This window comes from Frateuria sp., from assembly GCF_035943815.1.
Lineage (GTDB): Bacteria > Pseudomonadota > Gammaproteobacteria > Xanthomonadales > Rhodanobacteraceae > Frateuria_A.
The window spans coordinates 1-113,515 of record NZ_DASZBU010000001.1; the positions used below are offsets into that span (position 1 = coordinate 1).

Sequence of the window (113,515 nt, forward strand, 5' to 3'; positions counted from 1 at the left end):
GTGGAAGGCGTTCCGTGCGCCGGACTTTGCGCGTATCCGCACCACGCTCAAGGAGCCGGCGGTGTTCGACGGGCGCAACCTGTACGACCCGGCGCAGGTGGAGGAGGCGGGGTTGGCGTACTACGGGATCGGGCGCGGGCGCTCGCTGGCTTCGGTTGCGCTGCCGTCGGCAGCCGCGCTGCGGCCCGCGGCCACGGCCTGAACAGGGTCGCCCGCCGTCGCCCGGCCACCGGGCGGCGGCGGGGCCGCTCCCTTGCGAAGCGGCATCCGCGGATGCCGCTTCGTGCCGACCAGGACCCGCGTACGCCACTTCGCCTATACGCCAGGACGCACCCCGTGAAACGCTTCTACCTTTCCGGACAGCGCACGTTTCGCAACCGAGGTTGCGAGGCGATCGTGCGCAGTACGGTCGCCCTGCTCAGGGACCAGTTCGGTGACGTCGAAGTGCTGGTGCCGTCGATCAACATCGCGCGCGACAGTGCACAATGGCCAGGCGCCGCCGAGCACGGTGTGCGCTTCGTGCGGGCCTACCTGCCGCCGCCGGCGCGCTACTGGGTGCGACTGCAAAGCCTGCCGCTGCCGCTGATCAAGCGCGCCGGCTGGCCGTTTCCCATGCCGCGCTGGCTGCGCCGCCAGCTGGAGAGCGTAGACGCCGTGCTCGCCGTGGGCGGCGACAATTATTCGCTCGACTACCGCATCCCCACGCCGATCATGAGCGTCGACGGCTGGGCGATGGACATGGGCAAGCCGGTGATGCTGTGGGGCGCCTCGGTCGGACCGTTCGAGCGGGAGCCGGAGTTCATCGAACCGGTGACGCGCCACCTCGCGCGCATGCACTTCGTGGCCACCGGCGAATCGATGAGCCACGACTACCTGATCCACAAGCTGGGCCTGCGCAACGTGATCCGCATGGCCGAGCCCTCGTTCATGCTCGCCAAGGAGCCGGTGGACCTCACGCCCTTCTGGCCCAGCGGCGAGGGCCACGTGCTGGGGCTCAACGTCAGCCGCCTGCTCGAGCGGCACAAGCGGCACGACAGGAACGTGCACGCGGAACTGGGAGCCTTCATCCGCCACGCCGTGAAGGAGCACAAGCTGGGCGTGCTGCTGATCCCGCATGCCGACCCACTGCGCGACGACGCGCAAGGTGGCGACGCCCGATACATGGCGCCGCTGCTGGAGAGCTTGGCTGACCTGGGGGATGCGGTGCGGATGATGCCCAACACCTTCAATGCGGCCCAGACCAAGTACGTCATCAGTTACCTGCGCTTCTTCGTCGGCGCGCGCGCGCATGCCGTGATCGCGGCGCTGTCCAGCGGCGTGCCGACGGTGTCCATCGCCTACAGCGTCAAGGCCTGCGGCATCCATCGCGACCTCTTCGGCAGCCAGGAAACGGTGCTGCAGGCGCGCAACCTGTCCGCGCGGACGCTGCGGGAATCGCTGGAGCGTCTGATGCAGCGCGAGGACGCCCTGCGCGACCTGCTCGGGCAGCGCCTGGTCGAATCGCAGCAGGCCGCGCGCGCGGCCACCGCGCGCATTTCCGAGTGCCTGTGTTGACTACCGGAGCAACCATGCAAGCGAACAACGAAACGGACAACCTGCACATCGGCCAGAGCACGATCGGACTGGCCCCTGCCGGCGCGGCTGCCGCGCCGCGGCAGGTCGCGCCGGTGAGCGTGGTGGTGCCCTGCTATCGCTGCGCCGACACGATCGGGCCGGCGGTCGCTTCGGTGGCTGCGCAAACGCTGATCCCGGCCGAGGTGCTGCTGGTCGACGACTGCAGCTGCGACGGCACGCTCGAGCGCCTGCATGAAGTGGCACGCAGCTATCCGGTCGGGTGGGTCAAGGTGCTGACGCTGCCGCGCAACGGCGGTCCCTCCGCCGCGCGCAACCTCGGCTGGGCACATGCGCGCCAGACCTACGTGGCGTTCCTGGATGCCGACGACACCTGGCATCCGGAGAAGCTCTCGATCCAGATGAAGGCATTAGCGGAGGATCCGCAGATCGCGCTGATCGCACATTCGATGAACGTGCAGTCGCGCACGCAGCCGCCGCCGGTGGTGCGCCATCCCGTCACGGTGCGGGTGCTGCCATCGAAGCTTCCGTTGCTGGGCAGTCCGTTCCCGACCGCGTCTATCGTGCTGCGGCGCGACCTGCCTTTCCGCTTCGACGAGAACCGCCGCCGTGCCGAGGACTTCATGCTGTGGGCGCAGGTGCTCCTCTCGGGCCACCGCTGCGCACGCATCGATCCGGTGCTGGCTTCGTGGCACAAGGCGCCCTTTGGCGTCGGGGGCCTAAGCGGCGACATGCCGGCGATGTACGCCGCCGCCCGCGACGTCCGCCGCAGCCTGCACGCGCTGGGCCTTTTGAGCTGGCCGCGGATGCGCACGGCCGACGCGCTCAGCCTGCTCCGCTACGGCCGGCGCATCGTGCTGACCCGCGCACGGCGGTTCTCCGCCCGTCCACAAGCCGCCCCTATAGACCAGACGAGTTGAACACCATGGAACAGACCCTTGCACTGAACGACACCCCGTCCAGCACCAACGCCCGCGTGGTGCTCGGGTTGATGATGGTCGCGGCGCTGGTCGTGTTCATCGACATGGCCGTGGGTACCCGCGGCATGGACATCGGCACCGACACGCCGGTGTATGCCGGCCTGTACCAGGCGATGACTCACCATGGCCTGGTACAGAGCCGCTTCGAGCCGGTGTTCTATTACCTAAGCGCAGCCATCGCTGGCCTGGGCGTCAGCCTGACCACCTACCAGAGCGTGCTGTTCCTGGTGATGATCGGCACCGTGTTGGTGGCCACCCGCCGCTACCACGACTACCTGCAAAGCGAGACGAGCTACATGACCTTCCTGGTCGCCTCGCTGTTGTTTCTGTTCGTCTCGCCGGTGATGTCCAATGCCTCGATCAACGTGGTGCGCCAGGGGCTGGCCTCGCTGTTGGTGTTCACCGCGTTGCTGGCCTTTCACCAGCGGCAGTGGCGCGCTTTCGTCCTGTGGGGCTTGCTGGCCGCCGGCTTCCACTACTCGGCGTTCCTGTACCTGATGTTCGCGCCGGTGCTGCTGCTCAAGCCGAAGCTGCAGCGCGCGCTGGGCATCGCCGCCTTCCTCGCCTATTGCAGCGGCCTGACCATGGTGCTGGTGAGGGCGCTGGTGCCCGCCATGTACACGCTGCTGATGGCCTACGAGGGCGGCACCAACTACAAGACCGGCGTGCGACTGGATTTCGCGGTGTTCTCGCTGTTCTGGTATCTGCTGCCCTTCATCGTCGCTCCGCTGGTGCACGAGCCGGTGCGCGATCGGATCAACCGCAGTACGGCCATCTACCTCGTGCTCATGCTGCCGTTCTTCGCTGTCGGCTGGGGCACGTTCTCCAACCGCTATCTCTTGCCGGCGTGGCTGTCTGCTTCGCTGATCGTGGCGGCGATCTGCTGCGACAATCGTTTTTCGCCGTTGCGCAATCCGGTCGTGTTGCGCCTGGGCCTGCTGGCCGCCACCGGGCTCTTCTACTACTACGTGACCCGCGGCATCGTCGTCTGACCCGCAGTCCGCCGCTTGGGGCGGGCTGCGTCCACACGGCCGGGCGAGTTGCGTGCGCCGGTCGCAAACCCGCCAACGGCCTGTTGTAGCCGCCCGGCGTCCAATGAAGGTGGGCTCATGACAGTCACCATCGAAGTTCCTGCCGCGGCGACGGGGCGCCGCATCCAGATCGGCCTGTCCCCGCATGAGGGAATGCCCAATTTCGCGCCGCTGGCCGACCATCCGGGTGGTGCCGCGGCGCTGGACCTGGTCTCGGTGGCCGACCTGCTGCGCAATTCGTTCGTCTATCCGCCGCACACGATCTACAAGGACGTCAAGGTCGCCACCACCGGCTTCGATCCGTCCCAGGACCTGCACGACAGCCCGCGCTTCCATTTCGCCCGACAGTCGATCGCCGCGAAGTCGCGGCCGGCGGTGTCCGCGGTAGACATGCGCGAACTGGTGGACACCTACCATCGTCTGCTGTGCGATGCGGTGACCGACAGCTGCTCGGCGATGCGCTCGCCCTGGCTGCTGCAGAGCGGCGGCAAGGACTCCACCTCGATGGCCATCGCGGTGGCGCAAGCCCGGCCGCAGACCACCTGCGTGACCTACCTGGGCGGTTCGGAAGAGAACGAGGTGGCCTCCGCGCGCCTCGTGGCGCGGAGGCTGGGGCTGCGTCACGAATCGCTAGTGTGCGATCCGGCCCGCGCCTACGAGCGCTATCTGGCGATGGTGCCGCGGATGCCCTTGCTCACCGCCGATTTCGCCGTGCTTTCCTATGCGGACCTAGCCACCGAGATCCTCGCCAGCGGTGGCGACGGCATCGTCGATGCGCTCGGCTCGGACCCGTACTTCGGCGTGCCGGCACCCTGGCAGCAGCGGATGCTGGGTCTGCTCGCCCGCGGCTTGCGGCTGCCGCCGGGGGTGTTCCGTTCCAGCCTGGTGGGGCGCAACTTCAAGCTCTGCTATGCGCTGGGCACGCTGCAGATGAATGCCTTCGAGCGTTTCTACGCCGGCTCGCGCTTCACCGACGCCGAGGTCGACATGCTGTTCGGCCGGCGCGTCGCTGATCAGTCGCGCCAGCGGCTGGAGCTGTTCCGCGCGGACATCGCCGCGGCCCGGACGCAGGAGGCGCGCCGCCGCGTGTCGGCCACGATCGTGGAGGCGGCGATCTTCGGCAAGGGTATGTATGCCGCCAGTGCGCTGGGCCTGCGGCTGGCCTATCCGTACTGCGAGGCGCCGCTCTGCGACTGGGTGTTCAACCAAGTGCCTGACGATTACCTGATGGCGCCGGACGGCACCAACAAGGTGCTGGTGCGCCAGCACATCGCGCGGCACTTCCAGCACCTGCCCTACGTGCAGCACAAGGGCTCGTTCCGCTTCGACCTTTGCGGCCTGGCACGCCAGCGCTTCGACCAGGTGCATGACTTCGCTATGCAGGCGCAGCAGCTGTTGCCTGGTGCGCCGCGCTGGCTGGAGACCCACCACCACCGGCTATGCAACAAGTATTTCGCGTCGAAGTTCTACTTGCTGGCGATAGTGTTGCCCTGGCTGCTCGACCGCATGAAGACGGCGCAAGGTCCAACAGGCAAGCCGGTCGAACCACCGCCAATGTGAACCGGCGCAAACGCCGCAGGACGCCATGCGCGAAAGCCCGGCGATTTCACCCGCCGATGGCAACTGCACTGATATCTGGATTGCATTGACTAAATGAAGGGCTGGACGCAGACCATCGCGCGACAAATGGCCCACACCCGATTCTTTGCGACGAAGCCGACGCTATGCCCACCCCCGCAGTCACACTGCAGCAGCCCGATCCCCACATCAAGCTGAGTACCTCGCCCTACCAGGGGGAGGTGGACTTCACGCCGTTGTCCGGGCGAGGCGGTCCGCTGGATCCGGTGTCCATTGCCGACATTCTGCGCAATGCCTTCGTCTACCCACCGCATTCGATCTACCGCGACGTGAAGGTCGCCAGCCTCGGCTTCGATCCGGAGCGCGACTTGCACGGATCGCCGCAGTACACCTTCGCCTATCGTTCTTCGCCGGCGCCGGCGCGACCGGCGGAACAGGCGGTGGACGTGGGAAAGCTGGTGGAGACATATCACCGCCTGCTGTGCGAGGCGGTCACCCGGTCCACCGCCGGCATGCATTCGCCCTGGCTGTTGCAGAGCGGCGGAAAAGATTCCACCTCCCTGGCGATCGCCGCGGCGGAGACGCGGCCGGACACGCATTGCCTGACCTACCTGGGCGGGCGCGAGGAAGACGAGGTGACCTCCGCGCGTGCAGTCGCGCGCCAGCTCGGCCTGCGCCACGAAGCACTGGTGTGCAAGCCGACGCGGGCGTATGACCGCTACCTGGCGATGGTGCCGCGCATGCCGTTGCTGTCGGCCGATTTCGCCCTGCTTTCCTACGCCGACCTGACAACCGAGATCGCGCAGGCTGGTGGGGACGGCGTCATCGACGGCCTGGGTTCGGACATCTATTTCGGCACGCCGGTGGACCTCAAGCGCAAGCTGCTCACCCGCCTGGCGCGCAGCGCGCGTCTTCCCGCGCGGCTGTTCGATGCTCGGCCAATCAACCGCAGCTTCGTGGCCTGCTTCGTGCTGGCGACGCTGGGGATGGATCCGTTCGAGCGCTATTTTCCCGGCTCGCGCTTCAGCGATGCGGAGGTCGACCGCCTGCTCGGCCGGCCTGTGTCAGCGAAGTCGCGCCAGCGACTGCAGGTGTTCCGCGAGGAGCTGGCAGCCACGCGCACGGCCGAGGCGCGCAAGCGCGTCTCGGCCGCCATCGCCGAAGCGGCGGCCGCGTTCCCCAAGGGCCAGTACACGACGACCGCGCTCGGCCTGCGCCAGGCTTATCCGTTCTGCGACGCGCGGCTGCGCGAGTGGGTCTATCGCGAAGTGCCCGATTCCCAGTTGATCGACCGCGACGGCCACAACAAGCCGCTGGTGCGCAAGCACATCGCGCGTCGCTTCGCCGAATTGCCGTATGTGAAGACCAAGGGCAGCTTCCGCTTCGACCTGTGCGGCCTCGCCGCCGAGCGTTTCGAGCAGGTGCACGCCTTCGCGGTCGAGGCGCGCGACCTGCTTCCCGGCGCGATGCGCTGGCTGGAGGTCAATCGCGGCCGAATGGACAACAAGTTCTTCGCCTCGAAGTTCTACCTGCTGGCGATCACGCTGCCCTGGCTGCTCAGCCGGGCAGATGCCGGCATGCCTGCATGGGAGGACCGCGCATGAGCCGCCATGGGGACAAGCCACGCCGGAATTTCCTGCGCCACACCCTGGCGCTGGCCGCGGCCACGCTGTTGGTGCCGGTGTCGCGGCCGGCTGCCGCAAAGGGCAACGTAATAGACGTGCGCAGCAAGGGTGCGCGCGGCGACGGCAGCGGCGACGACACCGCGGCGATCCAGGCGGCCATCGACGCGCTGCCGGCCAGCGGCGGCACGGTGCGCATACCGGCGGGCAACTACATGGTCGACGCCTCGCGCGCGATCAACCTGCGCTCCAACATGCGCCTGGAGATGGCGCCGGACGCCCAGCTCACCGCATTGCCCAACGCACTCAAGCGCTATCACATCATCAAGATATGGGACGCGGACAACGTGCAAATCGTCGGCGGCCGCATCGTCGGCGAGCGCGACCAGCACCAGGCTGGCGAAGGCGAGTGGGGCTACGGCATCAACATCACCGCCTCGACCAACGTCACCGTCACCGGCACTCACGTTTCCGGCTGCTGGGGCGACGGTTTCCTGATCAGCGCCAAGGGCAGGGGGCCGGGCATGGAGATGGCTTCGGACATCACCCTGCAGAGCGTGGTCGCCACCAACAACCGCCGCCAGGGTCTCTCGCTGGGACCTTGTCAGCGGGTGCGCATCCTCGACAGCACCTTCAGCGACACCCAGGGCACCAAGCCGCAGTCGGGCATCGACTTCGAGCCGATGGGGCAGGGCCAGGTCAGCGACGTGCTGGTGCAGGGCTGCACGCTGACCGGCAACAAAGGCTGCGGCCTGGAGATCCACCGCAACGTGACGGGCCTGGTGATTCGCCAGTGCACGATCCGGGACAACTCCGGCTACGGCATCCTGGCGGTCGACATGGACAACCTGTGGGTCGACGCCAACACCATCGCCAGCAACGGCATGAATGGGATCACGCTGGGCGGCCACACCAGTGACGTGAAGATCACCGGCAACACCCTATCGTCGAACAGCACGCGCTACCTGCACCGTGCGCTCAAGACTCTCGTTTCCGGTCGGGGCGGCGGCGACTCGCACAAGAACGACCTGCGCATCGACGACTCCACTTCCAACGTACACGTGTCGGGCAACACCTTTTCTTCCTAGCGCGTCGACGCGCGGGCTGGAGCAGCAAAGCTTAAGGGACCCTCAAGCGATGAAATTCGTCTTCTACGCCAACACCGACTGGTACCTGTACAACTTCCGTCTGTCCACCGCGCAGCGGCTAAAGGCCGACGGCCACGAGGTGGTGATGCTCTCCCCGCCCGGCCCCTTCGGAGGCCGTTTCGCCGCGCGCGGGTTCCGCTGGATCACGCTGCCGATGGACCGCGCCAGTCTCAACCCGTTGCGGGAGGCGATGACGCTCAAGCACCTTGTGCGCGTGCTGCGTCGCGAGCAGCCGGACCTGCTGCACAACTTCACCGTCAAGTGCGCGGTGTATGGCGGCACGGCAGCGCGGCTGGCCGGGGTGCCGGCGACCGTCAACGCGGTCGCCGGCATGGGCTACGTGTTCACCAGCAACAGCGTCAAGGCGCGCTGCCTGCGTCCGCTGGTGCAGGCGATGATGCGTGGCTCGCTCGACCACCGCCGCTCGCTGCTGGTCCTGCAGAACCCGGACGACGCGGAAATCTTCCGCCGCTCGCGGCTGGTGGCGGAGGACCGCATTCATGTCATCCGCAGCTCGGGCGTGGACACCTCGCGCTTCCGTCCCAGTTCGATGTCCGGTCGTGACGGCCGGCTGCGCGTGCTGCTCGCGGCCCGGCTGCTATGGGAAAAGGGCATAGGCGAGTACGTCGAAGCCGCGCGCAGGCTCAAGGCGCAGGGGCGGGACATCGAGTTCGTTCTTGCCGGCGCGCCGGATCACGGCAACCCGCGCTCGGTCAAGTCGGAGCAGGTGCAGCGCTGGGCCGAGGAGGGCGTGATCACCTGGCTCGGCCACGTCGAGGACATGCCTGCACTGCTTTCCACCATCGACGTGATGGCGCTTCCCAGCTATTACCGCGAAGGCGTGCCCAAGAGCCTGATCGAGGGTGCCGCCGCCGGGCTCGCGCTTATCACCACCGACCAGCCCGGCTGCCGCGAGGTGGTCACCCGGCACGGCACGGATGGGCTGGTGGTGCCCCCGCGCAACGCCGACGCCCTGGCCGAGCTGGTCGCGCGGCTGGATGATGACCGCGAACTGCTGGCTCGCCTCGGCGCGAAGGCGCGCGAAAAGGCGCTAGGCGAGTTCGACGAGCGGATGGTCATCCAGCGCACCCTCGACGTCTACGAGCGGCTGCTGGGCGCCGACACGCCGGGCGTGTCCTTCGCCCGGCCGGTTTCCTAGCCGCCGCATCTTCTGGGCCCAGAAAAAACGCCGGGGCAGTTTCCTGCCCCGGCGTGATGCTGCCCGGATTGGCCCTCTCGGCCTTTCCGGCGGACGCGGTCGCCTTACTTGCGCGGCGTCAGCGTGTTGCCACCCACGGAGTTGGAGTAGGTCTTGGCGCCTACCTGGATGTCGCGGTTGGAATCGCCGCCGGCACGGGTCGGCGAGATGTAGCGCGTGCTGTTGAACTGCAGCTTGTTGCCGCGCACCGACGAGCTGTGGGTGATGCCGCTCAGGCCCACGCCGGCCAGGCCGTTGCGGGTCGCGTAATTGCCGGTGATGTTCAGGTACGGCGCGCTGATCGACAGGGCGCCGAAGCCGCGGTTGCCGCTGAGCGTGTTGTTGATGATGGTGATGTCGGAAATGTTGTCGTGCAGCTCGATGCCGTTGCCGTTGTTGCCGGAGAACGTGTTCTTCTCCAGGCGCACGGTGCGCACCGGACCTTCCTTCTGCGGCTCGATGTCGATGCCGGCCTCGGGCAGCGTGCCCTTGGTGTTCTTGAAGGTACTGTTGACGATGTAGACGTGGTTGGCCGGACCCATCGAAAGGCCCTGGCGGCGGTTGTTGCTGGAGGTCACGCCGTTGAGGGTCACGTAGTCGGAGAGCACCTGGCTGCGGCTGGTGGTGATCGCGCCCACGAACAGGCCGTCACCCCAGAAGTTGGACAGCTGCACCTGGCGGACGAGCACGTGCTTGGAGCCGGAAACGTTGATGCCGTAACCCCACTCGCCGCTGCGGCCCCGGTGGCTGTAGCGGTCGCCGGTCATCTTGCCGCCGACGATCTCGACGTTGTTGACGTTCCACACCTTGACAACCCAGTAGCGGATGGCGCTGTTGGGGATCACCACCAGTTCCGCCGAGGGGTCGAGCTTGAGGCGGGTGTGGGAGCGCATCTGGATCGGCTTGAGCGCGTTGACCATGTAGCGCCCCGCCGGGATATAGACCGTGCCGCCGCTGGAAGGCAGGGCGTTGACGGCGGCCTGGATGGCGGCGGTGTCGTCGTGCGAACCGTTGCCGCGTGCACCCTTGTTCTTGACGTTGATGGTGGTGGAGCCGATCGAAAGCGACGGCGTGGCGTTCCACCAGTTGGCAGCTGCAGCAGGAAGTGCCACGGCAGACAGGCCCAGCGAAGCGATAGCGATCATCAAGGACTTCTTCGGGGAGAACGTGCGCTTGGCGGTGGCCGACTTAGCCGAGAACTGGGTGTCGTGTAGTTTCATCATCAGGGGTTGACCTTCTCGTCACGTGAAAGTGACGTGGACCATGCAGGACCTTCACCGGGTCTAACAAGCTCGACCATTGGGTTTGGTTCATGTAGATCCCGACAGGCCGCGCGGTTGCGTCCGCGCGCGCCTCAACACGCCCCTGCTGTGACGTGTGCGCGGAGAGGGCCGTTCGCGTGGATCGGTCGGATCTGAGCAGGCGCCTGTGTGTGTGCCCAGCGCCAACTAATGTGACGGACGTCGTTTCGCCTTCTTCACATGAAGTTGGCGTTCCCTGCATGTTTTGCCAACGTTGTCATGGAATCGCCGATCGGGTGCTGTTGTCGAGCTTGCTTAGCCGCGTGACGATCGCGCATTTTTTGCGTGAGCTTCGCGTGAACGAAGCCCCTACCCGACAAACACTCGAGACCCTCGGTTGCCATGAATACCTTCATCCAGAATCGCAAGTCCGCCATCGTCCGCTCCCTCAAGAAGCCGCTCGCGCTGGCGCTGACCGCCGCCGCCCTTTCCCTCGCCGCCGCGCCCTCCTTCGCGGCCGACTGGTGGACGACCATGCCCGCCACGGTCACCGGCAATACCACCATCAACGTCAGGACCCTGGGCGCGCTGGGCGATGGCGTGCATGACGACACCGCCGCCTTCCAGGCGGCCGTCAACGCGCTGCCCGCCGATGGCGGCACGGTCTACGTCGGCGCCGGCCACTACATGATCAACGCGCTCAAGCCGATCCAGATGCGCTCGCACACCCGCCTGCTGATGGCAGGCTCGGCCACGCTGGAAGTCATTCCCAACAACCAGGGCCGCTACTGGCTGATCAAGGTGTGGAACGTCAACAACGTGCGCATTGTCGGCGGCAACCTGGTCGGCGATCGCGTCAAGCACGTCGGCACCACCGGAGAGTGGGGTTACGGCATCAACATCTCCGGCTCGCAGAACGTGGTGGTCAAGCAGGTCAAGGTCTCCAACTTCTGGGGTGACGGCATCCTGATCGGCGCGATCACCACCAGCCGCAGTCAGGTGCTCTCCGATTACGTGACCGTGACCGGCGTGACCTCCAGCAACAACCGCCGCCAGGGCATCACGATCGCCCCCTCCAAGCACGTCTACATCGTGGGCAACACCTTCAAGAACAGCAAGGGCACGCTGCCCGAGTCCGGCATGGACATCGAGCCGCAGACCGAAGGCCCGGTCAGCGCCGTGCGCGTGGAGAACAACGTGTTCTCCGGCAACAACGGCAACGGCATCGAGCTGCATTCCAATATCTCGGACATCACCTTCGCCAACAACACGCTGACCGGCAACCGCGGCTTCGGCGCGCTGGCGATCAACTCGAACTACCTGACCTTCGTCGGCAACAACGCCAACAACAACGGCCTGGCCGGAATCGGCGTGAGCGGCACCACCAACAACGTGTCGATCACCGGCAACACGCTCAAGGCCAACAGCACCCGCTACGTCTCGCCGACCAACACCAAGAGCGCGCTGAACCGCGACCTGCAGCTGGGCGCCCAGACCTACAGCATCTCGGTTTCCGGCAACTTCTATTCCAACCCCAACCTGGACACCTACGCCCAGTAAGTCCTGCCGTAGTCGGTTTTTCCCCGGGGCAGCCGCTGGCTGCCCTTTTTTTTGCTCGATCCTTTGACGGTGCCTTGATCCCTTGCGAACAATCCTAGGTCGATTACTTCGCGAAGGCTGGCCCATGAACACAGTGACCCAGGCTGCTCTGGACCCGCGTGCTCCCGGTGCGGAGCGTGTGCCGGTAACGAGGGCACCGGTAAGTGTGGTGATCCCCTGCTATCGCTGCGAGAAAACCATCGAGGAGGCCGTCGCCTCGATCGCTGCGCAGACTTTGCCGCCGGCAGAAGTCCTGCTGGTGGAGGACGCCAGCGGGGCCGAGACGTTGGCCGCCCTGCACCGCGTCGCGGCCGCCTACGGCACCGACTGGATCAAGGTGATCGCGCTGCCAGCCAATGGCGGCCCCTCGCTGGCGCGCAACGTCGGCTGGGAGCAGGCGCAGCAGCCATACATCGCCCTGCTCGACGCCGACGACACCTGGGCACCCCGCAAGCTCGAGCTTCAGATGGCGGCATTGCAGGCGGATCCTTCCATAGCGCTGATCGCGCACCAGGTGCCGGTGCGTACCCGCGGCACGCCCGCCCCCGAACCCCACCTGCCCGCGGAAGCGCAGATCGTGGGTCGGCGCACCCTGTTGGTGCGCAATCCCTTTCCGACGTCGTCGGTGGTGTTGCGGCGCGACCTGCCATACCGATTCGACGTCGGTTACCGGCGCTCGGAGGACTACCTGCTGTGGTCGCAGATCGTCTTCTCCGGCTACCGCTGCGCCAAGATTGAGCAGGCCCTGGCCATCGCCAACCGGCGAGAGGACGGCGAGGTCGGGCTCAGCGACGATTTTGCGGCAGTCCACCGCGGCCGCAGCCTGCTGCGCCGCAAGCTCGTGCGGGAAGGGCTGCTCACCCGCCGAGAGTACGTCTACGCCAGCGCCGCCGGCATGGCGAACAAGATGCGCCTGCAGTTCTTGCGCCGCATGCGCCATCTGCGCCGGCTGGCTACCTCCCATGGCCAGGCGTAGCGGCCACTCATGTCCGGAACTCCAAGCCACCATGCATGGAAGCCAGGTCCTCTCGTGAACCTCAGCGTCGTAATCCCCTCGTACCGTTGCGAGCACTGGGTGGAACGCACGATCCGCTCGGTGCTGGCCGAGGGCGTGCCGGAACGCAACATCGTCGTGGTCGAGGACGGCGTGTTCGATGCCACCTCGCAGGTGGTGCGGAAGACCGGTGCGCGGCTGGTCTCGCTGCAACAGAACGGCGGCGCACCGCACGCGCGCAACCTGGGCCTGGCGCAGGTGGATACACCTTACGTCATGTTCCTGGACGCCGACGACTACGTCGAGAACGGGTTGCTCGGCGGCCTGGTCGAGGCGCTCGAGCGCGACGCCGCGGACGTGGCGATCGGCCCCTGGGTCTACCACGGCGAGGGGCGCGAGCGCGGCGTGCTGCGCCAGCCGCTGCGGATGGACAACGGCGAGCGGATCTTCCACTGGATCATCCAGGCCTTCTTCCCGCCCTGCTGCATCGCCTGGCGCACCGAAGCCGTGCGGACGATCGGCGGCTGGGACGAGCGGCTGCGCAAGGACCAGGACGGCGAGCTGATGATCCGCGCTCTGATCGGCGACCTGAAGGTCGCGGTGTCCACCCAGGGCAACGGCGTGTACTGGCAGCACGACTCGCCGCACCGCGTCACGCGGGCGCAGATCCGCGACGTGATGTACGCGGCCGACATCGTTTTCGAGCAGCTCGAGCGCTGGGTGCGCAAGCAGGCCGATCATGATGGCAACAATGCCTACGCGCTGCCGCTGGGCCGGGTGTGCTGCAAGAACGCATGGGTCGCCTTCGCCAACGGCGAGAACGCGCTGGGAGCGCGCTGGAGCGACAGGGCGCGGTCGTTCGGACTGGACAGCAAGGGCTACAACGCGCGCAGCGCGCTGCTGGCGAGATTCCTGGGCATCCGCATCTCCTCGCGCATCAAGGCACGCACCGGCGCCATGTACCGGCGCGTCGCGCAACGTTGAGCGGGGAGTCGGGGCAACGCGCCCATAGCGGGACCGCGATGCGCTATACGGCCGTTTCACGGCGTCCCGGCGAATGTCTGCGGCCTCGACAATACGCCTCGGCCCGCTTGTGCTCCGTCCTCAACCCGTCATGACCGATACGCGCTCGCGCGGCGTCCATCGCATGTTCGACATGCAGCACGTCCATCGCGACCTGCGTCGCCACAGCGTGCGCGGAGCGTTCGCCACCCTGCTCAGCCAGGCCGGGCTGTTCTGCGTGCAGTTGGCCGGCATGGCGGTGCTCGCGCGCATGCTGACGCCGGCCGAATTCGGCGTATTCGGCAAGACCGTCGCCATGATCGGGTTCATCACGGTGCTGCGTTCCGGAGGGCTCTCGCTGGCCACCGTGCAGAGCGCGGAGATCAACCATGCGCAGGTGAGCACGCTGTTCTGGCTGAACCTGGCGCTTGGCCTGGCTGCCGCTGCGCTGCTGGCCGCGCTCGGGCCGCTGATGGCGTGGTTCTACCGTGACGCGCGCGTGCTGTGGCTGGTGGTGGCGATGGCCGGCTCCATCGTGACCGACAGCCTGGCCATCCAGCACACGGCGCTGATGCAACGGCAGATGCGGTTCGCCACCATCGGCACCGTGACCGTGGCGGCGCGCATTGCCGGCTTCCTGGTCGCGTTCGCCAGCGCCTGGCTCGGTGCCGGGTACTGGGCGCTGGTGATCCAGTACTACGGCACCAGCGTGACCATGCTCGTGCTGATGGTATGGAACTGCCGCTGGCTGCCGGGATTGCCTCGCCGTGGCGTGGGCGTGCGGCCGATGGTGGCGCTGGGGGCGAACCAGAGCGGCTTCAATATCCTCAATTTCGCCAACCGCAACATGGACAACATCCTGATCGGCCGCTTCGTCTCCGACGTGGCGCTGGGCTTCTACACCCAGGCCTACCGGCTGCTGCTGCTTCCGGTGGGGCAGATCAATGCGCCGATCTCCGCGGTGGTGCTGCCGGGCCTGTGCCGTCTGCAGGACCAGCCCGAGCGCTTCGCTCGTTTCTACTACCGCGCGCTGGGCGCGATCACCTTCCTGGGCATGCCGGTGGTGTGCTTCCTGCTCGCCGACGCGCAGGACGTCATCGAGATTGCTCTGGGCCACCGCTGGCTGCCGGTGGTGCCGATGTTCCAGGCGCTGGGCGTGGCGGCGTTCTTCGGTACCTTCAATGTCGCCGGCGGATGGGTCTACAGCGCGCTGGGGCAGACCTCGCGACAGCTGCGCCAGCAGCTGGTGGTCACTCCGCTGACGGTGCTGGGGTTCCTCGTGGGGCTGCCCTGGGGCGCATTGGGCGTGGCCTTTTCCTTCAGCGTCACCCGTGCGCTGCTGAGTTGGCCGACCCTGGCCTGGTGCTACCGCGGTACGCCGATCCGCATGCGCCAAACCGCGATCACCCTGGCGCGGCCGGCCGCGGCATCGATCGCCGCCGGGGTGGTGCTGTTGGCCCTGCACGCCACCCGCGCGCATTGGCCTACCTACTGGGTCGTGCTGGATGCGTTGCTCTACGGCGTGGCGTACCTGGCGGCGTGGTTTCTCATGCCCGGCGGTCGCGCCAACCTGCGCGAGCAGGCGCAGATCGTGCAGGAGCTTCGCGCAGGCAAGCGATGAGTGCCGGAAGCGCCGCGCAGCCGCGGTTGCCAAGCGGCCTGGACATCGTCTTGACCTCGCCGCTGTCACGATCTTGCGGTGGTGACCGGCAGGAAGGGACTTTCATGCACGTTTTCCTCAGGGACTTACCGCACCCCTTCCGGCAGGTGCGACGGATCGGACGCTCGTGCATCCGCTTCTGCCAGCACCGGGTGGCGCACGTGTATCCGCAGCCGGTGATCATCGGCGGCAGCCCCAAGTCGGGCACCACGGCCATCGCGGCGCTGCTGGCCAAGGCCGTCGGCACCCGATTCAGCAACGACCCGTTCTGGCACGTCCTGTACCACGACTCGAAGGATTTCCTGCTGCCGGACATCCTGGAAGGGCGGCTCACGGTCGACGCCTTCGTGCAGCGCTTCAGCGCGTATTTCCAGGCCGGTATCGTCAAGGACCCGGACTTCGCCTTCCTCTATCCGCAATTGAAGGCGCGTTTTCCGCATTCGCCGCAGGTGTTCGTGGTGCGCGACCCGCGCGACAACATCCGCAGCATCCTCAACCGGCTGAAGCTTCCCGGCAACCTGCGCGAACTGGAGCCGGAGGACAACTTCATCCCGCCGAGCGACAAGGGTTGGCGGGCCATCATCGACGGGCGGGGCCTGGCGATCAGCAGCGGCAATTACGTATCGCGCCTGTCCCAGCGATGGAGCCTCGGGGTCCACGGGTACCTGGATGCGCAGTCGTCCATCCACTTGGTGCGCTATGAGGATTTCATGGCCGACAAGGTGGCGGTCATCGAGCAGCTGGCGGAGGATCTGGGGCTGAGGGTCGTCAACGATATCAGCGGCGAGGATCGGCAGTACCAGCCGCGCGGCGGCTGCGGCGTGGCGCCGGAGAAATTCTTCGGCCGGGACAACCTGCGCATCATCGAAACCACGTGCGCCAAGGCGATGTCTGCCCTGGGCTATGCGGGGGCGGCCTGATGGAGCCGACCATCTACACCGGTCGCCAGCAGGGGATATCCGAGCCGCTGACCTCTCGCGAATACATCCCCGGGCACGCTCTTGCCAGTCCCCACCCCGGCGCTGCAGGCACGAAGGCGGCCAGCCACGCGCCGCCGGTCTTCCTGCTCGGTTCGCACAAGAGCGGCAGCAGCCTCCTGCGCAGCCTGCTGGACGGCCATCCGGAATTGGCGGTGCTGCCCAAGGAAACCCACCTGTTCCAGTTCACCAATCATTGGGTGGACTACCGGCGGCGGCGCAACGTCCCACGAGCGCTCGGCCGTCAGGACTTCTTCGATCAGTTGCTGCGGCAAATCCGGCAGGACACCGGCCCGGACAACCCTTACGCCGACGCGCCGGGCTTCCGGTACCGCATGGATGTGCTCGAGGCGCGCCTGCGCAGGCTCGATCCGGACGACATGCCTTCGTTTTTCCTCGGCTACATGCGTGCCGCCCATGAGGCGGCACTGGGCGCGCCGCCCCCGGCAGGGCGCGCGCTGGTGGAGAAGTCGGTGGAGCACGCCGAATTCGCCTACGTGCTGGCCTGCTATTTCCCCGGCGCCCGTTTCATCCACATCGTGCGCAACCCTTACGCCACGCTCGTCGCGGTACGCCGGATGCTGCAGAAGCGCAGCTCCCGCTTTCCGTACCTGTGGCCCATGGCCTCGTCGCTGCACAACTCCTACCACGACCTGTTCACCAACCGGTTGGCGGTGCCCAATTACCTGTGCCTGCGCTTCGAGGATCTCGTCTGCGACACCGAGGCGGTCATGCGCAAGGTGGCGGCCTTCCTCGGCATCGGCTACCAGCCGACGCTGCTCCAGCCGACCTCCATGGGCCGCCTTTGGAGCGGCAACAGCACGAGCAACCAGCCCTTCGAAGGTATCTCCCGACGTCCGCTGGACGAGTGGAAGGAGCAGATAAGCGATTACGAGATCGCCCTGGCCAACCATGTCGCCGGGCCGGTATTCGAGACGTTCGGCTACCGCTGGAAGGAGGCACGCCATCCCTATCGGCGGGTCAAACGGGAGCGGCCCAAGACCTATGCGGCCAACCGCATGGCCTTGTGGCTCGGCGTGTAAGCCGTGGTGCGGCCGATATGCCATGGCGGCATGAGGTAAGGCCATCGATTTCTTTTACGGCGCCGTACCCAGGATGCAACGATACGCGCTGTCCACGATGCATGACGGAAAGGACGATCCCATGAACCTGGCTGCGACGCCCGACGACTCTGCGCAACCGCGCCATCGGTCTTCTCCCGAGGCCGATCTCAAAGCCTTGGCGGCCTCCTCGCATCTCAAGCGGCTGGAGGCCGAAAGCATCTACATCATGCGCGAGGTAGCGGCGGAGTTTTCCAACCCGGTGCTGCTCTATTCGGTAGGCAAGGATTCGTCGGTGCTGCTGCACCTGATGCAGAAGGCGTTCCATCCTGCGCCGCCGCCGATACCCATGCTGCACGTGGACACCACTTGGAAGTTCCGCGAGATGATCGCGTTCCGCGATCGCCGCGCGAAGGAAACCGGCTGCCGGCTGCTGGTGCATACCAACCGCGAGGGCCTGGAACAGGGCGTGGGTCCGTTCACCCATGGTGCGGCGGTGCATACCGACATCATGAAGACGCAGGCGCTGAAGCAGGCTTTGGCGCAATACAAGTTCGACGCGGCCATCGGCGGCGCCCGCCGCGACGAAGAGAAGTCGCGCGCGAAGGAGCGCGTGTTCTCCTTCCGCAATGCGCAGCAGCGCTGGGATCCGAAGAGCCAACGGCCCGAATTGTGGAGCCTCTACAACGCCCGCATCCACAAGGGCGAAAGCGTGCGCGCGTTCCCGCTGTCCAACTGGACGGAGCTGGACATCTGGCTCTACATCTACCGCGAAAACATCGAGGTGCCGTCGCTGTACCTGGCCAGGGAGCGTCCGGTGGTCGAGCGCGACGGCCGGCTGATCATGGTCGACGACGAGCGCATGCCGCTCGCGCCGGGCGAAGTGCCGCAGATGCGCAAGGTGCGCTTCCGCACGCTGGGCTGCTACCCGCTCACCGCGGCGATCGAGTCGCAGGCCGACACGCTGCCGGCGGTGATCCAGGAAATGCTGGTGGCGCGCACGTCCGAACGACAGGGCCGCGTCATCGACCATGACGTGGGCGCGTCGATGGAAAAGAAGAAGCAGGAAGGATATTTCTGATGACCGTGGAGCACACGAATCCGCAGGGCGCGGTCACCGCGATCGACGGCTACCTGGAGCGGCACGAGACCAAGAGCCTGCTGCGCGTGATCACCTGCGGCAGCGTGGACGACGGCAAGAGTACCCTGCTCGGACGCCTGCTGTACGACACCAAGCTGCTGTTCGACGACCAGCTGGCGGCGCTGGAGGATGACAGCCTGCGCCACGGCACGCAGAACGGCGAGCTGGATTTCGCGCTGCTGGTCGACGGCCTCGCGGCCGAGCAGGAGCAGGGCATCACCATCGACGTGGCTTACCGGTTCTTCAGCACCGACCGGCGCAAGTTCATCGTGGCCGATTGCCCGGGCCACGAGCAGTACACCCGCAACATGGCCACCGGCGCATCCACGGCGGAACTGGCGATCGTCCTGGTCGATGCCCGCAAGGGCCTGCTCACGCAGACCCGCCGGCACACCTACATCTGCGGCCTGCTTGGCATCCGCCATGTCGTACTGGCCGTCAACAAGATGGACCTGGTGGGCTATGCGCAGAACATCTTCAGGCGCATCGAGAGCGACTATCGCGTGGTCGCCGCTCAGATGGGTATCGAACAGGTCACGGCCGTGCCGCTTTCAGCGCTGCACGGCGAGAACGTTTCCAGGCGCTCCACGAAGATGGCCTGGTACAACGGCCCGAGCCTGCTCGGGCAGCTCGAGACGGTGCAGGTCGACCGCTCCGTCAGCAAGCTCGGCTTCCGCATGCCGGTGCAATGGGTGTGCCGGCCCAACCAGAATTTCCGCGGCTACGCGGGGCAGGTCGTCGCCGGCTCGGTCGCGCCGGGCGACGAAGTGGTGGTCTTGCCCAGCGGGGTACGCTCGCGCGTGGCGCGCATCGTCACTGCCGATGGCGACCTGCCGCAGGCCGCCGCCGGCGACGCGGTGGCGATCCAGCTGGAGGACGAGCGCGACATCAGCCGCGGGGACGTGATCGCCAGCACCTCGCAGCCGCCGCAGGTGGCCGACCAGTTTGCCGCGCACCTGCTGTGGATGGATGCGGCCGCACTGCTGCCGGGGCGTCCCTACTGGATGAAGATCGGCGCCCGGCTGGTCACCGCGCAGGTCACCGAAATCAAGCACCGCGTAGATGTGAACACGCAGGAGAGGCGCCCGGCCAAGCGCCTGGAGCTCAACGAGGTCGGCTACTGCAACCTGGGGCTCGATCACGCGATCGCCTTCGAGTCCTATGCCGATTGCCGCGAGCTGGGCGGGTTCATCCTGATCGACCGCCAGACCAACGCGACCGTGGCCGCCGGTACGCTGAGCTTCGCGCTGCGCCGCGCGGACAACATCCACTGGCAGCACACCGACGTCGACCGCGCCGCGCGCGCGCTCATCAAGGGCCAGACCCCGGCCTGCCTGTGGTTCACCGGCCTGTCCGGGTCTGGCAAGTCCGCCATCGCCAACGCGGTGGAAAAGCGGCTGCACGCGATGGGCTACCACACCTACATGCTGGACGGCGACAACGTGCGCCACGGCCTCAACCGCGACCTGGGCTTCACCGCCGAAGACCGTGTGGAGAACATCCGCCGTGTGGCCGAAGTGGCCAGGCTGATGGTGGATGCTGGCCTGATCGTAATGGTCTCCTTCATCAGCCCGTTCCGCAGCGAGCGCGGCATGGCCCGCGCCTTGTTCGACGAGGGCGAGTTCCACGAAGTGTTCGTGGACACGCCGCTGGAAGTCTGCGCGCAGCGCGACCCCAAGGGCCTGTATGCCAAGGCCCGCGCCGGCCAGATCCACAACTTCACAGGCATCGATTCGCCCTATGAGCGGCCCGAGCAGCCAGAGCTTCACCTTGAGACGCAGGGCGTGGCGGTGGAGGAGCTCGCGCAGCGCGTCATCGATACGCTGCCCGGCGTCTGATCGCGAGCATCCCTTCCTTGCGGGAGGGATGGCTCAGATGCACTGCCGTTCGCTGCGCGGGAATATCTTCACTTTGCTCGACGCGCCGGCGTGGCAGATGGTGCCGAAGGCGTGCTGCTCATAGAGCTCCTCCAGCTGCTGGTTGCAGCTGGCGATATCCATCGTCGCGATCACGTGCTCGCGTCCGCGACGGCCGAACTGGTCGGCCAGCTCGTCGTTCTCCAGCAAAGCGACCAGCCCGGCGCGCAGTGCAGCGACGTCCTTCTCGGCGTGGGCGAAGCCGGTCTTGCCGTGCACGATGCCCTCCTGCGCGCCGCCGCGCGCTGAGGTGACCACCGGGACGCCGGCCGCCTGGGCTTCCAGGATCACTATGCCCAGCCCTTCGGCGTCGCCGTTGTCGGCGGTGATGCTGGGCAGGCAGAACACGCGCGTCTGGTCCAGGCACTGGCGCACTCGCTCGGACGGCAGCGCGCCTAGGAAGGTCGCGCGCACGCCCCGCTCGCGGGCGTAGGCCTTCAGTTCTTCGCCCAGCGGTCCGTTGCCGACGATCACCAGGCGGTATTCGGGGAAGTCGTCCTGGATCTGCTCGAAGGCCTGCAGCAGGTAGCGACAGCCCTTCTTTTCCACCAGGCGCCCCACGTACAGGATGTCCCGCCGATCGGCGAGCGGCTTGGGGCCCGGCGCGAATTTGCCGGTGTCCACGCCGATATGCCGCACGGTGATCTTTTCCTCCGGCAAGCCGAATTCGATCGCCGCCTGCCGGATTGCCTTGGACACGGCGATGAAATGGATCCGCCGGTCCTGCGCCAGCGTCAGCAAGCCCTCGGGAAAGCCGCGCATGAAGCGCCCGCCGTTGCCGGCCTCCCACCAGCTGCGGTAAGTGTTGATGTCGTAGCCATGCAGGGTGATCAGGGTCGGCAGGTCCAACTGGCGCGCCAATGGCCAGATCCGGTAGGCGTCGGTGCCGAAGTGGATGTGCAGCAGGTTCGCATGCTCGGCTTTGAGCGCGCGGAGCTTGGGCCGCGACCAGATCAGGTAAGGCGAGCTGCGGTTGGCCACGCGCTGCACGAGGCGGTGGCGGTGGCCGAGCAGGCGCACGTCCAATCCATCGAGCGCAAGGCCGGTGCTTACCCTGCCGTCGCCTGCCAGGATCGCACGCCAGCCGCGGAGCATGCGCACCTGATCGCGGATGAAGGTCTCGGAATAGGGCAGCAGACGCGACTTGTAGACGATCACCTTCGGCCGCTTGTCACCCTGGGGGTTATTGTCGTTGTTCATGGGCGTGCGTCTGTTCCGGCTGGCTGCGGTTTCGTGGGCGCGCCCGGGCGCCGTCTCGCGTCGATCGTCATCAGCTTCGTACAGGATGGTCTCAGTTGGGGGCGAGGCCGCTTCTTGGAGCGTTCTTGTGTCACGGCTTCGGTTCGCAGTTGGGTTCGCAGTAATGATTCGCGCCCATCGCGTTCATTCCAGTGTGGCTACGCGCACCGTCGCCGCCGTGGTACCACTGCCGCTGGTCGGAAGGTCCTCGCGCAGCGCGGGTTCTGGCCAGCCGAATTTCGTGCCGAGTAATCCGTCCCATTCCTTGGGGTCGAAAATGTAGCGTCCGGCACCGGGGGTGAGCGTGAGCTCGCCGACATAGATGCGTCCCTGGTGCAGGTAAAGGTCCACCCGCATGTAACCCAGCGGCTCGGCCAGCCTGCGCGCTATCTGCAGCATCTCGTCCAGCTGGTCGGGCCGTGGTGCCGGACGGCCGCTGGTCTTCTGGTGCAGCAGCTGGAAGGGTGCCGGGCGCCAGTCCTCCAGGTACAGGTCCTGCGTCAGGTGCTCGAAGCGGCCCTGCATGTGCTGGATGAAGATGTAGGGTTTCTGGCCGGGGCCGGGATTGAAGACGTTGAACTTGAAGTCGTCGGGCGGCCTGCGTTCGGTCAGCAGCGCATGCTCGAAGATGATGCGCGGGCGGATGTAGCGGTAGTGCTTCTCGCGCATGCGCATCGGGAATTCCGACGTCATCCACAGGTTGGCCAGGCACGCCAGCTCGGCCGGATCTTCGTCGTACTTGTCGTGCACGATGCGCAGCTGGCCGAAGCTGTGGTTGGCCTTCATCACGAAGCTTTTGGGCAGCTCGTCGAAGGTTTCCGGCACGACCCGCTCGGTTATCAGGTGCGCCGGCACCAGGTATTGCGGACCGACCGTATTGGCGATGTAGCTGCGCACCTCGATCTTGTCGGCCAGCCGGGAAAACAGCGGCGACGGGTAGCGCATGCGATGGAAGATCTTTTCCGAGAAGCGCTGAGGCTGGTGGAAGCGGCACATCCGCCGGTGAGTCAGCAGGTACTTGTACTGGTAGAAGGCGCAATCGGGCAGCGCCATTACCAGCGAGGACATCTGTTCGCGGAACGTCTTGAGCTTTTGCGTCATTGCGTTGCCTGTTGCCTGACCGGCGCCTGGCGCGGGTGCCGCGGCCCTTTGGTGCGGTCGGGTCCGGGCCGTGGCGTTCCACGAAAGCGGTGGCGCGATTGTCCGCCGTGCCTGGTGGACGGTTCGTGCAATAGGGCTGGGCGAACGCTCCGGTTCGGAGCACGCCTTGCTATGGAATCCGCTGCGGGCCCGCCATGGCCTGTACGTGGTGATGCGCTGGTGGAGAGGGGCGGCAGCTCATCAGAGCGCAGCCCCTCCGGCCCCTACTTGGCGGCTGAGCCGCGTTTGGATCCCTGGGCCTTCTTGTTGGCATACGGAGACAGCAGAGTCACCGAGGACTGCAGTCGCACCACGTTGCTGGGCAGGCGGCCGGTCGCTTCGAGCGTCTGGCGCGGAGAGGCCAGCTTTGGGATCGCCGGGGTAGCCTGCAACTTCTGCCAGACGCGGCCCATCAGCGTCACGTAGATCACCGCGAGTGCGCCGAAGGCGAGCAGGTTGCTGCCGGGCGCCAGCGAGTGGGTGAGCATGCCGGTCAGCGCCAGCAGGATGGCCAGCGTCACCAGCGCCACCAGCGTGGTGCGTGGACCGAGGCCGGCGCGCATCATCATGTGGTGTACGTGGCCGCGGTCGGGCTTGAACGGGCTCTTGCCCTCGCGGATCCGCCGTACCATCACCGCCAGCGTGTCGAGCACCGGCAGCGCCACGCACCAGAGCACGTCCATGGTGGACAGCTCGTGGGTCGGGCCGGTCTGACTCAGGTGGATCAGCGACCAGGCGAGCATGTAGCCGATCACCATGCTGCCAGCGTCGCCCAGGAAGATCTTCTTGCCGACCAGTCCCAGGTTGACCGCCAGGTAGGGCACCAGCGCACCGGCCAACAGGACCAGCACGATCACGCCCGGCCACTGCGGCTGGCCCTGGTACATGATGATGGCGCCGATGCTCACCAGCGCCAGCGTGCCGGCCAGACCGTCGATGCCGTCCATCATGTTGAAGGCGTTGAGCAGGCCGATCACCGCCACGACGGTCAGCGGTATGCCGAACACGCCAAGTTCGAATTCCTGGCCGAACAGGTGTCCCAGCGTGTGGATCTGCACGCCAGTCACCGCGACCATGGTGAGCACGGCGGCGGTCTGCACGAGCAGCCGCGTGCGCACGGACAGATCGAAGCGGTCGTCCAGCGCGCCCACCAGGGCGAGGACGGCCGCGGTAGCCAGCAGGGCGATAGTGTAGAGATGCGGCTGTCCGTCCACGACGGTGCCGGCAAGCACGCCGATGAACGCGGCGAGTCCTCCGATCAGGGGTACGTGGCCGACATGGAGCTTGCGCTCATTCGGTCGGTCGACCAGGCCCCAGGGCTCGGCAAAGCGGTAAAGCACGGCGATCGCCAGCCCCGAAACACAGGCGGCGGTAAGGCAAGCGATAAGTATCCGGGAGTACTGCATAGTGGCTGTGTCCCATCGTCCTGAATGGGCCATGTCGGCAGACGGACCATCTCCGCCACCGAACACGGCACCACCTGCATGCGCAGGCATAACCGGATATCCCCGTTCCCTGGCCCGACTGATCGGGCTTCGGGCAAGAGTAGGCAGCCGCCAGTGCAATTCTCGTCAATGAGAGGCAGGGGCCTGAAGCCTGCAAAGGAGGCGCCCAGGCGCCTGTCCGGCCCGCTCGCGGTTCAGCGGAACATCAGGTTGATGGCGACCAGGGAGGCCACCAGCACCAGTAAGGTAAGCGGCACGCCCACGCGCAGAAAATCCTTGCCGCGGTAGCCGCCGGGGCCGGCCACCATCATCAGCGCCGGATGTCCGGAACTGAGCAGGAAGGTGTTGGACGAGGATACCGCCACGATCAGCGCATAGGCTGAAGGATTGCCGCCGGTGGCCACCGCCACACTGATGGCGATGGGCACCATCATCACGGTCGCGCCCACGTTCGACATGACCTGCGAAAAAAGCAGCGTGAGCACCGCCAGGCACGTCTGCAGGATCCACGGCGAAGCGCCCCCCAGGTGATTGAGCACTTCCTGTGCCAGCCACGCGGCCGTGCCGGTGGCGTCCATCGACCATCCGAGCGGGATGAGGCAGGCGGTCACGAAGATCGTCTTCCAGTTGACCGCCTTGTAGGCCTCGTCCATGTTCAGCACACCGGTCAGCAGCATGCCGATGGCGCCGGTCATCATCGCTACCGACAAGTCCAGGTGGGTGAACAGCGCCAGGCACTTGGCCAGCAGGAAGAAGCCCACCGCCTGCCAGATCTTGCCTGGACGCTGCTCCTCCTTGGGGATGTCGGTGACGACCACCAGGTCCTTGTCTTCCGACGCCAGCGCCAGGTCGCGCCAGCTCGAGTGCAGCACCAGCGTGTCGCCGGCGCGCAGGCTCACGCCGCGGACATCGTCGCGGAACACCTGGTCGCCGCGGTTGATCGCCAGCACCGAGATGCCGTAGCGCTTGCGCAGCCGCAGGTCGCCCACGCTCTGCTTGAGGAAGCGCGAAGACGGCGGCAGCACCGCCTCGGAGATGCCGGCACGGGTCGGGTTGAACAGCTCGCCCAGCTGCCGCATGCGCGGCGACACCTTGCACAGCTGGTTGTTGGCGAACTGCGCCACCTGGTCGCGCGGCGCCAGCACGCCCAGCACCGAGCCAACCCAGATCACGTAGTCGACCGGCGGCGCCATGCGCGCGTCATTGCCGCTCTTGATCGCCAAGATCAGCGGCGCGCCGTGCAGCTGTTCCACTTCACCGATGCTCATGCCGACCAGCGGACTCTCGGCGGTGACAGTCAGTTCGGCCGTCTCGCCGCCGATCCCGTAGGTCTCGGCGAAGTAGCTTTCGGTACGGCCCGGGGTGACCTTCAGCCGCTCGTCTTCGCGCTCGGGCAGCAGCCGGCGGGTGAACAGCCAGAAGTAGGCGATGCCCAGCAGGGCAAGCAGCAGGCCTACGGGCGTGACGCTGAACAGGCCGAATTTCGGAATGGTGTGCGCGCCGGGCGGCAGGTTGGCGTTGGCGCTGGCGATCAGGTCGTTGAGGACGATCAGCGGCGAGTTGGCGATCAGCGTGGTGTTGGTCGCGGTGAGGATGCAGAAGCCCATCGGCAACAGCAGCCGCGAGATCGGCACGCCGGTGCGCGCGGACAGGCGGCTGGTCACCGGGATCATGAGCGCCGCCAGTGCCTGGCTCGGGATCACCGCACTGAAGAGGCTCGTGACCGAGTTGATCACGACGCCCAGACGCGACTCCCTGCCGCGCGCCATGCGCATCACGAAACTGGCGGTCAGCGAGAGCACGCCGGCGCGGTCCAGCCCCGCGCCCATGATCATGATCGCGATGATCGCGATAACCGCGTTGCCGGCGAAGCCGTTGAACACGCGATCGGAGGGAATCAGCCCGGTCAGGCCGATCACCACCACCACCAGCAGCGCCACCATGTCGGCGCGGATCCACTCCAGCACCAGCATCAGCATGGTGAAGCCCACCAGCCCGAGCACCAGGATCATTTCGGGGGTGAGCGCGAGGGCCACTAGCGATCGTCCAGGTGGGGCTGGTGGTGGAAGCGGATGGGATTGTGCAGTGGTTGCCTCACGCGGCCGGGCCCGTCCCTGTTTGCCGGCCAGTATAAGCGGGGCATCCCAGCGGCTGGTGAACCTAGGGCTCGCGCATAGCTCGAACCCTCATCCCTTCCGGGGAGAGGGAGCAACCCATCACGCCTTGCGATAGAGCAGGTCCCAAACGCCATGCCCGAGCCTCAGGCCACGCCGCTCGAAGTGTGTCTCGATGCGCCAGGCCGGCTTCTGCGCGTACCGGCCCGGCGCGACGGCGTTGCGCCAGGCGGGCGCCGCTTCCATCACTTCGAGCATGTGTTCGGCGTAGGGCTGCCAGTCGGTTGCCAGGTGCAGCAGGCCGTCGGGCGCCATGCGCGAGGCGAGCAGGGCGACGAATTCCGGCTGCACGATGCGCCGCTTGTTGTGCCGCTTCTTGTGCCAGGGGTCGGGAAACCAGAGCCGTGCCTCGGCCAGCGTGCCCGGCGCGATCTCGTGCTCCAGCACCTCGACCGCGTCGTGCTTGTAGATGCGCACGTTGTGCGCGTCGTGCGCCGCCAATGCGTTCATCAGGCGTCCCACGCCGGGGCCGTGCACCTCGATGCCCACGTAGTCGCGGGCGGGATCATGCTCGCTGGCCCAGGCCAGCGCCTCGCCGTTGCCGAAACCGATCTCCAGCACCCGTGGCGCGTACCGGCCGAAGCGCACGCCCAGGTCCTGTACGGTGCCGGTGTAGTCGATGCCGAAGCGAGCCCAGTGCGCGTCGAAGGCGCGCTGCTGGGCCGGGGTCATGCGGCCCTCGCGCAGCACGAAGCTGCGGATGCGGCGCAGGTGCGGGGGCTGGTCGGGAAGGTCGGTCACGGCGTGCGCCTGGGTTTGCGATGGACGTGGCGCTTGTGTGTCACGCCGAGGGGGCGCGCATTGTAGCGGCGGCGCCGCGAGGGCGCCGCCTGGAGGCCTCAGTGTTGGTCGTCGAGCCGGCGCGGTGCCTCGTGTCGTGGATGCTCTGCCGGCGGGCGCGGCTGGGGCGCCTGGGTGGGCGGCGGGGCGGCGCGCTGTACCGGTGGGGACTGCGATATCGGCCGCATCGAGCGGAAGTCGGGTGCACGCTCGAAACGCTGCGGTTGCGGCGGTGTGCGGTCGCGCAGCTGCGCTTCGAAATCCGGTGCGCGCATGCGGGCCGGCAGGGCGGGTTCGCCGCGCGGCGGCATGGCCTGCTCGCGACGTACTTCCTCGATGCGTGCCGCCCGCGCCTGTGCGTCGGCATTCGGCGGCGCCTGCTGGAAACGGGGTATGTCGCCTTCCGTGCGGCGTGCTGGTGCGGGCTGCACTGCGGCCCGTTCGAAGCGCGGTACCTGCGGCAGCGGGGAGGCCCCGCGCGCGGCAGGTTCGCGATCGGACGCGCCGCTGGAAATGAAGCTCACGCTGCCCGGGCGCTGCGCCGGTTCGTGGGGCAGGTATCCGCCCGGGCGGGCGAAGCGCGCCGAGCGCAGTTCACCCGGGCGCAGCGGCTCCTCGCGAACAGGTCTGGCGGAGGCCGCGTCGCTACTGCGGATGTCGCGACCGCCGGCGAAACGCGCCGTGTCATCCGCGGGCGCTCGCGGCGGGCGGGCACGATCGGCCGGTACGATGCGCGCGACCGACGGCAGGGTCGCCGCGTGGGTCTGCAGGACACGGACATTCCCCGGCGCCTGCGGACGCGGACGAAGCATGCGACCGTCGGACGCCATGTCCATGCGCGGCGCGTGCAACGCCACGACCTCGCGCCGGAAGCCCTGCGCGGGCAGCGGGCGCGCCTGCGGCGGGCGCTGCGGGGCGAAGCTGCGGGGCGTGGGGCGCGGCGTGCCGGCGCGGGTCAGCACCGATGCGCCGGCTAGCTGGCCCGGGTCCAGCCTCAGCTGGTGCCGCTGCACGCGGTCGGCCTCGGCGAAGTTGCGCGCAGGCATCGCGGTGAAGCCGCGCGGCCCGTGGGCGTCATGGCCCATGGCACGCACCGGCGGGGCGATACCGCGGTTCCAGTCGCGGTAGCGGCTGTCGATGCGGTTGGTGATCACCGTGCGGTTGACGTTGCGCACGTAGATGTTGGTCACGTTGATCTGGGTGTAGTAGCGGCGGCTGCTGCGGTACCACGGGTCGTACACGTCGCCCGGGCCGAGCGGGAACCAGCCCACCGGCGCGCTGCCGATCGATACGCCCCAGTGCCCGCCGCCGACGAAGGCGACCAGCGCCGGCGCGTACACCGGACGCCAGCCGATCGGCCCGGGCACCCAGCACCAGCCGTCGCGCCAGGCCCAGCGTCCATAGTGATAGGGAGCAAAACCCCAGGGCGCGTCATCCACCCAGGTCCAGCCCCAAGGGGCGACCCAGGCCCAGTGGCCGTCGCGGTAGGGCGCCCAATCGGCGCCGACGTCGGCCGGGTACCACACCGTGCCGTAATCCGGGTCGCTGCGCCATTGGCCGTAGCTGTCCAGATCCTGGTAGCCGATCACGTCTTCGGAAACGTAGCGGCGCGAGCCGGAGGAGGCGTAGTGGCGGTCGCGCTCGTTGGACCATGCGTCGAAGCCGTCGCCGCCTGCTATGTCTTCCAAGGCGACGTCGTTCAGCGAGGAATCGGCAAAGCGGTAGCTGCGCCCGGCGACGACCAGCCGCTGCGCATCGTTCTCGCCGTAGACCGTGGCGCTGCCGTCGAAGGCGGTGACGCGGGTGCCTTGGCCGTCGCGATCGACATCGACGCGGAAGCTGCCGGGATGGTCGACCACCAGCGCGACAGTCGGCGTGTCGATCTCGTAGCTCTGGCCATCGTCCAGCCGGCGCACGGTCAGGGCGAGCGTGCCCTGGGTCAGTTCGAGCTGGGCCATGCGGTCGTCCAGCTGCAGGACGCCCACGTCCGTCTGGCCGTCCAGGCGCAGCGCGGCGCCGCCGAGCTCCAGCTCGGCGCGGGCGCCGGCGGCGCTGGAAAGCCGGTCGCCGCTGGTCAACGGACGGTTGATGCCCGCTTCGCCCCAGTCCTGCCCGCCGGAAGGCAGCAGGCCGACGTCGCCCTCCAGGTAGGAAAGCCGCGCGACGCGATCGGGCGGGTCGCCCGCGGTGTCGGCCGCCTGCGCGTGCAGCACACCGCCGGCGCACAACAGCACGGTTGCGGCGCAAGAGCGCCAGATCAGCTGCAGCTTCGACGGTGCACGCATGATGTCCTCTCCGCCATGTTTGGGCACGGGAACGGTTCTCGTCACGACGCGATGGCCGATTATGGGCCGGCCGTTCATCCGGCAACGGGCCGATGCGCATGACGGTTCAGCCGGCCGCCATGTGCGGTTCACACCGCATTGAGCCTGGCTGGCTACCGGTTTTTCGCGAGGGGCATTTCCTGCCCGTCGTTTCCCGGGTTACCATCCCGGCGAACGCGGGTGTAGCTCAATGGTAGAGCTGTAGCTTCCCAAGCTACTGACGAGGGTTCGATTCCCTTCACCCGCTCCAGCTTCGCTCCAACACGAAAGCCCGATCCCCGTCGGGCCCCTCATCGGACTGCGGCGTGTGCGGATGAATGCAGGCGTGATCACCCTCGGTTGGCGGGAGCGGCTGGCGTTGCCGCAGTTCGGCATTGGCCAGCTCAAGGCCAAGCTCGATACCGGCGCCCGCTCAAGTTCGCTGCACGTCGATGCGCTGGACACCTTTCAGCGGGAGGGGGCGACCTGGCTGCGCTTTTCGCTCACGCTTGGGCCACGCCACCGGCACACCGTGCAGTGCGAGGCGCCCGCCCTGGAGCGGCGCGTGGTCACCGACACCGGCGGGCACAGCACCGAGCGCTGGTTCGTGCGCAGCGAGGTGCTGCTGGCCGGCGAGCGCTTTCCCATCGACATCAGCCTCACCGACCGCCGGCATATGCTGTTTCCCATGCTGCTCGGCCGCAGCGCCCTGCTGGGTCGTTTCGCGGTGGACCCGGCGCTTTCCTACACCCAGCCACGCCCCCGAGCCGCATCCGCGGCGCCGGGCCTGTCCTGAGTCGCCCAAACCTCACCGGTCATTCCCATGAAGATCGCGATCCTGTCGCGCAACACGCGGCTGTACTCGACCCGCCGGCTGGTCGAGGCCGCGCGCGAACGCAACCACGTGGTGCGCGTGCTAGACCCGTTGCGCTGCTATGTGCGCATCGCTCCGAACGACGTTTCCGTGCGCTACAAGGGCAAGGCCCTGCGCGAGATCGACGCGGTGATCCCGCGCATCGGCACTACCGCAACCTTCTACGGCACGGCCGTGCTGCGCCAGCTGGAGATGATGGGCGTGTACACACCCAACTCCTCCGACGCGGTGCTGCGCGCGCGCGACAAGCTGCGCGCCTTGCAGATCCTCGCCTCGCACGGGCTCGACATGCCGGTGACCGTGTTTGGCGACAACCCCGACGACACCAACGATGTGCTGGCCATGCTCGGCGAGCCGCCGCACGTCATCAAGTTGAACGAAGGCAGCCAGGGTACCGGCGTGGTGCTGGCGGAGAAACGCAGCGCCTCGCAGAGCGTGATCGAAGCCTTTCGCGGCCTGTACGCGAATTTCCTGGTGCAGGAGTTCATCGCGGAGGCCAAGGGCAGCGACCTGCGCTGCTTCGTGGTCGGCAAGAAGGTGATCGCGGCCATGCAGCGCGACGCCAGCCCCGGCGATTTCCGCGCCAACCTGCATCGTGGCGGCAGCGCGGTGAAGGTGATACCGAGCGCCGACGAAAAGCGCATCGCCGTGCGCGCGGCCGCTGCGCTGGGCCTGGGGATCGCCGGCGTCGACCTGCTGCGCTCCCGGCGCGGGCCGCTGCTGCTGGAAGTGAATGCCTCGCCTGGCCTGGAGGGCATCGAAGCGGCTACCGGGGTGGACGTCGCGGGGCAAATCATCGCCTTCGTGGAACGGCATCCATAAGCGTTTGCGCGGGCATTCCTTGCGCGGCCATAAGCCTGAGGCGCCCGCAGATCGCCGCCGACACCGTGAGCAACATGTCGACGGCGCCGCAGCCGGCGGCGGCATCGCTTAACCCGCCCGTCAGGTCGCATTAACCCCGTCGTAACCGTGCTGAACCTATAACATCCCCTACTGCAATGTGCCTGGCACCCACTGCAAGTTGGTGACGGCAGATTTCGGTATCGGGGCAGTAAGCTTTAGGCCCAGGTGCGCCGGCGACGAGTCGGGCATCTGGGCCTTTTTATTGGCACGGCCTGCACCGGCCGCCCCCGTGACGGCAAGCTTGTTAAGCTTGCTTACCTCGACAGCCAGTGGCCTATGGAGTGGCGCATGCGTGTCCTTGTGATTGAAGACAACAGCGATATCGCGACCAACATCGGCGATTACCTGGAAGACCGCGGCCACGTGGTCGACTTCGCCGGCGACGGCGTCACCGGCCTGCACCTGGCCGTAGTGCACGACTTCGACGTGATCGTGCTGGACCTCACCCTGCCGGGCATGGATGGCCTGGACGTGGCGCGCAAGCTGCGCCACGAGGCGCACAAGCAGACGCCTGTGCTGATGCTCACCGCGCGCGACGCGCTGGAGCAAAAGCTCACCGGCTTCGAGTCCGGCGCCGACGACTACATGACCAAGCCCTTCGCCCTGCAGGAACTTGCCGCGCGGCTGGAAGTGCTGGCGCGCCGCGGCAAGGGTCCGCAGAGCCGCGTGCTCAAGGTCGCCGACCTGACCTACAACCTGGACACGCTGACGGTCACCCGCGACGGCAAGTCGATCCAGTTGAACCCGATCGGCCTGAAGCTGCTGCAGGCGCTGATGGAAGCCAGCCCCTCGGTGGTCACCCGGCAAGACCTGGAACAGCGCGTATGGGGCGAGGAACTGCCCGATTCCGATTCGCTGCGCGTGCATATCCATGGCCTGCGCGCGGCGATCGACAAACCCTTCGACAAGCCGCTGATCCATACGCGGCACGGCATCGGATACCGCATGGTCGAGCCGGATGCTGTCCAGGCGTAAGCTGCGGTTCCGGTTGATCGTCTCCTTCGCGCTGTTCGGCTTCGGCCTCAGCGCGTTGTTTGCGTTTGCAGCTCTGAACATCCGCACGCGGGTGGAGGACCAGCTTGTCACGGCGTCACTGCAGCAGGACGTCGATCAGGCAGTCGAGCACGTCCATCAGGACCCGAGCAAGCCCGCCGGCTCGGAGCTGGTGGAAGCGTGGATGCGTAGCGAACGCACGCTCTACAACATGCCACTGGCCTGGCAGAACCTCGAAAGCGGCGTGCACGACATCTACGAGAAAGGCAGCGACGGCAAGCCGCACCATTACAAGCTGGCGGTGCGTCGCAAGTATGGCCTGATCGGGTTCGTCCGCTACGACGTCACGCGCGAGGAGCTGGGCAAGCGGCAGTTGCTGGTCAGCGTGATCGGGGCGGTGCTCCTGTTCGGCCTGCTCTCGCTGGTGCTGGGCCTATGGCTGTCGCGCAAGGTGCTCAAGCCGGTCAGCGAGCTGGCCACACGCCTGCGCGGCTTCCGCAAGGCCGGCAAGGCCGAGCCGCTGGCGCCGCATTTTGCCGACGACGAGGTCGGCGAGCTGGCGCTGGCGCTGGACGAATACGCGGCGCGGCTGACCGCGATGGTCGAGCGCGACCGCGAGTTCAACTCCGACGTCAGCCACGAACTGCGCACGCCGCTGGCGGTGATCGCCAGCACCACCGAGCTGCTGCAGGGTTCGCCCGATCTCACCGACAAGCTGCGCGAGCGGCTCAAGCGCATCGAGCGCTCCTCGCGCCAGGCCACCGAGCTGATCGAGGCGCTGCTGCTGCTCTCGCGCGCGGAACGGCGCGGACCCACGCGCGGCGAGACCACCGACGTGGCCAAGGTGGCAGCCGACGTGATCGAGAGTCAGCGCCCGCAGATGCGCGACAAGCCGCTGGGCATCGAGTTGGCCGTGGGTGCGCCGGTGAGCGTTAACGCGCCCGCTTCGGTGTTGTCGGTCGCGCTGACCAATCTGATCGGCAATGCGATCAAGTACACGCTCGAAGGGCTGGTGCGGGTGGAGATCGGCCGCGGCCGGGTCGAGGTGATCGACACCGGCCCCGGCATCAAGCCGGAGGACGCCGAGCGGCTGTTCCAGCGCGGCGTGCGCGGCGAAGGCGCAGGCGGCAGCGGCGCGGGGCTGGGCTTGGCGATCGTGCGCCGGCTGTGCGACCTGTACGGCTGGCAGGTATCGATGCGGCCGCGCAGCGACGCCAACGGCGCGATCGCAAGCCTGGTGTTCGAGCCGGGCTGATCTTTTACCTCTCCCCGCAGGGAGACAGCTGGGATCGGGGGCTCGCGGGGACCTTCGTCATTGCCAAAGAAGAAAAGGCCGCATCGCTGCGGCCTTTTGGGGAGGCGAAAGGCCTCCCCCTCTAGCCAACCCTCTCCCCCGGCTGCGCCGGGGGAGAGAGTGCAGAGCGGTTACACCGGTTCGAGCCAACCCCACTGGTCGTTCGTGCGCCCGTCGAACAGGCCGAAGTACAGCTCCTGCAGCCGGCGCGTCACGCGTCCGGCCGTGCCGTTGCCGATCTGCTTGCCGTCGATCGAGCGGATCGGCGTCACTTCGGCGGCGGTGCCGCACATCAGCACTTCATCGGCAAGATACAGATACTCGCGCGGCAGGTCGCGCTCGACGACTTCGATGCCGTCTTCGTGCGCCAGCGTCTTCAACGTATCGCGCGTGATACCCGTAAGAATCGAGGCGCTGGCCGGCGTAGTGTGCAGCACGCCGTCGAACACCAGGAACAGGTTCTCGCCCGCGCCCTCGCTGAGCAGGCCGGTGTTGGCCAGCGCGATGCCCTCGCCGAAGCCCAGCCGGCGCGCCTCGCGCGCGATCAGCTGGCCGGAGAGGTAATTGCCGCCGGCCTTGGCGCCCGCGGGGATGGTGTTGGGCGCGAAGCGCTGCCAGCTCGACACGCAGGCGGTGATGCCCTGCTCGAGCGCCTCGGGCCCGAGATACGGGCCCATCGGCCAGGCCGCCACGGCGACATCGATCGGCGTCTCGGCGGAGAGGCCGAAACCACCCAGGCCCCGGTAGGCCACCGGACGCAGGTAGGCGGCGGCCAGGCCGTTCTTCTTGATGACGTCGCGGCAGGCGGCGGCCAGCTCGTCCTGAGAGTAGGGCAGCACCATGTCGTAGATCTTCGCCGACTGGTAAAGCCGCTTGAGGTGGTCGGTCAGGCGAAAGATCGCCGCGCCGTCGGGCGTGGCGTAGCTGCGGATGCCTTCGAACACCGAAGAGCCGTAATGCAGCGCATGCGACATCACGTGGGTGGTGGCCTCGCGCCACGGCTTGATCTCACCGTTCTGCCAGATCCACTCGGGGTATTGCTGCGCCATGACGGTTCTCCTGCAGGGGACCGCCCATGATACCCGTTGGACCCGACCCGCCGCGCGTGCCTATTCCTGGCGCAGCCACAGGCAGCCGGAGTGCGGCTCGATGGCGAAGCGGGTTTCCTCGCTGCCGGCGCTGCCGTCCGCGGCGACGGTACGCACGACGAGCGCGGGCCTGCCGGCCGCTGGATCGGCTCCAGTATCCGCCAGCTCGATGCCCAACAAGGGCCGCCGCATCAGCGCGGCCAGGGTGCGTATGTCGGCCACCGCGGCACGCTTGCCGTAGCCGGCCCAGAGCATCAGGCCGGCGAGACGGTTGGCATCGCCGTCGGCGAAGGCGTCGATGACGGCCTGGCGCAGCGCCTCGGCGTCGACGGCGCAGGTGACCGCAGGCGGGCGCAGCGAGGGCGGCGGGATCGCGGCCGAGGTCGCCGGCGCAGGCGTGGCCTGCAGGCTGGCGCAGGGCTGGTCGGTGAACACCGGCAGGCCATCCGCGCCGATGCAGCGATGGATCGGCGTCTGCGCCCGCGCGCAGAACGCGGCGAGGCTCAACAGCAGCAGGCAGGACATGCGCAGTGCAGGCATCGGCCGAGCATAGCCGCTCGGCGGCCGGGCTTCAGGCCAGTTGCGCCAGCACCGCCTGGGTCGCACGGGCGCGGTTGAGCGTATAGAAGTGCAGCCCCGGCGCGCCGCCCGCAAGCAGTCGCCGGCACATCTGCGCGACCACTTCCGCGCCCAGCGCGCGGATCGCCTCGGCATCGTCGCCGTGCGCCTGCATGCGCTTGGCGATCCAGCGCGGGATCTCCGCGCCGCAGGCGTCGGAGAAGCGCTTCAACTGGCTGAAGTTGGTGATCGGCATGATGCCCGGCACGATCGGCACCGCGACGCCCAGCCGGCGCACGTCGTCGACGAAGCGGAAGTAGGCGTCCGGGTTGAAGAAGTACTGCGTGATCGCGCCGTTCGCGCCGGCATCGACCTTGGCCTTGAAGTGGCTGAGGTCGCGCAGCGCGTCTTCGGCCTGCGGGTGGATTTCCGGGTAGGCCGCCACCTCGATGTGGAAGTGGTCGCCCGAGTACTCGCGGATGAACGCCACCAGCTCCGCCGCGTAGCGGAAGTCGCCGGGCGAGGCCATGCCCGAGGGCAGGTCGCCACGCAGCGCCACGAGCCGCCGGTAGCCGGCGCTGCGGTAGCCGTCGAGCAGCGCGGCGATCTCCGCGCGGGTGCCGCCCATGCACGACAGGTGCGGCGCCACCTGCAGACCATGCTCGCCGTGCAGCCGCGCCACCGCGTCGCCGGTGTAGCTCAGCGTCGAACCGCCCGCGCCGAAGGTCACCGAGACGTAGTCGGGCGCATGCGCCTTGAGCACCTGTGCGGCATGGTCCAGTTGCGCGCGCTGCTCGTCGGTCTTGGGCGGGAAGAATTCGAAGCTGATGGCCGGCATCGGTGGGATCCTGCGGTGCGTGGGCGGCATTCTATACGTTCATCGCGATGAAGCGATAGATGAATCTGACTCCGCGGACGGCGAGCGCCGGAGCCGCGCAAAGAAAAAGGGCCGCATCGCTGCGGCCCTTCGTCATGAAGCGGATCACTCAGTAGCGGTAGTGTTCGGCCTTGTACGGGCCTTCCACCGGCACGCCGAGGTAGGCTGCCTGCTCGGTCGTCAGCGTGGTCAGCTTCACGCCGATCTTCTCCAGGTGCAGGCGCGCCACTTCCTCGTCCAGCTTCTTGGGGAGGATGTAGACCTTCGACTCGTACAGGTCCTTGTTCGCCCACAGGTCGATCTGCGCCAGCGTCTGGTTGGAGAACGAGTTGGACATCACGAAGCTCGGGTGGCCGGTGGCGCAGCCGAGGTTCACCAGGCGGCCTTCGGCCAGCAGGAAGATCGAGCGACCGTCCTTGAAGGTGTACTTGTCCACCTGCGGCTTGATGTTGAGCCGCTCGGCGCCCGAGGCGTTCAGCGCATCGACCTGGATCTCGTTGTCGAAGTGGCCGATGTTGCAGACGATCGCCTGGTCCTTCATCGCCTGCATGTGCTCCAGGCGGATCACGTCCTTGTTGCCGGTGGTGGTGACGTAGATGTCGCCGCGGCCCAGCGTGCTCTCGACGGTGTTGATCTCGAAGCCTTCCATCGCCGCCTGCAGCGCGTTGATCGGGTCGATCTCGGTGACCACCACGCGAGCGCCGTAGGCACGGAGCGAATGCGCGCAGCCCTTACCGACGTCGCCGTAGCCGCACACCACCGCGACCTTGCCCGCCAGCATCACGTCCATCGCGCGCTTCAGGCCATCGGCCAGCGACTCGCGGCAGCCGTAAAGGTTGTCGAACTTGCTCTTGGTGACCGAGTCGTTGACGTTGATCGCCGGGATCAGCAGCTTGCCTTCCTGCGCCAGCTGGTAGAGGCGGTGCACGCCGGTGGTGGTCTCCTCCGATACGCCCTTCCAGTCCTTGACCACGGTGTGCCAGTAGCCCGGGCGCTCCTTGTGCACGCGCTTGAGCAGGTTCTTGATGACCTGCTCCTCGTGGCTGCCCGACGGGGAGTTCACCCAGTCGCTGCCGTTCTCGAGCTCATAGCCCTTGTGGATCAGCAGCGTGACGTCGCCGCCGTCGTCCACCACCAGCTGGGGACCTAGGAAGCCGCCCTTGCCGTCGGGGAAGGACAGCGCGTCGAGCGTGCAGTCCCAGTATTCCTCCAGCGTCTCGCCCTTCCAGGCGAACACCGGCGTGCCGGTGGCGGCGATCGCCGCGGCGGCGTGGTCCTGCGTGGAGAAGATGTTGCACGAGGCCCAGCGCACGTCGGCGCCGATGTCCTTGAGCGTCTCGATCAGCACGGCAGTCTGGATCGTCATGTGCAAGGAGCCGGTCACGCGCACGCCCTTGAGCGGGGCCTGCGGGGCGTACTTGCGGCGGATCGACATCAGACCGGGCATCTCGTGCTCGGCGATGTCCAGCTCCTTGCGGCCGAAGTCGGCCAGGGAAATGTCGCGGATCTTGTAGTCGTGGTTGGGGTGGGCCTGGATGGCGGCGTTCATGCTTGTCTCCGGTTCTTTGGGGGAACCTTGGCCTGGCGGGCGAAGGTCCGCATGGGTGAGCGCCGTTGCTGCACATGCCCGCCGAGCCTGGCCGTCGCACGACGGTCGCAGCGCCCCTCGGTGGGCACGGAAGGGGCGCATTATAACGTGCCGCCGCCTCTGTGCAGGCGCGTCGGCGCACCCACGCGCGTGCACGAAACCCTCTCGCGCCGTTGATCGTGCTGCGCCGCATCATCCTTGCGGTAGTCTTCATCGACACCTGTCGGAGGATCCCCATGGAAGCCAGCCGCGACGCCGACTATCTGCCGCACGACGGCCCTCTGCGGGAGGATGTCGGCAAGCTCGGTCGGCTGGTCGGGCGGATGCTGGCCGAGCAGGGCGGCGAGGCGTTTTTCGAGCGGGTCGAAGCGGTGCGCCAGGCGGCCATCCGGCGTCGTCGCGAGGGCGAACCGCTGGCCACGCTGGCCAGCACGCTGGACGGCTTGAACACGGGCGACGCCGAGGCGCTGGCGCGCGCCTTTGCCACCTACTTCCAGGCGGTGAACACGGCCGAACGGGTACACCGCATCCGCCGCCGCCGCGATTACCAGCGCGAAGGCAACGCGCCGCAACCCGAATCCTTGCTGGACGCACTGGGTCGGCTCAAGGCCGAGGGCGTCGGCGCCGAGGAGCTGCTGGGGTTGCTCGCGCGGCTGTGGATCGAGCCGGTGTTCACCGCCCATCCCACCGAGGCGGTGCGCCGCTCGCTGCTGGAGAAGGAGCAGGCAATCGTGCGCGCGCTGGTGGACGGCTTCGACGCGGGCCGCACGCCGCAGGAGCGTGCCGAGGACGAGGATCGCATCTACATGGCGCTCTCCACCGGCTGGCAGACCGCGGAGGCCTCGCCGGTGCGCCCGACCGTGCAGGACGAGCACCACCACGTCGGCTTCTACCTGGCCAACCCGATCTACCGCATCGCGCCGGCGCTGTACGAGTCGCTGGCCGACGCGCTGCAGGCGGTCTATGGCGTAGCCGCGCCATTGCCGCGCCTGCTCGGCTTCGCCAGCTGGGTCGGTGGCGACATGGACGGCAACCCCAACGTCGGCGCCGACACCATCGCCGCCAGCCTCGCCACCCAGCGCGCGCACGTGCTGGAGCACTACGTGGCCGACGTCGCCGGGCTGGCGCGCCTGCTCAGCCAGACCGAGGGGCGGGTGGCGGTCGATGCGGAACTGGTCGCACGCCTGGCCGACTACCGCGAACGTTTCCCGCAGGCCGCCGCGCGCATCCGCCCGCGCCATGCCGATATGCCTTACCGCTGCCTGCTCACCCTGATCGGCGCCCGGCTGGAGGCGACCGGCGAAAACGAGCACGCCGAAGGCTACGCCTCGCCCGCGGAGCTGCTCGACGATCTGCAGCTGATCGACCGCAGCCTGCTCGCCCACCGCGGCCTGCATGCCGGCGCCTATGCCGTGCGGCGTCTGATCTGGCGCGTGCGCACCTTCGGCTTCCACCTCGCGCGGCTGGACGTGCGGCAGGACTCGCGCGTGCACGACGACGCGCTGGCCGCCCTGCTGGCCGACGACGCGTGGCCCGGACGCCCGGCGGACGAGCGAGCGCTGCATCTGTCCGGTTACGCCGCCGGCCACGCGCGCTTCGCGATCAGCCACGCCGAGGTGGTGACGGGCCTGTACGACGTGTTCGTCACCCTGGGCGACGCGCGCCGGCGCTACGACAGCGACGCGATCGGGCTCTATGTCATCAGCATGGCCCGCTCGGCGGCTGATGTGCTCGCCGTGCTGGCACTGGCGCGCTATGGCGGATTGGTAGCGCCCATCCCTTCATCCCGTGCGGTGCCGGGCGATGAAACGGGCAGCACGGTACCGCTCGACATCGCGCCGTTGTTCGAGACCATCGACGATCTCGTCCACGCACCGGCCACGTTGCGCGCGCTGCTTGCCGACCCCGTCTACCGGACCCATCTGCAATCGCGCGGCGATCGCCAGTGGGTGATGCTCGGCTACTCCGACAGCGGCAAGGACGGCGGCACGCTGGCCTCGCGCTGGGCCCTGCAGCGCGCCCAGGTGGAACTGCTGGAGGTAGCTGGGGAAGCCGGCATCCGCCTGGCCTTCTTCCACGGCCGCGGCGGCTCGGCAAGCCGTGGCGGCGGGCGCATGGCGCCGGCGCTGCTGTCCTCGCCGCCCGGCTCGATCGCCGGCGTGCTGCGCGTGACCGAGCAAGGCGAGGTGATCCACCGCAAGTACGGTATCCGCGCGCTGGCCCTGCGCAACCTGGAGCAGACGGTGAGCGCCGTGCTGCGCGCCTCGCTGCGCCCGCGCGCGCACGAAGCGCGCGAAGCGGCCTGGCGCGAATGCATGGAGGCGCTCGCCGCGCACAGCCGGCGGCACTACCGCGCACTGGTCGAGCGCGAAGGCTTCGTCGAGTACTTCCGTAGCGCTACGCCCATTGACGTGGTCGAGCGCATGACCCTGGGTTCGCGCCCCGCCAGCCGGCGCAGCATGCGGGGGGTACAGGACCTGCGCGCGATCCCGTGGGTGTTCGCCTGGACCCAGTGCCGCTCGATCATCACCGGCTGGTATGGCCTGGGCTCCGCGCTGGAGCAGGGCGCCGTCGCGTTCGGTGAACAGGCGCTCGTCGAGATGGCGCGCGGCTGGCCCTTCCTCGCCAACGCGCTGGACGACGTGGCGATGGTGCTGGCCAAGTGCGACCTGGACATCGCCGAGGCGTTCTCGCGCCTGGCGGGCGACCTGCACGAACCGTTCTTCAAGCTGATACGCGAGGAGTTCGAACGCACCCGGCGCTGGCTGCTCAGGCTCAAGGGCGGTGATGCGTTGCTGGCCGACAACCCGCGCCTGGCCGTGTCGATCCGCCTGCGCAACCCCTACGTCGACCCCATGAGCCTGCTGACCGTGGACCTGCTCGCCCGCTGGCGCGCCGGCGGCAGCGAGGACGAGGCACTGCTGCGGGCACTGGTCGCCTGCGTCAACGGCGTGTCGCAGGGGCTGCAGAACACCGGTTGAGCGATCAGGCCATCGACAGCTTGAGCACGACCTTGGTCCAGTGCGGTGCGCTGGCGGCGCCAGGGCGAGCGCGCGCTGGTCGAGATCGAGGACGACGGCCCCCGGCCGCCGCCCAGCGACAACCTGTTCGTGCCCTTCTTCACCACCAAGCCCGGCGGTTCGGGCATCGGCCTGGCGCTGGCGCGGCAGATCGCCGAGGCGCACGACGGTGGCGTGGCGCTCACGCCGCGGCAGGGCGGCAAGCCGGGCGCGCTGGCGTGCCTGTGGCTGCCTGCACGACCGGGAGCGCCTTGAGATGCCACGCCTCACTCCTCGGAAGGGGCAGGCGCCTCAGCCTTCCAGTTCGCTCCAGCGCGCGTAGGCGGCGTCGAGCTCGGCCTGCAGCCTCGCCAGCGCTTCGTTGGCCTGCACGATGGCGGCGCTGTCCTGCTGGAAGAACGCCGGCTCGTTCATGGCGGAGGAACGCTGGGCGACTTCGTTCTCGAGTTGCTCGATGCGGGCGGGCAACAGCTCCAGCTCGCGCTGGTCCTTGAAGCTCAGCTTGCGGCGAGCCAGGGCTGGGGCAGGCGCCGGCGCAGACGCGGGGTTCATGGCAGGCGCTGGCGCGTTCTTCGCCGGCGCCGTCGCCGGCGCGGCAGGCCGCTGGCGCAGCCAGTCGCTGTAGCCGCCCACGTACTCGCCCACGCGCCCTTCGCCCTCGAGCACCAGCGTGCTGGTCACCACGTTGTCCAGGAAGGCGCGGTCGTGCGAGACCAGCAGCAGCGTGCCGGTGTAGTCGGCCAGCAGCTCTTCCAGGAGCTCCAGCGTTTCGACGTCCAGGTCGTTGGTCGGTTCGTCCATCACCAGCAGATTGGAGGGCTGGGAGAACAGCTTGGCCAGCAGCAGGCGGTTGCGTTCGCCGCCGGAAAGCCGCGTGATCGGCGCGCGGGCGCGTTCGGGCGAGAACAGGAAGTCCTGCAGGTAGCCGATCACGTGCTTGCGTTGGCCGCCGAGCTCGATGTACTCGCGGCCCTGCGCCACGTTGTCGAGCGCGTTGAGCGATTCGTCCAGCTGCACCCTGTGCTGATCGAAATAGGCGATCTGGATGCTGGTGCCGAGCTCCACCGTGCCGCGCTCGGGTTCGAGCTCGCCGAGCATGATCCTGAGCAGTGTGCTCTTGCCCGCACCGTTGGGCCCGATGATGCCGATGCGGTCGCCGCGCATCACGGTGGTGGACAGGTCCTCGATCAGCACGCGTCCACCGAAAGACTGGTGCACGTGGTCGAGTTCGACCACCTTCCTGCCCGAGGCCTGCGCATTGGCCAGCGTCATCTTCGCGTTGCCGGTCAGTTCGCGCCGCTCGGCGCGTTCCCGGCGCAGCGCCTTGAGCGCGCGCACGCGGCCTTCGTTGCGGGTGCGCCGGGCCTTGATGCCCTGGCGGATCCACACTTCCTCCTGTGCCAGCTTCTTGTCGAACAGCGCGTTGGCCTGGGCTTCGGCGTGCAGGCGCTCTTCGCGCCGGCGCAGGTAGTTGTCGTAGTCACCGGGCCAGTCGGTGAGCCGGCCGCGGTCGATCTCGACGATCCGCGTGGCCAGCGCGCGCAGGAAGCTGCGGTCGTGGGTGACGAACACGATCGAGCCGTCGAAGGACTTCAGGAACCCCTCGAGCCAGCCGATCGCCTCGATGTCCAGATGGTTGGTCGGCTCGTCCAGCAGCAGCACGTCCGGCCTGGTCACCAATGCCTGCGCCAGCAGTACGCGGCGCTTCATGCCGCCGGAGAGCGCGGCGAAATCGGTGTCGCCCGGCAGCTCGAGCCGCACCAGCACCTCGTCCACGCGCCGGTCCAGGTCCCAACCATGGCGCGCTTCGATCTCCTGCTGCACTTCGCCCAGCGCCGCCAGATCGCCCACTGCCAGCAGATGGTGGTAGCGCGCGAGCAGATGGCCCAGGTCACCCAGGCCTTGCGCCACCACGTCGAACACCGAACCGGCGGTCGACTGCGGCACCTCCTGCGCCATCCGCGCGATGGTGACGCCGCCCTGCACCCTCACTTCACCGTCGTCGGGTTGCAATTGGCCGGCGATCAACTTCATCAGTGTGGATTTCCCCTCGCCATTGCGGCCCACGACGCACACGCGTTCGCCGCGCTCGATCGACAGGTCGACATCGGCAAGCAGGAGGGGACCGCCGATGCTGAAATCGACGCGCTGCAATTGGATCAGGGACATTCGCCAATTCTAATGGATGTGGTCTAACGGATGCGGGACTGGCGGATGCGGCGCGACCAGGGTCCTACAACGCGTGCGCGGGCTGGAGGCCGGCGACGCCGAGGTATTCATGCGTATCGCCCAAATCACTCCACTTTGCGAATCGGTGCCGCCGCGGCTCTATGGCGGCACCGAGCGGATCGTTTCCTGGCTCACCGACACGCTGGTCGATCTCGGCCACGAGGTCACCTTGTTCGCCAGTGCCGACGCGCGTACACGCGCCGAACTGGTGGCCGTGCGCGACCAAGCGATCCGCCTCGACCCCACGCAGCAGAAATCCGAACTGGCCGCGCACTTGTCGATGCTGCAGGAAGTGCGCCGCCGCGCCGACGAGTTCGACGTGCTGCATTTCCACGTCGACATGCTGCATTTCCCGATGTTCGAGGATTGTGCCGGCCGCACCCTCACCACGCTGCACGGACGGCTGGACCTGAAGGACCTGGGCGAGGTGTACCGGCGCTGGCCGCACTATCCGCTGGTATCTATCTCGCACCACCAGCGCCGTCCGCTGCATTTCGCCAACTGGGCCGGCACGGTGCCGCACGGCCTGCCCGACGACCTGCATCGCCCGCACCTGCACCCCCGCGGCGGCTACCTCGCCTTCCTCGGTCGCATCTCGCCGGAGAAGCGCCCCGACCGCGCCGTGGCCATCGCGCGCAGGAGCGGCATGCCGCTGAAGATCGCGGCCAAGGTGGACCTGGCCGACCGCGCCTATTTCCGGGAGGAGATCCAGCCGCTGCTGGGCGACCCGCTGGTGGAATTCGTCGGCGAGATCGGCGACGGCGACAAGGAGCAGTTCCTCGGCAACGCCGCCGCGTTGCTGTTCCCGATCGACTGGCCAGAGCCGTTCGGCCTGGTGATGATCGAGGCGATGGCCTGCGGCACGCCGGTGATCGCCTGGAACCGCGGCGCCGTGCCCGAGGTGATCGAGGACGGCGTCAGCGGCTTCATCGTCGAAAACGAGGCCGAGGCAGTCGAGGCCGTGCGCCGGCTGCCGGAACTGGACCGCCGCCAGGTGCGCGCCGCCTTCGAGCGGCGTTTTTCCGCAGAGATCATGGCCAGTCATTACGTGGACCTGTACGAACGCCGCTGCCGCGTCGCCCCCGCGCTGCCCGCCTGGCCGCTGGCCTACGAGGCAAGGTGATGAGTGAGGCGACCCATGACGACGAAACCCCTTCGGCCGGCACCGCGCGCGGGCAGTATTCGCTGAAGTCGGGCGACACCTTCGTGGTGTGCGATGCCTTCGGCGACATCCGCAGCGCAGCCGATGGGTTGTTCCACAACGACACGCGGATGCTGTCGGCCTTCGCGCTGGACCTGGGCGGCAAGCCGCCGTCGCTGCTGAGCGCCGCGATCAGCCACGACAACGTATTGTTCACCTCCAACCTGTCGAACAAGCCGCTGCCGCCGATGGGCGAGCGCGCCACGCCGCAGGGCGTGATCCACCTCGAGCGCGAGCGCTTTCTGTGGGGGGCGCGCATGTACGAGCGCATCTCCTGCGTCAACTACGACGATTGCGAAGTGCGGGTGACGCTCACCTTGCGCTTCGAGGCGGATTTCCGCGACATCTTCGAGGTGCGCGGTACGCCGCGGGCGCGCCGTGGCGAGTTGTATCCGCCCGAGGTGGACGGCGACACGGTGTCCCTGCGCTACGACGGGCTGGACGGCGTGACGCGCCGCTCGGTGATCAGTTTCTCCACCGCGCCGGACCGTCTCGACGGCCACACGGCCGAGCTCGGCCTCATGCTGCCGCGCCTGAGCACGACCGAGCTCTTCATCGAGGTCGGTCCCGAGGCGGTGCAGCCGGGCCGCGAACGCTACCGCGCCGCCGCGGCCAAGGCCCGCAAGGCGATGCGCAAGCGCCGCGTCCACGGCGCGCGGCCGCGCAGCAACGCCCGCCTGTTCAACAACTGGCTGGACCGGTCGCGTGCGGACATCGCCTTGCTGGTCAGCGAATTTCCCACCGGCCCCTATCCCTGCGCCGGCATTCCCTGGTTCGCCACGCCGTTCGGCCGCGACGGCATCATCACCGCGCTGCAGCTGCTGTGGCTCGATGCGGGCCTGGCGCGCGGCGTGCTCGGCTACCTTGCCGAACACCAGGCGCACGAGACTTCCGCGTTCAGCGACTCGGCGCCCGGCAAGATCATGCACGAGACGCGCAAGAGCGAGATGGCCGAGTTGGGCGAGGTGCCGTTCGGCCGCTACTACGGGGGCGTCGACACCACGCCGCTGTATGTGATGCTCGCCGGCGCCTATGCCGAGCGCACCGGCGACGAGGTGTTCATCGACAAGCTGTGGCCCACGCTCACCGCAGCGATGGGCTGGATCGAGCGCACCTGCGACGGGGATCGGCACGGCTTCCTTACCTATGCGCAGGGCGAGAAGGGCGGCCTGCTCAACCAGGGCTGGAAGGACAGCGAGGACTCGGTGTTCCATGCCGACGGGCGCATCCCGCCGGCGCCGATCGCGCTGGTGGAGGTGCAGGGCTACGTGTACGCCGCACTGCGCGCGATGGCCCGCCTGGCCGAGCGCCGCGGCAACGAAGAGGACGCCGACCGCTGGCGCCACCGCGCGCTGGCCATGCGCAAGGCGGTGGAAGACCTGTTCTGGGACGAGGAGATGGGCAACTACGGCATCGCCCGCGACGGCAACGACACCCTATGCCGCGTGCGCGCCTCGAACGTGGGCCATCTGCTCTACGTGGGCCTGCCCAAGCTGTGGCGCGCGAAGAACGTGATCCGGCAGTTCCGCACCGCCGCCTTCGACAGCGGCTGGGGCGTGCGTACGCTGGCCACGCAGCAGGCGCGCTTCAACCCGATGTCCTACCACGACGGTTCGGTATGGCCGCACGACGTGGCTCTTTGCGCCGCCGGCATGGCGCACTACGGCGAGCGCGACGATGCGGTGCGCCTGCTGGGCGAGACCTTCGAAGCGGCGGTGCACTTCGGCATGCGCCTGCCGGAACTGTTCTGCGGTTTCCCGCGCGCCACCGGCGAGCCGCCGATCGCCTATCCGGTCGCCTGCCTGCCGCAGGCTTGGGCTGCCGGGTCGATGTTCATGATGCTGCAGGCGTGCCTGGGCGTGGAGGTCGACGGCCGCCGCGGCGAGGTGCGCATCGACCGGCCCAGCCTTCCCGACGGCGTCGACCGGCTGACCCTGCACCGGCTGGACGTCGGCGGCGACAGCATCGATCTGGGCTTCGAGCGCATCGGTTCGCGCACGGTGGCTTTCCGCGCCGGCGGTTCGGCCGACGTGAGGATCCTGGCCAAGGTCTGACGCCAGCCACAAACGGCCGTTGAATCTTCCGTCAAAGGGAATGATCGGAATACCCGCATCCTTCCCCCAAAGGTGCCGATAGGCGGATGAAGGCGCTCTGGACGGGCCCACAGGTATAGTCCAGGCCGCTTTCACTGGAAGCCTGGGAGCGCTACCTGCAGCCGGTGATCGCGATGAGGCCGGACGCTCAATACGGACATGCGCAGCGTGCGCGAGGAAGCCGAGGCCGCCGTCGAGCTCGCTTCCGCCCACCCGCGCAGCGGCAACCCATCACGAAAGCATCGACACAACAGTCATTTGCCCGGCAAAGTTCGGGCTTTCCCGTGGAAATATGGCGCCGATCGCATTAAGGTCGCCTCTACGCGACAAAAACGCTGCCATTGCGCAGCGAGGATCTGGCATGACCATCGATGCATCTCTGCCCAGCCGGCTGGGCGCACTCATCCTCATCACCCTGCTGGGGCTCCTTGCCGGCACGGCGCACGCCGGGCAGGCCGCCATCGTGGTCGATGCCACCACCGGGCGCGTGCTGGGCCAGGTCAACGCCGACGAGCGCAACTATCCGGCGTCGCTGACCAAGATGATGACGCTCTACCTGACCTTCCGCGAACTGAAGGCCGGCCGGCTCACGCTCGAGGATCGCCTGCCGGTGTCGGCCTGGGCCGCGAACCGCGCGCCGAGCAAGCTGGGCCTGCGCGCCGGCCAGAACATCACGGTGGAGGACTGCATCCTGGCGATGGTCACCAAGTCGGCCAACGATGCGGCGACGGTGGCGGCCGAAAGCATCGGCGGCAACGAGAAAGGTTTCGCCGACATGATGAACGCACAGGCCGCGCTGCTGGGCATGAGCGGCACGCATTTCGACAATGCCTCCGGCCTGCCCGATCCCAAAAATTGGTCCACCGCGCGAGACCTGCTCACGCTGGGCCGCGCGCTGTACCAGGATTTCCCGCAGTACGCGCACTACTTCTCCGTCAAGGAATTCAACTTCAACGGGCAGTTGGTGCGCGGGCACAACCACTTGATGGACCGCTATCCCGGCATGGACGGCCTGAAGACCGGTTTCACCGACGCATCGGGCTTCAACCTCGCCTCCACGGCGATGCGCGACGGCCACCGGCTGTTCGCGGTGGTACTGGGCGGCAGGACGGCGGCCCGGCGTGACCAGCTGATGGCGAACCTGCTCGATGCCGGATTCGAGCAGAGCGAGGCGGACGCGCTGGCGGCCGCGGGCGAACCCGCGCCGGGCATGGCGCACCGCGTGCTGGCGGCGCTCTCGCCGATCGCCAACGCCGAAGCCGATCCGACTCCCGTGGCTGCGTCGCGCCACGCACGCCGCGGCAAGGCCGCCACGCACGGCTGTCGCGCGCACCATGGCATCTGCCGCGCCAAGGGCCACGCCTCGCATGCGCACAACGGCACGATCAAGCTGGCCAATCGCGCGGGCGCCAAGGGCGGTCAGGACTGAGCTTTCGCCGCCAGGCACACAAGCACCAGGCAAATAAACAAAAAACCCCGCGGCAGGCCGCGGGGTTTTTGTTTGTGCTCGACTAGCGCGGGGCTTACTTGCGCTTGCCGTTCAGGCCGGCGTCGGCGCGCAGCGCCTCGGCCTTGTCGGTCTTCTCCCAGGAGAACGCGGTGAAGGTGGAGCCGTCGGCTGCCTTCATCTCGTAGGGCTGGCGGCCGAAGTGGCCGTAGCTGGCGGTCTGCTGGTACATCGGATGGATCAGGTCAAGCATCTTGATGATGCCGTACGGACGCAGGTCGAAGTGCTTGCGGATCAGCTTCTCGATCTTTTCGTCCGGGATCTTGCCCGTGCCGAACGTCGTCACCGAGATCGAGGTCGGCTCGGCCACGCCGATGGCGTAGGACACCTGCACCTCGCAGCGGTCGGCCAGGCCGGCGGCCACGATGTTCTTGGCCACGTAGCGCGCGGCATAGGCGGCCGAACGGTCGACCTTGGACGGATCCTTGCCCGAGAACGCGCCGCCGCCGTGGCGGGCCCAGCCGCCGTAGGTGTCGACGATGATCTTGCGGCCGGTCAGGCCGCAGTCGCCCACCGGGCCGCCGATTACGAACTTGCCTGTCGGGTTGATGTGGAACTTGGTGCCCTTGTGCAGCAGCTTGGCCGGCAGCACGGGCTTGAGGATCTCCTCGCGCACCGCCTCGACCAGGTCCTTCTGCTTGACGCCCGGATCGTGCTGGGTCGAGAGCACGACCGCGTCGATCGCGACGGCCACATCGTTCTCGTAGCGCAGGGTCACCTGGCTCTTGGCGTCCGGGCGCAGCCACGGCAGCGGCGAATTCTTCTTCTTGCGGATCTTGGCCTGCTGCTCGACCAGGCGGTGCGAGTAGTAGATCGCCGCCGGCATGAAGTCCTTCGTCTCGTTGGTGGCGTAGCCGAACATCAGGCCCTGGTCGCCGGCGCCCTGTTCCTCGGGCTTCTTGCGGTCCACGCCCTGGTTGATGTCGGGCGACTGCTTGCCGATCAGGTTGAGCACGCCGCAGGTCGCACCGTCGAAGCCGACGTCGGACGAGTCGTAGCCGATGTCCAGGATCACCTTGCGGGTCAGGCCTTCCAGGTCGATCCAGGCGGAGGTGGTGATCTCGCCGGCGACGATGGCCACGCCGGTCTTCACCATCGTCTCGCACGCCACGCGTGCGCGCGGATCCTGCGCGAGGATCGCGTCCAGGACGGCGTCGGAAATCTGGTCGGCGACCTTGTCGGGATGGCCTTCGGAGACCGACTCGGAGGTGAAGAGGTAGTTGCTCATCGCGGGATATATCCTTCCTTTCGGATACAGAGATAAAGAAGCCGCGCATGATACACGTGGCGGCGTCGGTTTGCAGGCCAGCCTACTATTCCGGGGTGAAGCTTGCATGCCCGTTCAGGCGGCGGACGGCTGGACGGCCAAACGCGCCCGGTCGTTCGATCGTCGTTGCGCGGCGCGGCGCGGGTGCGGTTCGGGTAGCGGGGTCTGCGGCCCTCTCCCCCCAAGGAGAGGGCGCGTGTCGGCGGGGGTGTCAGGCCGCGGCGCGCTGGAGCTCGCCCAGGCCCGCGAAGTATTCGGCGGTCAGGTGCAGTTGTTCGGCGGCGGTTTCCGCTCGGTTGACCACATGCCGGAACGACGCGTTCTCCGGCCGGTCCTTGGCGTACCAGCCCAGGTGCTTGCGTGCGATGCGCACGCCCGCATGCTCGCCATAGAAGGCGTACAGGTGTTCGAGGTGCCCAAGCAGGATGGAGGCGACCTCGGCCGGACCGGGCTCGGACAGCTTCTGGCCGGTGGCCAGGTAATGCGCGACCTCGCGGAAGATCCACGGCCGCCCCTGCGCGCCGCGGCCGATCATCACCGCGTCCGCGCCGGTGGCCTCGAGCACGTGGCGGGCGCGCTCGGGCGTGGTGATGTCGCCGTTGGCGAGCACCGGAATGCGCACGGCGGCCTTCACCGCGGCAATGGTGTCGTACTCGGCCTCGCCCTCGTACTTGTCCTCACGCGTGCGGCCGTGCACCGAGAGCGCGGCGATGCCGCTGTCCTCGGCGATGCGCGCGATGGTCAGCGCATTCCTGTGCTCGCGGTCCCAACCGGTGCGGATCTTCAGCGTCACCGGCACCTCGACCGCCTCGACCACCGCCTTGCAGATGCGCGCCACCAGCGGTTCGTCCTGCAGCAGCGCCGAACCCGACCACACGTTGCACACCTTCTTGGCCGGGCAGCCCATGTTGATGTCGACGATCTGCGCGCCGTTGGCCACGTTGAAGCGCGCCGCCTCGGCCAGCATGGCCGGGTCGTAGCCGGCGATCTGCACGCTCACCGGCTCAGGCTCGCCCGCGTGGTCCATGCGGTGCAGCGACTTGCGCGTGTGCCAGAGCTTGGGATCGGCGGTGGTCATCTCCGACACGGCCAACCCCGCGCCCAGCCGTTTGCACAGCAGGCGGAAAGGCTTGTCGGTGACCCCGGCCATGGGCGCGAGCACCACGGGCGGGTCGATGCGGTAGGGGCCGATCTGCATCGGCCTATTGTAGGGCGTCCCTGACGCTCAGCCGCGCCGCTTCGGGCTCGCCAGAACATGACAGCCTCCCGCGGGTAGGGCTGCTCACGTTAATGAAAAAATCCCCAAACAAGGCGAGCGCGACAGTTCGTCAGATGCCCGCCTGCTGCCCCAGGTTCGCCCGCGCCGCGTTTTCGGGGATGTGCTTGTGGCGGAACAGGACCACGAACAGCACCGCCACCACCAGCGCGTAGCCGGCGAAACTCAGCCAGATGCCGTGCCATTGCAGGGTGCCGTCGGGCGCCGTGAAGAATCGTTGGATCACTTGCCCGCTGATGGAGCTGCCCAGCACCGCGCCCACGCCGTTGGTCATCAGCATGAACAGGCCCTGCGCGCTGGCGCGGATCTTCGGGTCGGCCTGGCCTTCCACGAACAGGGAGCCGGAAATGTTGAAGAAATCGAACGCCATGCCGTAGACGATGTTCGACATCACGATCATCCACAGCAGTTCCGCCGGGTTGCCGTAGGCGAACAGGCCGAACCGCAGCACCCAGGCGACCATGCTGATCAGCATCACGGTCTTGATGCCGAAGCGCTTGAGGAAGAACGGGATGGCCAGGATGAACAGCGTTTCGGACATCTGCGAGATCGACAGCACGATGTTCGGGTAGCGCACCGTGATCAGGCCCTTGTACGCGTCCACCTTGCCGAAGTCGTGCAGGAAGGTGTCGCCGTAGGCATTGGTCAGCTGCAGCGCGGCGCCCAGCGCCATCGCGAACAGGAAGAACACCGCCATCTTGTAGTTCTTGAACAGCGCGAACGAGCGCAGGCCGAGCACGTCCACCATCGAGGTATGGCGCGTGTCGCGCGGCGGGCAGGCCGGCAGCGAGAAGGCGTACAGGCCGAGCAGGGCCGAGGCGATGCCGGCAATGTGGAACTGCTCGGGCGAGGTTTCGATGTGCAGCAGGCTGATCGCCCACATTGCCACGATGAAGCCCACCGTGCCCCAGACCCGAATCGGCGGATACACCTTGACGATGTCCACGCCCTCGGTCTTGAGCGCGTTGTAGGCCACCGCGATCGAAAGCGCGATGGTCGGCATGTAGAAGCACATGTTGACCAGCATCACCCAGAACAGCGTGGCCGGATTGTCGATCGTGGGGACGACGAACAGCATCACCGCGCCGCCCAGGTGCAGCACGCCGTAAAGGCGCTCGGCGTTGATCCACTTGTCCGCGATGATGCCGGTGATCGCCGGCATGAATAGCGAGGCGATGCCCATGGTCGAGAAGATCGCGCCGAACTGGGCGCCACCCCAGTGGCGGGTCTGGAACCAGTAGGCGCCGATGGTGGTGAGCCAGGAGCCCCACACGAAGAACTGCAGGAAGTTCATCGTGATCAGACGCAGCTTGATGTTCATGGAGCCCTGTTCCGCATGTGCTTTTCCCCTGCAGAAAGCCGCGGGAACCTGCCCTTGGCCGCAAAGTCCGGCAGGTTAGAGAATCGGCTGCGGCCGGGCAAGGCGCGGCGCGGCGCGGCATGATCGGCGCGCGCTTGCCTGGTGCGCGCGCCAGCGGACGTTCGCCATGCGATGGTGCGCATGGAAGGAGCCCCATCACGGGAGCGGAAAACAACGCTTTTGGGCCGCGCTCACACACGGGATTTCGCGGGAACGACGCCGGAACGGCGGCGGCCTAAACTCGTTCGTCCATTCGCGTGCCGGGCGCCCATGAATCTTTTCCTCACCATCGCCATCGTCCATCTTGTCGCCTTGCTCAGTCCGGGGCCGGACTTCTTCTTCGTCTCGCAGGCTGCAGTCAGCCGCTCGCGCCGGCAGGCGCTGTTCGGCGTGCTTGGCATCACCCTGGGCATCACGCTGTGGTCGGCCCTGGCGCTGCTTGGGCTGCAACTGGTGTTGCACCGGCTGTCGTGGCTGCAGCAGCTGATCGCCATCGGTGGCGGCCTGTACCTCCTGTGGATGGGGCTGCGCATGCTGCGTGGCGCATTCACGCACGCGCCGGCAATGCCCGTGGAAGCCAAGGCCGCGCCCGCCAGCGAATTGGCCACGCTGCGCGCAGGCCTGTTGACCAACCTGGCCAATCCCAAGGTGGTGGTCTATTTCGGCAGCGTGTTCTCGGCCTTCCTGGGCGATAGCGTGGGCGCGGCGGTTCGCTGGGGCCTGTGGGCGCTGATCGTGGCCGAAACCTTTGCCTGGTTCGCGCTGGTGGCCGCGTTTTTCGCGCTGCCGGCGATGCGGCGGGGCTACCTGCGGCTGGCGCGCGGGATCGACGGCCTGGCCGGAGCGGTATTCGTCGCCTTCGGCCTGCACCTGCTCTTCGCCAGCCGCTGACCCGCGCCCAAGCAACACCTAGCGACGGGGCGCCGGGTGGGCGAGCGCGTTGGCGACACGGTCGCGCAGCACCGGCAGCAACTCCTCGGCGAACCACGGGTTGCGTTTGGTCCACAGCTGGTTGCGTGGGCTCGGGTGCGGCAGCGGCAGCACGCCCTGGGCCAGGTGGGTGCGCCACGCTTGCACGGTGTCGGTCAGGCTGGCTGCCGCCTGCGAACCGAGCAGGCCGACCTGCGCGTAGCGGCCGATCGCCAGGGTCAGTTCCACCTTCCGCAGCAACGGCAGCAGGCGCGGTTGCCAGGTCGGTGCGCACTCGCGGCGCGGCGGCAGGTCTGCGCCGCGTGCGCTGCCGGGGAAGCAGAACCCCATCGGCACGATGGCGATGCGCCGCGCGTCGTAGAAGGTGGCCTTGTCCACGCCCAGCCAGTCGCGCAGGCGGTCGCCGCTCACGTCGTCGAACGGTACGCCGCTCGCGTGCACCTTGCGCCCGGGTGCCTGGCTGACGATCAGCAGGCGTGCGCTGGCCGAGGCCTGCAGCACCGGCCGCACGCCGTGAGGCAGCTGCGCGGCGCACAGCTGGCAGGCGCGGATTTCGGCGAGCAGGCGGTCGAGCTCGCTCACGCACCGGCATCCATGGCGGCTGCCTGTGGCGGAACGGATGGCGCACGTCGCACGGCAGGCGTCATGGCAGCAGCTTGCCGGGGTTGAGAATGGCGTCGGGGTCGAAGGCGTGCTTCACGCCGCGCATCAGCGCCAGTGTCGCCGGCTCCAGCGCCAGCGGCATGAATTCGCGCTTGCTGAGGCCTATGCCGTGCTCGCCGGAGAGCGTGCCCTCCAGCTCGACCACCAGCGCGAACACCTCGGCCAGGCAGGCGCGCGCGCGCGCGCGCTCGGCCGCGTCGCGCGGCAGCAGGTTGACGTGAAGGTTGCCGTTGCCGGCATGGCCGAAGCTGACGATCAGCACCTCGTGCCTGGCGGCCAGTTGCCGGATGCCCTCGACCAGCGCGGGCAGGCGGCTGACCGGCACCACCACGTCCTCGTTGATCTTGTCCGGGGCGATCGTGCGCTGTGCCGGAGAAAGCGCCTTGCGTGCGGCCCAGAGTCGCTGGGCCTCGTCGGCGCCGGCGGCGACCTGCAGTGTCTCCAGGCCCTCGCCGCGGGCGGCGTCCGCGACCGCGGCCACGGCGGCGTCGAGGGTGCCCGGTTCGCCGTCGACTTCGATCATCAGCAGTGCGCCGGCCAGCGGCACCGCATCGCCTGCGTGGGCATGGGCGAGCCGCAACGCCGTCTCGTCGATGAATTCCAGTGCGCACGGCGTCACCGGCTGGCCCATGATGCGTGCCACTGCCTGAGCGGCGGTGCCGACGTCGCGGTAGGTCGCGCGCAGGGTGCGGACGCTCGAGGGCCGGGGCGTGAGTTTGAGAGTGGCCTCGGTAATGAGTGCCAGCGTGCCTTCCGAGCCGATCAGCAGGCGGGTGAGGTCGTAGCCGGTGGCGCCCTTGCTGGTATAGGTGCCGCAGCGGAAGCCCTCGCCGCTGCCGGCCACCGCGCGCAGGCCCAGCGTGTTCTCGCGTGGCGTTCCGTATTTCACGGCGCGCGGCCCGGCGGAGTTGCAGGCGAGATTGCCGCCGATGCTGCACCAGGGCGAAGAGGTCGGATCGGGCGGCCAGAACAGCCCGTGCGGGGCCAGCGCGCGTTGCAGGTCGCCGTTGAGCACGCCCGGTTCGACCACCGCCAGGCGGTCGACCGGGTCGATGCGCAGGATGCGGTTCATCCGCTCGAAGCTCGCCACCACGCCGCCTTCCACCGGCACCGTAGCGCCGGTGGTGTTGCTGCCGCGCCCGCGCGCGACGAGCGGCACGTGATGCGCGCGGCAGGCGCGCACGAGTGCCTCGACCTGCTCGTGCGTGGATGGAAACACCACGGCATCGGGCTGCGCGTTGAGGCGCGAATTGTCGTAGGCGTAGGCGAGGCGCTCGGCCGGGCCGGTCGAGCAGGCGGCGGGGCCGAAGATCGCATGCAGCGTGTCGGTCAGGGGAGCGGGCAATGGCATCGGGCTAGCGTAGCGCCTCGCCGAGGCGGGGAGGCGCACGGTCGATGGCGCTGAGCCTTGCTCGCGTGCGCGGGAGGGTTCGCCTCACTCCGCTTCGAATGCCCCACGCAACCAGTGCATGCGTGCGTCGTCGGCCGGCCCGTCGTAGCTCACCACGTCGAAACGGCATGGCCGGTGGCCATGCTGCGGGTGCGCGGCGAGCCACAGCTGCGCTGTGCGGACGAGCTTGTCCTGCTTGCTGCGGGTGATCGAGGCGGCGGCATCGCCATGGCCGGCACGCACGCGGTAGCGGACCTCGACGAAGACCACCGTGTCGCCCTCGCGCATGACCAGGTCCAGCTCGCCGTGGCGGGTGGTGTAGTTGCGCGCCAGCGGTGTCAGTCCGGCGCGCTCCAGCTCGCGGCAGGCGCGTTGCTCGAAGGCTTCGCCGGCGGCGCGCATCAGTGGCCGGTCGGCGCGGGCTCGGTCGAACCGGCGGGTGCCGGGATACCGCCGGTCTGATCCACCGGTGGTGCGGCCGAAGGCACGTCGTCCAGCTGCAGGCTGCCGCTCAGCGGGCGTGCCAGGCCATCCTGGAAACGTGCCCAGACCAGCACGCGCCGCACTCGGCCGAACTGGTCGGCCGCGAGCTGACCGCTGGCGCCCGGCAGGTAGCTGCCGGGGTGGTCGCGCAACCAGTCCAGGTACGGCACCAGATTCCACGCATCCATGCCGAAGGCGAACAACCGTGCCGAGGTGCCGCGCGCGGCGGGCAGCTGGGCGGCGATGGCATCGTGGCTGGGCAGGCCCGGCTGGGCATCGAACAGCCAGGGAGCGTCGCAGAACTCCACGCCGTCGAGGTCGCGGTTGGCGGCCGCGTCGTCAACGCCTGCATAGATGTGCGACGTGCCGAACACAGGCAGGCCGATGTGCGCGATCTGCATCTGCGGCAGCAGCAGGCGCGCCTGCTCGGGTCGCATGCTGATGAAGATGCCGGTATCCGCGCCTGGCTGCGCGAGGGGCGCCGCGGCGGCTGCGGTGCTGCCGGCGGGCGCGGGTGCCGGGACGGCCGCAGCGGCCGATGACGTAGGTGCTGGCAACGGCATGGCCGACTTGGGCATGTTCAGGCCGCCGATCGTGTTGGCGTAGTTCACCTTGCCGGGCGGCGGCAACGTGGCCATGCCCGCTACGTGCCCGCCACGGGCCTCCAGTTCGGCCTTGAAGGCGCCGGCGGCACGCTGGGCGAAATCGTCGTCGGACACGATCACGTAGGCGCCGTGCAGGCCGCGCTCGACCATGTGGTCGGCCGCCTGCGCGCCTTCGGTTTCCGGCAGCAGGCCGAACTCGGTGGCACCGCCGGCCGGCAGGCTCTTGTCGTCGGGGTGGTTGAGGGCGAGCAACGGCACCGGCAGCTTCGCCTGGCCGAATACGGCGGCGACCTCGGCGCGGGTGAGCGGCCCGACGATCAATTGCGCGCCGTCGCCGGCTGCCTGCTGGTAGGCCTTCAGCGCGCCGTCGGCGGTGCCGCCGCTGTCGTACACGCGCACGTTGGCGCGTGGCGCGTTGTTGCGCGCGGCATCGGCGTAGGCGGCGAAAAAACCTTCACGAATCGCGCCGCTGGCGCCGGTGAAGTTGCCGCCCAGCGGAAGCAGCAAAGCGACGCGCGCAGGCATGCGGTAGCCCTCGCGCACGTTGGCGTTGGCGCCGGGCAGCATGGTGCCCACCGGCTGGTTGAGATCCGGCTGCGGCTGCGCGACCGGCACGCCGAGCTGGGTGAGCGCCTCGTTGACCCAGGGCAGCATGCGATCGCCCCCCTTCATGGCGGCGCCGCGGCGCTTGAGCGGTTCGGCGCCGAGGCGGCCGAGCAGGTCGAGGATCTGCTTGCGGTTCTGGGTGTGGTCCAGGCCTTCCAGCTGGGGATCCATCTGCACGCGGGTGCGCGCCGCGCCCCACAGGTCCCCGCTGGCTTCCATCGCCTGTGCGCGCAGTTCGAACAGGCGCAATTCCAGCGCGGGTGGGACCGGCGCCGGCTGGGTGGTCAGCTGCAACGCGGTATGTGCGTCGTGGTGGGCGAGCGCCAGTTCCGCGCGGAGCAGGTCGTAGCGGGCGGCGTCCTCCCCCTGCAGGCGCGCCCGGCGCACCTGATCCAGCAGCGGGGCGGCCTGCTCCAGGGCGCCTTCCTCGCGGTAGACCTCGGCGGCCAGCACGCGATAGTGGTCCTGATCACCCGTCTGCTGCGCGAGGGTAAGGTAGGCCTGCACCGCCTGGTCGAACTGGCCCTGTCGCGCGAGCTGTTCGGCGTGCTGCGCGGCGGCCAGTTCCTGCGGCGAGCGGGTGACTGCCGTCGGCACGCAGGCGCCCACACCCAGGGCGATCAGCAGGCCGAGGCCGGCGGCGCGGAGCAGTCGCATGGAGTGTCCCTTGGTCGTGATCGACATGGTGAGCGATCATAGCCGATCGTGCCGCGCGCCCTTTGCGCGCCATTTTGGAGTCTCGATGCCCACTGTCCCGCCCGGCAGCCTGTCGGTAGTGGCCACGCCGATCGGCAACCGCGACGACCTCTCGCCGCGTGCGGTGGCCGCGTTGCGCGCGGCCGACGTGATCGCCGCCGAGGACACCCGTCATAGTCGCCCGTTGTTGCTCCACCACAACATCGACACGCCGCTGGTGGCGTTGCACGAGCACAACGAGCGCGAGGCGGTCGATGCGCTGGTGCGCCGGATGCTCGATGGGCATTCGGTCGCGCTGATCTCCGACGCCGGCACGCCGCTGGTTTCCGATCCGGGCTTTCGCCTGGTGCGCGCGGCGCGCGTGGCCGGCATCCGCTGTGTGCCGGTACCCGGCGCCTGCGCGGCGATCGCGGCGCTGTCGGTGGCGGGCTTGCCCAGCGACCGATTCGTCTTCGAGGGCTTCCTGCCGCCGAAGGCGGCCGCGCGGCGTGCCCGCCTCCAGGAGCTTGCCGGCGAGTCGCGCACGCTCATCTTCTATGAGTCATCGCACCGAGTGGCCGAAAGCCTGGCCGACATGCGCGAGATTTTCGGCGGCGCGCGCGAGGCGGTGCTGGCGCGGGAGCTAACCAAGCTGTTCGAGACCGTGATCGGCGAACCGCTCGCCGATCTGGCTGCCCGTGTCGAGGGGGACCCCGACCAGCAGCGCGGCGAGTGCGTGGTCCTGGTCGGCGGCCGCGGTGAGGAAGCCGATGCGCGCCTGGCCGAAGGCCAGCGCGTGTTCGCGCTGCTGCGCGAGGAACTGCCTCCCGCCAAGGCCGCCAAGATGGCTGCTGCGATCACTGGTGCGCCGCGCAAGAGCTTGTACGAGGCTTCCTAGAGCATCCGGCGCGAGCGTCGCCCATCCTCACGCGTTCATTCGCGAGTCCCATTCCCCCGGCCAGGGGTACTACAATTGCCCGCGGAGTCGGCCGGACAGTCGCGTCGCGCGATGAGCGCGTCGAGGAAAGTCCGGGCTCCGCAGGGCAGGGTGCCAGGTAACACCTGGGCGGCGCGAGCCGACGGCCAGTGCAACAGAGAGCAGACCGCCGATGGCCCGCAAGGGCACAGGTAAGGGTGAAAGGGTGCGGTAAGAGCGCACCGCGTGCGGGGTCAACGCCGCACGGCACGGTAAACCCCACCCGGAGCAAGACCGAATAGGGGAACGATAACGCGGCCCGCGTTGTTCCCGGGTAGGTCGCTGGAGCCAGGCGGCGACGCCTGGCCGAGAGGAATGACTGTCGCGCCGCAAGGCGTACAGAACCCGGCTTACAGGCCGGCTCCGCCTCTTGTGCGGCGGCGTGCTCCGGCGCGCCGCCGGGAAAAGGCCAGGGTGGCGCGGGAACATGGCGCTGCCCTGGCCTTTTGCGTTTCGTGCCGCGCGCCGGGACGGACATGCCCTGAACATGGATTCATGTCCAGCGCTCGCGGCGGGTGGCAGACCCCGTGATATGCCTCACAGGGCAATTTGAAAAATCCCTAGCTTTCAAGCACCTTGCCGACCTTCCTCTTAAATGGCTGGAAATACGTCCACACTTCTGCCTTTCTCCTTGATTCGCAAGCAAAAATCCCTTGACGTCTCAGAAGGCGAGACGTATGGTGGGTTCCTGTGTGAAATCGTGGGAATCAGTGGGGTCTGTGGGTGTTCCAGGGCGAAACCGCCATTACCGTCGATGACAAGGGCCGACTGGCCATCCCGACCGCGTATCGGGAGCTGGTCGCGGGCGCCTGCGCCAATCGGCTGGTGATCACCTACAGCCCGTTCGAAACGGGCTGCCTGTGGCTGTTCCCCTACGCCGAGTGGGAAAAGGTGCGCGACCAGGTCAACGCGCTGCCGATGGTCAAGGCGCCGCACCGCAACCTGCAGATGAAGCTGGTGGGCGCGGCGACCGTGGTCGAGCCGGACGGTGCCTCTCGCATTCTGTTGCCGGCCAGCCAGCGCGCCGCCGCGGGCATCGAGAAGAAGGCCGTGCTGCTGGGCATGGGCAACAAGTTCGAGCTGTGGAGCGAGCAGGCGCATCTGGCCAAGATCCGCCAGACCCTCGGCGAAGACGACATCACTGACGACATGGCGGACCTGCGCCTGTAGGGCGCGGGTGTTCGGGCGGGACTTTTGACGAGCGGGAGGTGCGGCGTGGCCGAGTTGCGGCACATCCCGGTGATGCTGGACGAAGCGGTGGAGGGCCTTGCCGTGCAGGCAGGCGGGCGGTATCTGGATGGCACCTTCGGGCGCGGCGGTCACGCACGCGCGGTGCTGTCGCGCCTGGGCCCCGCCGGTCGGCTGCTGCTGATGGACCGCGATCCGGTTGCCGTCGCCGCCGCGCGCGAGGCCTTCGCGGACGAACCCCGCGTGGCGATCCGCCACGGCAATTTCGCCGAGCTGGCCGAGTGGGACGAAACCGCTGCCGGCCTGGACGGCGTGCTGCTCGACCTCGGCGTCTCCTCGCCGCAGCTGGACGAAGCCGCGCGCGGCTTCAGCTTCATGGCCGATGCGCCGCTGGACATGCGCATGGACACCAGCCAGGGCGAGAGCGCGGCCGACTTCCTCGCTAATGCCGACGAGCGCGAGATCGCCGATGTGCTGTGGACCTTCGGTGAGGAGCGCTTCAGTCGCAAGATCGCCCGCGCCATCGTGGCGCGCCGCGCCGAGGCGCCGATCGCGCGCACCGGCGAGCTGGCTGCGCTGGTCGAGCGCACGATCGGACGCCGCGAGCCGGGCAAGCATCCGGCCACGCGCACCTTCCAAGCCTTGCGCATCTGCGTGAACGGCGAGCTGGAATCGGTGCAGCGTGGGCTCGCTGCCGCGCTGGAGCGCTTGAAGACCGGCGGCCGCCTGTCGGTGATCAGCTTCCATTCGCTGGAAGACCGCATCGTCAAGCAGTTCATCCGTGACCATGCCGGCCGCGTGCAGGGCAGTCGGCGTGGTCCGCCGGTGGTCGCGGCGCCCGCGCGGCTGGCTGCGGTCGGCAAGGCGCGGTTTCCGTCGGAACGGGAGCTCGCGGCCAATCCGCGCGCTCGCTCGGCGGTGCTGCGCGTGGCGGAGAAGCTGGCATGAAGGCGCTGGCCGGTTCCCTGCTGACGATCCTGCTGCTGGCCGTGCTGGTCAGCGCGATCGGCGTGGTGTGGACGCGCCACGAAAGCCGCGTGCTGTTTGTCGAACTGACCCGCCTGCAGAACCAGCGCGACGAGCTCAATATCGAATACGGCCGGCTCGAGTTGGAGCAGGCCACCTGGGCCGAGCCGCGCCGCATCGACGAGGAGGCGCGCGCCAAGCTAGGTATGGTCACGCCGCGTCCGCAGGACGTGCAGCTGGTGCGCCGATGAGCTGGCGCTCACCGAACGCGCCGTCTTCCGGTCGCCGCCGCGGCGCCGGCCCGAGCGCGCGCAAGCGCATGACCCTGGTGGTGAGCGTGCTGGTATTGGCCTCGCTGGGACTTGTCGCGCGCGCGTTCGACCTGCAGGTGGTGCGCAAGCAGTTCTACCAGGACCAGGGCGATGCGCGCTTCCTGCGCGAAGTGCCGATCCCGGTCTCGCGCGGCACCATTTTCGACCGCAACGGCGAGCCGCTGGCCGTGTCCACGCCGGTGGTCTCGATCTGGGCCAATCCGGCGCAGGTGCTGGAGAACGACGAACGCATCCCGGCGCTTGCCGCCGCGCTGGGCGTGGACGCGGGCGAGCTCAAGGAGCGCCTGGCCCAGCGCGCCGACCGCGAGTTCGTATACCTGCGCCGGCAGATGCCGCCGGAGGCGGCGCAGGCGGTGCTGGACCTGGGCATCCCGGGCGTCAACGGCCAGCGTGAATACCGCCGCTACTACCCTTCGGGCGAGGTGACCGCGCACGTCCTCGGTTTCACCAACATCGACGACCACGGCCAGGAAGGCCTGGAGCTCGCCTTCGACGACTGGCTGGCCGGCAAGCCGGGCGCCAAGCGGGTGATCCGCGATCGCATGGGCCACGTGGTCGAGGACGTGGAGCAGGTGCGCGAGCCCAAGCCGGGCAAGAGCCTCACGCTCAGCATCGACCGCCGCATCCAGTTCCTCGCCTACAACGAGCTGAAGAACGCGCTGACCGAGTTCAGTGCGGCGTCCGGTTCGATGGTCATCCTCGATGTAGGTACAGGTGAAGTGCTGGCGATGGTCAATCTGCCGACCTACAACCCCAACGCAGTGAACGGCAGCAAGGCTTCCGACCGGCGCAACCGCGCCGTCACCGACCTGCTCGAACCGGGTTCGACGATCAAGCCGATCCTGATGAGCGCAGCGCTGTCCAGCGGCAAGTTCACGCCGACCAGTCCGCTGATCGATACCACCGGCGGGCACTGGTACTTCCAGGGTCACGACATCCACGACACGCACAACTATGGCCTGTTGACGCCCACCGGGGTCATCACCAAGTCGAGCAACGTCGGTGCGGCGCACATCGCGATGGAACTGGATACGTCGCTGATGTACGGCACTTACCGTGCGTTTGGCTTCGGCAACAGCACCAACAGCGGTTTCCCCGGCGAGTCCTCGGGTCTGCTGCGCATCGGCCGCGACTGGCGGCCGCTGGAAAAGGCCATCATGGGTTACGGCTACGGCCTCAACGTGACGCCCCTGCAGTTGGCCAATGCCTATGCCACGCTGGCCGACCACGGCGTGATGCATTCGCCCAGCTTCATCAAAGGGGCCGACAACGAACCCAAGGCGATCGTCTCCGGCCAGGTCGCCGACGAGGTCATCCAGATGATGGAAACGGTGACCGCCCCCGGCGGCACCGCAACCACGGCACGCATCGCCAACTATATCGTCGCGGGCAAGACCGGCACGGCGCACAAGGCTGCGGCCGGCGGCTACTCGCGCAACAACTACACGGCGGCATTCGCCGGCGTGGTGCCCGCCAGCCATCCACGGCTGGTCGGCGTCGTGGTCATCGACGACCCGCAGAAGCGCAGCTACTACGGCGGCATGGTTTCCGCGCCCGTGTTCGCGCGCGTGATGGAAGGAGCGCTGCGCCTGCTCGACGTGCCGCCGGACAATATCGGCCGTTGGTATGCCGGCGGCCCGCTGATGAGTCCGACCGGCTTGGCCGGAAGCAAGCCGCCCACCGACCGGCCGGCCGACGACGGCGCGGTGGAGGAGGAGCCATGAGCGCCATCGCGCTGGCCTACCTGCTGGAAGGTTTCGCCGACGCGGGTGCGCTCGGCGATCTTCGTATCTGCGGCCTCACGCTCGACTCGCGTCAGGCGCAGCCGGGCTATGCCTTTGTGGCGTTGCGCGGCACCCGCGCGCACGGCATCGCCTTCGCCGCCGATGCGGTGGCACGCGGCGCCACGCTTGTTCTGGCGGAAACACCCGTGGTGGCCGGCTTCACGCCCGGCGTGCCGGTGCTGTGGATCGATCGGCTGCATGCGCGCCTGGGCGAGATCGCCGCCCGCTTCTACGGCCACCCGTCGCGCGCCCTGCGGCTCATCGGCGTCACCGGCACCAACGGCAAGACTTCCACCGTGCAGCTGATCACCCAGGCGCTGGCGCGGCTGGGCCATCGCGCGGCGAGCATCGGTACGCTGGGCGCGGGTCTCCACGGGCAGTTGGACGAAGGCGAGCGGACCACGCCGGACGCGATCAGCGTGCAGCGGCTGCTGGCGCGGTTCCGCGACCAGGGCGCGACGCACGTGACGATGGAGGTGTCCTCGCATGCCCTGGAGCAGGGTCGCGTGGGCGCCGTCGATTTCGAGGTCGCCGTCTTCACCAACCTCACCCGCGACCACCTCGATTACCACGGCACGATGGAAGCCTATGGCGCGGCCAAGGCCAAGCTGTTCGTCTGGCCCAGCCTGAAGGCTGCGGTGGTCAACGTGGACGATCCCTTCGGCTGCGAACTGGCCACGCGCCTGCCGGCCGGCGTGCGCCTCTTGCGCACCAGTGCCACGGATGCCGCCGGCACGGAGGTTGCCGCGCAGGCCATCGCCACGTCGGCCGAGGGGCTGGTGTTCGCGGTTCGCACGCCCTGGGGGGCGCAGGCGGTCCACAGCCCGCTGCTCGGACGCTTCAACGTGGAAAACCTGCTGGCCGTGATCGCTTGCCTGGGCGCACTGGGCGAACCGTTCGACCGCCTCGTCGAAGCGGTGCAATCGCTCACGCCGGTCAACGGACGCATGAACCGTATCGGTGGCGACGGCAGGCAGCCGCTGGTGGTGGTCGATTACGCCCATACCCCTGATGCGCTGGAGCAGGCGCTCACCGCACTGCGCGCGCATTGCGCCGGACGGCTGGTCTGCGTATTCGGCTGCGGCGGCGAGCGCGATGCCGGCAAGCGGCCGCAGATGGGTGCGATCGCCCAGCGGCTGGCGGATGCGGCGATCGTCACCGACGACAACCCGCGCGGCGAAGACGGCGACGCCATCGTGGCGCAGATCCTCGCCGGCATGCGCCCGCCGGTGGCGGTCGAGCGCGATCGTGCGGTCGCCATCTCCCAGGCCATCGTGCAGGCCGGCGCAGACGACGTCGTGCTGATCGCCGGCAAGGGCCACGAGACGTACCAGGACGGCGCCACCGGCAAGCACGCCTTCGACGACCTGGCGGTCGCGCGCGCCGTTCTCGCTCGGCCGGGCAAGGAGTCCCACGCATGATGCGCCTCTCCGAAATCGCACTGTGGACCGGCGGCCGCCTGCTCGGCGCCGACCTGGAGGTCGCCGGGGTGGCGATCGACACGCGCAAGCTCCAGCCCGGCGAGCTGTTCGTCGCGATCAAGGGCGAGCGCGTGGACGGGCACGACTTCGTGCGTGACGCGGCGTTGCACGGCGCTGCCGCGGCGCTGGTCACGCGCCGCGTGGACGTGGACATCCCGCAGGTCGTGGTGAACGACACCCAGCTCGCGCTCGGCGACCTGGCCAGCGCGGTGCGTGCGCAGCGCGACGTGCGCGTGGTCGGCATCACCGGCTCCAACGGCAAGACCACGGTCAAGACGCTGACCGCCTCGATCCTCTCGCGTCACGGTCGCACCCATGTCAACGCGGGCAATTACAACAATGAATTGGGCCTGCCGCTGACCCTGCTGGCGATGCCGGCCGATGCCGAGTACGCGGTGCTGGAGATGGGTGCGGGCAAGCCCGGCGACATCGCCTACCTTGCGGCCATCGCGCGGCCCGACATCGGCCTGGTCAACACCATCGCGCCGGCGCATCTTGAGCGGATGGGCAGCCTGGAGGGCGTGGCGGAGACCAAGGGCGCGCTGTACCAGGCGCTGCCGGCCGACGGCGTGGCGATCATCAACGCGGACGATGCGTTCGCCAGCTTCTTCGAAGGGTTGGCAGGTTCGCGCCGCACGCTGCATTTCGGCCTTGGCGCGCGGGTGGACGTCGGCGCGACCATCCTGGAGCAGCGCCTGGACGGCTCCCGCTTCGTGTTGCACACGGGCCAGGGCGAGGCCGAGGTGAACCTGCCACTGGCCGGTCGCCACAACGTCGCCAACGCGCTGGCGGCAAGCGCGATTGCACTGGCGCTCGACGTGCCGCTTGCGACCATCACGGCGGGCCTGATGCATGTGCCCGGTGTGGCCGGACGGCTGCGCCTGGAGGCGATGGAGGGCGGCTGGGCGCTGATCGACGACAGCTACAACGCCAACCCCGGCTCGGTCGGCGCGGCTATCGACACGCTGGCGCTGGCCGCCGGCGAGCGCTGGCTGGTGCTGGGCGACATGGCCGAACTCGGACCCGAGGCGCGCGAACTGCACGCTGGTATCGGGTCGCGGGCGAAGGCGGCGGGCATCGAGCGGCTGTTCGCCGTCGGGCCGCTGAGCCTCGCGGCGGTGCAGGCCTTCGGTGCGGGTGCCGAGCACTACGCGGACAAGGCCGCGCTCGCCGCCGCGCTGGCCAGTCAACTGCATGCGGGCGTGACCTGTCTGGTCAAGGGCTCGCGTTCGGCCGGCATGGAGCAGGTGGTCGCCGCCCTCAGACAAACCACGAACGCCTCCGGAGGCCCCATCGATGCTGCTTGAGTTGGCCGACTGGCTGGCACGGCATTTCACCGCCCTGCATCTGTTCCAGTACATCACCTTCCGCACGATCATGGCCGCGCTCACCGCATTGGCGATGTCGTTGCTGCTCGGCCCGGGCCTGATCGTGCGGCTGGCCGCGCTCAAGGCCGGCCAGGTGGTGCGCAGCGACGGCCCGCAGACGCACCTGGTCAAGGCTGGCACGCCGACCATGGGCGGGGTGATGATCCTGCTGGCGATCGCCATCGCCACGCTGCTGTGGGCCGACCTGCACAACCGCTACGTGTGGATCGTGCTGGCCGTGCTGATCGCCTTCGGCGCGATCGGCTTCTACGACGACTACAAGAAGCTGGTGCTCAAGGACAGCCGCGGGCTGGCCTCGCGCTGGAAGTACTTCTGGCAGTCGGTGTTCGGCCTGGCGGCGGCGGTGTTCCTCTACCGCGCCGCGGTGCTGCCGGCAGAAACAGCGCTGTACGTGCCGCTGTTCAAGCAGGTGGCGGTGCCGCTGGGTGTCATGTTCGTGGTCATCGCCTACTTTATGGTGGTCGGCTTCTCCAACGCGGTGAACCTCACCGATGGCCTGGACGGCCTGGCGATCATGCCCTCGGTGCTGGTCTCCGGCGCGCTGGGCGTGTTCGCTTACCTCGCCGGCAACAAGGTGTTCTCCGAGTACCTGGGGATTCCCTCGATCCCCGGCGCGGGCGAGCTTTCGATCTTCTGCGGCGCGCTGGCCGGCGCGGGGCTGGGCTTCCTCTGGTTCAACACCTACCCGGCGCAGGTGTTCATGGGCGACGTGGGCGCGCTCGCCATCGGCGCCGCGCTGGCCTGCGTGGCGGTGATCGTGCGCCAGGAGATCGTGCTGATCGTGATGGGCGGCGTGTTCGTGCTGGAGACCGTGTCGGTGATGCTGCAGGTGGCGAGCTTCAAGCTCACCGGCAAGCGCATCTTCCGCATGGCGCCGATCCACCATCACTTCGAGCTCAAGGGCTGGCCCGAGCCGCGGGTGATCGTGCGCTTCTGGATCATCAGCGTCGTGCTGGTGCTGATCGGCCTTGCCACGTTGAAGGTGCGCTGACCCATGTTCGGCTTCGGTTCCAGCCAGGCGATCAAGCGGCACGGGCCGCGCGGCAGCTTCGACCTGCCGCTCTTGGTCGCGCTCGTCGGGCTGGCCAGCATGGGCGTGGTGATGGTCACCTCCAGCTCCATCGCCGTGGCCGACAGCCAGCACATCGGCGCGTTCTACTACCTCAAGAAGCACCTTTTCTATCTCGCGCTCGGGTTGCTGCTGGCCGGCGCGGCCATGCGCACCGAGCTCAAGCAGGTGGAGAAGTACGCCTTTCCCTTGCTGATACTCGGCGTAGCCATGCTGCTGGCGGTGTTCGTGCCGCACCTGGGCATGCGCATCAACGGTGCGCGGCGCTGGCTCAACCTGATCGTGCTGAGCTTCCAGCCGGTCGAGGCGGTCAAGCTGATCCTGGTGGTGTACGTGGCGAGCTTTCTGGTGCGCCACCGCGAGAGCGTGGAAACCAAGTTCTGGGGCCTGCTGCGGCCAGTGCTGGTCGCCGGCGTCATCGTGCTGCTGTTGCTGGCGCAGCCGGACTTCGGTTCGGCCACGCTGGTGATCGCGGTCACCATCGGCATGGTCTGGCTGGGCGGCGCGCGTCCGCTTTATCTGATGCTGATGGGCCTGCCGCTGATGCCGCTGCTGGCGATAGCCGCCACCAGCGAGAGCTACCGCATGAAGCGGCTGACCTCGTTCATGGACCCGTGGAAGGATCCGTTCAACGACGGCTTCCAGCTGACCCAGTCGCTGATGGCGATCGGCCGCGGCGAGTGGACCGGCGTGGGGCTGGGCTCGAGCGTGCTCAAGCTTTCCTACCTGCCCGAGGCACACACCGACTTCATCCTGGCGGTGATCGGCGAGGAACTGGGGCTGGCCGGCATCCTGCTGGTGGTCGGGCTGTTCGCGCTCGCGGTCGGGCGTGGCCTGTACCTGGGCCTGAAAGGCGTGGAGGTGGGGCAGCGCTTCGCCGGCTACGTCGCCTTCGGCATCTCCCTGATGCTCGGCTTGCAGGCGATGGTGTCGATTGGCGTGAACCTGGGCGCGCTGCCGACCAAGGGCCTGACCCTGCCGCTGATCAGCTCGGGCGGTTCCTCGGTGTTGCTGACCTGCGCCATGGCCGGCGTGCTGCTGCGGGCCACCTTCGAGATCAACCGCGCGCTGGATGCGCGCCAGATGGCCACGCGCATGCCGGCAATGGCCGTGGCGGACGCGAACGCGGCGGCGGCGCCGCGTGAGCGCGAGGCAGTGGCGGCATGAGCGCGACCCGTCCCGTCCTCATCATGGCCGGCGGCACCGGCGGCCACATCTTTCCTGGTCTGGCGGTGGCCGACGTGCTGCGCGCGCAGGGCGTGCCGGTGGCCTGGTTGGGCGCGGCCGGCGGCATGGAAACGCGGGTAGTGCCGGCGCATGGCCTGGAACTGCATACCGTTGCGGTCGGCGGTTTGCGCGGCAAGGGCTGGAAGACGCGCCTGCTGGCGCCGCTGATGCTGGTGCGCGCGCTCGTCGCCTCGCTGCGCGTGCTGCGCCGCGTGCGTCCGCGCAGCGTGTTGTCGATGGGCGGCTACGTGGCCGGCCCCGGCGGCGTCGCCGCGCGGCTGACCGGCACGCCGCTGCTGGTGCACGAGCAGAACCGCGTGGCCGGCTACACCAACCGCAAGCTGGCCGGTTTCGCCGGGCGCGTGCTGGCTGGTTTCGCCGATGCCTTGCCCAATGGCGAGTGGGTCGGCAACCCGGTGCGCGCGAGCATCGCCGCGTTGCCTGTTCCCGCCGAGCGTTTCGCCGCCCACGCCGGACGATCGCGCCTGCTGGTGCTGGGCGGCAGCCTCGGCGCGCGCGCGCTGAATCTGGCGCTGCCCCGGGCGCTCGCCTTGATGCCGTCCGAACAACGCCCCACCGTGCGCCACCAATGCGGCGCACGCGGCCTGGACGAGACGCGCCAGGCCTATGGGCAGGCCGGCGTCGAGGCCGACGTGGTGCCCTTCATCGAGGACATGGCCGCCGCCTACGGCTGGGCCGACCTCGCCGTGTGCCGAGCCGGCGCACTGACTATCGCCGAGCTCACCGCCGCGGGCCTGGGCGCCGTGCTGGTGCCGTTCCCGCACGCGGTGGACGATCACCAGACCGGCAACGCACAGGCGCTGGTGCAGGCCGGCGGCGCCCAACTGATCCAGGAACGTGATTTGGACGTGGAAAATCTCGCGCAGCGGCTCGCCGTGCTGCTCGGCGACCGTGCACGGCTGGCCGCGATGGCCGCGGCCGCGCGTACGCAAGCCAAACCCGACGCAGCCCAAGCGATCGCCGCCGCTTGTCTCGAAGCAGCCCGCCCGGAGGTGGCCGCATGACTCCGCGCCGCCTGCTCGCGCACGAAGACCTGATGAGCACCTTCCGCCGCGTGCACTTCATCGGCATCGGCGGCGTGGGCATGAGCGGCATCGCCGAGGTGCTGCACAACCTGGGCTATGCCGTGTCCGGTTCGGACCGGGCCAATTCGTCCACGGCGCAGCGGCTGGCCGCGCTCGGCATCGTCGTGTACGTCGGCCACGAGGCCGCGCACGTGGGCGACGCCGACGTGGTGGTGACCTCCAGCGCGATCCGCCAGGACAATCCCGAGCTCGTCGCCGCGCGTGCGGCGCGCATCCCCGTGATCCCGCGCGCAGAGATGCTGGGCGAGCTGATGCGCTTCCGCCGCGGCATCGCCATCGCCGGCACGCACGGCAAGACCACCACCACCAGCCTGGTTGCCAGCGTGCTGGCCGAGGCCAACTACGATCCGACCTTCGTGATCGGCGGCCAGCTCAACGCCGCCGGCGCCAATGCGCGGTTGGGAACCGGCCAGTACCTGGTGGCCGAGGCGGACGAGTCGGATGGCTCGTTCCTGCTGCTCTCGCCGGTGATCGCGGCGGTCACCAACATCGACGCCGATCACCTGGAGAACTATGGCGGCGACTTCGCGCAGGTGAAGAAGGCCTTCGCCGATTTCCTGCACCGGCTGCCGTTCTACGGCCTTGCCGTGCTGTGTGTCGACGACGAGGAAGTGGCGAAGCTGGCCAAGGACACCACGCGCCGCGTGATGACCTACGGCATCGCCGCCGCCGATGCCGACGTGCGCGCTGCCAACGTGCGCCAGGACGGCTTCCAGATGCGCTTCGACCTGCACCTGCCCAGCCGCGCCGAGCGGCTGCCGGTGACGCTCAACCTGCCGGGCCGGCACAACGTGCTCAACGCGCTGGCGGCCGCCACCATCGGCTGGCAGCTGGGCGTCGGCGCCGAGGCGATCGCGCGCGCGCTGGAAAATTTCCAGGGCGTGGGCCGCCGCTTCCACCGTCGCGGCGAGCTCGCGCTCGATCACGGCAGCGTGCTGCTGGTCGATGACTACGGCCACCATCCGCGCGAACTCGCCGCGGTGTTCGCCGCCGCCCGCGGCGGCTGGCCGGGGCGCCGCCTTGTGGTCGGCTTTCAGCCGCACCGTTACAGCCGCACGCGCGACCTGCTGGACGATTTCGCCAATGTGCTGGCCGAGGCCGACGTGCTGGTTCTCACCGATGTCTACCCCGCCGGCGAGGCGCCGATCGCCGGCGCCGACGGCCGCGCGCTGGCCCGCGCCGTGCGCGCGCGCGGCAAGGTCGACCCGGTGCTGATCGAGCATCCGCGCGACTTCAAGGACGCTCTGCCGACGCTGCTGCGCGACGGCGACCTCCTGCTGCTGCTCGGCGCCGGCGACATCGGTGCAGCGGCGGTGGAGATCGCGCAGGCCGGCCACCTGAGGACCACCAAGTGAACACGCCGAACAAGATCACGCCCGCAAAGATCAGCGACCCCGCCCAGTTCGGCCGCGTGGCCGTAGTGATGGGCGGCAGCTCCGCCGAACGCGAGGTATCGCTGGACTCCGGCCGCAACGTGCTGGCGGCGCTCACGGGCCGCGGCGTCGACGCGCACGCCATCGACGGCATCCCGGCGTTGCTCGACGCGCTGCGCGCCGGCCACTTCGCGCGCGTGTTCAACATCCTGCACGGCCAGCACGGCGGTGGCGAGGACGGCGTGCTGCAGGGAGCGCTGGAATCGCTCAACGTGCCCTACACCGGCTCGGGCGTACTCGGCTCCGCGCTGTCGATGGACAAGGTGCGCTCCAAGCGCGTATGGCAATCACTTGGTTTGCCTACGCCTAAGTTCGTCGCGTTGGTTCGCGGCTCGGGCGCGGACGCCATTCATGCGGCGGCCAGGCAGGTGGGTTTCCCGCTGATCGTCAAGCCGGCCTGCGAGGGTTCCAGCGTGGGCGTGACCCGCGTGTTCGAGGAAGGCCAGCTGGACAGCGCCGTGGAGCTTGCCGCCCGCTACCCGGGCGACCTGCTGATGGAAACCCTGATCGAGGGCGAGGAGATGACCGTCGCCATCCTCGGCCGCCAGGTGCTGCCCTCGATCCACATCGTGCCCAAGGGCGCGTTCTACGACTACAACGCCAAGTACGTCGCCGAGGACACCCAGTACCTCTGCCCCGGACTCGAGGGTGCGGCCGAGGACGAACTGCGCGCGCTGGCGCTGCAGGCGTTCGACGCGCTCGGCTGCTATGGCTGGGGCCGTGTCGACGTGATGCGCGACCGCCAGGGCCGCAACTGGCTGCTGGAGGTGAACACCGCGCCGGGCATGACCTCGCACTCGCTGGTGCCCAAGGCGGCCAAGGCCGCCGGCATCGAATACGACGAGGTGTGCTGGCGCGTGCTGGAAACCAGCTTCCGGGAGGGCCTGTGAGGGGAGCCATCCGCCTCGTCGCCTGGTGCCTGGCCATCGCGCTGGTCGCGCTGCCGGTCGTCGGCGTTTTGCGGGGCTGGTTCGCGGCCGACCGTTGGCCGGTGACGCAGCTGACCGTGCAGGCCGAGTTCAAGCACGTCAGCGCCGAGCAGATCCGCGACGCGGTGCGCCCGCGCCTGGGCCATGGCTTCTTCGCGTTGAACCTGGATGCCGTGCAACAGGCCGTGGCAGCGCTGCCGTGGGTAGAGTCGGTCGAGGCGCGCAAGCGCTGGCCGGACACGCTCATCCTGCGCATCTACGAGCGCCAGCCCTTCGCGCGCTGGAACGACAAGCGGCTGATCAGCCGCCAGGGCGTGCTGTTCGACGCGCCGGACGCGGCCACCAATGCCGCGTTGCCGGACCTGCGCGGACCGGACGCGCAGATGCCCGAAGTGGTCGGCTTCTATGCCGAGGCGCTCAAGGCCTTCGCTGGCACCTCGCTGAAGATCACCGGCGTGGCGCTCACCGAGCGCGGCAGCTGGAGCCTTTCCACCGCCAGCGGCGCGCAGATCGTGCTGGGCGACCGCGCCCAGGCCGGCAAGCGGCTGCGCCGGTTCCTCGATGTCTACCCGCAGGTGATGGCCGGCCATGCCGACGCCTTCGCCTACGTCGACCTTCGCTACACCAACGGTTTCGCCGTGCGCTGGCCACCTGCCGCCAGCGCACCCGCCGCGGGCGCGCCCCGTACATGAGCATGACCCTATGAAGACGCGCAACGACAAGCAACTGGTCGTCGGCCTGGACATCGGCACTCACAAGGTGACCGCCATCGTCGGCGAATACGAGCCGGGCGAACCGATCGAGGTGATCGGCATCGGTTCGCACGTCTCGCGCGGCATGAAGCGCGGCTCGGTGGTCGACATCGAGTCCACCGTGCACTCGATCCAGCGTGCGGTGGAAGAGGCCGAGCTGATGGCCGGCTGCGACATCCGCTCGGTGTTCGCCTCGATCTCCGGCAGCCACCTGGAGACCAAGAACTCGCACGGCACCGCGGCGATCCGCGACCGCGAGGTCACTCCCGGCGATCTGGAGCAGGTGCTCGAGGCGGCCAGTGCAGTGGCGATCCCGGCCGACCGCAAGGTGCTCTACAAGGAGTCGCAGGAATACCGCATCGACGGCCAGGACGGCATCCGCTCGCCGGTCGGCATGAGCGGCGTGCGGCTGGAAGCCTCGGTGCACCTGGTCACCGGCGCCGCGGCGGCGGTACAGAACATCACCAAATGCATCCAGCGCTGCGGCCTTGCGGTGGACGAGCTGGTGCCCTCGGCGGTGGCCAGCGCCAAGGCGGTGCTCACCGACGACGAGCGCGAGCTCGGCGTCTGCCTGGTCGACATCGGCGCCGGCACCACCGACATCGCCATCTACACGCAGGGCTCGGTCCGCTACACCAAGTCGTTGCCGGTCGGCGGCGACCAGGTCACCAACGACATCGCCTACGGCGTGCACACTCCGACCGCGCATGCCGAGGAGATCAAGATCAAGTACGCCTGCGCGCTGGCGCAGCTGGCCCACGCCGAGGAAACCATCCAGGTGCCCAGCGTCGGCGACCGCCCGCCGCGCCGCCTGGCCCGCCAGTCGCTCGCGCAGAGCGTGCAGGCGCGCTACGAGGAGATCTTCGAGATGGTGCAGGACGAGCTGCGCCGTTCCGGCTACGACAGCCTGATCGCCGCAGGCGTGGTGCTGACCGGCGGCGCCTCGCGAATGGAAGGCGCGCTCGAGCTGGCCGAGGAGATCTTCCACAAGATGGTGCGCATCGGCGTGCCGCAGCACGTCACTGGCCTGGGCGAGGTGGTCGCCAATCCGCTGCACTCGACCGGGGTGGGCCTGCTGCTGCACGGCGCGCGTGCCGGCAGCGTACGCGTCGCGCACCCGGTCGGTGGCAGCGTCGGCGGGCTGGTCGACAAGCTGCGCGGCTGGATCACCAAGAATTTCTAAGTGGCGGCGCGGAGCGCCACCGCGGGCGAATGGAGGTTCGCCCACCACCGAAGGTCAGGTAGGGACGCCGGACCCGCGGTTACAACGACAACGAAGCTCTACGGAGGACGGGAAATGTTTGAACTTATCGAAAAACTGGCACCCAACGCGGTCATCAAGGTCATCGGCGTGGGCGGTGGCGGTGGCAACGCCGTGGCACACATGCTCAACGCCGACATCGAAGGCGTCGAATTCGTCGTCGCCAATACCGACGCGCAGGCGATGAAGAACTGCGGCTCGCGCACCCACCTGCAGCTCGGCGGCAACGTCACCAAGGGGTTGGGCGCCGGCGCCAATCCGGAGGTCGGCCGTCAGGCTGCGCTGGAGGACCGCGAGCGTATCGAGGAAATGCTCGAGGGCGCGGACATGGTGTTCATCACCGCCGGCATGGGCGGCGGCACCGGTACCGGCGCCGCGCCGGTGGTGGCGCAGCTGGCCAAGGAGAAAGGCATCCTCACCGTGGCGGTGGTCACCAAGCCGTTCCCGTTCGAGGGCCGCCGTCGCATGCAGGTAGCGCTCAAGGGCATCGAGGACCTCTCCCAGCACGTGGATTCGCTGATCACCGTGCCGAACGAGAAGCTGCTTTCCGTGCTCGGTCGTGAAGTGACCCTGCTGAACGCCTTCAAGGCAGCCAATGACGTGCTGCAGGGCGCCGTGCAGGGCATCGCCGACCTGATCACCGCGCCGGGTCTGATCAACGTCGACTTCGCCGACGTTCGCACGGTCATGTCCGAGATGGGCATGGCGATGATGGGCTCGGGGACTGCCCGCGGCGATGACCGCGCACAGGCCGCGGCGGAGGCGGCGATCAACAACCCGCTGCTGGAGGACGTCAACTTGAACGGCGCCTGCGGCATCCTGGTCAACGTCACCGCTGGCCCCAACCTGACCATGCGCGAATTTGACGAGATCGGCCGCGTGATCCACGACTTCGCCAGCGAAGACGCCACCGTGGTGATCGGCACGTCGCTCGATCCGGAGATGCAAGACGACGTGCGCGTGACTGTGGTCGCCACCGGCCTGAACCGTGCCGCCGCCACCCGTCAACCGGCGCGTCCGGCCGCCACCCAGCAGGTGGAGATGCGCCAGCGCCCGCGTCCGGTGGTGCTGCGCACCGGCACCGGCAACGAGGTGGTCGACTACGCCGCCCCGGAAGTGGTCAGCAGCCACACTCGGGCGGAACCGCCGGCCAAGGGCAACGATGCGGGTTTCGACTACCTGGACATCCCGGCATTCCTGCGCCGTCAGGCCGATTGAGCGAATTTCCAAGGAGACACTTGCGAATATTGAACGAATCGCCAGATCAGCCGGTCAGAGCATGAGGCGTTCCGGGTTAGGCAATGCCCGCGTGCGGGCCTGCCTCGACGGCTGATGATTCCGAAGTGAAGACAGCGCGCCGGGACCGGCGCGCGTACCGGCCGGCACGGAGCCGTCGGCCTGTCCGTCCCCCTTGCGCCGGTACCCGTCCTCCCGGCGCAGGGGACGTGTCGCGGTAACTGCTTGAGAAACCGGGTATTGCGCCGCCTCGTGACCAGCGTCACAGATGAAGGAAATCTAAAGAGGCGACCAGACTGTACGGTACGGTTTGCTATTGCGGCTAGTTAAGACTGTGTTAGCATCCGTTCCCTGATTGGCTGCTGCCCACACTGGTACCAATAAAAAATGATCAAGCAGCGTACGCTCAAGAACATCATTCGTGCGACCGGCGTGGGTTTGCACACCGGCGACAAGGTCTACATGACCTTGCGTCCCGCCGCACCGAACACGGGCATCGTGTTCCGGCGCACGGACCTGAATCCCCCGGTCGACATCCACGCACGCCCCGATTGCGTGGGCGACACGCGCCTGTCCACCACCTTGGTCAAGGGCGACGTGCGCGTCTCCACGGTCGAGCACCTGCTGTCCGCCATGGCGGGCCTGGGCATCGACAACGCCTATGTCGAGCTGTCCGCCCCGGAAGTGCCGATCATGGACGGCAGCGCCGGCCCCTTCGTGTTCCTGCTGCAGTCGGCCGGCATCGAGGAGCAGAACGCCGCCAAGCGCTTTATCCGCATCAAGAAGCCGGTGAAGGTGCAGGAAGGCGACAAGTGGGCCAGCTTCGAACCGTTCGAGGGCTTCAAGGTCGGCTTCTCGATCGAATTCAACCATCCGATCATTTCCAAGCGCACCTCGCGCGCCGAGATCGACTTCTCTACGACCTCCTTCGTCAAGGAAGTCAGCCGCGCGCGCACCTTCGGTTTCATGCGCGACATCGAGATGCTGCGCGAGCACAACCTCGCCCTGGGCGGTTCGATGGACAACGCCGTGGTGCTGGATGACTACCGCGTGCTCAACGAGGACGGCCTGCGTTATGAGGACGAGTTCGTCAAGCACAAGATTCTGGACGCCATCGGCGACCTGTACCTGCTCGGCCACAGCCTGATCGGCGCCTACCACGCGCACAAGTCCGGGCACGAGCTCAACAACAAGTTGCTGCGCACGCTGATCGCCGATCCCACCGCGTGGGAAGAGGTTGTCTACCAGGACGATCCGGCCGTCTCGCCCATCTCCTACGCGCATCCCGCCCAGGCCATCTGAGCCCTCGCCGCCTCGCTGGAAGAAAGGCCGCCGGTGAGGCGGCCTTCTTCGTTTCTGTGATCGGGGCCGCTCGCCGAACACGCTTGGCTTCACGCTCTGGCGACGTCTTGGGGTGTACCTGCCCTTTCTCCGTGCTATAAAACCTCCCGCCGCCACGAGGCGGTCAGGGGGAAGCGGTGCCCGCCGGGCACCTTCGCGAAGACACGGGCCCCGCGCCTGCTAGTCCTTGGCGACCGGGAATCCAGCAGTTTCGGCGATGGACGCCAGATCGAGGAACAGTCCCTTCAGTTCCGGGTCTGTGATGGAGGCTGCAGCAGCCTTGAGATGAGTGGCTGCGGCAGGCGAAAGCGGTTTTGACCGATCCGGCTCCGTTGCGGCCGGTAGGGGGGGAGCCACTTTCACGGTGACCGAACTGGCGCTCGTGCCGATGGCACGGGCGGTGGCGAGTATCTGCGTCTGCATCAGGCGCAGGCGCGCCGCCCAGGCCGGTGAGGACGCCAGAAAGGCGAGGCGGCCGTTGCGCAGGTGGGCAAATCGTACCTGCTCGCGCAAGGGTGTCGGCAGCGTCTGGCGCAGGGCACGATCCAACGCTTCCAGTTCACCGGCCTTCCTGGCCAGCGAGGCGAACGAACCGCATTCGGCCAGTGGTCTGGGACCACGGTCAGGGCGGCGGGAAGCGGGGGGATCGGCGCGCTGCATGGTGCCAGCATCGGAAGAAAAAACAATGCAGATCATACTCGTATCCCGCTCCAAGAAAGTGCCCAGGACCTTCGATCTCAGCCAGCATCGGCTGCGCTGGCGGTTGGCTGGCATGGCTGCGGTAGCGGTGATCGGGTGTGGCCTGCTCGGCGCCGCGGTGGCGCTCACCATTTCCAGTCCGCACGACCGCGCGCTGGCGCAGATCCGTCAGCTGCAGCAGCAAGTCCATCGGCAGGACGCCCAGCTGGCGGGCGTACGCAAGGATTCCCAGCGCGAACTCGATGCGCTGGCGGTCAAGCTCGGCCAGCTCGAGGCGCAGTCCACCCGGCTCAATGCCCTGGGCGAGCGGTTGACCGAGGTGGGCAAGCTCGATCCACAGGAATTCAATTTCGACCAGCCCCCCGCGGTGGGCGGTATCGAGGACGCCACCGGCAGTGCCTATGGCTTGCCACCGAGGCTGGATGCCAGCATCGACCAGCTCGCCAGCCAGTTCGACGTCCAGCAGGCACAGCTGTCCGCGCTGCAGAGCCTGTTGCTGGATGCCAAGATCGACTCCAACCTCAAGCCCACCGGCATGCCAGCTTCGGGCTACATTTCCTCCTATTTCGGCGTGCGCCCGGATCCGTTCGACGGCCACGGCGCCCGCCACACCGGCCTGGACATCGCCGTGCCGTTCGGTTCGCCCGTCCATACGGTCGCCGAAGGCATGGTTACCTACGCCGGCGAGCGCAGCGGCTACGGCAAGGTGGTCGAGGTCGACCACGGCAACGGCTACATGACCCGCTACGCGCACAACAGCAAGCTGCTGGTGCGGCCCGGGCAGCGCGTGCATGTGGGCGAGGTATTGTCCCTGGCCGGTTCCACCGGTCGCTCCACCGGCCCGCACGTGCATTTCGAGGTCTGGTACAAGGGCCGCGTGGTCAATCCGCTGGCTTACGTCAAGAGCCACCGCTAGGCGTTCCGGTCTGAGTCTCCTCAAGCCACGCCACTTCTCCCGCTGGCCGTCCCGCCGGAGGGTTGGAGGGGCGCGCGCTCCGGCCTCCTGAGCCGCCACAAAGGTTTTTCCCGAGCAGAGCCGAGGCCGGTGCGGCGCCCGACAAGACGTCGCCGCGCTCCACCTTGAATCCCCCGCGCCCTGCCGCCATCCCGGTCGGCTGAGGCGCCTGTAGTAACATGCCTCCTTTCGCCCACGGTTCCCGCGGGCCTTGAGCCTTCAACGATGGAAGATCGATGTTCAATCGTGCCCTGACCAGCCTGTTCGGCAGCCGCAACGAGCGCGTACTGCGCCAGCTCTCCAAAACCGTGGCGCGCATCAATGCGCTGGAGCCTGAATTCGAGAAGCTGGAAGACGCGGCACTGCGCGCCAAGACCGACGAGTTCAAGCAACGCTTTGCCGCGGGCGAAACACTGGACAAGCTGCTGCCCGAAGCCTTCGCCGTGGTGCGCGAAGGCGCCAAGCGCGTGCTCGGCATGCGCCACTACGACGTGCAGCTGATCGGCGGCATGGTGCTGCACATGGGCAAGATCGCCGAAATGCGCACCGGCGAGGGCAAGACGCTGGTGGGTACCTTGCCGGTGTACCTCAATGCGCTGGAAGGCAAGGGCGTGCACGTGGTCACCGTGAACGACTACCTGGCACGCCGCGACTCGGCGCAGATGGGCAAGCTCTACAACTTCCTGGGTCTGTCCGTGGGCGTGGTGTACCCGGGCATGGACCACGGCGACAAGCACGCCGCCTATGCCGCCGACATCACCTACGGCACCAACAACGAGTTCGGCTTCGACTACCTGCGCGACAACATGGCGCTGTCGAAGGAACAGCGCTACCAGCGTGGCCTCAACTACGCGATCGTCGACGAGGTCGACTCGATCCTGATCGACGAGGCACGCACGCCGCTGATCATCTCCGGTCCGGCCGAGGATTCCCCGCAGCTCTACATGGCGGTGAACAAGATCGTGCCGCACATGGTGCGCCAGCAGGCGGAGGATGGTGCAGGCGACTACTGGGTCGATGAGAAGCAGAAGCAAGTGCACCTGTCCGAGGAGGGCATGGCGCACGCCGAGGAGCTGCTGCGCAAGGCCGGCGTGATCGAGGCCGAGAGCGGCCTGTACGACCCGAAAAACCTGGCGGTGGTGCACCACCTCAACGCCGCGCTGCGCGCCAACGGCATCTACCAGCGCGACGTCGACTACATCGTGCGCGACGGCGAAGTCATCATCGTCGACGAATTCACCGGCCGTACCCTGGCAGGCCGCCGCTGGTCCGACGGCCTGCACCAGGCGGTCGAGGCGAAGGAAGGCGTGCCGATCCAGCGCGAGAACCAGACGCTGGCAACGGTGACCTTCCAGAACCTGTTCCGCATGTACAAGAAGCTGGCCGGCATGACCGGCACGGCTGACACCGAGGCGTACGAGTTCCAGACCATCTACGGCCTGGAGGTGGTGGTGATCCCCACCCACAAGCCGATGATCCGCAAGGACAACCTGGACATCGTGTTCCTCAGCCAGGCGGCCAAGTATCGCGCGGTGATCGAGGACATCAAGGACTGCCATAAGCGCGGCCAGCCGGTGCTGGTTGGCACCACTTCGATCGAGGTGTCGGAACTCCTGTCCGAGCTGCTGACCAAGGCCAAGGTGCCGCACGAGGTCCTCAACGCCAAGCAGCACGAGCGCGAGGCGCAGATCGTTGCGCAGGCCGGCGCACCAGGCTCGGTGACGATCGCCACCAACATGGCCGGCCGCGGCACCGACATCGTGCTCGGCGGCAGCCTGGAGGCCGCGCTCGCCGCGCTGCCGGCGGACGCCTCCGAGGTCGACCGCCAGCGCGTCAAGAGCGAATGGAAGAAACGCCACGAGCAGGTCATCGCCGCCGGCGGCCTGCATATCGTCGGTACCGAGCGCCACGAGTCGCGACGCATCGACAACCAGCTGCGCGGCCGCTCCGGCCGCCAGGGCGACCCGGGCTCCTCGCGCTTCTACCTGGCGCTGGAGGACAATCTGCTGCGCATCTTCGGCGGCGAAGGCCTGGTGCGCTGGATGAAGCGCTTCGGCATGAAGGAGGACGATCCGCTCGAGGAGCGCATGATCAGCCGCCAGATCGAGAAGGCGCAGCGCAAGGTCGAGCAGCACAACTTCGACATCCGCAAGCACCTGCTGGAGTTCGACGACGTCGCCAACGACCAGCGCAAGGTGATCTACCGCCAGCGCGACGAGTTGCTGGAGGGCGAGGACGTTTCGGCCACCATCGCCGATATCCGCGAGGACGTGGTCGAGGCCATCGTGCACCGCCATGTGCCGCCGGACAGCATCGACGACCAGTGGGACATTCCCGGGCTGGAGCGCGCTCTGGAAAGCGAGTTCGGCATCACCACGGGCCTGAAGGCCTGGATCGAGCAGCAGCAGGAGCTGGACGCCCAGGCGATCCGTGAGCACGTGCGCGAGGCGATGGACAAGGCGTTCGCCGACAAGGAGGCGCAGATCGGCGCCGAAACCATGCGCCAACTCGAGAAGCACGTCATGCTGAGCGTGGTGGACAACGCCTGGAAGGAGCACCTGGCCAGCATGGACTACCTGCGCCAGGGCATCTACCTGCGTGGCTACGCCCAGCAGGATCCCAAGCAGGCATTCAAGCGCGAGTCGTTCGAGCTGTTCTCGGACATGCTCGAGCGCATCAAGCACGAAGTCGTGCAGATGCTCGCGCGCATCCGCATCCGCAGCGAGGAAGAAGTCGCCGCGATGGAGGCCGAGCAGCAGCGCCTGGCCGCGCGCCTGCAGCAGCAGATGCTCGCCAGTGGCGGCGGTGCGCCGGTCAATGCGCTCGGCGCGGAAACGCCGCCCGCTGCCGGCGGTACGGTGCAGCACGAAGGCGCCAAGGTCGGCCGCAACGATCCCTGTCCCTGCGGTTCGGGCAAGAAGTACAAGCATTGCCACGGCCAGTTGGCCTGATGTCGCTTCCGATCCTCTCCCCATCGGGGGAGAGGATCGAGACGAGGTTCATTCGCTGCGAGCTACGTCCAGAGCGTTTCAACGACGCACGAGCAGCTCGGGCAAAGAGAGGGGCTGAAACTCAGTCCCCACCGCCCGGCTGCCGCTTGCGATGGGGCTCGGCGTTCACCGTGATGTACTGGGGATCCTCGTCGTCCAGCCGCAGCGCGGTGAGCCGGCCGCCCCATACGCAGCCGGTGTCGATCGCATACACGCCCAGTCCGGCGAAGCGGCCGAGCGCCGACCAGTGCCCGCAGACCATGTTCACTTCGCGACGGCGCATGCCGGGTACGGCGAACCAGGGATAAAGCCCCGGCTTCTGCGTGCCGGGCATTCCCTTGGCTTCGAAATCGATGCGGCCGTTGACGTCGCAGTAGCGCATGCGCGTCATTGTGTTGATCGAGGCGCGGAAGCGCTCGACCCCCTGCAGCCGGCTCGACCAGGCCGCCGGGCGGTTGCCGAACAGGTTCCGCAGCAGGCGCGGATGCCGCGGGCTGGACAGCTCGCGCTCCACTTCCTGCGCCGCGCGCAGCGCCTGGCGCAGCGTCCACGAGGGCGCCAGCCCGGCGTGCACCATGCCCCAGCCGAGCGCCTCGTCGTAGTGCATCAGTTTCTGGCTGCGCAGCCATTCGAACAGCACGGGCGCATCGTCGGCGAACAGCACCTCGCGCAATTCGGGATTGACCCGCGATTGCGCATCGGGCTTGCGCTGGGCGATCGCCAGCAGGCTCAGATCGTGATTGCCCAGCGTGAGCACCACGTTCTCGCGCAGGCCGTGGATCAACCGCAGCGTCTCGAGCGACTGGCCGCCGCGGTTGACCAGGTCTCCGCAGAACCAAAGCTGGTCGCGCGCCGGGTCGAAACGCAGCTTGTCGAGCAAGCGCGAGAGCTCCGGATAGCAGCCTTGCACGTCGCCGATTGCATATGTCGCCATCAGAACTCGTCCGTCCAGAGCCGGTCCATCGGAGGCGAACCCTCGGTTGTGCGTGCCATCAGTGCAAGGTGCGCGGTATGGACAGCGTGAACGGCGCGATCGGCGCCTCGAAGCGCGTGCCGTCGTCGGCGAGCATCTGATAACTGCCCTGCATGGTGCCGACCACGGTGTCGAGCACGGCGCCGGAGCTGTACTGGTAGCGATCGCCTGGCCGCAGCCAGGGCTGCTCGCCGACCACGCCCTCGCCGCGTACCTCTTCCACCTTGCCGTTGGCATCGGTGATCACCCAGTGGCGGGTGAGCAGGCGCGCCGGTACGTCGCCGGCGTTGTGCAGCGTCACGGTGTAGGCGAACACGTAGCGGTTGTCGTGCGGCTTGGACTGGTCGGGGACGAAGCGGCTTTCGACCTGCACGTCGATCGTGTAGGAAGGTTTGGGATTCATCCGCCGATTGTACGGCCTGGCGCCGTCCATCGCGTGCAGGCTCGCCTCACGCGGGAAGTCTGGCCAGGCGTACGAAGTCCTGCGGCGCGAGCGTCTCTGCGCGTGCCCTCGGATCGATGCCCGCGCTGGCGATGGCGGCGCTGTCGAGCAAGGTCTTGAGGCTGTTCGAGAGTGTCTTGCGACGCTGCGCGAAGGCGGCCTTCACGATCGCGTACAGGCGCTGCGGATCGGCATCGTGGCGCTCGTGCGGCGGCAGTGGCACCAGGCGCACCACTGCCGAATCGACCTTCGGCGGCGGGCGGAAGGCGCCGGGCGGCACGGTGAACAGCGGCTCCACGCGGCAGGCCAGCTGCAGCATCACCGACAGCCGGCCGTATACCTTGCTGCCCGGTTCGGCCGCCATGCGATCGACCACTTCCTTCTGCAGCATGAAGTGCATGTCTTCGATCGCCGCAGCGTGGTCGACGCAATGGAACAGGATCGGGCTGGAGATGTAGTAGGGCAGATTGCCGGCCAGGCGCACGCGCGCCACGCCAAGGCCTCGCGCCAGCGACGTGAAGTCCACCTTGAGCACGTCGGCGTGGATGATTTCCAGCTCGCCCACTCCGGCGGCGCGCGCTGCGAGATCGGGGATGAGGTCGGTATCCAGCTCGATGGCCGTGAGCCGCCCGGCGGCAGCGAGCAAGGGCAACGTGAGCGCACCTTCGCCCGGGCCGATCTCGACCATGCGGTCGTCCGGCCGCGGCCCGATGGCGCTGACGATGCGCTCGATGTAACGCTTCTCGTGGAGGAAATGCTGGCCGAAGCTTTTCTTGGGGCGGGCGTTCATGGTGTCGTTGATGAAAGCGGGCCGGCGTCACGGCGCATGGCCAGCTCGATGGCCATGCGGGTGGCCGCGACCAGGCTGGACGGATCCGCGCGGCCGGTGCCGGCCAGGTCCAGCGCGGTGCCGTGGTCGACCGAAGTGCGGATGAAGGGTAGACCCAGGGTGAGATTGACCGTGCGGTCGAACGCTTCGCTCTTGAGCACCGGCAGCGCCTGGTCGTGGTACATCGCCAGCACCGCGTCGTAGCGCTCCCGCATGGCGGGGACGAACGCGGTATCGGCCGGCAGCGGCCCGAGCAGTCTCATGCCCTGTGCGCGCAGCCGGGCGAGTACCGGTTCGATCACGTCGCGCTCCTCGAGGCCGAGGTGGCCGCCTTCGCCGGCGTGCGGGTTGAGGCCGAGCACGGCGATGCGCGGTCGTGCCAGGCCGAACTTGCGCTGCAGTTCGCCGTGCACGATGGCCAGCGTGCGCTCCAGTGCGTCGGCGGTGACCGCATCGGCCACGGTCCGCAGGGGCAGGTGCGTGGTCGCCAGCGCCACGCGGAGTTCCGGGCTGGCGAGCATCATCACTACGTCGGCGCCCGCGCGCTGCGCGAAGAACTCGGTGTGGCCGCTGAAGGGTATGCCGGCGTCGTTGATCGAGGCCTTCTGCAGCGGCGCGGTGACCACCGCGGCGTAGCGGCCTGCCTGGCAGCCGTCGGCCGCCTCGGCGAGCGTGGCGAGCACGTGGTGAGCATTGCGCGGGTCGGGATGCCCAGGACGCTCTTCCACCGCGAGCGGTACGTGCCGCACGCGCAGGCTGCCGGGCTCGTGCGGGCGCGGCTGGCCGTCGTCCTCGTGCAAGGCGATCGCCACGCCACAACGCCGCGCGGCGCGCTGCAGCAGGTTGCGGTCGGTAATGGCCACGATCCCGGCCGCCAGCGGCATGGCGGCCAGACGCACCAGCAGCTCCGGACCGACGCCCGCCGGTTCGCCGGCGGTCAAGGCCAGTCGTGGCGGGTCGGCTTGCAAGTGATCGCTCAGCTGTTGGCCCGCGCGTCCGGATCCTTCAGCGCGGGCACCAGGATGTCGATGTAGGCGTCCGAGCGCAGCTGGCGCAGGAAGTCCTCGTAGGCCTGCTCGGCCTTGCGGTTGCCGATCGCCTGGCGTGCCTGGTTGCGCTCGGATTCCTCGGTCACGTCGCTCTTGCGCGTGCCCTCGAGCTGGATGATGTGCCAGCCGGCTTCGCTCTGGAACGGCTGGGAAACCTCGCCGTCCTTGAGCTGCGCCAGTTGCTGGGCGATCGTGCTGCCCCACTGGTCACGCTGGAACCAGCCCATGTCGCCGCCGGCGTTGGCGGTGGTCGGGTCCTTGGAGTTCTCCTTCGCCAGCTTGGCGAAGTCCTCGTGTTTGTTGACGATGCGGTTGTACAGGTCCTGCGCCTTCTGGTGCGCCTGCTCGGCCGTGACCAGCTCGCTCGGGCGGATCAGGATCTGCCGCGCGTGGTACTCGGTCACCACCTGGCGGCTGGGAGCGCGCTGGTCGATCAGCTTGAGGATGTGGAAGCCGGTGGGACCGCGCAGCGCGGCGCTGACCTGGCCGGGCTTCATGCCGGCGATGGTGTCGGCGAACGCCGGCGGGATCTCGTCCATCTTGCGCCAGCCCAGGTCGCCGCCCTCGAGCGCGTCCTGCGCGTCGGAATAGCGGATCGCCGCGGCATGGAAGTCCATGCCGCCCTTGATCGCGTCGAGCGCCTGCTGCGCCTTGGCCCGGGCAGCCTGGATGTCGGCTGCGCTGCCTCCGGCGGGAATCGAGATCTGGATGTGCGCCAGATGCACCTCGCCGGCCTTGTAGGTCGGACTGGCGAGCAGGTTGTTGATCTCGCTGTCGGTGATGTTGACCTGATCGCGCACCACGCTGTCGTGCAGACGCTGCACCACCAGCTGGTCGGCCAGCTGGCTGCGGAAGGCGGCGAAGCCCTGCCCGCTCTGTTCGACCGCCTGCTGCAGCTGCTCGGGGCTCATGTGGTTCTGCTGGGCGACCGCGGAAACGGCCTGGTCGATGTCGGCGCTGGAGACCCGGATGCCTTGCTCATCGGCCTTGGCCACCTGCAGCTTCATCAGGATCAGCCGGTCAAGCACCTGGCGATCGAGCACGTTGTCCGGCGGCAGCTGGCCGGGGTTGCTGGCGTACTGCTGCTTGACCGAGCGGACCGCGTCGTCCAGCTCGCTCTGCAAGATCACGTTCTCGTCGACCACGGCCACGATGCGGTCCAGCGGCTGCGTGCCGGAGGCCGTGGCGCCGGCCTGCGACTGCGGCAGAAGCTGGGCCTGTGCAGGCAGGGCGGTAGCCGCAACGAGCGCAAGGAGGAGCAGCGCGGAAGGGTGCTTCATCGGTCGGAACCTTCAATCGCCTGGACGGCGATGGTGGGAGGGACGGTGCCTTGCGGCCGGTGCGGACCGGCTGACAACCGTGGATCGCAACGGCGCCGGAAAGTTCGCGGCGCGCCGTCATTGATAGCCAAGAATACCACGCCGCAGCACGGCCTCGGTCTGGCCGTTGAAGGCGCCCAGGCCCTTGAAGACCAGTTCGAACATGACCGCGTTGTTGGTGCGGCCCTGGTCGGTGAAGGGGCTGGTCGCGACCACGTAGTGTCGCCCGACCACCCGCACCGCGACGCAGCAGCTGTCGTACTCGACGCCGGCCAGCGCCTCCACCGTGCGACGGTCGCGCACCGAATAGACCCAGCGGCCCAGCAGCCGCCAGCGTTCGGAAACCGGGTAGACGATCGAGCTGTCGTACTGCTCCACCAGGTCGCGGCGGTAACGGTAGGAGAAGTTGAAGATGCCGTCGGTGCCGATGCGCCGCTGCAGGCCCAGCGTGCCCAGGTCGGTCTGGCGAGTGTTCGGGCTCCACTGGTAGGCGCTATCGAGACGCCAGCGATCGTTGAGCTGGATGCCCAGCTGGGCCACGTAGTCCGAACGCGTCCAGTCGGTCGGCGCCGCGGTGGTGGAGTTGCTGTTGGGCAACTGCACGCGCTGCGGCGCGAAGTAGCGGATCTGGCCGAAACTGGCCGACAGCCGCTCCACGCCGTTGTCGTCCAGCAGGCGGGTGGTGAGCGCGGCGGTCAGGTTGTTGGCGTTCATCTGGCGGTCGGCGCCGGAGAACTGGTTGGGCGAGAACAGCTGCCAGTAGTCGAACGACATGCGCGTGGTGTCGAACAGCGGCAGGTCGTTCTGGTTGCGGTAGGGCACGTAGAGGTAGTAGAGCCGCGGCTCCAGCGTCTGCGTGTAGGACGTGCCGAAGAGCGAGGTCGAGCGGTCGAAGATGAGCCCGGTGTCCAGGCTCGCGATCGGCAGCGTGCGGCTGGGCGAGCGCCGGTCGAAGGGCGATACGTCGGTGCCGCCGAGCAGGCCGGCATAGCCGTAGCGCTGGTAGTTGCCATCGAGCTGGTAGGCGGTGTAGCGGTAGGCCAGCTTCGGCCGCACGAACCAGGCGGCGCCCTGGAAGTCGGCGGCAAGGTAGGGATACAGGTCCAGCCGCTTGCCTTCGATCACGTCGTCCTTGCGGAAGGCGACCGCTTCGGTGTTGGCGCCGAACTCGAGCCAGCGGTTGATCGGCAGGTCCAGCCCCAGCGTGGCGCGCGGCCAGCGCTTGTACTGCACCACGGTGTCGGGCAGGTAGGGGTCGACGTTCTGGTAGCTGTCCGCGCCGAAGGAGGCGTTCCACCAGTTGCCGCCGCCGCTGACATAGGCGCTGGAGGCCAGCGTGCCAATGGCCGAGGTGTACAGGTCGTTGCCGAAGTCGCGCAGGTAGTTGCGGTCGGAGGTGCGGTTGATGCTCGTGCCGAACGACCACGGGCCGATCAGGTGCGTGTAGTCGTTGTATTTGAGCAGCCAGCGGTCGCGGCCCTGTGTCGGCGTGCTGTTTTCGGTGTCCTGGCCATGGTCGTTGGGCAGGTACTCGGCATTCAGCTGCCCGGCCGTGCCCGGAAACAGGTAGCGGAACTCGCCCGCCAGTACGGTACCGCGCTGGGTATAGATGCGCGGTTCCAGCGTGGCGTCGTAGTTGGGTGCCAGGTTGAGGTAATAGGGGATCGAGAACATCGTGCCCGAGCGGCTCGAGCCGCCGAACGTCGGGTAGAGGAAGCCGCTCTTGCGCCGGTTGTCGATGGGGAAGGAAAACCACGGCAGATACAGGAACGGCACATTGGCGAAGCGCATCGTCGCGCTACGGGCCGTGCCTTCGCCGTTGGCCTTGTCGATCTTCAGGTCCTTCGCGCGCACCTCCCACAGGTGGTGGCCCACGTCGCAGGTGGAATAGGTGACCTGGCTGTAGCGGCTGTGCTGGGCGTCGAGCAGTTCGCCGCGCGCGGCGGTGCCGTTGCCGCGCGACTGCAGCAACTGGTAGCGCACATTGTCGGCCATGCCGTGGCTGGCCTGGTTGTTGCCGCGCAGGCGGTCGGCGCTGAGCAGCTCGCCGGCCTCCTGGTAGCGCACGTTGCCCTGCGCGTCGTAGTCGGTGGTGGTGTCGTTGTAGTCGACGCGGTCGGCGCGCAGCAGCTGGTCGGCGCGGGCGATGCGCACGTTGCCCGACAGGCGGTAGATCGCCTGGTTGGAGCTGTCGACGTGGGTGGCGTGCACGTCGGTGTCGGAGCGTTCGCGTTGCGTCGGGTCGCGCGGGAGCGTGGGGTCGTAGAACTCCAGCAAGGCGTTGGGATGACACATCGCAAAATTTTCCGGTCGGGCCGGACAGTGGAACGTACCGAGCGGGCAGCTGGGCACGCCCTCGTCCGCAGCCGCCTTGGCGTGGGCCTTGGCGAGTGCCGCGTGGGCCTGGGCCGGGCCGCCGAACAGGGCGATGGCTGCGGCGACCGCGAGCAGGCGGCGTGGTGGCAAGGCGCGCGGGGAGTGGCTCGGCGTCACGGTGGCTGTCGGCGGTCGATGGGACGCGTAAAGCTAGCAGAAAGGCCGCCTGCCCGGCAGGAAGCCCGGGCGCTCCCGCCGGCCACGGGCCTGTTCAGCCCATCAGCGCGCCGACGTGCGCGGCGGCGCTGGCGGCGAGGGCGCCGAGATCGTAGCCGCCTTCGAGGGTGGACACGACGCGGCCGGCGGCGTGCGTGCGGGCCACATCCAGCAGGCGGGCGGTGAGCCAGGCGTAGTCGTCGGTTTCCAGTTGCAGTTGTGCCAGCGGGTCGTCGCGGTGCGCGTCGAAGCCGGCGGAGACCAGCAGCAGCTGGGGCGCGAAGGCGTGCAGGCGCGGCAGCAGCACCTCCTCCCAGACCTGGCGGAAGGCCCGCGAGCCTGTATCCGGCGGCAACGGCGCGTTGATCAGGTTGCCCACGCCGGTTTCCGCGGCGGCACCGCTGCCCGGATACAGCGGCCACTGGTGACTGGAGACGAACAGCACCCGCGGCTCCTGCGCGAAGATATCCTGCGTGCCGTTGCCGTGGTGGACGTCGAAATCGGCGATCGCCACGCGCTGCAGGCCGTGCTCGGCCAACGCATGCGCGGCGCCCACGGCGACGTTGTTGAACAGGCAGAAGCCCATCGCCTGGTCGGCCGTCGCATGGTGGCCTGGCGGACGCACCGCGCAGAAGGCGCGGCTGGCCGATGCGTCGAGCACCGCGTCGACCGCGGCCACCACCGCGCCGGCGGCGCGCAGCGCGGCCTCGGCCGAGCCCGGCGACATGTACGTGTCTTCGTCCAGCTGCACGAGGCCCGTGGCGGGCGCGCTCGCCAGGATGCGCGCGACGTACGCCGGCGCGTGCACGCGCTCCAGCGCCTCGCGGCTGGCCCGCGGCGACTCGATCCGGTCCAGCGGGGCGAAGCGGTCGCGGTCGAGCGCCGCCAGCACCGCCTGCAGGCGTGCGGGTGATTCGGGGTGGCCGCGGCCGGGATCATGCTCGAGACACGCCGGATGGGTGTAGAGCCGCAGCATGGAAGGCCTCAGCTCCGAGGCCGCCGTTCGTGCTGCCAGAGCACTTCGCCGTGCCCGCCGGCGCGGGCGAGCACGCGGGAGATCACGAACAGCAGGTCGGACAGCCGGTTAAGGTAGCGCTGCGGCTGCGGCCGCACGGTCTGCGCCCGCGCAAGCGCAATCACCTCGCGTTCGGCGCGCCGGCACACGGTGCGCGCCAGATGGCCGCAGGCCGCGGCCATGCCGCCGCCGGGCAGGATGAATTCCTTCAGCGGGGGCAGCGGCTCGTTGAGCGCGTCCAGGACGCTTTCCAGCCGTGCGATGTCCTGGTCATGCACCATCGCCATGCCAGGAATGCAAAGCTCGCCGCCGAGGTCGAAGAGGTCGTGCTGCACCTGGGTCAGCGCCTCGTGCACCTGGGCCGGGACGCCTTCGCAGGCGAGCACCATGCCGATCGTGCTGTTGAGCTCGTCGACCGTACCGTAGGCGGCCACGCGGGCCGAGTCCTTGGGCACCCGCGAGCCGTCGCCCAGGCCGGTGCTGCCATCGTCGCCGGTGCGGGTGTAGATCTTCGAGAGGCGGTTGCCCATCAGCGCGCGGGGGCGTGGGCCAGCGCGCGCGTCAGCTGGGTCGCCAGCACATGCAGCAGCGCGCCCAGGCCGACGTACATGGCGGTGACCCCGAGGAACGGCAGGTACCAGTCACCCATGTTGGCGAACCAGGCACCCATGCTGCGCGGCGCCGGCACGCTGCCGCTCAGCCAGTAGAAGCTGCCGTTGGAAACAATGAAGCAGACCGCCTCGCTGGCCAGCAGCGCGGCCACCGCCAGCCCCAGGGTGGACAGCGTCAGGCGCTGGCCGCGCCGGGCCAGCCAGCTGCCGCCCAGCCACAGCGCGCCGTAGGCGGCGATCAGGAACCAGTACGCCGGCGACACGCAGTAGTGGCTCCAGAAGTTCAGGCCCTGGCCGGCGATCACCAGGTAGTCCACCAGCACCGCCTCGGCCATCAGCAGCGGGAAGGCCCAGCGGCCGGCGCCACGCAGCCAGAAGCCGGCCAGGAAGAACACCGCCCAGCTGGCGTCGGGGAAGATCTCGAAATGGTAGAAGCGGATCGCGCCGCGGGTGATGGCCATCAACAGGGCGAGTGCCAGGAAGATGCCCAGGCGCTGGTTTCGCGTCATAGCCATGAGGTGCTCCGTATGCAGCGGCGTGAAGTCGGAAAGGCGAACGGCTAGTCTAGCCCAAGCCCGGCCGACTCATGCGATGCCTTCGCGTTCGGCCGTATCATCCGGCGCATGAATGTCCCCCCATCTTCCCGCGGGCCCGTGCTGATCGTCGGCGGCGGCCTAGTCGGTGCCAGCCTGGCGATCGCGCTGGACACGGCCGGCGTGGAGGCGCTGCTGGTGGAGACCGCGGCGCCGCGTGCCGACGCGCAGCCCAGCTACGACGAACGCAACCTGGCGCTGGCCCGCGCCACGGTCAACGGCCTGGAGGCGATCGGCGTGTGGAAGCACGCGTGCGAGCGCGCCACCGCCATCGAGCACATCCATGTCAGCCGCGCGGGCGAATTCGGCAGCGTGCGGCTCGACGCGCAGGAGGCCCGCGTCGATGCGCTGGGCTGGACCTTGCCGGCGCGCGAGCTGGGCGCCGCGCTGCTGCGCCGTCTGGACGAATGCACGCTGCTCAGGCGCCTGGCGCCGGCGACGCTGGAGGCGGTCGAACCGCTGCCGCAGGGCTGGCGCGCGCGAGTGCGCACGGCCGAAGGCGTACAGGCCATCGACACGCCACTGCTGGTCGGCGCCGACGGCACCGAATCGTTCGTGCGCGCGCAGCTGGGCATCGCGGCCGACGTGCACGATTACGGGCAGACCTTGTTCGTCTGCACCGTCACGCCCGAGCGCGCGCACGGCCATCGCGCCTTCGAGCGCTTCGGCGACGAGGGCCCGGTGGCGTTGCTGCCGCTGGCGGAGCGTCGCTGTGGCCTGGTGCTCACCATGCCGACGGGGCAGGCCCATGCGGTGGCGGCGATGGACGATGGCGATTACCTCGCGCTGGCACAACGCCGCTTTGGCTGGCGGCTGGGACGGCTGACGCGCCCGGGCCGGCGCTTTCCCTACGCGATCCGTCGCGTGGCCGCCGCGCGCCTGACCGCGCCGCGCGCCGTGCTGGTCGGCAATGCGGCGCAGACGATCCACCCCATCGGCGCGCAGGGCTTCAACCTCGGCCTGCGCGATGCACTGACCCTCGCCGAGCTCGTCGCACGTGCGGCAGACCCTGGCGACGGACGGCTGCTCGATGCCTATGCCGCGCGCCGTGAACCCGACCGCGAGGGCACCATGGCAATGAGCCACGGCCTGGTCCGGCTCGCCTGCCTGGCGCAACCGGCGCTGGCGCCGCTGCGCTCGCTGGCCTTGCTCGCCTGCGATCGCCTGTCGCCGCTGAAGGACGTGCTGCTTCGACGCGGCATGGGCTTCCGCGGCACGCCGCCGCAGGCCGTGCTGGAGCGAGCGCCTTGAGCGCGCGCGTCGAAGCGCGCCGCCGCGCGCCGCTGCTGGACGTGGCCGTGGTCGGCGGCGGCATGGTCGGCGCCGCCGCCGCGCTGGCGCTGGCCCGCGCCGGCTTCGCCACCGCCCTGGTGGAGGCCCGCGCGCCGGCCCCCTGGCATGGCGAGGGCGAGGTCGACCTGCGCGTGGTCGGGCTGGCACCCTCGTCGATCGCGCTGCTCGACGAACTGGGCGTGTGGACGTCCATCCGCGAACGCCGTGCCGCGGCCTATGCGCGGATGCACGTGTGGGACGCGCGCAGCGGCGCGGCGATCGGCTTCGATGCCGCCACGACGGGACACGCCTGGCTGGGCTGGATCGTCGAGAACAACCTGGTGCAGTGGACCTTGTGGCAGGCGCTGGAGTCGGCCGGCGTGCAGCGGTTGTGCCCGGCGCAGGTGACCGGCTACCGGGCGTGCGAAGACCGCATTGTGCTGGAGCTGGAAGCAGGCGAGACCGCCAGCGTGGCGGCGCGCCTGCTGGTCGCCGCCGACGGCGCGGGTTCGCCCCTGCGCCGCATGGCGGGCCTGGAAACGCACGGGCGCGACTACGGCCAGCGCGCGGTGGTCGCCCACGTGGCCACCGAGCGGGCGCACCAGGACACGGCCTGGCAGTGCTTCCTGCCGGGCGGGCCGCTGGCGCTGCTGCCGCTGGCCGACGGGCGCAGCTCGATCGTGTGGTCGCTGCCCGAGGCCGAGGCGCAGCGCGTGCTCGCGCTCGCGGACGGAGCGTTCTGCGACCAACTGGGCATCGCCGCCGATTTCCGGTTGGGCCGCGTGCTCTCGGCCACGCCCCGCGCCGCCTTCCCGTTGAGGCTGCAGCTTGCCGACGCCTACCAGGCCGAGCGCTTCGTGTTGCTCGGCGACGCGGCGCACGCGGTGCATCCGCTGGCCGGACAGGGCGTGAACCTGGGCCTGCGCGACGTGGCCGAGCTGCGCGACACGGTCGTTGCCGCGCGCGAGGCCGGCCGCGACATTGCAGCGGCGCACGTGTTGCGCCGCTATGCGCGCCGCCGCCGCAGCGCCGACACGCTGGACGCCTGGAGCTTCGACGCACTGGCGCACATCTACGCCTGGCAGGCGCCGCCACTGGTGGCCGCGCGTGCGCTGGGCGTACGCCTGGCCGATCATCTTGCGCCGCTCAAACGCCGGCTCGCCGCACACGCCGCCGGCCGCTGACCGGAGTTTTCCCCAACCGCGGCCGGATGCCGCGGCGCCCGGCGCGGAGCGCCGACCCACCCACCCCGGAGCCGCCGCCATGCGCCGCATCCTGTTCGCCCTGCTCTCGCTTCCCCTGGCCTTTGCCGCGTCCGCGAAGATGGTGCATCGCCCCGTGGAATGGACCGACGGCGGCACCCGTTTCCACAGCGTGCTGGTCTACGACGATGCGGTTTCCACCCCGCGACCCGGCCTGGTGATGGTGCCCAACTGGTACGGCGTGAACGACCAGGCGGTGGCCAAGGCCGAGATGATCGCCGGCAAGCAGTACGTGATCCTGTTGACCGACATGTACGGCCAGGGCGTGCGCCCGAGGAACGACGACCAGGCCAAGGCGGCGGTCCAACCGCTCTATGGCGACCGCGATCTGATGCGCCGGCGCATCAATCTCGCCTTGGCGCAGCTGAAGGCGCAGGCCGGCAAGGCGCCGTTGGACCTGGGCAAGCTCGCCGCGATCGGCTTCTGCTTCGGCGGTTCGGCCGTGCTCGACCTGGCGCGCAGCGGCGCCGACCTGGCGGCGGTGGTGTCCTTCCACGGTGCACTCGCCGCCGGCAAGGCCTCGCAGTCGGACCGCTTCAAGGCGCGCGTGCTGGCGATGAACGGCGCCGACGACAAGGGCACCATGCCCGACGCCGACGCCTTCATGAACGAGATGCGGTCGAGCAAGGCCGACTGGCAGTTCGTGGTGCTCGGCAACGCGGTGCACTGCTTTACCGAGACCGACCAGAACTCTCCCGGCTGCAAGTACGACGCGCGCGCCGCCGCGCGCAGCTACCGCATGATGCACGACTGGCTCGACGCGGCTTTCGCCTGGAGGCCGTAAGGCGACACTCAGGGCTGGCCTTGCAAGGCCAGCCCATCACCGCGCGCGCCGGCCGCATCCATCGCCGCGCCGAACAGTGCGCGTCCGGCTGCCCCCGCGGCGATTGCGCTGGAAGGCGGCAAAGCGCGTCGCGCTCCGGGTGCGCTTCAGAAGCTTCGCTGCACCGAGTAGTCCGCCAGGGTGTTCAGCGCCTCACGGTGGGACGAGGGCGGTAGTGCCGCGAGCGCTTCGCGTGCGGCGTCCGCGTGCTGCACGGCGCGCGCATGGGTGCGTTCCAGCGCTCCGCTGCCGCGGATGGCGTTGACGATGTCGTCCAGCGCGTCCAACCCGCCATGCTCGATGGCATGTCGCATCGACTGCGCCTGCGCCGGCGTGGCGCGCTCCAGTGCATAGATCAGCGGCAGCGTGGGCTTGCCCTCGGCGAGGTCGTCGCCGATGTTCTTGCCCAGCGTATCGGCGTCGCTGACGTAGTCGAGCAGGTCGTCGGCGATCTGGAAGGCGTAGCCCAGTTCCAGCCCGAAGCGGCGCAGCGCGGCGACCTGGTCGGCCGGCAGGCCGCCGAGCAACCCGCCCAGTTCCGTGGCGGCGGCGAACAGCACCGCGGTCTTGCGCTCGATCACCGCCAGGTAGGCCGTCTCGTCCACGTCCGCATTGCCGATGTTGAGCAGCTGCAGCACCTCGCCCTCGGCGATGGTGTTGGTGGTGTCGGCCAGGATGCGCATCACGCGCATATCGTCCAGCTCCACCATCAGCTGGAACGAGCGCGAGTAGAGAAAGTCGCCCACCAGCACGCTGGCGGCATTGCCCCACAATGCGTTGGCGGTCTTGCGGCCGCGGCGCAGGTCGGACTCGTCCACCACGTCGTCGTGCAGCAGGGTCGAGGTATGGATGAACTCGATCACCGCGGCGAGCTTGATGTGCTGTTCGCCCGCGTAGCCCGCGGCACCGGCGGCCAGCACGTGCAGCATCGGGCGCAGCCGCTTGCCGCCGCCGGCGATGATGTGGTCGGCGATCTGGTTGATCAGCACCACGTCGGAGGCGAGGCGGCTGCGGATCAGCGCGTCCACGCGCTGCATGTCGGCGGCGGCCAGTTCTCGCACGGCGGCGAAGTCGGCGGTTCGGCTGGCGTCGGCGGGCATCGGGAGCATGGGCGTCCGGTTGGCAAGACGGGCGATTATAGGGCCAGGCCCACCGCGTGCGGCGGCGCGACATGGCGCCGCAACTGGGGCCGTAGGGTGCCCCGTATAATGGGCCGATGCCTTCATTCCCCCGGTCGTCCCGGTGAGCAAACTCACCTCCCTCGAGCGCCGCAGCGCATTGACCCTGGCCTGCGTGATCAGCCTGCGCCTGTTCGGGTTGTTCCTGATCATGCCGGTGTTCTCGCTCTATGCGAAGCAGATGCCTGACGCCAGCGACCTGATGATCGGCCTGGCGCTGGGCGTGTACGGGCTGGGCCAGGTGCTGCTGCAGATCCCGCTGGGGCTCCTGTCCGACCGCGTCGGGCGCAAGAGCGCGATCACCCTGGGCCTGCTGATCTTTGCCGCCGGCGGGCTGGTGGCGGCGCTGTCGCACACGCTCGAAGGCATCGTCGTAGGACGCGCGCTGCAGGGCATGGGTGCCGTAGCCGGGGCCGGCACCGCGCTGGCCGCCGATCTCACGCGCGAGGAGCAGCGCGGCAAAGTGATGGGCATCATCGGCGTCTCGATCGGCCTGTCGTTCCTGCTGGCGTTGATCCTGGGCCCGCCGCTGGAGGCGGTCGGGGGGCTGCCCGGGCTGTTCGGCGCCACTTCGGTGCTTGCGCTGGCCTCGCTGGGCCTGCTGTGGCTGATCGTGCCCACCCCTGAGCGGGCGCGGGCGCCCGCGGCGGCGAGCCTGGGCGGCGTGCTGGCGATGCTGCGCGACGGCCGCCTGCTGGTGCTCAACGGCTCGGTGTTCTTCCTGCACTTGCTGCTGACGGCGAGTTTCGTCGGTCTGCCGCTTTTGCTGGCCGAGCGGCTGCACTTGCCGGCGAGCCGGCACTGGGAGCTGTATCTGCCGGTCATGGTGATCGCCGCCCTGGTGATGGGCGCGGCGCTGCACCGGATGAAGGAGATCGGCCAGAGCCTGCGCATCGTGCTGGTCTGTGTGGCGGTGATCGGGCTGTCGCTGCTGGGCCTTGCCGGATCCGGCGCGCACGTGGCCTGGCTCGGCATCTCGGCGGCGGCGTTCTTCTCGGCCTTCAACCTGCTGGAGGCCGCCTTGCCTAGCCTGGTCTCGCGGCTGGCGCCGGCGCATCTGCGCGGCGCGGCGATGGGCGCCTATTCGACCAGCCAGTTCATCGGTGCGTTCGTCGGCGGGGCGATCGGGGGCATCGCGCTGGGCCGGCTGGGAGTGGGCGGCGTGTTCGAGTGCGCGGCGGCCACCACGCTCCTGTGGCTGCCGCTGGTGGCCTTCGGCGCGCGCCGCATCGCCGCCCGTACGGTGGCCGAACCGGCGGCCTAGAGTCAGGGCGATTGCGCCGCGCGGATGGCGCCCCCATATGCGCCGCATCCACTCCGAGCGAGGCCGCCCGTGGCCCACCAGATCGTCGCGCTGATCGCCGAATACGGCCTGCTGCTGGTTTTCCTCAACGTGCTGGTCGAGCAGGCCGGCCTGCCGCTGCCGGCCGTGCCGACACTGGTGGTGGCCGGCGCGCTGGCGGCAGGCGGCCAGCTGCCGCTGGGCGGCGTGCTGCTGGTCGCCCTGGCCGGCTGCCTGTTGAGCGACTTCGCCTGGTACATGGCGGGGCGGCGTTACGGTGCCGGCGTGATGCGCACGCTGTGCCGGATCTCGCTGTCAGCCGACTCCTGCGTCAAGCAGTCGGAGTTGCGCTTCCAGCGCTGGCGCGCCCCGGTGCTGCTGGTGGCCAAGTTCGTGCCGGGACTGTCCACGGTGGCGCCCCCGCTGGTCGGCGCGATGGGCCTGACGCCGCGGCGGTTCCTGCTGTTCGATGCGCTGGGCTCGCTGCTGTGGGCGGGTGCGGCGGTGGCGTTGGGCTACGTCTTCGCCGACGGCGTGGAGCGAGCGCTGGCGGTGTTCGAGGGCACCGGGCCGCTCGCGGTCAAATGGCTGGGCGCGCTGTTGGGCGCCTACATCCTGTTCAAGTGGTGGCAGCGCCGACGGTTGCTGGTGGCGCTGCGGATGAGCCGCATCGAGGTGGACGAGCTGGCCAACGCCCTGCGCTCCTCGCGGCCGCCGCTGGTGTTCGACGTGCGCGCAGCCGGTTCGCGGGCGCTGGACGGGCGCACGATTCCCGGCGCGCTCGCGTTCGAACCGCTCGCCCTGGACGCCTTGTTGGCCGGCGTGCCGCGCGAGCGCGAGCTGGTGTTGTACTGCAACTGCCCCAATGAGGTGTCCGCGGCGAAGGCGGCCAAGCTGCTGATGGAGCAGGGCTACCACCGCGTGCGCCCGCTGCGCGGCGGACTCGACGCCTGGGTGGCGGCAGGCCAGACGGTCGAACAGGCTGCGGTGCCGGGCGGGACGGCGCCGGTGCACTGAGCAAGACCGGGTGCGCGGGTGCGTGCGGCGCAGGCGGGCAAGGCGGCGTGGCGATGGAGGACACGGCGGCGGCGCGTCGGGAGCGGAACGTCCCTTATGATAGGGATCGAGCCGCCGGCCCAGCCGACGGTACCCAAGACGAGGCGGGCGCCCGCGCCGGCCGCCAGCACAGCGAGGAATCCACATGGCACGCGGCATCAACAAGGTCATCATCGTCGGCAACCTGGGCGCCGACCCGGAGGTCCGCTACACCGGCGGCGGCACCCCGGTGTGCAGCCTCAGCGTGGCCACCTCCGAGCAGTGGACCGACAAGCAGTCCGGCGAGCGCCAGGAGCGCACCGAGTGGCACCGCGTGAAGCTGTTCGGCAAGCTCGCCGAGATCGCCGGCGAGTACCTGAAGAAGGGCCGTCAGGTCTACATCGAGGGCTCCCTGCGCACCGATAAGTACACCGACAAGAGCGGTGTCGAGCGCTACAGCACCGACATCATCGCCAACGACATGCAGATGCTCGGCGGCATGGCCGGGGAGGGCGGCGGGGCTAGTGGCGGCTCTGGCGGCGGTTATCGCGAGCGCCCGCAGGGCGGCCAGCGCCAGGGCGGTGGCCAGTCCCGTGGCGGCGGCAACGACTACGGCAACGCCCCGCGCCAGAATGCGCCGGCTCCGGCCGAGAGCGGCGGTTTCGACGATGACGACATTCCGTTCTGAAGGCCACATCTTTCGAGTACGGAAAGAGCCCCTTATTCGGGGCTCTTTTTTTGCCGTCGACCGCCACGGTGCCGCGGGTTCCTGTGCTCCGGGCCAGCAAGCGCGAGGCCGCCTCCGGGAATGTCGCAGCTTGGGAAACGCTCTGGTGCAGAACCAGGTCTTCCCGTGCCCCCGACCGGCCCCCACGTTAGAGGCCTGCAGCCGTACGAGCACGATCGTCCCGGCGTCAGCTGGCATGTTCTTCCGGCGCACCGGCGATCGGCTTCACGGTGGGTCCCTTGCAGCCGTACTGCAATCGCTACGGCTGCACTTCGTAGAACCCACGCCGCCGTCCGGTGACCGCACCGCTCCGGGCCCGGCAGAAAGGAGAGCCCGCATGATCACGCTTCGTCCCGCCGCCGAGCGCGGCCACGCCAACCACGGCTGGCTGGACTCCTGGCACAGCTTTTCGTTCGCGAACTATTTCGATCCCGCCCACGTGCACTGGGGCCCGCTGCGGGTGATCAACGAGGACCGCGTGCAGGCGGGCCAGGGTTTCGGCACGCACGGCCATCGCGACATGGAGATCATCAGCTACGTGCTGGAGGGCTCGCTCGGCCACAAGGATTCGATGGGGACCGCGGCCAGCATCGTGCCCGGCGAGGTGCAGCGGATGAGCGCGGGCACCGGCGTCACCCACTCGGAGTTCAATTACGACAAGGAGGGCGTCACCCATTTCCTGCAGATCTGGATCGTCCCCTCACGAGGCGGCCTGGCGCCGTCGTACGAGCAGAAGACCTATCCGGATGAGGAGAAGCGTGGCCGGCTGCGCCTGCTGGTGAGCCCGGATGGCCGCGACGGCTCGATCACCATCCATCAGGATGCAAGCATGTACGCCGGGCTGTTCGACGGCGACGAGGCGGCGAACATGGATCTGGCGCCCGGCCGGCTGGGCTACGTGCACCTCGTGCGGGGCCGGGCGACGGTGAATGGTCGCGCGTTGAAGGCGGGCGACGCCTTGCTCTATCGCGACGAGCCGCGGGTCACCATCGCGCAGGGTAGCCAGGCCGAAGTGCTGGTGTTCGACTTGCCGGAGATGCCCGACTGATCCTGTTGCTGCGTCGGGACGGCATGGACCCGCGCCACCCCGCGGGACAGCGTTGATTTTCTCGCGGGCGCCTGTTCGCCGATTGCGATTTGGAACGCATGCTCGCCCCGCATGAAGAGCAGGATGGCTCGCCAGCGGATGGCCGCGGCGAAGCGGGGGGCGCGGGACTTCCGTCCTCCCGGAATCAACCAGCCAGCGGCTCCAACATCGCAGCCACTTCCTCGTGGGTGCGGGCCCGCAGCAGTTGGTGGGCTTGGCGGCGCAGGTTCGCGTGATCGAGGGTGGCCAGGCGATCGCGCACGTGCAGGATCTGGCTGGGGTGCATGCTGTATTCGCATAGGCCCAGCGCCAGCAGCAGGGCGGTGAAGCCGACGTCGCCGCCGATCTCGCCGCACAGGCTCACCGGCTTGTTCGCGCGGCGGCCGGCGGCTATGACGTAGGCGATCAGGCGCAGCAGCGCCGGCTGCAGCGGGTTGTAGATGTTCTCCAGGCCATCGTTGCCGCGGTCGGCGGCGAGCACGTACTGGGCCAGGTCGTTGGTGCCGATGGCGAGGAAGTCCGCGTGCTCCAGCAGCGCGCGCACGTTGAGCGCGGCGGCCGGTACTTCGATCATGGCGCCGAGCTGCAGCTTTTCCGGCAAATCCACGTTCTCGCGCTTGAGATCCTGCCGCGCCAGCTTGAACAGCGTGCGCACGGCGATCAGCTCGTCCGGCTGGGTGACCATCGGCACCAGCACGCGCACCGGGCCGTAGCAGGCGGCGCGCAGGATGGCGCGGATCTGCGTGGTGAACACCGCCGGGTAGCGCAGCGACAGGCGCACGCCGCGCACGCCCAGCGCCGGGTTGTCCTCGCCACGCAAGGCCAGGCCCGCTGCATCGGCCTTGTCCGCGCCCAGGTCCAGCGTGCGGATGGTCACCGGCAGGCCGCCCATGCCCAGCACCAGATCGCGGTAGGCGTTGAACTGCTCGTCCTCCGAGGGCAGGCCCTTGTGCTTGAGGAACAGGAACTCGGTGCGGTACAGGCCAACGCCGTCGGCGCCGCGGGCGCGCGCCGTGGCGATGTCGGCCGGCGTCTCGGCATTGGCGAAGAGCCTGACCGGCACGCCATCGCGGGTGAGCGTCGGCGCGTTGGCCAGCTTGGCCAGGCGCCGGCCCTCGGCGGCCGCCTCGCGCTGCCAGGCGCGGTAGCGGGCCAGGTCCTGCGCGGTGGGATGGACAATGGTCTCGCCACGCTCCGCGTCGAGCAGGATCAGGTCGTCGTCGTGGATGGTTGCCAGCGCGTCGCGGGTGCCGACCAGCATCGGCAGGTCCAGGCTGCGCGCCAGGATCGCGCTGTGCGAGTAGGCGCTGCCCGAGCTTGCCACCACACCCAGCAAGCCGTTGCCGACCAGGTGCGCCATGTCCGCCGGGGCGATGGTGTCGGCGACCAGGATCTCGCCCACGCGCGCGGCGAGCTTGCGTTCCTCGCGGCTGGTCTGGCGCTGCAGCGCGGAGATCACCCGGTTGATGACCTGGTCGACGTCCTCGCGGCGGCTGCGCAGATAGGGATCGTCCATGGCCTCGAATACCTTGGCCAGGCGGTCGCGCTGCTTCTTCAGCGCCACGCCGGCGCGGTAATGGCCCACGCGCACCAGGTCGTCCAGCCCGCGCAGCAGCTCCTTGTCATCCAGCAGCAGGCTGTGCGCGTCGATGAATTCGTTGACCTCGCGCGCCAGCGCGCCGTGCAGCTTGCCGCGCAGATCGTGCAGCTCCTGCCGCGCGGTGTCGAGTGCGCGGTGCAGGCGGTCGAGCTCCTCTTCGATCTCGTCCTCGCCCAACGGACGGGTGTCGACCAGGTAGCGGCTCGGCTGCACCAGCCGTGCACGGCCAAGGGCCATGCCACGGGAGGCGGGCGTGCCGGAGAGGAGTTGCCTCATGGGGCGGCTCCGGGACGGGAAGCCGGGAAACGGGGGGCGAGGGCCACGCGAGCGGCCATGCCGATGTTCGTGCCGGCCGAGCCGGGCGCGCTTGCGCGGGCCTGCAGGCTCGCCGTATCCCTTTCCCGCCTACCCGCGCTCACCTCATGCCCCCTCGTCGAACTTGCGCTCGAACAGCGCCACGACGGCAGCGATGGCATCGGCTTCGTCCGGGCCCTCGGCGCGCACGGTGAGCGGCGTGCCGATGCCGGCCGAAAGCATCATCACGCCCATGATGCTCTGGGCGTTGACCTCGCGGCCCTTGCTGACGAGCCATACGGTGGATTTGAAGCCCTGCACCAGCTGCACCAGCTTGGCCGAGGCGCGCGCGTGCAGGCCTAGCTTGTTCGAGACGACGAGATCCTGTTCAAGCATGGTCGATGAAGATTCCCCCGCGGCCGCCGTGGGCGGCGATCTGTGCCAATTCGTCCAGCGGCTTTTCGGCGTAGTTGAGCACGCGTAGCAGCATGGGAAGGTTGAGCCCGGACACACATCGCAGGTGCACGCCGAGCGAGGCCAGCGACAGGCCGATGTTGCAGGGGGTGGCGCCGTACAGGTCGGCCAGCACCAGCACGCCTTCGCCCTGGTCCAGCGCGCGCGCGTGGTGCGCGGTGAGCGTGCGCATCACGTCCGGGTCGGCCTGCGCCGGCACCTCCACCGCTTCGACCTTGAGCGGCAGCTTGGGCATCACGTGATGGGCGGCCGAGATCAGCGCCTTGCCGACCGCCTCGTGGGTCATCAGTAGCACGCCGACGCTCATGGGCCGGCCCAGCCCGGTAAATTACGTGGACTCATCATTCGAGCTCGCGGTGGAACGTCAGTACGCCTTCGCGCCTGGCGCGATAGTGCGCGGCCAGGCGTTCGACCAGGTAGACCGAGCGGTGCCGGCCTCCAGTGCAGCCGATCGAGATGGTCACGTAGCTGCGATCGTCCTGCTCGAAGCGCGGCAGCCAGGCGTCGAGCCAGCGCGCGGTGTCGGTGAAATATTCGCCCACCAGCGGATCGGCCTCGAGGAACTCGCGCACCGGCGCGTCCTTGCCCGAGAGCGGGCGCAGCTTGGGCTGCCAGTGCGGGTTGGGCAGGCAGCGCGCGTCGAAGACGAAGTCCGAATCCAGTGGCAGGCCGCGGCGGAAGGCGAAGGACTGGAACATCAGCGTCAAACCCTCGGTCGCCGCGGCGTATCCGGTGGCGATCAGCCGGCGCAGCTGGTGGACGTTGAGATCGCTCGAATCGATCACCTTCTCGGCGATGGCGATCAGCGGGCGCAGCAGGCGGCGCTCTTCGGCGATCGCGTCGGCCAGCGAGACGCCGCGCAGGGCCAGCGGATGGCGACGGCGGGTTTCCGAGTAGCGCTTGATCAGCACCTCGTCGCGGCAATCCAGGAACACCAGGTGCACGTGCACGCCCGCGCCGGCCAGCTCGGAGAGCACCAGCGGCATGTGCTCGAAATCCTCGCCGCGGTTGCGCACGTCCACGCCCACCGCGATACGCCGGGCGCGGCGGCCGCCGTCTTCCCGGCGCACCGACTGCACCAGCTGCGGCAGCAGCCCGCTGGGCAGGTTGTCCACGCAGTAGAACTCAAGGTCCTCCAGCGCACGCAGCGCGACCGTCTTGCCGCCGCCGGACATGCCGGTGAGCACGACCAGGTGGACGGCGTTGGGATCGTTGAGGGTATTGGGCAGGGTGTGGTCGCTGGGGTTCACGGCTCTCACCATGGCGGAAGCCGGCGCATCTGATGCGCCTGGCGGTCGATGAAGGTCTGGGCCGGGTCGATGCCCTTGCTCTTGAGCATATGGTGGCGCACCGCCGCTTCCACCAGTACCGCCAGGTTGCGGCCGGGCGCCACCGGGATGGTGATCATCGGCACCGGCACCTCCAGGATCTCGCGGTGGCTGGTGTCGCCCGTGAGGCGCGTCATCGCGTCGATGTCCTCGCCCTCGCGCAGCGGCTTCAAGTGCACCACCAGGCGCAGGTACTTCGAATGCTTGACCGCGGTGTGGCCGAACATCTCGCGCACATTGAGCACGCCCAGTCCGCGCACTTCCAGCAGGTCCTGCAACAGCTCAGGGCAGGTGCCGTCGATCACGTCCGGCGCGATTAGGGTGAATTCGGTCGCGTCGTCGGCGACCAGCCGATGCCCGCGGCTGATCAGTTCGAGCGCCAGCTCGCTCTTGCCCGAACCGGATTCGCCGGTGATCAGCACGCCGATGGAGAACACCTCCAGGAACACGCCATGCAGCGTGATCCGCGGCGCCAGCATGCGCGCCAGGTGGTACTGCATCCAGGTCAGCAGTTCGTGGCCGCGCTTGGCGCTGATCCACAACGGCGTGTGGGTTTCCTCGGCGACCTCGCGCAGGTCCGCGGGGATGGGCTGGTCCTTGGTCACGATCAGCGCCACCGGCTGGTAGGCGGCGATCTTGTGCATGGCCTCCCAGCGCTGGCGCGAGTCGAGGCCGTCGAGCCAGTTGAGCTCCTCGGTGCCGATGATCTGCACCTTGTTGGGGTAGATCACGTTCAGGTAGCCGATCAGCGACGGGCGGCGGGTGGCGGTGGCGCCGGGTTCGAGCACGCGTCCCTCGCCACGCATGCCCGACACCCAGCGCAGGCCCATGCGTTCGTGGACGCCGTCGAAGAGCTGCCGTGCGGTGAGCCGTTCCAAGCTGGTTTCCTGCCGATAGGCGACAGCGGGCATTGTGCCAGTTGGGGCAGGAGATTGCGGCCTCCTCCCTGCGGTGCGGCCGGGGAAGGGCTGGCGCGGCGGGGTGGGAGCAAAAAAAGACCCGCCGTGGGGCGGGTCTTGTTCGCGCATGCAGGACGCTCAGCCGAACTGTCGTGCGTCGCGGGCCTGTTGCGGGTGCTTGTCGGTCATCTTGTCACGGTGTCGGCGCAGTTGGGCCGCGAGCTTGTCGAACACCACGTCGATGGACGCGTACATGTCCGCCTCGCAGGCGGCCGCATGCAGGGCCGCGCCGGTGGTACTGAGGGTGGCTTCGGCGCAGTGCTGCAGCTTGTCCACCGACAGCACCATGGTCAGGCCAAGGCACTTTTCGTCGAGGCGGGTCAGGCGATCGAGTCGCGATGTGGCGTGCGCACGCAAGGCGGGGGTGACTTCGATCTGCTGGCCGGTGAGTTGGAACTGCATGGTTCGCCTCCTCTGGTACAGGCCGCCACTGGGGCGGCGGGTTCGCATGCCGAGAGGTGCTCGGCGTGCCGGTCTTTCATCCGTATGGGAGCGGTCGGCCCGGTTCCAAGGGCCCGTTCATTTTGCGCGCTGGCGCTCACTGGAACTGGGGATGCGCAGGGCCTCGCGATACTTGGCGACCGTGCGGCGCGCGACCTGGATGCCCTTGCGGTTGAGTTCCTCGGCCAGCGCCTGGTCGGACAGCGGCTTGCGTGTGTCCTCCGCGTCGATGAGCTTCTTGATCATGGCCTGGATGGCGGTGGCGGAGGCGCCGCCGCCGTCCTCCGTGGATACGCCGCTGGAGAAGAAATACTTCAGCTCGAAGGTGCCGCGCGGCGTGTGGATGTACTTGCGCGTGGTGACGCGCGAGATAGTCGATTCGTGCATGGCGACTTCCTCGGCCACCTCGCGCAGCACCAGCGGATGCATGGCTTCGGGGCCGTAGTCGAGGAAGGCGCTCTGCCGGCGCACGATGGCGTCGGCCACCTTGAGCAAGGTTTCGGCGCGCGATTCGAGGCTCTTGATCAGCCAGCGCGCCTCCTGCAGCTGGCCGCGCATCCAGCTGGCGTCCTCCCCGCGTGCCTGCGCGATCAGGCTGCAGTAATGCTGGTTGAGGCCCAGCCGCGGCTGGCAGTCAGGATTGAGGCTGACCTTCCACCGGTTGCCTTCCTTGTACGCGTAGACGTCCGGCGCGACGTACTCGACCGGGGTGGCATCCAGTGCCGCGCCCGGGCGCGGGTCGAGGCTGCGGATCAGCAGCGCAGCAGCGGCCACGTCGTCCTCGCTGGCGCGCAGCTTGCGCGCGAGCTTGGGCACGTCGTTGCGCGCGAGCAGCTCCAGTTCGCCCGCGACGATCCGCATGGCCAGGTCGCGATGCGGTGTGGCGGCGTCGAACTGTTCCAGCTGCACGCGCAGGCAGTCGCGCAGATCGAGGCTGGCTATGCCGGTGGGGTCGAAACGCTGCAGCTGGCGGCGCACCGCCTCCACTTCGTCGGCGCTGGCGTCGAGGTCGGCCGGCAGCGCAGCAAGCACCCCTTCGAGGCCCTCGGCAAGGTAGCCGTCGGCGTTGAGCGCATCGATGATGATCGTGCCGATAAGCCGCTGGCGCGAGGTGAACGACGACAGGTTGAGCTGCCACAGCAGGTGCTCCTGCAGGGTCTCCGGAGCGGCGTTCTGCGGTTCGAAATCCTCCTCGCCGCGGCTGCCCGAGCCGCTGGCGCTGCCCAGCGAGAAGTCGATCGGCGTTTCCGCGGGCGCGTCGGTCTCGGCCCAGTCCGCCACCTCGTCGGCGTTGTGGTCGACGGTGGGGGTTTCGACCGCCGCGGGGCTGAAGCTTTCTTCTTCGGTCTCGCCCGGCGCTGCCTCTTCCTCGAACTCCAGCAGCGGATTGCCCTCGGCGATCTGCCGCAGTTCCGCTTCCAGCTCCAGCTGCGAGAGCTGCAACAGACGGATGGCCTGCTGCAACTGCGGCGTCAGGGTCAGCTGTTGGTTGAGGCGGAACTGGAGCCCGGGTTTCATGCCAGCCGTTGGGGGAAGGGTACGGCCTCATCCTACCCCGGCGGCTGTGACGCGACCATAGCGATGACAGGCTCCTGCGACCTAAAGGCCGCAGCCTGCGTCACAGCTTGAACTCACGCCCCAGGTACACCTCGCGCACCTTCTCGTCGGCCAGGATGTGCGCCGGGGTGCCGCGCGAGAGCACCTCGCCGTCGTTCAGGATGTAGGCGCGGTCGCAGATGCCCAGCGTCTCGCGCACGTTGTGGTCGGTGATCAGCACGCCGATGCCGCGTTCCTTGAGGTGCCGCACGATGCGCTGGATCTCGCCCACCGAGATCGGATCGACGCCCGCGAAGGGTTCGTCCAGCAACATGTAGCGCGGCTGCGCGGCCAGCGCGCGGGCGATTTCCACGCGGCGGCGCTCGCCGCCGGAGAGGCTGATGCCCTTCTGGTCGGCGATGTGGGCGATCTTCAGCTCGTCCATCAAACCCTCGAGCTGTTCGCTGCGCTGGCGGGCGGTGAGGCCCTCGCGCAACTCGAGCACCGCCATGATGTTGTCCGCCACGCTAAGGCGGCGGAACACCGAGGCCTCCTGCGGCAGGTAGCCGATACCCATGCGCGCACGCGCGTGCATGGGCAGGCCGGTGATGTCCTGACGGTCCAGACGGATGCTGCCGCCGTCGGCTTCCACCAGCCCCACCACCATGTAGAAGCAGGTGGTCTTGCCGGCGCCGTTGGGGCCGAGCAGGCCCACCACCTCGCCCTGGCGGATGGAGAAGCCGAAATCGCGCACGACCTGGCGCGACCGGTAGCGCTTCTGCAGGCCTTCGGCAGCGAGCATCAGGGCTTCCCGCCGCTGGCGGCAGGCGCAGGCTTGGCGGTGGCCGGGGCGCTCTTCGGCTGGAAGATCAGGTGCACGGTGCCATCGCCGCCGCTGTCGCCGGTCATCTGGCTGGTCCGGGTGTCGTAGGTGAGCCGGTCGCCATGGGCCTCGCCGCGGCCTTGCTGGGTGACCGAGGCGTTGCCCTGGAGTACGGCCAGGCCCTTGCTGGACTGGTAGTCGATGCTGGAGGCCTCGCCGTGCATCAGGTTGCCGTTGTCGTCCAGCTGCTGGATGTGCGCCGGGCTGCCGGTGAGCACCACGCGGTCGATCTGGGTATCGGCGTCAAAGTAGACCTTGGCCTGTGCGCCGGTGGCCTTGAGCGTGCCCTGGGTGATGACCACGTTGCCCTTGAGCGTGCTCACGCTGTTGGGCTTCTGGAAGCCGTCGAAGTGCGATGCCTTCACGTCCATCGGCTGGCTGCGGTCGGTCTGTTTCGCGTGCGCCGACGCGACCACCAGCCATCCCAGCGCAAGCAAGGCCAGGCTAGCGCGCGCGCGGCGGGTAGATGCCGTGGAAGTCATTGAGCAGCTCCAGGTGTTTGTCGTTGAGGTCGGCGCGCATGCCGATGCCGTGGATTCTAGTGCCGCCTTGCACCAGCTGTGCCGGCTCGGCGGTTTCCAGCCGGTTCTGCTTGGGCCAGGCGGTGACTTCGGAGGTGTCCATGGTGGTTTGCGGCGTATCGTCGAAGGCCGCCCGCTCCAGGTGCACCGGCCCCTGCAGCTTCAGTTCGGTGCCGTCGTGGTTGACCCAGCCGTACAGCGAATGCCCGTGCCAGTCGGGCACGCCGGGCTGGTTGGAGGGCAGCTCGAACACCGGGGCGTTGATGTACAGCGAATCGTCGCCTTCGCGCCGTTCCAGGTGTGGCGCGGCGATGCGGAAGCTGGGCAGGCCGTCGATGCCGTACTGGTTGAGCTTGAAGTCGGTCAGCGTGTAGCCCGAGCGCGGCGGTCCGACGAACTCGTTGGCCTTCGGTGCCGGGCCTATCCACCACAGCAGCAGCTGGGCGGCGCCGGCCAGCAGTGCGATCGCGACGATGGCCGCCGCCAGGCGGCGGTCGCGTAGCCAATCCTTCACTGCCAGCGCTCCTTCTCGTTGCCGGCCTTGCCCTGGGCCAACAGGACCAGGTCACAGAATTCGCGCGCGCCACCCTGGCCGCCCGGGCGGCTGGTGATCCAGTGCGCCTGTTCGGCCACCCAGGGATGGGCGTTGGCCACCGCCACGGCCAGGCCGGCTACCCGCATGGCTGGCAGGTCGGGCAGGTCGTCGCCGACGAAGGCGGCCTGCTCGGGCGCGAGCTTGAGCGCATCGAGCAGCTCCAGCAGGCAGGCGCGCTTGTCGCCCTGGCCCTGGTAGACGTGGGTGATGCCCAATTCCTCGGCGCGCAGCGCCACCGGGTGGCTGATGCGCGCGCTGATGATCGCCACCTGCACGCCATGCACCTGCAGGCGCTTCAGGCCCAGGCCGTCCTGCACGAAGAACACCTTGGTCTCGCGCCCGTCCTCGCCGTAATACAGGCGCCCGTCGGTGAGCGTCCCGTCGACGTCGAACACCGCCAGGCGGATGCCAGAGGCGCGGGCGATGAGGTCGGCGGGAAGATGGGCGAGGTAGGAAGAAGTGGGCACGGTTCGGAACTGTCGTGGAAGAACGTCAAAAGCGACATTGCCTGATTTGTCTGGTTTATCGAGACAAATCAGACGACGCGGGCGCGCAGCAGATCGTGGATGTTCAGGGCGCCGACCACGCGCTGCTCCTGGTCGACCACCAGCAGCGCATGGATCTGGTGTTTTTCCATCAGCTGCGCCGCCTCGATCGCCAGCTTGTCGGAGGTGATCGTCTTGGGGCCGCGTGTCATCAGCGCCTCGACCGTGGCGCCGCGCAGGTTCACGCCCTCGTCGTCCAGCGCGCGACGCAGGTCGCCGTCGGTGAACACGCCCAGCAGGCGGCGGTCGGCGTCGACCACGGCGGTCATCCCCAGGTGCTTGCGGGTCATCTCCATCAGCGCCTCTGTCAGGCTGGCGCCTGGCGTGACCGCCGGGATGCCCTCGCCGGTGTGCATGATGTCGCTGATGTGCAGCAGCAGGCGCCGGCCCAGGCTGCCGGCCGGATGCGAACGGGCGAAATCCTCGGCGGTGAATCCGCGGGCCTCCAGCAGCGCGATGGCCAGCGCATCGCCCATCACCAGCGCCGCGGTGGTGCTGGCGGTGGGCGCCAGGCCCAGCGGGCAGGCTTCGCTTGAGATGCTGGCGTCCAGGTGCACGTCCGCCTGATGCGCGAGCGAGGACCTGGCGTTGCCGGTGATCGCGATCAGCGGGATGCCCTGGCGCTTGATCACCGGCAGGATGAACAACAGTTCGTCGGTCTCGCCGGAATTGGACAGCGCGAGCACCACGTCGTCGGGCTGGATCATCCCCAGATCGCCATGGCTCGCCTCGCCCGGGTGCACGAAAAACGAGGGCGTACCGGTGGAAGCCAGCGTGGCGGCGATCTTGCGCCCGACGTGGCCGGACTTGCCCATGCCGGAGACCACCAGCCGCCCGCGGCAGGCCAGGATCAACCGGCAGGCCTGGACGAAGCCGCCGTCGATGCGCGGCTCCAGCGCACGGATCGCCGCCGCCTCGGTGGCGATCACCGTACGCGCGCTGCGGGCGATGGCGTCCGGGTCCAGGTTGGCGACGGGAGCGGCGATGCGAGCGTTCATGCGGTCTCTTCTGGGCGACGGAAGCCGTCGGCATTTCTGCGCCAGGGGAATTCCATTACCATGGCACATTCGCATTTTAACGTCATATGGCCACGCGTTGGATTCAGTAGGCGTTTTGAATCCCGCTCCACGCGCCACCGATGGACCCTCCCGATGGACCCTGCCAGCATCCAGGCATTGATCGAAAACGGCTTGCCCGGCGCACGCGCGCAGGTCAGCGGCGAAGACGGCGTGCACTTCGAGGCTACCGTCGTGGCCAGCCAGTTCGGAGGCAAGCTGCCGCTGGCGCGCCACCGCATGGTGTACGCCACGCTGGGAGAGTTGATGGGCGGGGCCATCCATGCGCTGGCGCTGAAGACGCTGACGCCCGAAGAAGCCGGGAATCGGAAATCGTGAATCGTTAGAAGCGGTTCCGTCGACGCCCGTACCTAAGGTCTTCCCATTTTCCGATTTCCGATTCCCAGATCAATGGCCAAAATCCTCATCAGCGGCGGCGAGCCCCTCCACGGCGAAGTCGCCATTTCCGGCGCCAAGAACGCCGTGCTCCCGATCCTGGCCGCCTGCCTGCTGGCCGACGGCCCGGTGACCATCAGCAACGTGCCGCACCTGCACGACGTCACCACCTTCATCGAGCTGCTCGGCCGCATGGGCGTGAACCTTGTGCTGGACGACCGCATGAAGATGCACGTCGACCCGCGCACCATCGAAAGCTACGTGGCGCCGTACGACCTGGTGCGCACCATGCGCGCCTCGATCCTGGTGCTGGGGCCGCTGGTGGCGCGCTTCGGCGCCGCGGAGGTCTCGCTGCCCGGTGGCTGCGCGATCGGCTCGCGCCCGGTCGATCAGCACATCCGCGGCCTGCAGGCGCTGGGCGCCGAGGTGACCGTGGAGAACGGCTACATCCGCGCCAGGGCCAAGCGCCTGAAGGGCGCGCGCATCGCCATGGACATGGTCACCGTCACCGGCACCGAGAACATCCTGATGGCGGCGACGCTCGCCGAGGGCACCACGGTGATCGAGAACGCCGCGCAGGAGCCGGAAGTGGTGGACCTGGCGCACTGCCTGGTGGCCATGGGCGCGCGTATCGAGGGCATCGGCACGGCCACGTTGACGGTGCACGGCGTGGAGCGCCTGGAGGGCGCCGAGTACGAGGTACTGCCCGACCGCATCGAGACCGGCACCTTCCTGGTCGGCGCAGCGATGACCGGCGGCAAGGTGCGCGCCCGCGGTGCCCGCGCCGACACGCTTGACGCGGTGCTCGCCAAGCTGGAGGAGGCCGGCGCGCACATCGCCTGCGGACCGGACTGGATCGAGCTGGACATGGGCGGCCGCCGGCCCAGGGCGGTCAACATAATCACCGCGCCGTACCCGGCGTTCCCCACCGACATGCAGGCACAGTTCACCGCGCTCAACTGCGTGGCCGAGGGCGTGGGCGTGATCACCGAGACGGTGTTTGAGAACCGCTTCATGCACGCGCAGGAATTGCAGCGGCTGGGCGCCGACATCCGCCTTGAAGGCAACACCGCGATCATCCAGGGCGTGGAGCGCATGAGCGGCGCGCCGATCATGGCCACCGACCTGCGCGCCTCGGCCTGCCTGGTGCTCGCCGGCTTGGTCGCCCACGGCGACACAGTGGTCGACCGCGTGTACCACATCGACCGCGGCTACGAGAACATCGAGGAGAAGCTCGGCGTGCTCGGCGCCAAGATCCGCCGCCTGCCGAGCTGAACTCCGCCCGCTCCGTCCTGTGCAACTTATGGACGGACCGGCTACTGGAAGCTCACCAGCTCCATCGTCAGGTCGCCGCCGTCTTTCTGCGACAGCTTCACCGGCAGCGGATAGCGGTCCGGCACGTACCAGGCGCTGAATCCGCGGTCGGCGTCGGTGCGGTCCACCCGCACTGCGTCGTAGCTGCCGGCCGGCACCCCGACCTTTTCCGTGCCGGTCACCTCGAACTGCTGGTGCTCGATCTCCTGGCGCACCGCCACCGGCAGTTCGATCCGATGCTGGCCATTGCGCAGCGCCAGGCCGATCGCCAGCGCCGTGGTGTTGCGCTCGACCATGCCAGGCACCGCGGCGTAGGTCTGCACGCCCTTGCCTTCGTCCACCGTCACCTGGTGGCTGGCCCAGTCTACCGCCAGGTGGCGCTGCTTGGTCTTGATCGAGGCCTCCATGCGGTAGTCATAGCTGATCGCTTCGGGGACGTCCCCGTCCCAGCGGAAGCGCGAGGTTTCCGCGAGATTTGCGCCAAGCATGGCGGCCAGGCCCGAAGTGCCCTGCATGTGCTTGCTGTATTCCCACTGGCCATTGCCGGCCGGCTTGAGGATCACGGTCGCGCGGCCCAGCGGCGCACCGTCCTTCGACACGGCGTAGGTGGCGGTGAAGGCGTGCGGCTGGGCGGCCAGTGCGAGGTTGCTGGCTAAGGCCAGGCCGAATGCGAGGATGCCGCGCAGAGAGAGTCGATGAGCCATGCGGCCGAGTGTGCCGGCCGCTGGCTGAACTCGAGGTTCAGGCGGGCAGCAGCCCTTGCGGGCCCAGCCGCAACGGCGCGGTCAGCGGCTGGCCATCGAACGTGGGTGCGCCGTCGCGCCAGCCCAGCCGGCCTTGAGCGATCAACCCGACGGTCGCCGGCAGCAACCGATGCTCCAGCGGGAGCAGGCGCTGGGCCAGGCGGTGTTCGTCCTCGCCCGGCTCGACCGGCAGCCTGGCCTGGGCCACCACCGGGCCGCCATCGAGCTCGGCAGTTACGAAGTGCACGCTGGCGCCGTGTTCCAGGTCGCCCGCTTCCAGCGCGCGGCGATGCGTGTGCAGGCCGCGGTACTTGGGCAGCAGCGAGGGGTGGATGTTGAGCATGCGTCCGGTCCAGGGCGCGATCGCCTCGCCGTCCAGGATGCGCATGAAGCCTGCCAGCACGACCAGCTCGGCACCGCTGGCAGCCAGCTGGTCGAACAGGTCCAGGTCGAAGGCGCGGCGGTCCGGATAGGCCTTCGGGTCCAGCACCAGCGTGGGTATGCCCGCGGCCTCGGCCAGTTTCAGGGCGCCGGCCTGGGCCTTGTCACTGGCCACCAGCACGAACTCGGCCGCCAGTTCCCCGCGCGCTCGCGCGGCCAGCAGCGCGGCGAGGTTGCTGCCGCGTCCGGAGGCGAGGACGGCGATGCGGAGAGGGTGGGGCATGGCGACCGATCTTGCTGCGAAAGCTTGGGAGGGCGTCATCCCGCGAAAGCGGGAATCATCGTGGCCTCTTGCGGGACGGCGGGGATGGATTCCCGCTTTCGCGGACACGACGCCCGGCAAGAGAAGCTGGCGTCAACCGATATGGACGCGTTCGTCGCCGTGCGCCTTCACCACCTCGCCGATCACGCGGCTGGCCAGGCCGTGCTTGGCCAACAGCGCGGCGGCGCCATCGACCGCCCCGCCCGGCAGGATCACGGTGAAGCCCACGCCGCAGTTGAAGGTGCGCCACATCTCCTCGCGCGCCACCTTGCCCTCGCGCATCAGCCAGTCGAACACCGGCGGCAGCACGATGGCGTCGGCGTCGATGGTCAGGCCCAGGCCCTCGGGCACGACGCGGATGATGTTTTCCTTCAGGCCGCCGCCGGTGATGTGCGCCATGCCGTGTACAGGCCGGCTCTCGAGCAATTCCAGCATCGGTTTGACGTAGATGGTGGTCGGCGCCATCAGCGCGTCGGCGAGCTTCACGCCGCCGAGGTCGAGGTCGAGCGGGCGGCCGGCCCGTTCGAGGATCTTGCGCACCAGCGAATAGCCGTTCGAGTGAGGACCGGACGAGGCCACGCCCAGCACCACGTCGCCGGCAACGATGGCGTCGCCCGAGAGCAGCTTCGATTTCTCCACCGCGCCGACGGTGAAGCCGGCCAGGTCGTATTCGCCCGGCGGATACATGTCGGGCATCTCGGCGGTCTCTCCGCCGATCAGCGCGCAACCGGCGAGCTCGCAGCCCTTCGCGATGCCACCCACCACGGCGACGGTGGTTTCCACATCGAGCTTGCCGGTGGCGAAGTAGTCCAGGAAGAACAAGGGCTCGGCGCCCTGCACCAGCACGTCGTTGACGCACATGCCGACCAGGTCGATGCCGATGGTGTCGTGGCGGCCCAACTGCTGGGCGAGCTTGAGCTTGGTGCCCACGCCGTCGGTGCCGGACACCAGCACCGGTTCCTTGTAACGCCCGGCCAGGTCGAACAGGCCGCCGAAGCCGCCCAGCCCGCCCATCACCTCAGGCCGGAAGGTGCGCTTGACCAGCGGCTTGATGCGTTCGACCACGGCATTGCCCGCGTCGATGTCGACGCCGGCGGCGCGATAGGTGAGGGCGTCGGACATGGCGGCCACCGGCAGCTAAGAGAAACGCTGGATTCTAGCAGGACGGTGCCCGCGGCCGCGTGCGATGGACGCTGCCGGCCGGATTGGGCAGACTCCCCGTGATTCCCGTACATCCCAAGGATGAGGCTTTGCCATGCGCCTGCCACGCCTCTTGCTCGCGATCCTGCTGCTGGGCCTCGCCGCCATCCCGTTGCACGCCCAGACGACCGCGCCGGCCTCGCCTTATGCGGTGGTGGTTCCGGTCACCGATACCAGCGAGGCCCAGCGCGACCAGGCGTTCGGCACGGCGCTGGGCCAGGTGCTCGAGCGCGTCGCCGGCGGCCAGGATCTGCGCGATAAGCCCGGCTACGATGAAGCCCTGAAGGGTGCGCCCGGGCTGGTGCAGCAGTTCCAGTACCAGCGCGCCGGCACCGGCATCGTGCTGCAGGTGAATTTCGATGCCGGCGCGGTGCGCCGGCTGGTCACCCAGCTGGGCGTGCCGGCTGCCGGCGTGAAGCCGCCGGTATTGGCCCTGGTGCGCGCCAGCGACGGCAGCCTGCTGGGCAAGGAGGCGCTCGGCGCATTGGCGCAGGCCGCCGCGGCG

Annotated in this window: 98 protein-coding genes, 1 tRNA gene, 1 other RNA gene, 1 pseudogene and 1 riboswitch (1 of these 102 cut by a window edge); of the genes and pseudogenes, 56 read left to right on the forward strand and 45 right to left on the reverse strand. The window is 68.5% G+C overall.

Annotated elements, in window-relative coordinates:
• The 8 genes and pseudogenes from VGU65_RS00005 to VGU65_RS00040 form a co-directional block, all read left to right on the forward strand.
• Positions 1–202: pseudogene (locus VGU65_RS00005) on the forward strand (hypothetical protein); the annotation flags it as partial.
• 134 nt (positions 203–336) lie between these two features.
• A complete protein-coding gene (locus VGU65_RS00010) occupies positions 337–1,554 on the forward strand; it encodes a polysaccharide pyruvyl transferase family protein (protein ID WP_327472101.1) in 1,218 nt (405 codons plus the stop codon).
• Between the two features lie 14 nt (positions 1,555–1,568).
• Positions 1,569–2,492 (forward strand): glycosyltransferase family 2 protein, encoded by a 924-nt coding sequence (locus tag VGU65_RS00015; protein WP_327472102.1) that lies wholly within the window; start codon positions 1,569–1,571, stop codon positions 2,490–2,492.
• Between the two features lie 5 nt (positions 2,493–2,497).
• Positions 2,498–3,544, forward strand: a complete 1,047-nt coding sequence (locus tag VGU65_RS00020; protein ID WP_327472103.1) for an EpsG family protein — start codon at positions 2,498–2,500, stop codon at positions 3,542–3,544.
• Between the two features lie 117 nt (positions 3,545–3,661).
• On the forward strand, positions 3,662–5,143 hold the full coding sequence (locus VGU65_RS00025) for an asparagine synthase-related protein (RefSeq protein ID WP_327472104.1): 1,482 nt from the start codon (positions 3,662–3,664) through the stop codon (positions 5,141–5,143).
• 164 nt (positions 5,144–5,307) lie between these two features.
• Positions 5,308–6,765 (forward strand): asparagine synthase-related protein, encoded by a 1,458-nt coding sequence (locus VGU65_RS00030; protein WP_327472105.1) that lies wholly within the window; start codon positions 5,308–5,310, stop codon positions 6,763–6,765.
• Positions 6,762–7,871 carry a right-handed parallel beta-helix repeat-containing protein gene (locus VGU65_RS00035; protein ID WP_327472106.1) on the forward strand — a complete coding sequence of 370 codons (1,110 nt, stop codon included), beginning with the start codon at positions 6,762–6,764 and terminating at the stop codon, positions 7,869–7,871. The genes VGU65_RS00030 and VGU65_RS00035 overlap by 4 nt, the downstream gene beginning before the upstream one ends.
• 49 nt (positions 7,872–7,920) lie before the next feature.
• On the forward strand, positions 7,921–9,090 hold the full coding sequence (locus VGU65_RS00040; protein ID WP_327472107.1) for a glycosyltransferase family 4 protein: 1,170 nt from the start codon (positions 7,921–7,923) through the stop codon (positions 9,088–9,090).
• Between the two features lie 104 nt (positions 9,091–9,194).
• Here the strand turns inward: VGU65_RS00040 and VGU65_RS00045 are convergent, their stop codons facing one another.
• Positions 9,195–10,352 (reverse strand): glycosyl hydrolase family 28-related protein, encoded by a 1,158-nt coding sequence (locus tag VGU65_RS00045; RefSeq protein ID WP_327472108.1) that lies wholly within the window; start codon positions 10,350–10,352, stop codon positions 9,195–9,197.
• A 420-nt stretch (positions 10,353–10,772) separates the two neighbouring features.
• Here VGU65_RS00045 and VGU65_RS00050 point away from each other — a divergent pair, with 420 nt between their 5' ends.
• The 8 genes from VGU65_RS00050 (at position 10,773) to cysN (ending at position 20,642) form a co-directional block, all read left to right on the forward strand.
• Entirely contained in the window at positions 10,773–11,930 is a 1,158-nt protein-coding gene (locus VGU65_RS00050; RefSeq protein ID WP_327472109.1) for a right-handed parallel beta-helix repeat-containing protein, read from the forward strand.
• Positions 11,931–12,054: 124 nt separating this feature from the next.
• Positions 12,055–12,945, forward strand: a complete 891-nt coding sequence (locus VGU65_RS00055) for a glycosyltransferase family 2 protein (RefSeq protein WP_327472110.1) — start codon at positions 12,055–12,057, stop codon at positions 12,943–12,945.
• 54 nt (positions 12,946–12,999) lie between these two features.
• On the forward strand, positions 13,000–13,947 hold the full coding sequence (locus VGU65_RS00060; protein ID WP_327472111.1) for a glycosyltransferase family 2 protein: 948 nt from the start codon (positions 13,000–13,002) through the stop codon (positions 13,945–13,947).
• 130 nt (positions 13,948–14,077) lie between these two features.
• On the forward strand, positions 14,078–15,586 hold the full coding sequence (locus VGU65_RS00065; protein WP_327472112.1) for a lipopolysaccharide biosynthesis protein: 1,509 nt from the start codon (positions 14,078–14,080) through the stop codon (positions 15,584–15,586).
• Between the two features lie 104 nt (positions 15,587–15,690).
• A complete protein-coding gene (locus VGU65_RS00070) occupies positions 15,691–16,545 on the forward strand; it encodes a sulfotransferase family protein (RefSeq protein ID WP_327472113.1) in 855 nt (284 codons plus the stop codon).
• Complete coding sequence (locus VGU65_RS00075; protein ID WP_327472114.1) at positions 16,545–17,645, forward strand: sulfotransferase family protein; 1,101 nt, start codon at positions 16,545–16,547, stop codon at positions 17,643–17,645. Before VGU65_RS00070 ends, VGU65_RS00075 begins: the two co-directional genes overlap by 1 nt.
• A 121-nt stretch (positions 17,646–17,766) precedes the next feature.
• A complete protein-coding gene (cysD, locus tag VGU65_RS00080; protein ID WP_327472115.1) occupies positions 17,767–18,744 on the forward strand; it encodes a sulfate adenylyltransferase subunit CysD in 978 nt (325 codons plus the stop codon).
• Positions 18,744–20,642: a sulfate adenylyltransferase subunit CysN gene (cysN, locus tag VGU65_RS00085; protein ID WP_327472116.1), complete on the forward strand. Its 1,899-nt coding sequence runs from the start codon at positions 18,744–18,746 to the stop codon at positions 20,640–20,642. Before cysD ends, cysN begins: the two co-directional genes overlap by 1 nt.
• 33 nt (positions 20,643–20,675) lie before the next feature.
• Here cysN and VGU65_RS00090 read toward each other — a convergent pair whose 3' ends face one another.
• The 6 genes from VGU65_RS00090 to VGU65_RS00115 form a co-directional block, all read right to left on the reverse strand.
• The gene (locus VGU65_RS00090; protein ID WP_327472117.1) at positions 20,676–21,920 is read right to left on the reverse strand and encodes a glycosyltransferase; all 1,245 of its coding nucleotides are present in this window, start codon (positions 21,918–21,920) and stop codon (positions 20,676–20,678) included.
• A gap of 183 nt (positions 21,921–22,103) precedes the next feature.
• Positions 22,104–23,060 (reverse strand): ATP-grasp fold amidoligase family protein, encoded by a 957-nt coding sequence (locus VGU65_RS00095; RefSeq protein ID WP_327472118.1) that lies wholly within the window; start codon positions 23,058–23,060, stop codon positions 22,104–22,106.
• Positions 23,061–23,323: 263 nt separating this feature from the next.
• Complete coding sequence (locus VGU65_RS00100) at positions 23,324–24,505, reverse strand: MraY family glycosyltransferase (protein WP_327472119.1); 1,182 nt, start codon at positions 24,503–24,505, stop codon at positions 23,324–23,326.
• A gap of 233 nt (positions 24,506–24,738) precedes the next feature.
• On the reverse strand, positions 24,739–26,556 hold the full coding sequence (locus VGU65_RS00105; RefSeq protein WP_327472231.1) for an SLC13 family permease: 1,818 nt from the start codon (positions 26,554–26,556) through the stop codon (positions 24,739–24,741).
• Positions 26,557–26,760: 204 nt separating this feature from the next.
• Positions 26,761–27,459, reverse strand: coding sequence for a tRNA (guanosine(46)-N7)-methyltransferase TrmB (trmB, locus tag VGU65_RS00110; RefSeq protein ID WP_327472120.1), 699 nt, complete (start codon positions 27,457–27,459; stop codon positions 26,761–26,763).
• Between the two features lie 98 nt (positions 27,460–27,557).
• Positions 27,558–29,783, reverse strand: a complete 2,226-nt coding sequence (locus tag VGU65_RS00115; RefSeq protein ID WP_327472121.1) for a DUF6600 domain-containing protein — start codon at positions 29,781–29,783, stop codon at positions 27,558–27,560.
• 215 nt (positions 29,784–29,998) lie between these two features.
• On the opposite strand from VGU65_RS00115, the gene VGU65_RS00120 reads away from it, so the two are divergent.
• From VGU65_RS00120 to VGU65_RS00140, 5 genes are all read left to right on the forward strand, one after another.
• A tRNA-Gly gene (locus VGU65_RS00120) sits at positions 29,999–30,072 on the forward strand.
• Positions 30,073–30,135: 63 nt separating this feature from the next.
• Positions 30,136–30,597 (forward strand): ATP-dependent zinc protease family protein, encoded by a 462-nt coding sequence (locus VGU65_RS00125; protein WP_327472122.1) that lies wholly within the window; start codon positions 30,136–30,138, stop codon positions 30,595–30,597.
• Between the two features lie 27 nt (positions 30,598–30,624).
• Complete coding sequence (gene rimK / locus VGU65_RS00130; protein ID WP_327472123.1) at positions 30,625–31,497, forward strand: 30S ribosomal protein S6--L-glutamate ligase; 873 nt, start codon at positions 30,625–30,627, stop codon at positions 31,495–31,497.
• A gap of 369 nt (positions 31,498–31,866) precedes the next feature.
• A complete protein-coding gene (locus VGU65_RS00135) occupies positions 31,867–32,553 on the forward strand; it encodes a response regulator transcription factor (RefSeq protein ID WP_327472124.1) in 687 nt (228 codons plus the stop codon).
• A complete protein-coding gene (locus tag VGU65_RS00140) occupies positions 32,537–33,826 on the forward strand; it encodes a sensor histidine kinase (protein ID WP_327472125.1) in 1,290 nt (429 codons plus the stop codon). The genes VGU65_RS00135 and VGU65_RS00140 overlap by 17 nt, the downstream gene beginning before the upstream one ends.
• A gap of 170 nt (positions 33,827–33,996) precedes the next feature.
• Here VGU65_RS00140 and VGU65_RS00145 read toward each other — a convergent pair whose 3' ends face one another.
• The 4 genes from VGU65_RS00145 to ahcY form a co-directional block, all read right to left on the reverse strand.
• Positions 33,997–34,914 carry a branched-chain amino acid transaminase gene (locus VGU65_RS00145; protein WP_327472126.1) on the reverse strand — a complete coding sequence of 306 codons (918 nt, stop codon included), beginning with the start codon at positions 34,912–34,914 and terminating at the stop codon, positions 33,997–33,999.
• 60 nt (positions 34,915–34,974) lie between these two features.
• The gene (locus VGU65_RS00150; RefSeq protein WP_327472127.1) at positions 34,975–35,478 is read right to left on the reverse strand and encodes a DUF4124 domain-containing protein; all 504 of its coding nucleotides are present in this window, start codon (positions 35,476–35,478) and stop codon (positions 34,975–34,977) included.
• A 46-nt stretch (positions 35,479–35,524) separates the two neighbouring features.
• The gene (gene metF, locus VGU65_RS00155; protein WP_327472128.1) at positions 35,525–36,349 is read right to left on the reverse strand and encodes a methylenetetrahydrofolate reductase [NAD(P)H]; all 825 of its coding nucleotides are present in this window, start codon (positions 36,347–36,349) and stop codon (positions 35,525–35,527) included.
• Between the two features lie 148 nt (positions 36,350–36,497).
• Entirely contained in the window at positions 36,498–37,937 is a 1,440-nt protein-coding gene (gene ahcY / locus VGU65_RS00160; RefSeq protein ID WP_327472129.1) for an adenosylhomocysteinase, read from the reverse strand.
• A 50-nt stretch (positions 37,938–37,987) separates the two neighbouring features.
• Positions 37,988–38,062: riboswitch (S-adenosyl-L-homocysteine riboswitch) on the reverse strand.
• Between the two features lie 150 nt (positions 38,063–38,212).
• Between ahcY and ppc the strand changes: the two genes are divergently transcribed.
• Entirely contained in the window at positions 38,213–40,957 is a 2,745-nt protein-coding gene (gene ppc / locus VGU65_RS00165) for a phosphoenolpyruvate carboxylase (RefSeq protein WP_327472130.1), read from the forward strand.
• Positions 40,958–41,002: 45 nt separating this feature from the next.
• Positions 41,003–41,251 (forward strand): ATP-binding protein, encoded by a 249-nt coding sequence (locus VGU65_RS00170; protein ID WP_327472131.1) that lies wholly within the window; start codon positions 41,003–41,005, stop codon positions 41,249–41,251.
• Between the two features lie 36 nt (positions 41,252–41,287).
• On the opposite strand, the gene VGU65_RS00175 is transcribed toward VGU65_RS00170, so the two are convergent.
• A complete protein-coding gene (locus tag VGU65_RS00175) occupies positions 41,288–43,165 on the reverse strand; it encodes an ATP-binding cassette domain-containing protein (protein WP_327472132.1) in 1,878 nt (625 codons plus the stop codon).
• 109 nt (positions 43,166–43,274) lie between these two features.
• Between VGU65_RS00175 and VGU65_RS00180 the strand changes: the two genes are divergently transcribed.
• The 3 genes from VGU65_RS00180 (at position 43,275) to VGU65_RS00190 (ending at position 47,948) form a co-directional block, all read left to right on the forward strand.
• The gene (locus VGU65_RS00180) at positions 43,275–44,348 is read left to right on the forward strand and encodes a glycosyltransferase family 4 protein (RefSeq protein ID WP_327472133.1); all 1,074 of its coding nucleotides are present in this window, start codon (positions 43,275–43,277) and stop codon (positions 44,346–44,348) included.
• Positions 44,348–46,480: an amylo-alpha-1,6-glucosidase gene (locus VGU65_RS00185; RefSeq protein WP_327472134.1), complete on the forward strand. Its 2,133-nt coding sequence runs from the start codon at positions 44,348–44,350 to the stop codon at positions 46,478–46,480. The genes VGU65_RS00180 and VGU65_RS00185 overlap by 1 nt, the downstream gene beginning before the upstream one ends.
• 400 nt (positions 46,481–46,880) lie before the next feature.
• Positions 46,881–47,948: a D-alanyl-D-alanine carboxypeptidase family protein gene (locus VGU65_RS00190; protein WP_327472135.1), complete on the forward strand. Its 1,068-nt coding sequence runs from the start codon at positions 46,881–46,883 to the stop codon at positions 47,946–47,948.
• Positions 47,949–48,042: 94 nt separating this feature from the next.
• On the opposite strand, the gene metK is transcribed toward VGU65_RS00190, so the two are convergent.
• The 3 genes from metK to VGU65_RS00205 form a co-directional block, all read right to left on the reverse strand.
• A complete protein-coding gene (gene metK, locus VGU65_RS00195; RefSeq protein WP_327472136.1) occupies positions 48,043–49,254 on the reverse strand; it encodes a methionine adenosyltransferase in 1,212 nt (403 codons plus the stop codon).
• Positions 49,255–49,504: 250 nt separating this feature from the next.
• On the reverse strand, positions 49,505–50,491 hold the full coding sequence (gene dusB, locus VGU65_RS00200; RefSeq protein WP_327472137.1) for a tRNA dihydrouridine synthase DusB: 987 nt from the start codon (positions 50,489–50,491) through the stop codon (positions 49,505–49,507).
• A gap of 130 nt (positions 50,492–50,621) precedes the next feature.
• Positions 50,622–51,890, reverse strand: a complete 1,269-nt coding sequence (locus VGU65_RS00205) for a nucleoside permease (RefSeq protein WP_327472138.1) — start codon at positions 51,888–51,890, stop codon at positions 50,622–50,624.
• 309 nt (positions 51,891–52,199) lie between these two features.
• On the opposite strand from VGU65_RS00205, the gene VGU65_RS00210 reads away from it, so the two are divergent.
• Positions 52,200–52,820, forward strand: coding sequence for a LysE family transporter (locus VGU65_RS00210; protein WP_327472139.1), 621 nt, complete (start codon positions 52,200–52,202; stop codon positions 52,818–52,820).
• An 18-nt stretch (positions 52,821–52,838) separates the two neighbouring features.
• On the opposite strand, the gene VGU65_RS00215 is transcribed toward VGU65_RS00210, so the two are convergent.
• The 4 genes from VGU65_RS00215 to VGU65_RS00230 all read right to left on the reverse strand — a co-directional run bounded on the left by VGU65_RS00215 (position 52,839) and on the right by VGU65_RS00230 (position 57,263).
• Positions 52,839–53,441 carry a uracil-DNA glycosylase family protein gene (locus VGU65_RS00215; protein WP_327472140.1) on the reverse strand — a complete coding sequence of 201 codons (603 nt, stop codon included), beginning with the start codon at positions 53,439–53,441 and terminating at the stop codon, positions 52,839–52,841.
• Positions 53,442–53,502: 61 nt separating this feature from the next.
• A complete protein-coding gene (locus VGU65_RS00220) occupies positions 53,503–54,873 on the reverse strand; it encodes an FAD-binding oxidoreductase (RefSeq protein ID WP_327472141.1) in 1,371 nt (456 codons plus the stop codon).
• Positions 54,874–54,957: 84 nt separating this feature from the next.
• A complete protein-coding gene (locus VGU65_RS00225; protein ID WP_327472142.1) occupies positions 54,958–55,314 on the reverse strand; it encodes a YraN family protein in 357 nt (118 codons plus the stop codon).
• Complete coding sequence (locus VGU65_RS00230) at positions 55,314–57,263, reverse strand: penicillin-binding protein activator (RefSeq protein WP_327472143.1); 1,950 nt, start codon at positions 57,261–57,263, stop codon at positions 55,314–55,316. Before VGU65_RS00230 ends, VGU65_RS00225 begins: the two co-directional genes overlap by 1 nt.
• Positions 57,264–57,348: 85 nt before the next feature.
• Between VGU65_RS00230 and rsmI the strand changes: the two genes are divergently transcribed.
• From rsmI to lpxC, 17 genes are all read left to right on the forward strand, one after another.
• Entirely contained in the window at positions 57,349–58,179 is an 831-nt protein-coding gene (rsmI, locus tag VGU65_RS00235) for a 16S rRNA (cytidine(1402)-2'-O)-methyltransferase (RefSeq protein WP_327472144.1), read from the forward strand.
• 83 nt (positions 58,180–58,262) lie between these two features.
• An RNA gene (gene rnpB / locus VGU65_RS00240) (RNase P RNA component class A) lies at positions 58,263–58,626 on the forward strand.
• A gap of 354 nt (positions 58,627–58,980) precedes the next feature.
• Entirely contained in the window at positions 58,981–59,427 is a 447-nt protein-coding gene (mraZ, locus tag VGU65_RS00245; protein WP_327472145.1) for a division/cell wall cluster transcriptional repressor MraZ, read from the forward strand.
• A 45-nt stretch (positions 59,428–59,472) separates the two neighbouring features.
• Positions 59,473–60,393, forward strand: coding sequence for a 16S rRNA (cytosine(1402)-N(4))-methyltransferase RsmH (gene rsmH, locus VGU65_RS00250; protein ID WP_327472147.1), 921 nt, complete (start codon positions 59,473–59,475; stop codon positions 60,391–60,393).
• Entirely contained in the window at positions 60,390–60,662 is a 273-nt protein-coding gene (gene ftsL / locus VGU65_RS00255; protein ID WP_414655770.1) for a cell division protein FtsL, read from the forward strand. Before rsmH ends, ftsL begins: the two co-directional genes overlap by 4 nt.
• The gene (locus tag VGU65_RS00260) at positions 60,659–62,467 is read left to right on the forward strand and encodes a peptidoglycan D,D-transpeptidase FtsI family protein (protein ID WP_327472148.1); all 1,809 of its coding nucleotides are present in this window, start codon (positions 60,659–60,661) and stop codon (positions 62,465–62,467) included. The genes ftsL and VGU65_RS00260 overlap by 4 nt, the downstream gene beginning before the upstream one ends.
• Positions 62,464–63,948 (forward strand): UDP-N-acetylmuramoyl-L-alanyl-D-glutamate--2,6-diaminopimelate ligase, encoded by a 1,485-nt coding sequence (locus tag VGU65_RS00265; protein ID WP_327472149.1) that lies wholly within the window; start codon positions 62,464–62,466, stop codon positions 63,946–63,948. The genes VGU65_RS00260 and VGU65_RS00265 overlap by 4 nt, the downstream gene beginning before the upstream one ends.
• Positions 63,945–65,315: a UDP-N-acetylmuramoyl-tripeptide--D-alanyl-D-alanine ligase gene (locus tag VGU65_RS00270; protein WP_327472150.1), complete on the forward strand. Its 1,371-nt coding sequence runs from the start codon at positions 63,945–63,947 to the stop codon at positions 65,313–65,315. The genes VGU65_RS00265 and VGU65_RS00270 overlap by 4 nt, the downstream gene beginning before the upstream one ends.
• On the forward strand, positions 65,305–66,387 hold the full coding sequence (mraY, locus tag VGU65_RS00275; RefSeq protein ID WP_327472151.1) for a phospho-N-acetylmuramoyl-pentapeptide-transferase: 1,083 nt from the start codon (positions 65,305–65,307) through the stop codon (positions 66,385–66,387). Before VGU65_RS00270 ends, mraY begins: the two co-directional genes overlap by 11 nt.
• Before the next feature lie 3 nt (positions 66,388–66,390).
• Positions 66,391–67,632: a putative lipid II flippase FtsW gene (gene ftsW / locus VGU65_RS00280; RefSeq protein ID WP_327472152.1), complete on the forward strand. Its 1,242-nt coding sequence runs from the start codon at positions 66,391–66,393 to the stop codon at positions 67,630–67,632.
• On the forward strand, positions 67,629–68,717 hold the full coding sequence (gene murG, locus VGU65_RS00285; protein ID WP_327472153.1) for an undecaprenyldiphospho-muramoylpentapeptide beta-N-acetylglucosaminyltransferase: 1,089 nt from the start codon (positions 67,629–67,631) through the stop codon (positions 68,715–68,717). The genes ftsW and murG overlap by 4 nt, the downstream gene beginning before the upstream one ends.
• Positions 68,714–70,153: a UDP-N-acetylmuramate--L-alanine ligase gene (murC, locus tag VGU65_RS00290; protein WP_327472154.1), complete on the forward strand. Its 1,440-nt coding sequence runs from the start codon at positions 68,714–68,716 to the stop codon at positions 70,151–70,153. Before murG ends, murC begins: the two co-directional genes overlap by 4 nt.
• A complete protein-coding gene (locus tag VGU65_RS00295) occupies positions 70,150–71,121 on the forward strand; it encodes a D-alanine--D-alanine ligase (RefSeq protein ID WP_327472155.1) in 972 nt (323 codons plus the stop codon). Before murC ends, VGU65_RS00295 begins: the two co-directional genes overlap by 4 nt.
• The gene (locus tag VGU65_RS00300; RefSeq protein WP_327472156.1) at positions 71,118–71,852 is read left to right on the forward strand and encodes a cell division protein FtsQ/DivIB; all 735 of its coding nucleotides are present in this window, start codon (positions 71,118–71,120) and stop codon (positions 71,850–71,852) included. Before VGU65_RS00295 ends, VGU65_RS00300 begins: the two co-directional genes overlap by 4 nt.
• 10 nt (positions 71,853–71,862) lie before the next feature.
• A complete protein-coding gene (gene ftsA, locus VGU65_RS00305; RefSeq protein WP_327472157.1) occupies positions 71,863–73,095 on the forward strand; it encodes a cell division protein FtsA in 1,233 nt (410 codons plus the stop codon).
• 114 nt (positions 73,096–73,209) lie between these two features.
• On the forward strand, positions 73,210–74,391 hold the full coding sequence (gene ftsZ / locus VGU65_RS00310; RefSeq protein ID WP_327472158.1) for a cell division protein FtsZ: 1,182 nt from the start codon (positions 73,210–73,212) through the stop codon (positions 74,389–74,391).
• 405 nt (positions 74,392–74,796) lie between these two features.
• The gene (lpxC, locus tag VGU65_RS00315) at positions 74,797–75,711 is read left to right on the forward strand and encodes a UDP-3-O-acyl-N-acetylglucosamine deacetylase (RefSeq protein ID WP_291192632.1); all 915 of its coding nucleotides are present in this window, start codon (positions 74,797–74,799) and stop codon (positions 75,709–75,711) included.
• A gap of 219 nt (positions 75,712–75,930) precedes the next feature.
• Here lpxC and VGU65_RS00320 read toward each other — a convergent pair whose 3' ends face one another.
• The gene (locus VGU65_RS00320; RefSeq protein WP_414655771.1) at positions 75,931–76,446 is read right to left on the reverse strand and encodes a DciA family protein; all 516 of its coding nucleotides are present in this window, start codon (positions 76,444–76,446) and stop codon (positions 75,931–75,933) included.
• Between VGU65_RS00320 and VGU65_RS00325 the strand changes: the two genes are divergently transcribed.
• Together VGU65_RS00325 and secA are read left to right on the forward strand one after the other, a co-directional pair.
• Positions 76,436–77,365: a peptidoglycan DD-metalloendopeptidase family protein gene (locus VGU65_RS00325; RefSeq protein ID WP_327472159.1), complete on the forward strand. Its 930-nt coding sequence runs from the start codon at positions 76,436–76,438 to the stop codon at positions 77,363–77,365. The genes VGU65_RS00320 and VGU65_RS00325 overlap by 11 nt on opposite strands.
• 275 nt (positions 77,366–77,640) lie before the next feature.
• Entirely contained in the window at positions 77,641–80,355 is a 2,715-nt protein-coding gene (gene secA, locus VGU65_RS00330) for a preprotein translocase subunit SecA (RefSeq protein WP_327472160.1), read from the forward strand.
• Between the two features lie 121 nt (positions 80,356–80,476).
• On the opposite strand, the gene VGU65_RS00335 is transcribed toward secA, so the two are convergent.
• From VGU65_RS00335 to VGU65_RS00375, 9 genes are all read right to left on the reverse strand, one after another.
• Positions 80,477–81,328: a symmetrical bis(5'-nucleosyl)-tetraphosphatase gene (locus VGU65_RS00335; protein ID WP_327472161.1), complete on the reverse strand. Its 852-nt coding sequence runs from the start codon at positions 81,326–81,328 to the stop codon at positions 80,477–80,479.
• 58 nt (positions 81,329–81,386) lie between these two features.
• The gene (gene apaG, locus VGU65_RS00340) at positions 81,387–81,770 is read right to left on the reverse strand and encodes a Co2+/Mg2+ efflux facilitator ApaG/CorD (protein WP_327472162.1); all 384 of its coding nucleotides are present in this window, start codon (positions 81,768–81,770) and stop codon (positions 81,387–81,389) included.
• Between the two features lie 46 nt (positions 81,771–81,816).
• Positions 81,817–82,599: a 16S rRNA (adenine(1518)-N(6)/adenine(1519)-N(6))-dimethyltransferase RsmA gene (gene rsmA, locus VGU65_RS00345; RefSeq protein WP_327472163.1), complete on the reverse strand. Its 783-nt coding sequence runs from the start codon at positions 82,597–82,599 to the stop codon at positions 81,817–81,819.
• Complete coding sequence (pdxA, locus tag VGU65_RS00350) at positions 82,596–83,606, reverse strand: 4-hydroxythreonine-4-phosphate dehydrogenase PdxA (RefSeq protein WP_327472164.1); 1,011 nt, start codon at positions 83,604–83,606, stop codon at positions 82,596–82,598. The genes rsmA and pdxA overlap by 4 nt, the downstream gene beginning before the upstream one ends.
• Before the next feature lie 8 nt (positions 83,607–83,614).
• Positions 83,615–84,967, reverse strand: coding sequence for a peptidylprolyl isomerase (locus tag VGU65_RS00355; protein ID WP_327472165.1), 1,353 nt, complete (start codon positions 84,965–84,967; stop codon positions 83,615–83,617).
• 117 nt (positions 84,968–85,084) lie between these two features.
• A complete protein-coding gene (lptD, locus tag VGU65_RS00360; RefSeq protein WP_327472166.1) occupies positions 85,085–87,499 on the reverse strand; it encodes an LPS-assembly protein LptD in 2,415 nt (804 codons plus the stop codon).
• 94 nt (positions 87,500–87,593) lie between these two features.
• Entirely contained in the window at positions 87,594–88,514 is a 921-nt protein-coding gene (locus VGU65_RS00365) for a histone deacetylase family protein (RefSeq protein WP_327472167.1), read from the reverse strand.
• Between the two features lie 8 nt (positions 88,515–88,522).
• Entirely contained in the window at positions 88,523–89,083 is a 561-nt protein-coding gene (locus VGU65_RS00370) for a cob(I)yrinic acid a,c-diamide adenosyltransferase (protein ID WP_327472168.1), read from the reverse strand.
• Complete coding sequence (locus VGU65_RS00375; RefSeq protein ID WP_327472169.1) at positions 89,083–89,679, reverse strand: hypothetical protein; 597 nt, start codon at positions 89,677–89,679, stop codon at positions 89,083–89,085. Before VGU65_RS00375 ends, VGU65_RS00370 begins: the two co-directional genes overlap by 1 nt.
• A gap of 108 nt (positions 89,680–89,787) precedes the next feature.
• Here VGU65_RS00375 and ubiH point away from each other — a divergent pair, with 108 nt between their 5' ends.
• From ubiH to VGU65_RS00390, 3 genes are all read left to right on the forward strand, one after another.
• On the forward strand, positions 89,788–91,008 hold the full coding sequence (gene ubiH / locus VGU65_RS00380) for a 2-octaprenyl-6-methoxyphenyl hydroxylase (protein ID WP_327472170.1): 1,221 nt from the start codon (positions 89,788–89,790) through the stop codon (positions 91,006–91,008).
• Positions 91,005–92,213 carry an FAD-dependent oxidoreductase gene (locus VGU65_RS00385; protein WP_327472171.1) on the forward strand — a complete coding sequence of 403 codons (1,209 nt, stop codon included), beginning with the start codon at positions 91,005–91,007 and terminating at the stop codon, positions 92,211–92,213. The genes ubiH and VGU65_RS00385 overlap by 4 nt, the downstream gene beginning before the upstream one ends.
• A 79-nt stretch (positions 92,214–92,292) precedes the next feature.
• A complete protein-coding gene (locus VGU65_RS00390) occupies positions 92,293–93,075 on the forward strand; it encodes a dienelactone hydrolase family protein (RefSeq protein WP_327472172.1) in 783 nt (260 codons plus the stop codon).
• Positions 93,076–93,221: 146 nt separating this feature from the next.
• Here the strand turns inward: VGU65_RS00390 and VGU65_RS00395 are convergent, their stop codons facing one another.
• Complete coding sequence (locus VGU65_RS00395; RefSeq protein ID WP_327472173.1) at positions 93,222–94,223, reverse strand: polyprenyl synthetase family protein; 1,002 nt, start codon at positions 94,221–94,223, stop codon at positions 93,222–93,224.
• A gap of 133 nt (positions 94,224–94,356) precedes the next feature.
• On the opposite strand from VGU65_RS00395, the gene VGU65_RS00400 reads away from it, so the two are divergent.
• The 4 genes from VGU65_RS00400 (at position 94,357) to VGU65_RS00415 (ending at position 98,384) form a co-directional block, all read left to right on the forward strand.
• Entirely contained in the window at positions 94,357–95,556 is a 1,200-nt protein-coding gene (locus tag VGU65_RS00400; protein WP_327472174.1) for an MFS transporter, read from the forward strand.
• Between the two features lie 69 nt (positions 95,557–95,625).
• Positions 95,626–96,591, forward strand: coding sequence for a DedA family protein/thiosulfate sulfurtransferase GlpE (locus VGU65_RS00405; protein ID WP_327472175.1), 966 nt, complete (start codon positions 95,626–95,628; stop codon positions 96,589–96,591).
• Between the two features lie 184 nt (positions 96,592–96,775).
• Positions 96,776–97,297 (forward strand): single-stranded DNA-binding protein, encoded by a 522-nt coding sequence (locus tag VGU65_RS00410; protein WP_327472176.1) that lies wholly within the window; start codon positions 96,776–96,778, stop codon positions 97,295–97,297.
• Between the two features lie 376 nt (positions 97,298–97,673).
• The gene (locus VGU65_RS00415; protein ID WP_327472177.1) at positions 97,674–98,384 is read left to right on the forward strand and encodes a pirin family protein; all 711 of its coding nucleotides are present in this window, start codon (positions 97,674–97,676) and stop codon (positions 98,382–98,384) included.
• A gap of 184 nt (positions 98,385–98,568) precedes the next feature.
• Here VGU65_RS00415 and ptsP read toward each other — a convergent pair whose 3' ends face one another.
• The 12 genes from ptsP to VGU65_RS00475 form a co-directional block, all read right to left on the reverse strand.
• Complete coding sequence (gene ptsP / locus VGU65_RS00420; RefSeq protein ID WP_327472178.1) at positions 98,569–100,299, reverse strand: phosphoenolpyruvate--protein phosphotransferase; 1,731 nt, start codon at positions 100,297–100,299, stop codon at positions 98,569–98,571.
• A gap of 144 nt (positions 100,300–100,443) precedes the next feature.
• The gene (locus VGU65_RS00425) at positions 100,444–100,713 is read right to left on the reverse strand and encodes an HPr family phosphocarrier protein (protein ID WP_327472179.1); all 270 of its coding nucleotides are present in this window, start codon (positions 100,711–100,713) and stop codon (positions 100,444–100,446) included.
• Positions 100,706–101,098: a PTS sugar transporter subunit IIA gene (locus VGU65_RS00430; RefSeq protein WP_327472180.1), complete on the reverse strand. Its 393-nt coding sequence runs from the start codon at positions 101,096–101,098 to the stop codon at positions 100,706–100,708. Before VGU65_RS00430 ends, VGU65_RS00425 begins: the two co-directional genes overlap by 8 nt.
• A 34-nt stretch (positions 101,099–101,132) precedes the next feature.
• Positions 101,133–102,053 carry an RNase adapter RapZ gene (gene rapZ / locus VGU65_RS00435; RefSeq protein WP_414655772.1) on the reverse strand — a complete coding sequence of 307 codons (921 nt, stop codon included), beginning with the start codon at positions 102,051–102,053 and terminating at the stop codon, positions 101,133–101,135.
• Entirely contained in the window at positions 102,047–102,949 is a 903-nt protein-coding gene (hprK, locus tag VGU65_RS00440) for an HPr(Ser) kinase/phosphatase (protein ID WP_414655773.1), read from the reverse strand. Before hprK ends, rapZ begins: the two co-directional genes overlap by 7 nt.
• A gap of 207 nt (positions 102,950–103,156) precedes the next feature.
• Positions 103,157–103,480, reverse strand: coding sequence for a ribosome hibernation-promoting factor, HPF/YfiA family (gene hpf / locus VGU65_RS00445; RefSeq protein WP_327472183.1), 324 nt, complete (start codon positions 103,478–103,480; stop codon positions 103,157–103,159).
• 117 nt (positions 103,481–103,597) lie between these two features.
• On the reverse strand, positions 103,598–105,037 hold the full coding sequence (locus tag VGU65_RS00450) for an RNA polymerase factor sigma-54 (RefSeq protein WP_327472184.1): 1,440 nt from the start codon (positions 105,035–105,037) through the stop codon (positions 103,598–103,600).
• Between the two features lie 100 nt (positions 105,038–105,137).
• Positions 105,138–105,857, reverse strand: a complete 720-nt coding sequence (gene lptB, locus VGU65_RS00455; protein ID WP_327472185.1) for an LPS export ABC transporter ATP-binding protein — start codon at positions 105,855–105,857, stop codon at positions 105,138–105,140.
• Positions 105,857–106,420: a lipopolysaccharide transport periplasmic protein LptA gene (lptA, locus tag VGU65_RS00460; RefSeq protein ID WP_327472186.1), complete on the reverse strand. Its 564-nt coding sequence runs from the start codon at positions 106,418–106,420 to the stop codon at positions 105,857–105,859. Before lptA ends, lptB begins: the two co-directional genes overlap by 1 nt.
• Complete coding sequence (gene lptC / locus VGU65_RS00465; RefSeq protein ID WP_327472187.1) at positions 106,383–106,973, reverse strand: LPS export ABC transporter periplasmic protein LptC; 591 nt, start codon at positions 106,971–106,973, stop codon at positions 106,383–106,385. The genes lptA and lptC overlap by 38 nt, the downstream gene beginning before the upstream one ends.
• The gene (locus VGU65_RS00470; RefSeq protein WP_327472188.1) at positions 106,970–107,521 is read right to left on the reverse strand and encodes a KdsC family phosphatase; all 552 of its coding nucleotides are present in this window, start codon (positions 107,519–107,521) and stop codon (positions 106,970–106,972) included. The genes lptC and VGU65_RS00470 overlap by 4 nt, the downstream gene beginning before the upstream one ends.
• Before the next feature lie 68 nt (positions 107,522–107,589).
• Complete coding sequence (locus VGU65_RS00475) at positions 107,590–108,597, reverse strand: KpsF/GutQ family sugar-phosphate isomerase (protein WP_327472189.1); 1,008 nt, start codon at positions 108,595–108,597, stop codon at positions 107,590–107,592.
• 153 nt (positions 108,598–108,750) lie between these two features.
• On the opposite strand from VGU65_RS00475, the gene VGU65_RS00480 reads away from it, so the two are divergent.
• Positions 108,751–108,993: a BolA family protein gene (locus VGU65_RS00480; RefSeq protein WP_327472190.1), complete on the forward strand. Its 243-nt coding sequence runs from the start codon at positions 108,751–108,753 to the stop codon at positions 108,991–108,993.
• Positions 108,994–109,065: 72 nt separating this feature from the next.
• A complete protein-coding gene (gene murA, locus VGU65_RS00485) occupies positions 109,066–110,325 on the forward strand; it encodes a UDP-N-acetylglucosamine 1-carboxyvinyltransferase (protein ID WP_327472191.1) in 1,260 nt (419 codons plus the stop codon).
• A 41-nt stretch (positions 110,326–110,366) separates the two neighbouring features.
• Here murA and VGU65_RS00490 read toward each other — a convergent pair whose 3' ends face one another.
• The 3 genes from VGU65_RS00490 to purM all read right to left on the reverse strand — a co-directional run bounded on the left by VGU65_RS00490 (position 110,367) and on the right by purM (position 112,932).
• Positions 110,367–111,068 (reverse strand): DUF3108 domain-containing protein, encoded by a 702-nt coding sequence (locus VGU65_RS00490; RefSeq protein WP_327472192.1) that lies wholly within the window; start codon positions 111,066–111,068, stop codon positions 110,367–110,369.
• A 37-nt stretch (positions 111,069–111,105) separates the two neighbouring features.
• Positions 111,106–111,771, reverse strand: coding sequence for a phosphoribosylglycinamide formyltransferase (purN, locus tag VGU65_RS00495; protein ID WP_327472193.1), 666 nt, complete (start codon positions 111,769–111,771; stop codon positions 111,106–111,108).
• Between the two features lie 132 nt (positions 111,772–111,903).
• On the reverse strand, positions 111,904–112,932 hold the full coding sequence (purM, locus tag VGU65_RS00500; protein ID WP_327472194.1) for a phosphoribosylformylglycinamidine cyclo-ligase: 1,029 nt from the start codon (positions 112,930–112,932) through the stop codon (positions 111,904–111,906).
• 133 nt (positions 112,933–113,065) lie between these two features.
• On the opposite strand from purM, the gene VGU65_RS00505 reads away from it, so the two are divergent.
• Positions 113,066–113,515 carry the 5' end (the start) of a DUF8605 domain-containing protein gene (locus VGU65_RS00505; protein ID WP_327472195.1) on the forward strand. The gene runs 534 nt beyond the window's last position, so the window shows 450 of its 984 coding nt (coding positions 1–450); its start codon is at positions 113,066–113,068; its stop codon lies off the right edge, out of view.

Excerpts from the sequence above, each read along its gene's own strand:
- VGU65_RS00015 (WP_327472102.1), top strand. The coding sequence starts at position 1,569 with ATGCAAGCGAACAACGAAACGGACAACCTGCACATCGGCCAGAGCACG.
- VGU65_RS00020 (WP_327472103.1), top strand. The coding sequence starts at position 2,498 with ATGGAACAGACCCTTGCACTGAACGACACCCCGTCCAGCACCAACGCC.
- VGU65_RS00025 (WP_327472104.1), top strand. The coding sequence starts at position 3,662 with ATGACAGTCACCATCGAAGTTCCTGCCGCGGCGACGGGGCGCCGCATC.
- VGU65_RS00030 (WP_327472105.1), top strand. The coding sequence starts at position 5,308 with ATGCCCACCCCCGCAGTCACACTGCAGCAGCCCGATCCCCACATCAAG.
- VGU65_RS00035 (WP_327472106.1), top strand. The coding sequence starts at position 6,762 with ATGAGCCGCCATGGGGACAAGCCACGCCGGAATTTCCTGCGCCACACC.
- VGU65_RS00040 (WP_327472107.1), top strand. The coding sequence starts at position 7,921 with ATGAAATTCGTCTTCTACGCCAACACCGACTGGTACCTGTACAACTTC.
- VGU65_RS00045 (WP_327472108.1), bottom strand. The coding sequence starts at position 10,352 with ATGATGAAACTACACGACACCCAGTTCTCGGCTAAGTCGGCCACCGCC.
- VGU65_RS00050 (WP_327472109.1), top strand. The coding sequence starts at position 10,773 with ATGAATACCTTCATCCAGAATCGCAAGTCCGCCATCGTCCGCTCCCTC.
- VGU65_RS00055 (WP_327472110.1), top strand. The coding sequence starts at position 12,055 with ATGAACACAGTGACCCAGGCTGCTCTGGACCCGCGTGCTCCCGGTGCG.
- VGU65_RS00065 (WP_327472112.1), top strand. The coding sequence starts at position 14,078 with ATGACCGATACGCGCTCGCGCGGCGTCCATCGCATGTTCGACATGCAG.
- VGU65_RS00070 (WP_327472113.1), top strand. The coding sequence starts at position 15,691 with ATGCACGTTTTCCTCAGGGACTTACCGCACCCCTTCCGGCAGGTGCGA.
- VGU65_RS00075 (WP_327472114.1), top strand. The coding sequence starts at position 16,545 with ATGGAGCCGACCATCTACACCGGTCGCCAGCAGGGGATATCCGAGCCG.
- cysD (WP_327472115.1), top strand. The coding sequence starts at position 17,767 with ATGAACCTGGCTGCGACGCCCGACGACTCTGCGCAACCGCGCCATCGG.
- cysN (WP_327472116.1), top strand. The coding sequence starts at position 18,744 with ATGACCGTGGAGCACACGAATCCGCAGGGCGCGGTCACCGCGATCGAC.
- VGU65_RS00090 (WP_327472117.1), bottom strand. The coding sequence starts at position 21,920 with ATGAACAACGACAATAACCCCCAGGGTGACAAGCGGCCGAAGGTGATC.
- VGU65_RS00095 (WP_327472118.1), bottom strand. The coding sequence starts at position 23,060 with ATGACGCAAAAGCTCAAGACGTTCCGCGAACAGATGTCCTCGCTGGTA.
- VGU65_RS00100 (WP_327472119.1), bottom strand. The coding sequence starts at position 24,505 with ATGCAGTACTCCCGGATACTTATCGCTTGCCTTACCGCCGCCTGTGTT.
- VGU65_RS00105 (WP_327472231.1), bottom strand. The coding sequence starts at position 26,556 with ATGATCCTGGTGCTCGGGCTGGTGGGCTTCACCATGCTGATGCTGGTG.
- VGU65_RS00115 (WP_327472121.1), bottom strand. The coding sequence starts at position 29,783 with ATGCGTGCACCGTCGAAGCTGCAGCTGATCTGGCGCTCTTGCGCCGCA.
- VGU65_RS00125 (WP_327472122.1), top strand. The coding sequence starts at position 30,136 with ATGAATGCAGGCGTGATCACCCTCGGTTGGCGGGAGCGGCTGGCGTTG.
- rimK (WP_327472123.1), top strand. The coding sequence starts at position 30,625 with ATGAAGATCGCGATCCTGTCGCGCAACACGCGGCTGTACTCGACCCGC.
- VGU65_RS00135 (WP_327472124.1), top strand. The coding sequence starts at position 31,867 with ATGCGTGTCCTTGTGATTGAAGACAACAGCGATATCGCGACCAACATC.
- VGU65_RS00140 (WP_327472125.1), top strand. The coding sequence starts at position 32,537 with ATGCTGTCCAGGCGTAAGCTGCGGTTCCGGTTGATCGTCTCCTTCGCG.
- VGU65_RS00145 (WP_327472126.1), bottom strand. The coding sequence starts at position 34,914 with ATGGCGCAGCAATACCCCGAGTGGATCTGGCAGAACGGTGAGATCAAG.
- VGU65_RS00150 (WP_327472127.1), bottom strand. The coding sequence starts at position 35,478 with ATGTCCTGCCTGCTGCTGTTGAGCCTCGCCGCGTTCTGCGCGCGGGCG.
- metF (WP_327472128.1), bottom strand. The coding sequence starts at position 36,349 with ATGCCGGCCATCAGCTTCGAATTCTTCCCGCCCAAGACCGACGAGCAG.
- ahcY (WP_327472129.1), bottom strand. The coding sequence starts at position 37,937 with ATGAACGCCGCCATCCAGGCCCACCCCAACCACGACTACAAGATCCGC.
- ppc (WP_327472130.1), top strand. The coding sequence starts at position 38,213 with ATGGAAGCCAGCCGCGACGCCGACTATCTGCCGCACGACGGCCCTCTG.
- VGU65_RS00175 (WP_327472132.1), bottom strand. The coding sequence starts at position 43,165 with ATGTCCCTGATCCAATTGCAGCGCGTCGATTTCAGCATCGGCGGTCCC.
- VGU65_RS00180 (WP_327472133.1), top strand. The coding sequence starts at position 43,275 with ATGCGTATCGCCCAAATCACTCCACTTTGCGAATCGGTGCCGCCGCGG.
- VGU65_RS00185 (WP_327472134.1), top strand. The coding sequence starts at position 44,348 with ATGAGTGAGGCGACCCATGACGACGAAACCCCTTCGGCCGGCACCGCG.
- VGU65_RS00190 (WP_327472135.1), top strand. The coding sequence starts at position 46,881 with ATGACCATCGATGCATCTCTGCCCAGCCGGCTGGGCGCACTCATCCTC.
- metK (WP_327472136.1), bottom strand. The coding sequence starts at position 49,254 with ATGAGCAACTACCTCTTCACCTCCGAGTCGGTCTCCGAAGGCCATCCC.
- dusB (WP_327472137.1), bottom strand. The coding sequence starts at position 50,491 with ATGCAGATCGGCCCCTACCGCATCGACCCGCCCGTGGTGCTCGCGCCC.
- VGU65_RS00205 (WP_327472138.1), bottom strand. The coding sequence starts at position 51,890 with ATGAACATCAAGCTGCGTCTGATCACGATGAACTTCCTGCAGTTCTTC.
- VGU65_RS00210 (WP_327472139.1), top strand. The coding sequence starts at position 52,200 with ATGAATCTTTTCCTCACCATCGCCATCGTCCATCTTGTCGCCTTGCTC.
- VGU65_RS00220 (WP_327472141.1), bottom strand. The coding sequence starts at position 54,873 with ATGCCATTGCCCGCTCCCCTGACCGACACGCTGCATGCGATCTTCGGC.
- VGU65_RS00225 (WP_327472142.1), bottom strand. The coding sequence starts at position 55,314 with ATGCGCGCCGCCGGCGAAGCCTTCGAGCAACGCGCCTGCCGCGAGCTG.
- VGU65_RS00230 (WP_327472143.1), bottom strand. The coding sequence starts at position 57,263 with ATGCGACTGCTCCGCGCCGCCGGCCTCGGCCTGCTGATCGCCCTGGGT.
- rsmI (WP_327472144.1), top strand. The coding sequence starts at position 57,349 with ATGCCCACTGTCCCGCCCGGCAGCCTGTCGGTAGTGGCCACGCCGATC.
- ftsL (WP_414655770.1), top strand. The coding sequence starts at position 60,390 with ATGAAGGCGCTGGCCGGTTCCCTGCTGACGATCCTGCTGCTGGCCGTG.
- VGU65_RS00260 (WP_327472148.1), top strand. The coding sequence starts at position 60,659 with ATGAGCTGGCGCTCACCGAACGCGCCGTCTTCCGGTCGCCGCCGCGGC.
- VGU65_RS00265 (WP_327472149.1), top strand. The coding sequence starts at position 62,464 with ATGAGCGCCATCGCGCTGGCCTACCTGCTGGAAGGTTTCGCCGACGCG.
- VGU65_RS00270 (WP_327472150.1), top strand. The coding sequence starts at position 63,945 with ATGATGCGCCTCTCCGAAATCGCACTGTGGACCGGCGGCCGCCTGCTC.
- mraY (WP_327472151.1), top strand. The coding sequence starts at position 65,305 with ATGCTGCTTGAGTTGGCCGACTGGCTGGCACGGCATTTCACCGCCCTG.
- ftsW (WP_327472152.1), top strand. The coding sequence starts at position 66,391 with ATGTTCGGCTTCGGTTCCAGCCAGGCGATCAAGCGGCACGGGCCGCGC.
- murG (WP_327472153.1), top strand. The coding sequence starts at position 67,629 with ATGAGCGCGACCCGTCCCGTCCTCATCATGGCCGGCGGCACCGGCGGC.
- murC (WP_327472154.1), top strand. The coding sequence starts at position 68,714 with ATGACTCCGCGCCGCCTGCTCGCGCACGAAGACCTGATGAGCACCTTC.
- ftsA (WP_327472157.1), top strand. The coding sequence starts at position 71,863 with ATGAAGACGCGCAACGACAAGCAACTGGTCGTCGGCCTGGACATCGGC.
- ftsZ (WP_327472158.1), top strand. The coding sequence starts at position 73,210 with ATGTTTGAACTTATCGAAAAACTGGCACCCAACGCGGTCATCAAGGTC.
- lpxC (WP_291192632.1), top strand. The coding sequence starts at position 74,797 with ATGATCAAGCAGCGTACGCTCAAGAACATCATTCGTGCGACCGGCGTG.
- VGU65_RS00325 (WP_327472159.1), top strand. The coding sequence starts at position 76,436 with ATGCAGATCATACTCGTATCCCGCTCCAAGAAAGTGCCCAGGACCTTC.
- VGU65_RS00320 (WP_414655771.1), bottom strand. The coding sequence starts at position 76,446 with ATGATCTGCATTGTTTTTTCTTCCGATGCTGGCACCATGCAGCGCGCC.
- secA (WP_327472160.1), top strand. The coding sequence starts at position 77,641 with ATGTTCAATCGTGCCCTGACCAGCCTGTTCGGCAGCCGCAACGAGCGC.
- VGU65_RS00335 (WP_327472161.1), bottom strand. The coding sequence starts at position 81,328 with ATGGCGACATATGCAATCGGCGACGTGCAAGGCTGCTATCCGGAGCTC.
- apaG (WP_327472162.1), bottom strand. The coding sequence starts at position 81,770 with ATGAATCCCAAACCTTCCTACACGATCGACGTGCAGGTCGAAAGCCGC.
- rsmA (WP_327472163.1), bottom strand. The coding sequence starts at position 82,599 with ATGAACGCCCGCCCCAAGAAAAGCTTCGGCCAGCATTTCCTCCACGAG.
- VGU65_RS00355 (WP_327472165.1), bottom strand. The coding sequence starts at position 84,967 with ATGAAGCACCCTTCCGCGCTGCTCCTCCTTGCGCTCGTTGCGGCTACC.
- VGU65_RS00365 (WP_327472167.1), bottom strand. The coding sequence starts at position 88,514 with ATGCTGCGGCTCTACACCCATCCGGCGTGTCTCGAGCATGATCCCGGC.
- VGU65_RS00370 (WP_327472168.1), bottom strand. The coding sequence starts at position 89,083 with ATGGGCAACCGCCTCTCGAAGATCTACACCCGCACCGGCGACGATGGC.
- VGU65_RS00375 (WP_327472169.1), bottom strand. The coding sequence starts at position 89,679 with ATGGCTATGACGCGAAACCAGCGCCTGGGCATCTTCCTGGCACTCGCC.
- ubiH (WP_327472170.1), top strand. The coding sequence starts at position 89,788 with ATGAATGTCCCCCCATCTTCCCGCGGGCCCGTGCTGATCGTCGGCGGC.
- VGU65_RS00390 (WP_327472172.1), top strand. The coding sequence starts at position 92,293 with ATGCGCCGCATCCTGTTCGCCCTGCTCTCGCTTCCCCTGGCCTTTGCC.
- VGU65_RS00395 (WP_327472173.1), bottom strand. The coding sequence starts at position 94,223 with ATGCTCCCGATGCCCGCCGACGCCAGCCGAACCGCCGACTTCGCCGCC.
- VGU65_RS00410 (WP_327472176.1), top strand. The coding sequence starts at position 96,776 with ATGGCACGCGGCATCAACAAGGTCATCATCGTCGGCAACCTGGGCGCC.
- VGU65_RS00415 (WP_327472177.1), top strand. The coding sequence starts at position 97,674 with ATGATCACGCTTCGTCCCGCCGCCGAGCGCGGCCACGCCAACCACGGC.
- ptsP (WP_327472178.1), bottom strand. The coding sequence starts at position 100,299 with ATGAGGCAACTCCTCTCCGGCACGCCCGCCTCCCGTGGCATGGCCCTT.
- VGU65_RS00425 (WP_327472179.1), bottom strand. The coding sequence starts at position 100,713 with ATGCTTGAACAGGATCTCGTCGTCTCGAACAAGCTAGGCCTGCACGCG.
- VGU65_RS00430 (WP_327472180.1), bottom strand. The coding sequence starts at position 101,098 with ATGAGCGTCGGCGTGCTACTGATGACCCACGAGGCGGTCGGCAAGGCG.
- rapZ (WP_414655772.1), bottom strand. The coding sequence starts at position 102,053 with ATGGTGAGAGCCGTGAACCCCAGCGACCACACCCTGCCCAATACCCTC.
- hprK (WP_414655773.1), bottom strand. The coding sequence starts at position 102,949 with ATGGGCCTGCGCTGGGTGTCGGGCATGCGTGGCGAGGGACGCGTGCTC.
- hpf (WP_327472183.1), bottom strand. The coding sequence starts at position 103,480 with ATGCAGTTCCAACTCACCGGCCAGCAGATCGAAGTCACCCCCGCCTTG.
- VGU65_RS00450 (WP_327472184.1), bottom strand. The coding sequence starts at position 105,037 with ATGAAACCCGGGCTCCAGTTCCGCCTCAACCAACAGCTGACCCTGACG.
- lptB (WP_327472185.1), bottom strand. The coding sequence starts at position 105,857 with ATGCTCGCTGCCGAAGGCCTGCAGAAGCGCTACCGGTCGCGCCAGGTC.
- lptA (WP_327472186.1), bottom strand. The coding sequence starts at position 106,420 with ATGACTTCCACGGCATCTACCCGCCGCGCGCGCGCTAGCCTGGCCTTG.
- VGU65_RS00475 (WP_327472189.1), bottom strand. The coding sequence starts at position 108,597 with ATGAACGCTCGCATCGCCGCTCCCGTCGCCAACCTGGACCCGGACGCC.
- VGU65_RS00480 (WP_327472190.1), top strand. The coding sequence starts at position 108,751 with ATGGACCCTGCCAGCATCCAGGCATTGATCGAAAACGGCTTGCCCGGC.
- murA (WP_327472191.1), top strand. The coding sequence starts at position 109,066 with ATGGCCAAAATCCTCATCAGCGGCGGCGAGCCCCTCCACGGCGAAGTC.
- VGU65_RS00490 (WP_327472192.1), bottom strand. The coding sequence starts at position 111,068 with ATGGCTCATCGACTCTCTCTGCGCGGCATCCTCGCATTCGGCCTGGCC.
- purN (WP_327472193.1), bottom strand. The coding sequence starts at position 111,771 with ATGCCCCACCCTCTCCGCATCGCCGTCCTCGCCTCCGGACGCGGCAGC.
- purM (WP_327472194.1), bottom strand. The coding sequence starts at position 112,932 with ATGTCCGACGCCCTCACCTATCGCGCCGCCGGCGTCGACATCGACGCG.